This is a genomic window from Haloplanus ruber (assembly GCF_024494725.1).
In the GTDB taxonomy this organism is placed as follows: Archaea; Halobacteriota; Halobacteria; order Halobacteriales; family Haloferacaceae; genus Haloplanus; species Haloplanus ruber.
The window spans coordinates 328,397-439,462 of sequence record NZ_JANHDK010000003.1; the positions used below are offsets into that span (position 1 = coordinate 328,397).

117 protein-coding genes (1 of these 117 running past the window's edge) are annotated in these 111,066 nt (G+C 67.9%); 66 read left to right on the top strand and 51 right to left on the bottom strand.

All coding sequences use genetic code 11. The features are described from left to right. The 3 genes from NO878_RS12300 to NO878_RS12310 form a co-directional block, all read left to right on the top strand. Window positions 1-609, top strand: partial view of a mechanosensitive ion channel family protein gene (locus tag NO878_RS12300; protein ID WP_256406291.1) — the 3' portion only. It extends 459 nt beyond the left edge of the window; only the last 609 of its 1,068 coding nucleotides appear in the window; its start codon lies beyond the left edge, outside the window; the stop codon is at window positions 607-609. A 69-nt stretch (window positions 610-678) separates the two neighbouring features. Continuing rightward, the gene (gene secF / locus NO878_RS12305; RefSeq protein ID WP_256406292.1) at window positions 679-1,554 is read left to right on the top strand and encodes a protein translocase subunit SecF; all 876 of its coding nucleotides are present in this window, start codon (window positions 679-681) and stop codon (window positions 1,552-1,554) included. Further along, window positions 1,554-3,113 carry a preprotein translocase subunit SecD gene (locus tag NO878_RS12310; RefSeq protein WP_256406293.1) on the top strand — a complete coding sequence of 520 codons (1,560 nt, stop codon included), beginning with the start codon at window positions 1,554-1,556 and terminating at the stop codon, window positions 3,111-3,113. Before secF ends, NO878_RS12310 begins: the two co-directional genes overlap by 1 nt. A gap of 13 nt (window positions 3,114-3,126) precedes the next feature. Here NO878_RS12310 and rnhB read toward each other — a convergent pair whose 3' ends face one another. The 6 genes from rnhB to NO878_RS12340 form a co-directional block, all read right to left on the bottom strand. Continuing rightward, the gene (gene rnhB, locus NO878_RS12315) at window positions 3,127-3,762 is read right to left on the bottom strand and encodes a ribonuclease HII (RefSeq protein WP_256406294.1); all 636 of its coding nucleotides are present in this window, start codon (window positions 3,760-3,762) and stop codon (window positions 3,127-3,129) included. Window positions 3,763-4,088: 326 nt separating this feature from the next. Then, window positions 4,089-5,543, bottom strand: a complete 1,455-nt coding sequence (mmsA, locus tag NO878_RS12320; RefSeq protein WP_256406295.1) for a CoA-acylating methylmalonate-semialdehyde dehydrogenase — start codon at window positions 5,541-5,543, stop codon at window positions 4,089-4,091. Window positions 5,544-5,632: 89 nt separating this feature from the next. Next, window positions 5,633-6,367: a CBS domain-containing protein gene (locus tag NO878_RS12325; RefSeq protein ID WP_256406296.1), complete on the bottom strand. Its 735-nt coding sequence runs from the start codon at window positions 6,365-6,367 to the stop codon at window positions 5,633-5,635. Between the two features lie 215 nt (window positions 6,368-6,582). After that, window positions 6,583-7,752 carry an AI-2E family transporter gene (locus NO878_RS12330; protein WP_256406297.1) on the bottom strand — a complete coding sequence of 390 codons (1,170 nt, stop codon included), beginning with the start codon at window positions 7,750-7,752 and terminating at the stop codon, window positions 6,583-6,585. A gap of 73 nt (window positions 7,753-7,825) precedes the next feature. Next, the gene (locus NO878_RS12335) at window positions 7,826-8,254 is read right to left on the bottom strand and encodes a CopG family ribbon-helix-helix protein (protein WP_256406298.1); all 429 of its coding nucleotides are present in this window, start codon (window positions 8,252-8,254) and stop codon (window positions 7,826-7,828) included. A 159-nt stretch (window positions 8,255-8,413) separates the two neighbouring features. Continuing rightward, on the bottom strand, window positions 8,414-8,839 hold the full coding sequence (locus NO878_RS12340) for a Tfx family DNA-binding protein (protein WP_256406299.1): 426 nt from the start codon (window positions 8,837-8,839) through the stop codon (window positions 8,414-8,416). A gap of 62 nt (window positions 8,840-8,901) precedes the next feature. On the opposite strand from NO878_RS12340, the gene NO878_RS12345 reads away from it, so the two are divergent. The 4 genes from NO878_RS12345 (at window position 8,902) to NO878_RS12360 (ending at window position 13,665) form a co-directional block, all read left to right on the top strand. Next, window positions 8,902-9,912 (top strand): extracellular solute-binding protein, encoded by a 1,011-nt coding sequence (locus NO878_RS12345; protein WP_256406300.1) that lies wholly within the window; start codon window positions 8,902-8,904, stop codon window positions 9,910-9,912. Further along, on the top strand, window positions 9,913-10,728 hold the full coding sequence (locus tag NO878_RS12350; RefSeq protein WP_256406301.1) for a molybdate ABC transporter permease subunit: 816 nt from the start codon (window positions 9,913-9,915) through the stop codon (window positions 10,726-10,728). It begins immediately after the preceding gene. Continuing rightward, entirely contained in the window at window positions 10,719-11,798 is a 1,080-nt protein-coding gene (locus tag NO878_RS12355; protein ID WP_256406302.1) for an ABC transporter ATP-binding protein, read from the top strand. The genes NO878_RS12350 and NO878_RS12355 overlap by 10 nt, the downstream gene beginning before the upstream one ends. A 202-nt stretch (window positions 11,799-12,000) precedes the next feature. Further along, the gene (locus NO878_RS12360; RefSeq protein ID WP_343218062.1) at window positions 12,001-13,665 is read left to right on the top strand and encodes a Na+/H+ antiporter NhaC family protein; all 1,665 of its coding nucleotides are present in this window, start codon (window positions 12,001-12,003) and stop codon (window positions 13,663-13,665) included. Between the two features lie 19 nt (window positions 13,666-13,684). Here the strand turns inward: NO878_RS12360 and msrA are convergent, their stop codons facing one another. The 5 genes from msrA to NO878_RS12385 form a co-directional block, all read right to left on the bottom strand. Further along, window positions 13,685-14,227, bottom strand: a complete 543-nt coding sequence (msrA, locus tag NO878_RS12365; protein WP_256406304.1) for a peptide-methionine (S)-S-oxide reductase MsrA — start codon at window positions 14,225-14,227, stop codon at window positions 13,685-13,687. A 38-nt stretch (window positions 14,228-14,265) separates the two neighbouring features. After that, window positions 14,266-15,546, bottom strand: coding sequence for a tRNA pseudouridine(54/55) synthase Pus10 (locus NO878_RS12370; protein ID WP_256406305.1), 1,281 nt, complete (start codon window positions 15,544-15,546; stop codon window positions 14,266-14,268). A gap of 26 nt (window positions 15,547-15,572) precedes the next feature. Next, on the bottom strand, window positions 15,573-16,112 hold the full coding sequence (locus NO878_RS12375) for a DUF4112 domain-containing protein (protein WP_256406306.1): 540 nt from the start codon (window positions 16,110-16,112) through the stop codon (window positions 15,573-15,575). A 47-nt stretch (window positions 16,113-16,159) separates the two neighbouring features. Further along, entirely contained in the window at window positions 16,160-16,342 is a 183-nt protein-coding gene (locus NO878_RS12380) for a hypothetical protein (RefSeq protein WP_256406307.1), read from the bottom strand. 325 nt (window positions 16,343-16,667) lie between these two features. Continuing rightward, window positions 16,668-16,934, bottom strand: coding sequence for a thioredoxin family protein (locus NO878_RS12385; protein ID WP_256406308.1), 267 nt, complete (start codon window positions 16,932-16,934; stop codon window positions 16,668-16,670). Window positions 16,935-17,038: 104 nt separating this feature from the next. On the opposite strand from NO878_RS12385, the gene NO878_RS12390 reads away from it, so the two are divergent. Further along, window positions 17,039-18,175, top strand: coding sequence for a site-2 protease family protein (locus NO878_RS12390; protein ID WP_256406309.1), 1,137 nt, complete (start codon window positions 17,039-17,041; stop codon window positions 18,173-18,175). Window positions 18,176-18,193: 18 nt separating this feature from the next. Here NO878_RS12390 and NO878_RS12395 read toward each other — a convergent pair whose 3' ends face one another. After that, window positions 18,194-19,945: a receiver/sensor box histidine kinase gene (locus NO878_RS12395; RefSeq protein WP_256406310.1), complete on the bottom strand. Its 1,752-nt coding sequence runs from the start codon at window positions 19,943-19,945 to the stop codon at window positions 18,194-18,196. 309 nt (window positions 19,946-20,254) lie between these two features. Continuing rightward, window positions 20,255-20,578, bottom strand: a complete 324-nt coding sequence (locus tag NO878_RS12400; protein ID WP_256406311.1) for a hypothetical protein — start codon at window positions 20,576-20,578, stop codon at window positions 20,255-20,257. A 305-nt stretch (window positions 20,579-20,883) separates the two neighbouring features. Here NO878_RS12400 and NO878_RS12405 point away from each other — a divergent pair, with 305 nt between their 5' ends. The 4 genes from NO878_RS12405 (at window position 20,884) to NO878_RS12420 (ending at window position 25,197) form a co-directional block, all read left to right on the top strand. Beyond that, complete coding sequence (locus NO878_RS12405) at window positions 20,884-22,050, top strand: M20 family metallopeptidase (protein WP_256406312.1); 1,167 nt, start codon at window positions 20,884-20,886, stop codon at window positions 22,048-22,050. A gap of 58 nt (window positions 22,051-22,108) precedes the next feature. Continuing rightward, window positions 22,109-23,401, top strand: coding sequence for an ArgE/DapE family deacylase (locus tag NO878_RS12410; RefSeq protein ID WP_256406313.1), 1,293 nt, complete (start codon window positions 22,109-22,111; stop codon window positions 23,399-23,401). A 160-nt stretch (window positions 23,402-23,561) separates the two neighbouring features. Next, window positions 23,562-23,729, top strand: coding sequence for a hypothetical protein (locus tag NO878_RS12415; protein WP_256406314.1), 168 nt, complete (start codon window positions 23,562-23,564; stop codon window positions 23,727-23,729). Beyond that, window positions 23,722-25,197, top strand: a complete 1,476-nt coding sequence (locus NO878_RS12420; protein WP_256406315.1) for a sodium:solute symporter family protein — start codon at window positions 23,722-23,724, stop codon at window positions 25,195-25,197. The genes NO878_RS12415 and NO878_RS12420 overlap by 8 nt, the downstream gene beginning before the upstream one ends. A gap of 1 nt (window position 25,198) precedes the next feature. Here the strand turns inward: NO878_RS12420 and NO878_RS12425 are convergent, their stop codons facing one another. Together NO878_RS12425 and NO878_RS12430 are read right to left on the bottom strand one after the other, a co-directional pair. Continuing rightward, complete coding sequence (locus NO878_RS12425) at window positions 25,199-26,686, bottom strand: amidase (RefSeq protein WP_256406316.1); 1,488 nt, start codon at window positions 26,684-26,686, stop codon at window positions 25,199-25,201. A 169-nt stretch (window positions 26,687-26,855) separates the two neighbouring features. Next, on the bottom strand, window positions 26,856-28,733 hold the full coding sequence (locus NO878_RS12430; RefSeq protein WP_256406317.1) for a CocE/NonD family hydrolase: 1,878 nt from the start codon (window positions 28,731-28,733) through the stop codon (window positions 26,856-26,858). Between the two features lie 221 nt (window positions 28,734-28,954). Here NO878_RS12430 and NO878_RS12435 point away from each other — a divergent pair, with 221 nt between their 5' ends. The 6 genes from NO878_RS12435 (at window position 28,955) to NO878_RS12460 (ending at window position 35,351) form a co-directional block, all read left to right on the top strand. Continuing rightward, entirely contained in the window at window positions 28,955-30,472 is a 1,518-nt protein-coding gene (locus tag NO878_RS12435) for an amidase (RefSeq protein ID WP_256406318.1), read from the top strand. 153 nt (window positions 30,473-30,625) lie between these two features. After that, a complete protein-coding gene (locus tag NO878_RS12440) occupies window positions 30,626-31,885 on the top strand; it encodes a substrate-binding protein (protein ID WP_256406319.1) in 1,260 nt (419 codons plus the stop codon). An 11-nt stretch (window positions 31,886-31,896) separates the two neighbouring features. Further along, window positions 31,897-32,781, top strand: a complete 885-nt coding sequence (locus tag NO878_RS12445; protein WP_256406320.1) for a branched-chain amino acid ABC transporter permease — start codon at window positions 31,897-31,899, stop codon at window positions 32,779-32,781. Between the two features lies 1 nt (window position 32,782). Continuing rightward, window positions 32,783-33,868 carry a branched-chain amino acid ABC transporter permease gene (locus NO878_RS12450; RefSeq protein WP_256406321.1) on the top strand — a complete coding sequence of 362 codons (1,086 nt, stop codon included), beginning with the start codon at window positions 32,783-32,785 and terminating at the stop codon, window positions 33,866-33,868. Next, entirely contained in the window at window positions 33,865-34,647 is a 783-nt protein-coding gene (locus NO878_RS12455) for an ABC transporter ATP-binding protein (RefSeq protein ID WP_256406322.1), read from the top strand. The genes NO878_RS12450 and NO878_RS12455 overlap by 4 nt, the downstream gene beginning before the upstream one ends. Then, complete coding sequence (locus tag NO878_RS12460; RefSeq protein WP_256406323.1) at window positions 34,647-35,351, top strand: ABC transporter ATP-binding protein; 705 nt, start codon at window positions 34,647-34,649, stop codon at window positions 35,349-35,351. Before NO878_RS12455 ends, NO878_RS12460 begins: the two co-directional genes overlap by 1 nt. An 80-nt stretch (window positions 35,352-35,431) precedes the next feature. On the opposite strand, the gene NO878_RS12465 is transcribed toward NO878_RS12460, so the two are convergent. Further along, a complete protein-coding gene (locus NO878_RS12465; protein ID WP_256406324.1) occupies window positions 35,432-35,881 on the bottom strand; it encodes a universal stress protein in 450 nt (149 codons plus the stop codon). A gap of 159 nt (window positions 35,882-36,040) precedes the next feature. On the opposite strand from NO878_RS12465, the gene NO878_RS12470 reads away from it, so the two are divergent. Beyond that, on the top strand, window positions 36,041-37,141 hold the full coding sequence (locus NO878_RS12470; protein WP_256406325.1) for a site-2 protease family protein: 1,101 nt from the start codon (window positions 36,041-36,043) through the stop codon (window positions 37,139-37,141). Window positions 37,142-37,151: 10 nt separating this feature from the next. On the opposite strand, the gene NO878_RS12475 is transcribed toward NO878_RS12470, so the two are convergent. Beyond that, entirely contained in the window at window positions 37,152-37,760 is a 609-nt protein-coding gene (locus tag NO878_RS12475) for a class I SAM-dependent methyltransferase (protein WP_256406326.1), read from the bottom strand. 370 nt (window positions 37,761-38,130) lie between these two features. Between NO878_RS12475 and NO878_RS12480 the strand changes: the two genes are divergently transcribed. The 9 genes from NO878_RS12480 to NO878_RS12520 all read left to right on the top strand — a co-directional run bounded on the left by NO878_RS12480 (window position 38,131) and on the right by NO878_RS12520 (window position 44,006). Next, the gene (locus tag NO878_RS12480) at window positions 38,131-40,032 is read left to right on the top strand and encodes a type II secretion system F family protein (RefSeq protein ID WP_256406431.1); all 1,902 of its coding nucleotides are present in this window, start codon (window positions 38,131-38,133) and stop codon (window positions 40,030-40,032) included. Further along, window positions 40,029-40,730: a DUF7289 family protein gene (locus tag NO878_RS12485; RefSeq protein WP_256406327.1), complete on the top strand. Its 702-nt coding sequence runs from the start codon at window positions 40,029-40,031 to the stop codon at window positions 40,728-40,730. Before NO878_RS12480 ends, NO878_RS12485 begins: the two co-directional genes overlap by 4 nt. Further along, window positions 40,727-41,164, top strand: coding sequence for a DUF7266 family protein (locus tag NO878_RS12490; RefSeq protein WP_256406328.1), 438 nt, complete (start codon window positions 40,727-40,729; stop codon window positions 41,162-41,164). Before NO878_RS12485 ends, NO878_RS12490 begins: the two co-directional genes overlap by 4 nt. Beyond that, a complete protein-coding gene (locus NO878_RS12495; RefSeq protein WP_256406329.1) occupies window positions 41,161-41,832 on the top strand; it encodes a DUF7263 family protein in 672 nt (223 codons plus the stop codon). Before NO878_RS12490 ends, NO878_RS12495 begins: the two co-directional genes overlap by 4 nt. Then, window positions 41,825-42,229 (top strand): DUF7262 family protein, encoded by a 405-nt coding sequence (locus NO878_RS12500; RefSeq protein WP_256406330.1) that lies wholly within the window; start codon window positions 41,825-41,827, stop codon window positions 42,227-42,229. Before NO878_RS12495 ends, NO878_RS12500 begins: the two co-directional genes overlap by 8 nt. Next, entirely contained in the window at window positions 42,226-42,822 is a 597-nt protein-coding gene (locus NO878_RS12505; RefSeq protein ID WP_256406331.1) for a DUF7261 family protein, read from the top strand. The genes NO878_RS12500 and NO878_RS12505 overlap by 4 nt, the downstream gene beginning before the upstream one ends. A 106-nt stretch (window positions 42,823-42,928) precedes the next feature. Further along, complete coding sequence (locus NO878_RS12510) at window positions 42,929-43,378, top strand: CBS domain-containing protein (protein ID WP_256406332.1); 450 nt, start codon at window positions 42,929-42,931, stop codon at window positions 43,376-43,378. Between the two features lie 42 nt (window positions 43,379-43,420). After that, on the top strand, window positions 43,421-43,612 hold the full coding sequence (locus NO878_RS12515) for a DUF7333 family protein (protein ID WP_256406333.1): 192 nt from the start codon (window positions 43,421-43,423) through the stop codon (window positions 43,610-43,612). A gap of 37 nt (window positions 43,613-43,649) precedes the next feature. After that, a complete protein-coding gene (locus tag NO878_RS12520; RefSeq protein ID WP_256406334.1) occupies window positions 43,650-44,006 on the top strand; it encodes a hypothetical protein in 357 nt (118 codons plus the stop codon). 35 nt (window positions 44,007-44,041) lie between these two features. On the opposite strand, the gene NO878_RS12525 is transcribed toward NO878_RS12520, so the two are convergent. Next, window positions 44,042-45,568 (bottom strand): DUF4397 domain-containing protein, encoded by a 1,527-nt coding sequence (locus NO878_RS12525; RefSeq protein WP_256406335.1) that lies wholly within the window; start codon window positions 45,566-45,568, stop codon window positions 44,042-44,044. Between the two features lie 321 nt (window positions 45,569-45,889). Here NO878_RS12525 and NO878_RS12530 point away from each other — a divergent pair, with 321 nt between their 5' ends. Genes NO878_RS12530 through NO878_RS12540 form a run of 3 tightly spaced genes read left to right on the top strand, consistent with a single transcriptional unit; the run spans window position 45,890 to window position 47,531 of the window. Then, window positions 45,890-46,168 carry an ArsR/SmtB family transcription factor gene (locus NO878_RS12530; protein ID WP_256406336.1) on the top strand — a complete coding sequence of 93 codons (279 nt, stop codon included), beginning with the start codon at window positions 45,890-45,892 and terminating at the stop codon, window positions 46,166-46,168. A 49-nt stretch (window positions 46,169-46,217) separates the two neighbouring features. Beyond that, on the top strand, window positions 46,218-46,499 hold the full coding sequence (locus NO878_RS12535; RefSeq protein ID WP_256406337.1) for a DUF8036 family membrane protein: 282 nt from the start codon (window positions 46,218-46,220) through the stop codon (window positions 46,497-46,499). Window positions 46,500-46,550: 51 nt separating this feature from the next. Then, window positions 46,551-47,531: a dienelactone hydrolase family protein gene (locus NO878_RS12540; RefSeq protein WP_256406338.1), complete on the top strand. Its 981-nt coding sequence runs from the start codon at window positions 46,551-46,553 to the stop codon at window positions 47,529-47,531. A 7-nt stretch (window positions 47,532-47,538) separates the two neighbouring features. Here the strand turns inward: NO878_RS12540 and NO878_RS12545 are convergent, their stop codons facing one another. Further along, window positions 47,539-48,177 carry an alpha/beta hydrolase gene (locus tag NO878_RS12545; protein WP_256406339.1) on the bottom strand — a complete coding sequence of 213 codons (639 nt, stop codon included), beginning with the start codon at window positions 48,175-48,177 and terminating at the stop codon, window positions 47,539-47,541. A gap of 165 nt (window positions 48,178-48,342) precedes the next feature. Here NO878_RS12545 and NO878_RS12550 point away from each other — a divergent pair, with 165 nt between their 5' ends. Then, window positions 48,343-48,891 (top strand): DUF1684 domain-containing protein, encoded by a 549-nt coding sequence (locus NO878_RS12550; RefSeq protein WP_256406340.1) that lies wholly within the window; start codon window positions 48,343-48,345, stop codon window positions 48,889-48,891. Window positions 48,892-48,893: 2 nt separating this feature from the next. On the opposite strand, the gene NO878_RS12555 is transcribed toward NO878_RS12550, so the two are convergent. Together NO878_RS12555 and NO878_RS12560 are read right to left on the bottom strand one after the other, a co-directional pair. Next, on the bottom strand, window positions 48,894-51,188 hold the full coding sequence (locus tag NO878_RS12555) for a PAS domain S-box protein (protein ID WP_256406341.1): 2,295 nt from the start codon (window positions 51,186-51,188) through the stop codon (window positions 48,894-48,896). Between the two features lie 143 nt (window positions 51,189-51,331). Further along, complete coding sequence (locus NO878_RS12560) at window positions 51,332-52,702, bottom strand: methyl-accepting chemotaxis protein (protein WP_256406342.1); 1,371 nt, start codon at window positions 52,700-52,702, stop codon at window positions 51,332-51,334. A gap of 176 nt (window positions 52,703-52,878) precedes the next feature. On the opposite strand from NO878_RS12560, the gene NO878_RS12565 reads away from it, so the two are divergent. After that, entirely contained in the window at window positions 52,879-53,307 is a 429-nt protein-coding gene (locus tag NO878_RS12565) for a hypothetical protein (protein ID WP_256406343.1), read from the top strand. Window positions 53,308-53,329: 22 nt separating this feature from the next. Here the strand turns inward: NO878_RS12565 and NO878_RS12570 are convergent, their stop codons facing one another. Both NO878_RS12570 and NO878_RS12575 read right to left on the bottom strand, forming a co-directional pair. Then, window positions 53,330-54,391 carry an isocitrate/isopropylmalate dehydrogenase family protein gene (locus NO878_RS12570; protein WP_256406344.1) on the bottom strand — a complete coding sequence of 354 codons (1,062 nt, stop codon included), beginning with the start codon at window positions 54,389-54,391 and terminating at the stop codon, window positions 53,330-53,332. 36 nt (window positions 54,392-54,427) lie between these two features. Beyond that, window positions 54,428-55,582 carry an MBL fold metallo-hydrolase gene (locus NO878_RS12575; protein WP_256406345.1) on the bottom strand — a complete coding sequence of 385 codons (1,155 nt, stop codon included), beginning with the start codon at window positions 55,580-55,582 and terminating at the stop codon, window positions 54,428-54,430. 73 nt (window positions 55,583-55,655) lie between these two features. On the opposite strand from NO878_RS12575, the gene NO878_RS12580 reads away from it, so the two are divergent. Together NO878_RS12580 and NO878_RS12585 are read left to right on the top strand one after the other, a co-directional pair. Then, window positions 55,656-56,291: a hypothetical protein gene (locus NO878_RS12580; RefSeq protein WP_256406346.1), complete on the top strand. Its 636-nt coding sequence runs from the start codon at window positions 55,656-55,658 to the stop codon at window positions 56,289-56,291. A gap of 92 nt (window positions 56,292-56,383) precedes the next feature. Continuing rightward, the gene (locus NO878_RS12585; RefSeq protein WP_256406347.1) at window positions 56,384-57,481 is read left to right on the top strand and encodes an NADH dehydrogenase subunit; all 1,098 of its coding nucleotides are present in this window, start codon (window positions 56,384-56,386) and stop codon (window positions 57,479-57,481) included. Between the two features lie 12 nt (window positions 57,482-57,493). Here NO878_RS12585 and NO878_RS12590 read toward each other — a convergent pair whose 3' ends face one another. Together NO878_RS12590 and NO878_RS12595 are read right to left on the bottom strand one after the other, a co-directional pair. After that, the gene (locus NO878_RS12590) at window positions 57,494-57,655 is read right to left on the bottom strand and encodes a DUF7331 family protein (RefSeq protein WP_256406348.1); all 162 of its coding nucleotides are present in this window, start codon (window positions 57,653-57,655) and stop codon (window positions 57,494-57,496) included. A 61-nt stretch (window positions 57,656-57,716) separates the two neighbouring features. Then, a complete protein-coding gene (locus NO878_RS12595) occupies window positions 57,717-58,574 on the bottom strand; it encodes an aldo/keto reductase (protein ID WP_256406349.1) in 858 nt (285 codons plus the stop codon). Between the two features lie 82 nt (window positions 58,575-58,656). Between NO878_RS12595 and NO878_RS12600 the strand changes: the two genes are divergently transcribed. Further along, a complete protein-coding gene (locus NO878_RS12600; RefSeq protein WP_256406350.1) occupies window positions 58,657-60,069 on the top strand; it encodes a carotenoid oxygenase family protein in 1,413 nt (470 codons plus the stop codon). A 40-nt stretch (window positions 60,070-60,109) separates the two neighbouring features. On the opposite strand, the gene NO878_RS12605 is transcribed toward NO878_RS12600, so the two are convergent. After that, window positions 60,110-60,397, bottom strand: coding sequence for a HalOD1 output domain-containing protein (locus NO878_RS12605; protein WP_256406351.1), 288 nt, complete (start codon window positions 60,395-60,397; stop codon window positions 60,110-60,112). Between the two features lie 111 nt (window positions 60,398-60,508). On the opposite strand from NO878_RS12605, the gene NO878_RS12610 reads away from it, so the two are divergent. The 6 genes from NO878_RS12610 (at window position 60,509) to NO878_RS12635 (ending at window position 66,699) form a co-directional block, all read left to right on the top strand. Further along, window positions 60,509-61,912, top strand: a complete 1,404-nt coding sequence (locus tag NO878_RS12610; protein WP_256406352.1) for a cryptochrome/photolyase family protein — start codon at window positions 60,509-60,511, stop codon at window positions 61,910-61,912. A 71-nt stretch (window positions 61,913-61,983) separates the two neighbouring features. Continuing rightward, entirely contained in the window at window positions 61,984-62,193 is a 210-nt protein-coding gene (locus NO878_RS12615; RefSeq protein ID WP_256406353.1) for a DUF8149 family protein, read from the top strand. A 78-nt stretch (window positions 62,194-62,271) separates the two neighbouring features. Then, window positions 62,272-62,892: a halocyanin domain-containing protein gene (locus NO878_RS12620; protein WP_256406354.1), complete on the top strand. Its 621-nt coding sequence runs from the start codon at window positions 62,272-62,274 to the stop codon at window positions 62,890-62,892. A 96-nt stretch (window positions 62,893-62,988) separates the two neighbouring features. After that, complete coding sequence (locus NO878_RS12625) at window positions 62,989-63,621, top strand: DsbA family oxidoreductase (protein ID WP_256406355.1); 633 nt, start codon at window positions 62,989-62,991, stop codon at window positions 63,619-63,621. 38 nt (window positions 63,622-63,659) lie between these two features. Then, window positions 63,660-64,718, top strand: a complete 1,059-nt coding sequence (locus tag NO878_RS12630) for a S1C family serine protease (protein WP_256406356.1) — start codon at window positions 63,660-63,662, stop codon at window positions 64,716-64,718. 79 nt (window positions 64,719-64,797) lie between these two features. Beyond that, on the top strand, window positions 64,798-66,699 hold the full coding sequence (locus tag NO878_RS12635) for a hypothetical protein (RefSeq protein ID WP_256406357.1): 1,902 nt from the start codon (window positions 64,798-64,800) through the stop codon (window positions 66,697-66,699). Window positions 66,700-66,708: 9 nt separating this feature from the next. On the opposite strand, the gene NO878_RS12640 is transcribed toward NO878_RS12635, so the two are convergent. Further along, window positions 66,709-66,909: a DUF8015 family protein gene (locus NO878_RS12640; RefSeq protein WP_256406358.1), complete on the bottom strand. Its 201-nt coding sequence runs from the start codon at window positions 66,907-66,909 to the stop codon at window positions 66,709-66,711. A gap of 161 nt (window positions 66,910-67,070) precedes the next feature. On the opposite strand from NO878_RS12640, the gene NO878_RS12645 reads away from it, so the two are divergent. The 3 genes from NO878_RS12645 (at window position 67,071) to NO878_RS12655 (ending at window position 68,985) form a co-directional block, all read left to right on the top strand. Beyond that, window positions 67,071-67,544 carry a molybdopterin-dependent oxidoreductase gene (locus tag NO878_RS12645; protein WP_256406359.1) on the top strand — a complete coding sequence of 158 codons (474 nt, stop codon included), beginning with the start codon at window positions 67,071-67,073 and terminating at the stop codon, window positions 67,542-67,544. Between the two features lie 157 nt (window positions 67,545-67,701). Beyond that, the gene (locus NO878_RS12650; protein WP_256406360.1) at window positions 67,702-67,998 is read left to right on the top strand and encodes a hypothetical protein; all 297 of its coding nucleotides are present in this window, start codon (window positions 67,702-67,704) and stop codon (window positions 67,996-67,998) included. A gap of 57 nt (window positions 67,999-68,055) precedes the next feature. Next, window positions 68,056-68,985 carry an ERAP1-like C-terminal domain-containing protein gene (locus NO878_RS12655; protein WP_256406361.1) on the top strand — a complete coding sequence of 310 codons (930 nt, stop codon included), beginning with the start codon at window positions 68,056-68,058 and terminating at the stop codon, window positions 68,983-68,985. Here NO878_RS12655 and NO878_RS12660 read toward each other — a convergent pair whose 3' ends face one another. The 13 genes from NO878_RS12660 to NO878_RS12720 form a co-directional block, all read right to left on the bottom strand. Beyond that, entirely contained in the window at window positions 68,986-69,303 is a 318-nt protein-coding gene (locus NO878_RS12660) for a HalOD1 output domain-containing protein (RefSeq protein ID WP_256406362.1), read from the bottom strand. Window positions 69,304-69,380: 77 nt separating this feature from the next. After that, a complete protein-coding gene (locus tag NO878_RS12665) occupies window positions 69,381-69,917 on the bottom strand; it encodes a DUF8054 family protein (RefSeq protein ID WP_256406363.1) in 537 nt (178 codons plus the stop codon). Between the two features lie 10 nt (window positions 69,918-69,927). Next, the gene (locus NO878_RS12670) at window positions 69,928-70,707 is read right to left on the bottom strand and encodes a nucleotide-binding protein (RefSeq protein WP_256406364.1); all 780 of its coding nucleotides are present in this window, start codon (window positions 70,705-70,707) and stop codon (window positions 69,928-69,930) included. Window positions 70,708-70,751: 44 nt separating this feature from the next. Further along, entirely contained in the window at window positions 70,752-72,299 is a 1,548-nt protein-coding gene (locus NO878_RS12675; RefSeq protein WP_256406365.1) for a cobyric acid synthase, read from the bottom strand. After that, window positions 72,296-73,708 carry a hypothetical protein gene (locus NO878_RS12680; RefSeq protein ID WP_256406366.1) on the bottom strand — a complete coding sequence of 471 codons (1,413 nt, stop codon included), beginning with the start codon at window positions 73,706-73,708 and terminating at the stop codon, window positions 72,296-72,298. The genes NO878_RS12675 and NO878_RS12680 overlap by 4 nt, the downstream gene beginning before the upstream one ends. Window positions 73,709-73,744: 36 nt before the next feature. After that, window positions 73,745-74,380 (bottom strand): cob(I)yrinic acid a,c-diamide adenosyltransferase, encoded by a 636-nt coding sequence (locus NO878_RS12685; protein WP_379823062.1) that lies wholly within the window; start codon window positions 74,378-74,380, stop codon window positions 73,745-73,747. Further along, complete coding sequence (locus NO878_RS12690; RefSeq protein WP_256406367.1) at window positions 74,377-75,129, bottom strand: adenosylcobinamide amidohydrolase; 753 nt, start codon at window positions 75,127-75,129, stop codon at window positions 74,377-74,379. Before NO878_RS12690 ends, NO878_RS12685 begins: the two co-directional genes overlap by 4 nt. Window positions 75,130-75,297: 168 nt before the next feature. Beyond that, complete coding sequence (gene cobD, locus NO878_RS12695) at window positions 75,298-76,305, bottom strand: threonine-phosphate decarboxylase CobD (RefSeq protein ID WP_256406368.1); 1,008 nt, start codon at window positions 76,303-76,305, stop codon at window positions 75,298-75,300. Then, the gene (locus NO878_RS12700) at window positions 76,295-77,299 is read right to left on the bottom strand and encodes a nicotinate-nucleotide--dimethylbenzimidazole phosphoribosyltransferase (protein ID WP_256406369.1); all 1,005 of its coding nucleotides are present in this window, start codon (window positions 77,297-77,299) and stop codon (window positions 76,295-76,297) included. Before NO878_RS12700 ends, cobD begins: the two co-directional genes overlap by 11 nt. Then, window positions 77,296-77,850: an NTP transferase domain-containing protein gene (locus NO878_RS12705; RefSeq protein ID WP_305882736.1), complete on the bottom strand. Its 555-nt coding sequence runs from the start codon at window positions 77,848-77,850 to the stop codon at window positions 77,296-77,298. The genes NO878_RS12700 and NO878_RS12705 overlap by 4 nt, the downstream gene beginning before the upstream one ends. Then, the gene (gene cobS / locus NO878_RS12710; protein WP_256406371.1) at window positions 77,850-78,599 is read right to left on the bottom strand and encodes an adenosylcobinamide-GDP ribazoletransferase; all 750 of its coding nucleotides are present in this window, start codon (window positions 78,597-78,599) and stop codon (window positions 77,850-77,852) included. The genes NO878_RS12705 and cobS overlap by 1 nt, the downstream gene beginning before the upstream one ends. Then, window positions 78,593-79,567, bottom strand: coding sequence for a CobD/CbiB family cobalamin biosynthesis protein (locus tag NO878_RS12715; protein ID WP_256406372.1), 975 nt, complete (start codon window positions 79,565-79,567; stop codon window positions 78,593-78,595). The genes cobS and NO878_RS12715 overlap by 7 nt, the downstream gene beginning before the upstream one ends. Next, the gene (locus NO878_RS12720; protein ID WP_256406373.1) at window positions 79,564-80,184 is read right to left on the bottom strand and encodes an HAD family hydrolase; all 621 of its coding nucleotides are present in this window, start codon (window positions 80,182-80,184) and stop codon (window positions 79,564-79,566) included. The genes NO878_RS12715 and NO878_RS12720 overlap by 4 nt, the downstream gene beginning before the upstream one ends. Before the next feature lie 85 nt (window positions 80,185-80,269). On the opposite strand from NO878_RS12720, the gene NO878_RS12725 reads away from it, so the two are divergent. The 4 genes from NO878_RS12725 (at window position 80,270) to ftsZ (ending at window position 83,163) form a co-directional block, all read left to right on the top strand. Further along, the gene (locus NO878_RS12725) at window positions 80,270-81,004 is read left to right on the top strand and encodes a DUF8116 family protein (RefSeq protein WP_256406374.1); all 735 of its coding nucleotides are present in this window, start codon (window positions 80,270-80,272) and stop codon (window positions 81,002-81,004) included. Window positions 81,005-81,063: 59 nt separating this feature from the next. Continuing rightward, on the top strand, window positions 81,064-81,597 hold the full coding sequence (locus NO878_RS12730; RefSeq protein ID WP_256406375.1) for a double zinc ribbon domain-containing protein: 534 nt from the start codon (window positions 81,064-81,066) through the stop codon (window positions 81,595-81,597). 211 nt (window positions 81,598-81,808) lie between these two features. Further along, entirely contained in the window at window positions 81,809-81,991 is a 183-nt protein-coding gene (locus tag NO878_RS12735; protein WP_157689508.1) for a ribbon-helix-helix domain-containing protein, read from the top strand. A 2-nt stretch (window positions 81,992-81,993) separates the two neighbouring features. Next, window positions 81,994-83,163 (top strand): cell division protein FtsZ, encoded by a 1,170-nt coding sequence (gene ftsZ, locus NO878_RS12740; RefSeq protein ID WP_256406376.1) that lies wholly within the window; start codon window positions 81,994-81,996, stop codon window positions 83,161-83,163. Between the two features lie 33 nt (window positions 83,164-83,196). Here ftsZ and ncsA read toward each other — a convergent pair whose 3' ends face one another. After that, the gene (gene ncsA, locus NO878_RS12745) at window positions 83,197-84,162 is read right to left on the bottom strand and encodes a tRNA 2-thiolation protein NcsA (RefSeq protein WP_256406377.1); all 966 of its coding nucleotides are present in this window, start codon (window positions 84,160-84,162) and stop codon (window positions 83,197-83,199) included. A gap of 82 nt (window positions 84,163-84,244) precedes the next feature. On the opposite strand from ncsA, the gene NO878_RS12750 reads away from it, so the two are divergent. After that, the gene (locus NO878_RS12750) at window positions 84,245-84,925 is read left to right on the top strand and encodes a DUF7095 family protein (protein ID WP_256406378.1); all 681 of its coding nucleotides are present in this window, start codon (window positions 84,245-84,247) and stop codon (window positions 84,923-84,925) included. Window positions 84,926-85,015: 90 nt separating this feature from the next. Here the strand turns inward: NO878_RS12750 and NO878_RS12755 are convergent, their stop codons facing one another. The 3 genes from NO878_RS12755 to NO878_RS12765 are packed head-to-tail and all read right to left on the bottom strand — an operon-like array spanning window position 85,016 to window position 87,950. Further along, a complete protein-coding gene (locus NO878_RS12755; RefSeq protein WP_256406379.1) occupies window positions 85,016-85,828 on the bottom strand; it encodes a class I SAM-dependent methyltransferase in 813 nt (270 codons plus the stop codon). Window positions 85,829-85,857: 29 nt separating this feature from the next. Continuing rightward, window positions 85,858-87,075: an endonuclease/exonuclease/phosphatase family protein gene (locus NO878_RS12760; protein WP_256406380.1), complete on the bottom strand. Its 1,218-nt coding sequence runs from the start codon at window positions 87,073-87,075 to the stop codon at window positions 85,858-85,860. A gap of 41 nt (window positions 87,076-87,116) precedes the next feature. Next, complete coding sequence (locus NO878_RS12765) at window positions 87,117-87,950, bottom strand: deoxyribonuclease IV (RefSeq protein WP_256406381.1); 834 nt, start codon at window positions 87,948-87,950, stop codon at window positions 87,117-87,119. An 83-nt stretch (window positions 87,951-88,033) separates the two neighbouring features. On the opposite strand from NO878_RS12765, the gene NO878_RS12770 reads away from it, so the two are divergent. Beyond that, window positions 88,034-88,567: a redoxin domain-containing protein gene (locus tag NO878_RS12770; protein ID WP_256406382.1), complete on the top strand. Its 534-nt coding sequence runs from the start codon at window positions 88,034-88,036 to the stop codon at window positions 88,565-88,567. A 28-nt stretch (window positions 88,568-88,595) separates the two neighbouring features. Here NO878_RS12770 and NO878_RS12775 read toward each other — a convergent pair whose 3' ends face one another. Next, a complete protein-coding gene (locus tag NO878_RS12775; protein WP_256406383.1) occupies window positions 88,596-89,426 on the bottom strand; it encodes a lipoate--protein ligase family protein in 831 nt (276 codons plus the stop codon). 142 nt (window positions 89,427-89,568) lie between these two features. On the opposite strand from NO878_RS12775, the gene NO878_RS12780 reads away from it, so the two are divergent. Next, complete coding sequence (locus NO878_RS12780) at window positions 89,569-90,807, top strand: Zn-dependent hydrolase (RefSeq protein ID WP_256406384.1); 1,239 nt, start codon at window positions 89,569-89,571, stop codon at window positions 90,805-90,807. A 12-nt stretch (window positions 90,808-90,819) separates the two neighbouring features. Here NO878_RS12780 and NO878_RS12785 read toward each other — a convergent pair whose 3' ends face one another. Continuing rightward, on the bottom strand, window positions 90,820-91,791 hold the full coding sequence (locus NO878_RS12785; RefSeq protein WP_256406385.1) for a hypothetical protein: 972 nt from the start codon (window positions 91,789-91,791) through the stop codon (window positions 90,820-90,822). Between the two features lie 157 nt (window positions 91,792-91,948). Here NO878_RS12785 and NO878_RS12790 point away from each other — a divergent pair, with 157 nt between their 5' ends. From NO878_RS12790 to NO878_RS12815, 6 genes are all read left to right on the top strand, one after another. Continuing rightward, window positions 91,949-93,208 (top strand): PstS family phosphate ABC transporter substrate-binding protein, encoded by a 1,260-nt coding sequence (locus tag NO878_RS12790; protein WP_256406386.1) that lies wholly within the window; start codon window positions 91,949-91,951, stop codon window positions 93,206-93,208. Window positions 93,209-93,300: 92 nt separating this feature from the next. After that, complete coding sequence (gene pstC / locus NO878_RS12795; protein WP_256406387.1) at window positions 93,301-94,428, top strand: phosphate ABC transporter permease subunit PstC; 1,128 nt, start codon at window positions 93,301-93,303, stop codon at window positions 94,426-94,428. Next, window positions 94,428-96,041: a phosphate ABC transporter permease PstA gene (gene pstA, locus NO878_RS12800; RefSeq protein ID WP_256406388.1), complete on the top strand. Its 1,614-nt coding sequence runs from the start codon at window positions 94,428-94,430 to the stop codon at window positions 96,039-96,041. The genes pstC and pstA overlap by 1 nt, the downstream gene beginning before the upstream one ends. Before the next feature lie 2 nt (window positions 96,042-96,043). Then, window positions 96,044-96,973: a phosphate ABC transporter ATP-binding protein PstB gene (gene pstB, locus NO878_RS12805; RefSeq protein ID WP_256406389.1), complete on the top strand. Its 930-nt coding sequence runs from the start codon at window positions 96,044-96,046 to the stop codon at window positions 96,971-96,973. Between the two features lie 3 nt (window positions 96,974-96,976). After that, entirely contained in the window at window positions 96,977-97,651 is a 675-nt protein-coding gene (gene phoU, locus NO878_RS12810; protein WP_256406390.1) for a phosphate signaling complex protein PhoU, read from the top strand. Window positions 97,652-97,670: 19 nt separating this feature from the next. Further along, entirely contained in the window at window positions 97,671-98,672 is a 1,002-nt protein-coding gene (locus tag NO878_RS12815) for a phosphate uptake regulator PhoU (RefSeq protein ID WP_256406391.1), read from the top strand. A 16-nt stretch (window positions 98,673-98,688) separates the two neighbouring features. Here the strand turns inward: NO878_RS12815 and NO878_RS12820 are convergent, their stop codons facing one another. The 3 genes from NO878_RS12820 to brz all read right to left on the bottom strand — a co-directional run bounded on the left by NO878_RS12820 (window position 98,689) and on the right by brz (window position 100,208). Continuing rightward, complete coding sequence (locus NO878_RS12820; RefSeq protein ID WP_256406392.1) at window positions 98,689-98,922, bottom strand: hypothetical protein; 234 nt, start codon at window positions 98,920-98,922, stop codon at window positions 98,689-98,691. 150 nt (window positions 98,923-99,072) lie between these two features. Then, window positions 99,073-99,843, bottom strand: a complete 771-nt coding sequence (locus NO878_RS12825; protein WP_379823055.1) for a bacteriorhodopsin — start codon at window positions 99,841-99,843, stop codon at window positions 99,073-99,075. Between the two features lie 182 nt (window positions 99,844-100,025). Beyond that, window positions 100,026-100,208 carry a transcriptional regulator Brz gene (gene brz / locus NO878_RS12830; protein ID WP_256406393.1) on the bottom strand — a complete coding sequence of 61 codons (183 nt, stop codon included), beginning with the start codon at window positions 100,206-100,208 and terminating at the stop codon, window positions 100,026-100,028. Between the two features lie 109 nt (window positions 100,209-100,317). Between brz and NO878_RS12835 the strand changes: the two genes are divergently transcribed. Genes NO878_RS12835 through NO878_RS12845 form a run of 3 tightly spaced genes read left to right on the top strand, consistent with a single transcriptional unit; the run spans window position 100,318 to window position 104,917 of the window. Then, on the top strand, window positions 100,318-101,388 hold the full coding sequence (locus tag NO878_RS12835) for a Brp/Blh family beta-carotene 15,15'-dioxygenase (RefSeq protein ID WP_256406394.1): 1,071 nt from the start codon (window positions 100,318-100,320) through the stop codon (window positions 101,386-101,388). Continuing rightward, window positions 101,385-102,902, top strand: a complete 1,518-nt coding sequence (locus NO878_RS12840) for a phytoene desaturase family protein (RefSeq protein WP_256406395.1) — start codon at window positions 101,385-101,387, stop codon at window positions 102,900-102,902. The genes NO878_RS12835 and NO878_RS12840 overlap by 4 nt, the downstream gene beginning before the upstream one ends. Then, window positions 102,899-104,917 (top strand): bacterio-opsin activator domain-containing protein, encoded by a 2,019-nt coding sequence (locus tag NO878_RS12845; protein WP_256406396.1) that lies wholly within the window; start codon window positions 102,899-102,901, stop codon window positions 104,915-104,917. The genes NO878_RS12840 and NO878_RS12845 overlap by 4 nt, the downstream gene beginning before the upstream one ends. Before the next feature lie 20 nt (window positions 104,918-104,937). Here the strand turns inward: NO878_RS12845 and NO878_RS12850 are convergent, their stop codons facing one another. Further along, window positions 104,938-105,390: an SRPBCC family protein gene (locus tag NO878_RS12850; protein ID WP_256406397.1), complete on the bottom strand. Its 453-nt coding sequence runs from the start codon at window positions 105,388-105,390 to the stop codon at window positions 104,938-104,940. A gap of 147 nt (window positions 105,391-105,537) precedes the next feature. Between NO878_RS12850 and NO878_RS12855 the strand changes: the two genes are divergently transcribed. After that, window positions 105,538-107,580: an AAA family ATPase gene (locus NO878_RS12855; RefSeq protein WP_256406398.1), complete on the top strand. Its 2,043-nt coding sequence runs from the start codon at window positions 105,538-105,540 to the stop codon at window positions 107,578-107,580. Between the two features lie 45 nt (window positions 107,581-107,625). Continuing rightward, window positions 107,626-107,793 (top strand): hypothetical protein, encoded by a 168-nt coding sequence (locus NO878_RS12860; protein WP_256406399.1) that lies wholly within the window; start codon window positions 107,626-107,628, stop codon window positions 107,791-107,793. A gap of 6 nt (window positions 107,794-107,799) precedes the next feature. Here the strand turns inward: NO878_RS12860 and NO878_RS12865 are convergent, their stop codons facing one another. Continuing rightward, entirely contained in the window at window positions 107,800-108,558 is a 759-nt protein-coding gene (locus NO878_RS12865) for a bacteriorhodopsin (RefSeq protein ID WP_256406400.1), read from the bottom strand. 208 nt (window positions 108,559-108,766) lie between these two features. On the opposite strand from NO878_RS12865, the gene NO878_RS12870 reads away from it, so the two are divergent. The 3 genes from NO878_RS12870 to NO878_RS12880 all read left to right on the top strand — a co-directional run bounded on the left by NO878_RS12870 (window position 108,767) and on the right by NO878_RS12880 (window position 111,028). After that, a complete protein-coding gene (locus NO878_RS12870) occupies window positions 108,767-109,102 on the top strand; it encodes a hypothetical protein (RefSeq protein ID WP_256406401.1) in 336 nt (111 codons plus the stop codon). A gap of 132 nt (window positions 109,103-109,234) precedes the next feature. Further along, window positions 109,235-110,209, top strand: coding sequence for a phytoene/squalene synthase family protein (locus NO878_RS12875; RefSeq protein WP_256406402.1), 975 nt, complete (start codon window positions 109,235-109,237; stop codon window positions 110,207-110,209). Between the two features lie 21 nt (window positions 110,210-110,230). Continuing rightward, the gene (locus tag NO878_RS12880) at window positions 110,231-111,028 is read left to right on the top strand and encodes a lycopene cyclase domain-containing protein (RefSeq protein ID WP_256406403.1); all 798 of its coding nucleotides are present in this window, start codon (window positions 110,231-110,233) and stop codon (window positions 111,026-111,028) included. Window positions 111,029-111,066: the final 38 nt, after the last annotated feature.

The following is a 111,066-nucleotide window of genomic DNA, read 5'->3' on the forward strand; positions in this document are numbered from 1 at the left end:
ATCGTCGTCCTCGACTCCGTCGGCTACGACGTGACGGCGGTCATCGCCTCGCTGGGTATCGGCGGCGTCGCCGTCGCCTTCGCCTCCCGCAAGACCATGGCCGACGTTTTCGGCGGCGCGCACATCCTCGCGACCAAGCCCTTCGTCGTCGGTGACACGGTCGATATCGACGGCACGGCGGGAACCGTCGAGGAGGTCGGCCTCCGGACGACGCGACTTCGGGATTTCGACGGTCGTGTCGTGACGCTCCCGAACGCCGCTATCGCCGGCACCGAGATCACGAACCTCACGTCGGAGCCAACCCGCCGGGTCAAGACCTTCATCGGTCTCCCCTACGCGACGACGCCGACGGAGATGGCGGCGGCGCTCGACCTTGCCGCAGAGACGGCCGCGGGCGTTGAGGGCGTCGACCCGGAGCGGACCGATGCGTGGTTCTGGGACTACGGCGACGCCTCCCTCAGGATCAGGCTCGAGTACCATATCGAGACACTGGACCAGTGGAAGGCGGTGCGGGACCGCGTGAACCGGGACGTTCAGGCAGCCTTCGACGACGCGGGCGTCGAGATGACGGCACCGATCGGGCGGGTTCGCCTCGGCGGCGGATCGTGATACTGTCACTCCGGCCAGGTCCGGGGCGACATAAGAAGGCTTAGTAGGCGTCGGGGTGGACCGGCGAGCATGGTAGCGTTCGAAGTACCGGAAATCGACTACACCCGGTACACGAATCGCCAGCTTGCGGCCGTACCGCTCGTCATCCTCGCCGTTGCCCTCCTGATCGTCGGCGGCTGGTACGCCGCAACTGGCGCGCCGGTCGATCCCGGCGTTGATTTCACCGGCGGCGCGGAGCTACGAGTCGCGGTCGACGCACCGGACGGGCAGGCACGCGAACGGATCCAGCAGACGTTCGATCCGGCGCCCGAATCCATCCGGAGTGTGCCCTCCGATGACACGTATATCCTCACGTTCCAGACCGACGAGACGGGTGTCTCGGCGCTGGAGACACAGGCACGCGATGCCGGATTCGAGGTACAGTCGAGTTACACCGTCTCCGCGAGCTTCGGGTCGCGCACCCAGGGACTCGCACTCGGGGGCGTCGCCTTCGCCTTCCTCGGGATGAGCGTCCTCGTCTTCCTGATGTTCCGGACGTTCGTCCCCTCTATCGCCGTCGTGGTCTCCGCGTTCTCCGACATCGTGGTGCCGGTGGCGCTGATGAACCTCCTCGGCATCGAACTCACGCTCGGGACCGTCGCCGCCCTCCTGATGCTCATCGGGTACAGCGTCGACTCCGACATCCTGCTCAATAACCACATCCTCCGGCGGTCGGGTGGCTTCTACGAGTCTACCCACCGCGCGATGCGCACCGGCGTGACCATGACGCTCACCTCGCTGTCGGCGATGATCGTCATGACTCTCGTGGCGACGGTGTTCGGTATCCAACTGCTCGCGGCCATCGGGACGGTCCTCGTGTTCGGCCTCGCCACTGACCTCATGAACACCTACATGCTCAACCTCAGTCTCCTGCGCTGGTACAAGTACGAGGGGGTGGCGAACTGATGGGCACGATCCGTGACAACTGGCGGGTCATCCTACTGGCACTCGTGCTCTGTGCGAGCCTCTTTGCCCTCTTCTCGCCGACCGTCGGCGGCAACGACACCGACACGCCGGGGCTTGCCAGCGCTGGCGTGACCAACCTGCAGTACGGCCTCCAACTGTCCGGCGGGACGCGCATTCGCGCGCCGCTGGTCGGCGTCACGGCCGAAGGCGTCGAATTCGGCGGGACGGAGCCGCCACAGATCGAACGCGACGTGGCCGCGAGTCTGGAGAACGCCACCGTCGCCGACGTCATCGTCAGAGAGGAGTCCCAGACGGGCGGTACCGTCGAGGTGACCACCGACGGCGTCACGCCGGCCCAACTCGGGACCGCTCTCGACGCCGCCGGGTACAGCTACGAGACGACCCGCGGCGGGGTCACCGAGGCGACCCGTTCCCAGACGGTCGATGTCCTCTCGAATAAGATCAACGAGGCGGGACTCTCCGGTGGGACGGTCCAACAGATCACCACCCCGACCGGCGAGAACTTCGTCCTCGTCGAGGTGCCCGACGAGAACCGCCAAGAAGTCGTCGACCTGGTGAACGAGCGCGGGAGTGTCCGCGTCGACGCCTACTACGCCACGGACGATGGCGCCTACGAGCAGACGACCGTGCTCGAACGCGACGACTTCCAGAGCATCGGTACCGCCGAACAGGGTGGCGAGGGCCAGCAACCGCGCGTGCCGGTCGTGGTGCGCGAGGACGTGGCCCCGACGTTCCAAGAGGAGATGATCCGGACAGGCGTCGCCCAGTCCGGTGGCTCGCAGTGTCGCTACGGTATGAGCCCTAACAACACCGATCCGTGCCTGCTCTTGGTCGTCGACGGCGAAGTCGTCAACTCCTTCGGTATGAGTCCGGGCCTGGCCGGCGGGATGCAGTCCGGTGACTGGGCACAGGACCCACGGTTCGTCCTCCAGACCCAGAACTTCAGCGGCGCGCAGGACGTCGCGATCAACCTGCGTGCCGGCGCCCTGCCCGCCGCACTCGACATCGGGCCGGACGGCGCGGGCACCTCCTCGTACATCGCCCCGGGTCAGGGCCAGCGGTTCCGAACCGACTCCCTGATTACGGGCGTCATCGCCGTCTTCGCCGTCGCTGGCGTCGTCTTCCTGCGCTACGGCGAAGTGGAAGTTGCCGTGCCGATGATCGTCACCGCGCTCTCGGAGGTGGTGATCCTGCTCGGCTTCGCCGCCGGCATCGGCTATCCGCTCGACCTCTCGGTGATCGCCGGGTTCATCGCTGTCATCGGGACGGGGGTGGACGACCTCATCATCATCGCCGACGAGGTGATGGCCCAAGGCGACGTGAACAGTCGGCGCGTCTTCCAGTCGCGCTTCCGGAAGGCGTTCTGGGTCATCGGCGCCGCCGCCGCGACGACTATCATCGCCATGAGTCCGCTCGCCGTCCTCTCGCTCGGCGACCTCCAGGGCTTTGCCATCTTCACCATCCTCGGTGTCATCGTCGGTGTTCTGCTCACGCGGCCCGCCTACGGTGACATCCTGCGGGCGCTGCTGACGCGGTAGGCGGCGTCCCGCCTTAGAAGTCGGCCAGCGACGACTGCTCGGCCGCCGCAAGTACGTCGTCACAGGTCGCCCACGACGCCCGCGCACACGCCGGCAGGCGCCCGTGTTCGTCCACGTACTCGGCCAGGAACGTTCGGGTCTGCTCGTCGCTCGGGTAGCCGCTCCCGACGTCCCCGTACGCCTCTGTCAGCGCCTCGATCCGGGTGTCGCGTTCGACCTTGGCGACGACGCTCGCGGCCGCGACGTGGGCGTAGTGCTCGTCCGCGCGGTGTTCCGCCCGCATCTCCACGGTGGCGCCGACGGCCTCACGAACCCGCCGGCCGAACCGCCCGGCGTCCACGTCGCCCGCGTCGACGACGACCGAATCGCCGTCGGCCGCGACGGCCGTGATTGCCTCGGCCTGTGCCGCGACGGTCACCCCGTTCATGTCCGTCTCGGGGTCGTCGATCCGGGCCGGCGTCACGACGGCCACGCCCACGTCGACGGCGTCGTCGCCCCGGAGACGGTCGGCCAACTCGCGGCGGCGTGTCGCCGACAGTCGCTTCGAGTCGTCGACGCCGTCCGGAAGCGCCGCGTCCGGCGCCCGGACCGCCGCCGCGACCATCGGCCCTAACACCGGTCCTTTCCCCGCCTCGTCGGCACCGATCATATCCGCAGGTGGTGAGGACGGCTCAAAGCCGTTCGGGTCCGCTGGTCGGCCGTCACTCGGACCGGCGTGGGCCGACGCCCTCGACCACGTCTCCTCGTCGGACTCCGCCTCGGTTTCGGGAACCAGCGGGCGATCAGCCCGGCGGTTTTGCGGTGGTGACGCGTGGTGGACCTCTACACATCACGCCGACGAAACGCACAGGTCGGGTCACGGCCGCCCCAACACCGATCGCTCCCGGAGCGTTCCTACCCAGCACATCGACCTCCGAAGCACGTGACGTATTTCCACCCAACGAGACGGAGAGTGGCGACGTTCTGCTCGCCGATTCAGGCCGAGGGCCAGCGCTCGATGTAGATCGTCTCGTCGGTGTAGAACCGGATCATGTCGTCGGCCTGTGCGTGGAGGTCACCGAAGAACGAGGCCTTCCGGCCACCGAAGTGGAAGAACGCCATCGGAGCGGCCGTCCCGGCGTTCACCGCCAGATTCCCCGCCTCCGCGTCGTGACGGAAGGTTCGGGCTTCCGCGCCTCGCTCGGTGAACAGACTCGCGGCGTTACCGAACTCGCTGCGGTTCAGTCGCGCGATGGCCTTTTCGAAGGTGTCGTAGCTGGCGAGTGCGACGATCGGGCCGAATACCTCCTCACGTGAGATAGCGAACTCCTCCTCGACGTCGCCGAAGATCGTCGGGCCCAGAAAATTGCCGTCGGGATACCCGTCGACGGAGACGTCACGGCCATCCTGAAGCAGGGTCGCCCCCTCGTCGAGTGCGCCATCGATGAAGTCCCGAACGCGGGACTCGTGTTCGGGCGTGATGAGCGCACCCATGTCAACGTCGTCGAGGCCGTACCCGACTGTCATCTCGTTGGCCTGCGCGGTCAGTTCCTCGGCGAACTCATCGTAAACCGACTCTTCGACGAGCACGACGTCGTTGGCCAGACAGCGCTCACCCGCGCAGGCACACGCCGACGAGAGCGTCTTTTCGGCTGCGAACTCGATGTCGGCACTGTCGGAGACGATGACGTGATTCTTCGCACCGCCCTGTGCTTGGACGCGCTTGCCGGCCGCGGCGGCCGTCTCGTAGATGTGCTCGGCCACTGGCGTCGATCCGACGAAGGAGACGCCCGCGACGCCCTCGTGGGTGATGAGGCTGTTCACCGTGTCGACGCTACCGTTGACCAGATTGATGACGCCGTCGGGGAAGCCGGCCTCGTCGATGAGTTCGAACATCTGCTGGATGACGAGTGGGTCCCGCTCGGACGGTTTGAGGACGAACGCGTTGCCCGTCGCGACCGCATACGGGAGGAACCACAGCGGGATCATTCCGGGGAAGTTGAACGGCGTGATGGCGACGAAGGTTCCGAGCGGCTTTCGCACGGCCGTCTCGTCGATGTCGGGTGCGGCGTCCGGGAGGTGACCTCCCTGCATCATCGAGGGGATGCCACAGGCGACTTCGACGTTCTCGATGCCCCGCCGGAGTTCGCCCATGGCCTCCTGTTTCGTCTTCCCGTGTTCGGTGACGAGAATCTCCGCGAGTTCCTCCTGCTGTTCCTCGAGCAGTTGTTTGAAACGGAAGAGCGGCTGAATTCGCTCCTCGACTGCCGTGTCCTTCCAAGATTCGAAGGCCTCGTTGCCGGCGGCGACAGCCCGATCAACGTCATCACTGCTGCTGTAGGTCAGTCCGGCTAGGGTGTCACCCGTCGCGGGGTTGACGATAGGTTCGCCGTCGTCGCCGGTGGTGTCGACCCACTCGCCGGCAACGTAGTTTTGGATCTGCTGTGTCACAGGCCGCCCTTCCTGATGGCAGTACTTCAATATTGGCGATATGTTGCTGGTCGAGACTATGTATCTCAAGCCGCCTGCTCGTGACGGAATCAGACTGAGGAGAAGTACGACTGTCCGAAGCGGAGCAGGTCCCGATCAAACTCGTCCGAGTCGTCGATGCGAAAGTGGAAGAGCTGATTCCGCATGTCCCCGATTTCGAGCACTAACTCGCGAATCACGTCCTGTTGATCGTCGAAGAGCGATTCGAACTCCTCCCAGTGAATGGAGATGAACTGGGCATAGTGTGCGTAACTGCAGTGCTCGATAGACGCTGGTGTTGGTAGTGGGTGTTCCTCGTCGAACGTTTCGGCCAACTGCTCCGACAGCGAATCACCGAACACTCGCGTAAAAATATCGCGCAACTGCATTTCGATCGACTCGATCAACAGAAACGGCTCGAGCATCCGCTTCAGTCGCGTTAGGAGGTCGTAGTCGGTCAGGATGCGCCACTCGTCGTCTCGATCCACCACGATGTACGTATACTCCGCGAGGGCATCGAATACGGCGAGGAGGTTCGCGTCCTTGCTGACGGTGTGTGCATCCTCGACTGCCGCCCCGACCGAGATCTTGTCGAGCGTCTTGTGCCCAACCCCCAGTTGGTGGAACGCGAGGAGCGTCCGGACGACCGACCTGTAGGTGACAATCCCGACCAACTCGCCGTCGCGTTCGACACCGATTTGCGTGTAGCCGTGCTCGAACATCCGACGGAGCGCCGATTCGAGTCCGAGATCGTATTCGACGGTCTGGAGGACGTTCTCGATAGGGAGGTCGGCGATTGTGTACATGGATGCCCGGAGCGTTTGCTCGTAAATAACTCCCCCCTTCCGTTCGTATCCAGACCCCCGCTGTGTTCGCGTGGTCTCATCCGTGCTTCAGGTGTGGGTCGCTCTTTGGCTCGCGGCCGATGGGTGCACCTGGCTGTGAGACGTCGCGCCATTCGCTCCGGCTGAGAGCGTCAGCGGCAAAACTCACCTGTCCCGAAGAACATGTTGGGAGTTAGTCAGTAGTCCGAGAGATTCGACTGTCGGTGTGGATGACTGCCAGTCAACACGTACGGTGCGATGGTTCTCGCGAACTGTGCGACGAGGACGAGCAGTATCGGCCCGAGGAAAATGCCGTAGAAGCCGAACACGATTGGCCCAAGAATGTACGCAAACATCAGCAGCCCAACATGTGTTCGGTTGCCACTCACGTACGGGCGAATCATGAAGTCCGGAATCGTATCGACGACGACGAACGCTAACACGAGAAACAGGATCACAAAGCCAAACGCGTCTGGTTGCCCACTGGTGACGGCGGCAACTGCGAGGATCACTCCTACGGGCAAATACACGATTTTCATCCCGACGACAGGAATCAAACTACCCGCCCCTGTGAGCGCACCGACCAGCGGTGCGAACGGCACGTTTACCGCGTCCGGGGCGACGAGATTGTACGCGGAAAACACGAGAATTCCGATAATTCCCGTCACAAATGCGTTCAGGATATTTCCGAAGAGAATTGAGGACAGTTCGTCGTCGACGGCCACCGCGTACGACTCGACAATCCCCGACTCGTCGAAGTTGTCGAGAAACCATCGTACGAGACGCGACCCGTCGGTGAGCAAATAATACGTTCCGGCGAGAAGAATAAACCCGTGAAGTGCGGCATCTGCGGCGATGCCCACCGAGTTGATGAGGGTCGCAGCCGTTCGCTCCGCCCACGTCTGCACTGCCGGATCGTCGAGGATTGCGGTAACCTCTTCCGTATTCATCGTCAGTATGTCGCCACGCTCTAACCCTACAAGGGGCGCCGGGAGCCCGCTTCCCTGTACCGACTGCAGTGCGGAGAAATACGTCGCGCCGGGACCGCTCCCGCCGGCGAGGCGCTGGATTTCAGGCACCACCAGTACGAGGGTGTAGGTGAGCAAAAAGAGAAACGGCAGGAGGAACATCGCAATTGTCGTCACAGCAAGCGCTTGCCGACGATAGGACAGGCGACGGCTCTGGAGTCGCGAGGGAAGCGAGAGATTATCAAGCTTGCGATAGATCGGACGGCTCGCGTAGTAGAGAAAGATCGCAAAGACGAGTGTCGCCTCAAACTGGATCAAAACGAACACGACGGCGGCTAGTAGCCCGAGCCCCCCTAACCCGAAGAGTGTCCGCCTTCGTAGCGCTGCATCGTATTTCATCTGTCTAGTGACCGCCGCCCCAGCAAAAAGACATGTTGGTAACGGACCACCGACCGGGCGTTCTGCCCACACATCAGTCCATACCGGCGAGGGGACCGAAGTTGTCCAGCGGCAGAACAGAGTAGTCGATTGTGAGCGTGTCTTTCGTCGCTCGGATCTTCCCGACGAACGTGGAAATCTCTTCGAGCGACCCTTCCAGCACGAACAGTTCCATACAGTGGTGGCCGCCGACGTGACTGTGGAAGTTCGACGCGACGATGCCCTCGTGTTCGTGGCGGAGGTGCATCATCTTCTCCTCGACGCTCGTCGTTTCGTAATCGAACACCACTGTCACGACGCCCATCACGTCTCGATTCTCGAGTTTCTTGTCTTCGAACTCACCGAGGAGGTTCCGACTCGCCTCACGGAGTACCTCACTACGACCGGTGTAGCTATGATCGTCGGTGAACTGGTCGATTCGTTCGAGCAACTCTTCCGGCATCGAGATGCTGACGACGCTCATACCCTACACCAGTCGCGTTCACGTAGTAAAGCGTGGCACTCGACGCCTGCTAGCTGAGATATCTTACAGCCGAACAACCGGGTTGCATCGGCCGTATCGCGCACGCTCGCGCTCCACAGTGTCCGCTGTCCCGGCGAGACTCACGAATCGACGGCGCACTCAGAGGTCCTCGGTATAGACTCTCACTTCACCTTCGTTGGTGATTCCGACGTCAATGCTCGTCTTCAGTTCGTTCTGGTTCGTACACTCCTCGAGGACGCCGTAGAGGTGCGTATACAGCTCCGGCCGACAGTACGCGACCCCGATCCCTGCCTCGTCCCCGTGTGTGTAGACACTGGCGACCAGGTCGTCGAAGTTCGTCCCTGGAGAAACCGAGAACTGAATCGGTGCCCGAATCGTACGGACGAGTTCCAACGTCCGGCGGGCCTTCTCGACGTTCTGTTCTGCTGCTCGTTCGATGGCACTGATGTTCGAGTCGGTCGTTCCTAAGTGATCCGCCACTTCCTGCTGGGTCTGCCCCTGTTCTCGGAGTTCGAGTACCTCAACCTGCCGTTCGGTCAGCGTCGTCGATTCAGCAGCAGTCATATCGAGTCAAACAGATGTGTTTGAGATAAGCTTTTGCATTAAACACTTCTTCATCTCGAACGATGGATGGTGGACCCCCGACTACGCGACGACGGTTTCTCCTGACCGCTGGAACCGCGGCCGTCGCCGGCATCGCGGGCTGTACCGGTGGGCGCAACCGAGGCGGCGACCAGTCGCCGACGGTCGCTATCCTCGCGGCCGGCAGCCTTCAAAACGCGTTAGCTAACGGACTCAAGCGGGCCGTAGACGTTCCGGTCGAAGTCGAAGCACACGGCTCTGCGACCGTCGCCCGAATGATCGACGAGGGGCAACGTGATCCCGCTATCGTCTCGGTCGCCGACGTGGCGCTTTTCGAAGCGCCGCTCTCACCGTCGTGGCACTCGGTGTTCACGAGCAACTCTGTCGTCATCGCGTACAATCCGGATACCGCTGGCGGGAAGCGCCTGGCCGAGGCCGGTACCGAGCGTTGGTACGAACCGATGGTCGACGGGGACGTGCGTATCGGTCGAACCGACCCCGATCAAGACCCACTGGGATATCGCACCCTATTCATGCTCGAACTCGCCTCCCGGTACTACGACGACGCGCCGAACCTCCGGGCACAGATCCTCGAACGAGAGCAGATCTACCCCGAGACGTCACTGCTCAGCCAGTTCGAGTCGGGGTCCATCGACGCCGCGATTGCCTACCGCAATATGGCCGTTGAGCGTGAGTACGAGTACATCGAGTTGCCAGATCAGATCAATCTGAGCAATCCCGCGTACGCCGAGGACTGGTACTCGACGACGTCGTACACACTGCCGAGTGGTCAAGAGATCCAGGGAGGGCTCATCAGCTACGGATCGACCATTCGGCACATGAGCGACGCCGCCGTCTCCGTGTTCGACGTCCACACGACCGGGCGCTATCTCGAAGACCACGGGTTCCTCCTGCGCGATCAGTTCCCTACCTATACGGGCGATGTCCCCCAGTCAGTCAGACAAGCAACGGAACGCTCCAACGCGAATCGATCCCGACTCGACGGACCTAGCGACGCAGTACCAGCGGTTTCGGACATCACTGTCCTGATCTGAATGGCGACACGTTCAGACTCGAATCGGTCAGAGGCGGTCACGTTCGGATTCGACTGGGTCAGCGTTGCGCTCGCCCTCGGGGGCGTGTTGCTCCTGTACTACGTGGTGCCGATGGTGTCGCTGTTTCTCTCGGTCCCGGCCGGGGATATCCTTGCTCGAATGAGTAATCCGACCGTCGTGGATTCGGCGCGCACGTCGCTGCTGTCGGCGTCGATCAGCACAGTCGTCGCCACCCTGTTCGGCTTGCCGCTCGCGTACTGGCTCGCACGCACCGACGGGGCCGTGACGAAGGCTGTCCTCGCGGCCGTCGTCCTCCCGTTGGTGCTCCCTCCAACGGTCGGCGGCATCGTGTTGCTCACCGTCTTCGGCCCTGGTTCACCGCTCGGTGAAGCCGCGATTGCCGCCGGATTCCCACTCACGCGGTCGCTCGCTGGAGTGGTCCTAGCCCAGATATTCGTCGCGTCGCCGTTCGTGGTCGTGACGGCAAAAGCGGCGTTCGAGAGCGTCGACCAGACGCTCGAGTACGCCTCTCGCTCGCTAGGAAAGAGCCGCTTGACGACCGCTCGTCGCGTGACGCTTCCCTTGGCCGGCCCGGGTATTCTCGCCGGCGTGACACTCGCCTTCGCGCGAGCGATCGGTGAGTTCGGCGCGACGATGATGCTCGCGTACTACCCGCGAACGATGCCGGTCCAGATTTGGGTCGCCTTTATCGAACTCGGCCTGGATAACGCCTATCCAGTCGCGATACTGCTGGTACTAATCGCCGCCGCGGCGCTGCTGATTCTCAACACCGTCGCCTCGAACCCATGGGACTGACACTGGAACTCTCGCGACTGTGCAGAGCCTACGGCCAGTTCGCCTTCGGTCCGGTCGACCTGACGGTCGACGACGAAGTCCTCGCCGTCCTGGGGCCGTCCGGCAGCGGCAAGACGACACTGCTCTCGCTCATCGCTGGCATCACGACCCCCGATTCGGGGTCGATTCAGCTCGGCGGCCGAGAGCTGGTCGGGGTCCCGCTCGAAGACCGGCTCGTGGGGATGGTCTTCCAGGAGGGTGCGCTCTTTCCACATATGACCGCCCGTGAAAACATCGAGTACGCGGCCACCGCCAGTGACCGGGTCGACGGACTCGCGACGCTTCTCGAACTGGACGGCCTGCTCGAGAGAACGCCACCAACGCTGTCCGGCGGCGAACGCCAACGCGTCGCCCTTGCGCGAACGCTAGCGACCGATCCGGACGTGTTACTCCTCGACGAACCATTATCGAGCCTCGACGCGCCGATCCGGAAACGCCTCCGGGACGAACTACACAGTCTGTTCGAATCGCTCGACATCCCCGTTCTGTACGTCACACACGACCAGCGCACGGCGACGGCACTCGGTGACCGAATCGCCATCGTTCGAGACGGTGGCCTCGAACAGGTAGGGGCGCCGTCGACGGTCCTCACGCGGCCGACGAGCCGCTTTGTCGCCCGCTTTACCGGGACCGAGAACCTCTTCGAAGCGACCGTGACCAACCGAACGCCGGACGGAGCGACGGTTCAGTTTGGCGACGTGCAACTCCAGACGACCGCCTCGGATGTCGCATCCTCGGCCGTGACGGCCTGTATTCACCCGTCACGGGTCGATATCGAAGCCCCATCCGTTACCGACGGTGATCGAACGGCGAACACAGTCTCGGGGACGGTCACTCGGTGGCTGAACGAGGGGAGTGAGTATCGGGTCACTCTCGAACTCGAAGACGGGTCGCTCGCTCTCACGGCCAACGTTCGGCCGCCGACGTTCGAACGACTGGCGCTCGAACACGGCTCAGACGTCCGAGTGCTGATTCCCGACGCGTCGATACACCTGATTCCGGACGCCGAGCGCGGTTCGCGTACCCACTGAGTCACATCCGGACGGTGGGTTCACGGGACGACCGCTACCGCCGCCGCCTCCGAAGCCCCTCCATACCTGTAAGCCACCTGTCGGACCCTCACGCCGCGTTACATCCCAATCCTTATGTTGGAAACACCAGCACTCTGGCCCTATGGCAACGTCCTACGGGGTGCTCGCGCTAGCGCCGCCACTGTTGGCTATCATCCTCGCGATGACGACCCGACAGGTGCTGGTGTCGCTGTTCGCGGGCGTGTGGATCGGAGCGCTGATCGTCGCCGGCTGGAACCCCATCGCGGCCACCGCGCTCACCATGGACTGGCTCGTGGAGGTGGTCCGGTCGCCGTTCGACACCAAGTTCATCCTCCTTATAATGTTCATGGGTGCAGGAGCCGCCTTCATCTACCGTTCCGGCGGGATTCTGGCGCTGGAGCGATGGATTGGTGATCGAGTCGACGGCGCCCGCGACTCACAGATCCTCACCTGGATTATCGGCGTGTTCATCTTCTTCGACTCGTACACCAGTACCGTCGTCACCGGGAACGCAACGCGGGAACTCTCCCAGGAGAACCAGTCCTCCCGGGAGATGCACGCCTACGTCCTCGACTCGACGACGTCGCCGGTGACCACGTTCGGTCCCGTCTCGAACTGGATCGGATTCCAGGTGTCGATGGTCATCGCTGGGTTCGAGGCAGTCGACGCGACGCTCTCGGAACTCGGGGTCAGTGCCTTCGGCCTGTTTCTCCAGAGCATCCCGTGGAACATCTACTGCTTTATGGCCTTCTTCATGGTCGGGTTCATCTCGATCACGCAGCGCTTTTTCGGTCCTATGCTTGACGCCGAGTGGCGCGCGCGGTCGACCGGGCAGACGATCCGCGAGGACGCGACCGCCCTCTCGAACGTCTCCCAAGACGTCGGCGAACCAAGCGAGCAAAACCCCTCGCTGCTGAATTTCTTCGTGCCGATCATCGTGTTGCTCGTCGTCGGACTGGTCTCGATGTGGTGGCTCGGTGGTGGCTACCAGCCCGACGTCGACATCGCTACTGCGTTCCAGGAGACTGACGTGGCGCTTGGACTGCTGTACGGCGCCTTCGCGTTCATGATCACTGGCTTCGCCGGTGCGCTCGGCCTCCGAACGATGGATCTCGAAGCGGCGAGTGACACCATCATCGACGGCTTCAAGACGATGAACATCGCCATCGCGATCATCGTCCTGGCGTGGGCCATCGGCCTCGCCGCCGAGAACGTTGGCACCGCCCAGTTCATCGTCGATACGCTGGTCGGAAGCGGCGTGCCCGGGAGCTTCCTGCCGCTGATCATCTTCGTTGCCGCCATGTTCATCGCGTTCACGACGGGCACCTCGTGGGGGACGATGGGTATCCTGACTCCTATCGCGATCCCGTTGGGCTACGAACTGGTCGGCCCCTCGATCCTCCCGGTGTTGCTCGGCGTGCTGTTCGGCGGCGCCATCTGGGGTGACCACAGTTCGCCCATCAGCGACACCACGGTCATGTCCTCGATCTTCGCCGGCTCCGACCACATCGACCACGTGAACACGCAGATTCCCTTTGCCGCCACCGCCGCCGGGGTCACCGTGATCATCCTGTTGCTGTACGGCTTCGGGCTTCGGACGCCCTACATTGCGCTGCCGCTCGCGTTCGTTCTGACGGCCGTCGCCGTGCTCGCGCTCAACAAGTTCGACGCGCGACGCAAGGGGCTTCCGGAGGTGATGCCCCCTGCTGAGGACATCGACGCGGACTCCCCCGACAGTGCTAGGAACGGCGACTACAGCTTCCTCTCGCCGATCCCAGTGATCTCGGTCGTCGTCGTCCTGTCGTATCTCGCCCTCGTGTTCGTGTTCGCTACCCTCGGCGGGTAACGCCGTCGCCCGCCGCGACTCACTCCCCGCCTTCGGCCACGCGGTCGGCGAACGTCTCGCGGACCTTCTTCATCTTCGGCTTGATCTGTACCTGGCAGTACGCCCGCTCGGGGTTGTTCGCGTAGTAGTCCTGGTGATACGCCTCGGCGGGATAGAACGTCTCCAGGGGTTCGACTTCGGTGACGATGGGGTCGTCGTACGTGCCAGCCAGGCGTTCGATGGTCGCCTTGACGGTCTTTCTCTGGGTTTCGTCGTGATAGAAGACCGCCGAGCGATACTGCGACCCGACGTCGGGACCCTGCCGATCCTTCGTCGTCGGATCGTGGAGCGCGAAGAACACCTCCAACAACGCCTCGTAGCTGACGATGTCGGGGTCGTACTCGACCTGGACTGCCTCGGCGTGGCCGGTCGACCCCGAACAGACCGCCTCGTAGCTCGGGTCGGGGACGTCGCCGCCACAGTAGCCGGAGGTGACGCTGTGGACGCCGTCGAGTTCCTGAAACGGGGCTTCGAAACACCAGAAACAGCCGCCTGCGAGCGTTGCGATATGGGTATCGGGCATGTGATCCCGTAGACGCTGCAGCGGTATGTACGCAGCGCCTACACGAAGTACGACTCGTCCTCGAAGGGTTCGTCCTCTCCCTCCACAGTGAGGACGTCGAGGGCGGCGACGTGGGCGTCAACTCCGAGCAAATCGGCCAGGCTCGGCTCGGTGCGTCCCTCGTCGCCCGATACGAGTTCCTTGATGTAGAGGCCCCCCTCGCCGTGAATTTCGACCGTGGCGTGACGGGGATCGGTCAACTCACCCGTCGCTGTGTACACGTCGCGGGTGCGGGTCAGCTTCGCTCGCCGGTGGTCGACCCGCTGTGGTGTGTACTGTTCGACCGTCGCCCCGTCGAGTTCGTCGAGCGCCGCTGCGAGGGCGTCGGCCTCGACCGGCGCGTCGAACGCGACGTCGGCACGGTAGGTCTTGCTTGCCGGCAGCTCCTTCACCCGCTCGACCATCTCGTAGGTGGCGAGACGAAGCTCGGTCACCTCGACGGCGCCGTCGGCGAAGGCGTTGACGTCGGCCGTCAGGCGCTCGACGTCGACCTGGCGCCGCCGCGGTTCCTTCACCTCGACGACGAACGGCCGCCCGGTGTCGAGCATCCGGGCGTCGACGTCCTCGCGGCCCGCGCCGTGAAACAGGGCGTCGACGCCGTCCATCACGTCCTCGACGACCGGCGCGATCAGTTCCTCGACGCTCCGGTCGTAGAGGTAGCCACTTCCATCGCAGTAGTCACACGGCTCCTGGCCCTGCCGTCCGCTGCCGTTGCACTCCCGACAGGGCCACTCGGTCTGTGGAATCCCGCGTTCGAGTTTACGGTATCGGCCGTAGACGAACGCGGAGTTGATCGTCGCTTCGACCCGGTCGGCCGCGATATCGAGAACGAACTGCACGTGCGGGCGCTCGAAGTCCACCTCGGCGTCGACGTGGCGGCCGACCCGCTTGCCCACCTCGCGGTTGAACTCCATCTTGAATGGCTCGCCTGCGTCCGGTTCGGCACCGATCTCCTCGCGGAGCAAGCGCTCGTTCTCCTCGATCAGCGGCGGCGTCCGCGTGCCGACCTGATAGGTATCGAAGGCGACGTCGTCGACCGTTTCGGCGGCGCGAGCCGCCCAGTCGTCGAACTCGGCACACCGACCTTCACACACCCAGCAGTCCGCGGTTTCGACGGGGTCGAAGTCGTCGTCGTCGTCGAGGGCGGCGGCGATCCGCAGCGACCGGCCTCGTTCGGCGTTGGTCAGGCCAAAGCTCCGGTCGGCGAAAACGCGCCCCAGACACGCGTCACACACCGGCCCCGTCGCGGTGAGTTGGCGCGTGTCGTCTAGGAGGGTCATACCGCCGAACGGGGCGGCGCGCGTAATTAAGTTACCATTCCGACGGCCCACCATCCGAGCACGGCGAGGATGCCGAGCGCCGCCGCGCCGAGAACCACGGCACCGAGGGCGACCCGCCACAGGTATCGCCGGTCTGCCGCCGCCGACGCCGGGTCGGCGAGGCGGGCGTCGAGCAACCCCACGGCTCGCTGGTTGGCCTTCCAGTACGCGTCGAACAGGTCGCCGCCGACCGGAATGGCCCCCACCGTGGCGTCGATCCAGAGGACGAACGCGACGCGTGCCAGCGTCGCCCGCGGGACGCCCGTGCGGACGGCCACCGAGAGAACGTACGCCGCGAGGGCGGCACCGACCGCGTCGCCGACCACCGGGAGGAGTCCGATCACCGGATCGAGACCGACCCGCCAAGAGGTGCCGGGCACACGGATCGAGTCGTCGAGAAGTCGGCTCAGGTCGCGGAGGCGTCGAAGATCAGCGGCGACCGCGGGATCGAGGTCGGCCGTCGTGTCGACGGCGCCGTCGCTTTGCGTGTCTGGATCGCCGGCCGTGGCCGCCGACGGAGGGAACACGACCGTTCACACGGACGCGAGCGACAAAGTGTTCCGGGTCTCCCCGACTACCGTATCCGCTCCAGTGATCGGGCGGTCGACCGATCCGCGGTGACCCACTCGGTAGCGAGATTCTCGCCCTCGGGGGAAAAGATCGTCAACTCCGACGGGTCCGACGGATCGTCGAAGAGACACTCCAGTTCGAACTCCGGGGCCGACCGCAACTCCGCCGGCGGGGTCGTGGCCGTCATCGATTACCCACTGCACCGTCCGCACAGTTTCCGGTCGCCCCCGTCGTCGGCGGGTACGGGGGCAACCTTTCCACAGCCGACACACCGTATCCGGGTGCGAGCGTACTCCGTGTGCGAAGCGATCCGGGATGTCTGGTTCGTGCAAGTCATATACACAACGTGTGTCCAATAGAATAAATAATTTTGGGCAGATACGTTATCCAAATCGACTCAAGCTATCTATACAGGCTTTCAGATCCCACGAAAGTGGACGAACATGGCCCGGCTCTCTGTCGAGTGGTAGCCCAGCGGCTAACGGACGGGGAGAACGCGAGAAAACGGGTGGTTACGCGCCGGCGCGGTCGAGGGCGGCCTCGATGTCGGGTCGCTGGGTGACGCCGACAAAGCGGTCGATGATGCCGTCGTCGTTCTCGACGACGACCGTCGGAAGGGACTGCACCTGATACTCGTTGGCGGTGTCTTGGTTCTGTTCGACGTCGACCTTCTCGAACTCGACGTCCCCGTAATCCTCTGCCAGTTCCTCCAGAATCGGGTCCTGTGCGTCACATGGCCCACACCAGTCGGCGTAGAAATCGAGCAGTCGAACGGTCATTGATCCGTCGACTGTACCGGATCGGCGCCGATAAGCGTTTGCCAACCGGCGACGATCCCAGCCCGCAAACCACCTATTAAGTGTCCCGCTGTGCCAAGGAATGCATGCGAAGCTACACGATCACCGAGGTCTGGGACATCCCGATCCGGGTCAACACGTCGTTGCTGATCTTCCTTCCGATCCTCGCGTGGCTGATCGGCAGCGGGCAACAGATCGAACTCTACGCCGGGATCATCGAGGGGGTCACCGGTGTTGGATTCGACCTCGCCCGCCTCCGGGCCGGGTCGACGCCGTGGCTCATCGGAGTCGTCGCCGCGGTGGGCCTGTTCGTGAGCGTCACCGTCCACGAACTCGGCCACTCGTGGGTCGCCCTGCGCTACGGCCTCGACATCGAGTCGATCACCCTCTGGATTCTCGGCGGTCTCGCGTCGTTGACGACGTTCCCCAAGGAGTGGGACCGAGAGTTCTGGATCGCCATCGCCGGCCCTCTTTCGAGTCTCCTCGTCGCCGGGGGCTGTTATATCGGCGCCCTCGCGCTCCCCGAGTCGCTTCCGGTGGCGCGGTTCCTTCTCGGGTGGCTCGCGGTCACGAACGTCGTGCTGGCGGGGTTCAACCTTCTCCCGGCCTTCCCGATGGACGGCGGGCGTGTCCTGCGTGCGTTGCTCGCCCGGTCGTACCCCTACGGTACCGCGACCCGCATCGCCGCGCGGATCGGCGTCGGCTTCGCCTTCCTCTTTGCCATCGTCGGCGTCCTCAACTTCCAGATCGTCCTCCTGCTTCTGGCCTTTTTCATCTATGGGGCCGCGACTACGGAGTCGAAGACGGTCCTCCTCGACGAACTCTTCGACGGAATCACCGTCGGCGACATCGCGACTCACGACCCGGCCACCGTCGCCGCGACGACGACCGTCGAGGCGTTCGGCACCCGCATGCTCCGTGACCGCCAGCCGCTCCACCTCGTGACCGACGATGGCGCTCCGGTCGGCATCGTCACGTTAGCCGACCTGAAGGCGGCCCCGCGGGGAGACCACTCGGCGATCACCGTCCAAGAGATCATGCGCGAGGTGCCCCGGGTCGATTCGGCCGCCGACGCCTTCGACACGCTCGTGCAACTCCGCGGGGCGGACGGTCTCACCGCCATCGTCGAGCGTGACGGGGCACTCGTCGGCGTCCTCTCCGAGGCCGACTACGCCCACGCCATGATGGTTCAGCGCGGGTTTCGGACCGGTGTCAGCGGGTAAGCCGCCGGCTGTCCCCCGCTACCCGTTCTCGACCCGCGGCCGCTCGACCCGTTCGTCCTCGGCGGCCGCGATGCCGCCGAACTCGAAGCGGGCGCCGCCGGTCTCGCTTTCGGTCACGGTCACCGACCAGCCGTGTGCCTCCCCGATGTTTCGGACGATATTGAGTCCGAACCCGGTTCCCTCCGGGTCGGTCGAGTGGCCCGTCTCGAATACCTGGTCGCGCTTCTCTTCGGGGATGCCCGATCCGTCGTCGGCGACGTAAAATCCGTCGTCGGTGCATCCGACGGTGATCGTCGGTCCCCCGTCCGCTGTCGTTCCATCGCCCTCCGACTGGTCGTCCGTCGAACCGTGTTCGACGCTGTCACCGGACCCTGTCCGGTTGCTCGTGGAGCCGTGCTCCACGCTGTCGTCGGACTCCGTCCGACTGCCCGTCGAACCATGTTCGACGCTGTTCCGGAACAGATTCTCGAACACCTGCGCCAGGCGTTGTTCGTCGCCCTGGACCGTCCCGATGCCGTCCTCGACGACGAGCGCCGCGTCCCCGGTGTCGGTCGTCTCCCACGCACTCTCGGCGACCGACCCGAGGTCGACCGGGTGGAACTCGCTCACCGCCCGGCCGTTCCGGGCGAGCGTAAGTACGTCGTCGATCAACTCGTCCATGCGGTCCAGCGCTCCCGCCACCCGATCCAGGCGTTCCCCGTCCCCTCCCGCTTCGAGTGCGAGTTCGAGGTTGCCCTGTGCGACGTTCAGCGGGTTCCGGAGGTCGTGGCTCACGACGCTCGCGAACTCGTCGAGTCGTTCGTTCTGCCGGGCGAGTTCACGCTCGCGTCGCGCGAGTCGGTCGCGGGCGGTCATCGAGTCGAGGGCGTGGCCGATGCTTTCGCCCAACTCGGAGAGCGCCTCCCGTTCCGGCGCGTCGAATACGTTCCCCCGGTTGGCGTAGATACTCAGGAACCCGTAGACGGCGTCCTCGCCCACCAGCGGGACGACCGTCATCGACTCGACACCCTTCTCGGCCAGCATGTCCCACCACGGTTCCAGGCTCGGCTCGGCGAACACATCTTGGATCGGCTGGATCTCTCTCGTCCTGATTGCCTCCCCGCCCGGCCCCTGCCCGGCCGGATCGGACGGATCGACGGTTATCTCCAGTGATTCGATATACGCCTCGTCGTGGCCCGCCCACGCCACCGGCCGTACGTGGGTCGTTCCCGGCGTGTACCGTCCGATCCACGCGCTGTCGTAGATGCCCGACCGGGTGAGTTGCTCACAGACCGTCGTCTCGAGTCCCGTCCGGTCGGTCGCGTGGACGACCTCTCGGGTCACGATACGGAGCGTGTCGTTGATCCGGGTCAACTGTGCCGTCCGTCGTCGCTGCTGTCGTACCCGCGCGTCGTAGACACCGACGGCCAGTCCCACGCCGGCGCCGAGAGTCATCCCACCGAACAGTATGCGCTCCGGGGCCGTGGCCGCCGGGCCGCGAGCCGTGACGGTGAGGAGCAACCATGCGGTAGCCGCGGCGAACACCGTCACCCCGCCGGCGACCCATCCCAGTATTCGACGCCCTGCGCCCTCGGGGAGGCACTCGGATCGGCACAGCAACATCCCGGCTCCCGTCACCCCCACCGCGAGGAGCAGCGGGACGAGTCCCTGCACCGCCAGAACTTCCCCACGGGGCCACAGCCGCACGACCACAATCGAGTGGACGACCACTAGCAGGGAGCCACCCCCCGCGACGAGTGCGCCCCCCTGTCGTCCCGACACCCTGTCCATCGTCCGTAGTGCCGCGCGTTACCTGAAATAACTACGGCCTGAAAAAATCAACTCTGAGAACGACGCCGCGTGGGCCGGCTTGGGCGTCCTGCCGCAGCGACGACCACGCCCGGTGAGTGTGATCCTCCTGTCTGGCGTGACACCCGTTCGCGGCCCTCGGGCAGGAGTTGATCGTGTTCCACTCCGTGGCCATCGGCGTCTACGTACGTTCCGCTGCTCGCTCCCGCCGACGCCTCGGGTGCTCGCCGATCAGCTACTCGATTCGCGTGGCTGTGGGGCGTGGCGTGCCGGGTCGGTGACGGGTCAGGCTCACTCGCGTCGCCGCCAGTCGGGGTCCGTATCGAGCGCCGGGAGAGCCGCATCGAAGTCCATGCGGGCGGCGCCGTAGAAGTGCTCTCGCCCTGTCGGCGTCCGGACCCGGACGACCACCGTCTCGCTGGTCACGTCGAAGACGGCCACCGCCCACGGCGAGCCGCGGTGGACCCACTCGCCGTGGGACGCGACGCCGTCGTCGTCGATCACCCGGGACCCGAGTTCCCAACTCAACCGCGTCAGATGCGCGAGGTCGAAGGGAACGACATCGGGGAGTTGCGCGCCCGCACGCCCCGAACCACGGGAACCACGTGTTGCCATACCAGTCGACACGCCGTCCCACGACAAAAACCTGATCGTTCGTGCGTGACCGAGCGACTCCCGTCGCTGGTGTGGACCAACACCCGTTTCGGCGGGTTTGGCCCATCTTTCGGGGGAAACAGAACAGCAACGCAGCAAAACTTCACGCACCGGTGGTTATATTATGGAATGTTGGCATGTTTTTGGCGAGTGGACGAGTGGCACACGGTGTGACGGCCCCGGTATCGGGACTGCGTGGGCAGACCCCCGGTCGTGGTCGGTCGCGGACCGTTCCGCCGGTGACCGCCCGTCTCGGACGATCAACGATGTCACGTCAACACGCCCGAACCGACGACGAACTGACCGCCCTCATCGGCGAACTGGTTTCACTGGAGACGGAGAACCCTCCCGGTAACGAGAAGCGCGCCGCGGAGTTCATCCACGGGTGGCTCACCGACCGCAACATCGACGCCACACTCGTCGACGAACCGTACGCGGACCGCCCGCAGGTCGCCGCCCGGGTCGGCGAGGGGGCGCCGACCGTCGTCCTCAACGGGCACATCGATGTCGTCCCGGCAGGGGACCTGGACGAGTGGTCACACTCGCCCTACGCGGCCGAGATCGACGACGGACGGCTCTACGGCCGCGGCAGCGCCGACATGAAAACGGGCGTCGCGGTCGGAATGATGACTCTCGCCGACCTCGGGGCAGAGATCGACGCCGGCGACCGTTCAGGTTCTGTCGTCTTCCATGCGGCCATCGGAGAGGAGACGGGCGAACCCGGGACGAAGACGCTCCTCGAACGTGGGTACGGTGGTGATTACGGCGTCGTGCTCGAACCGACGGAGATGCGAACCGCGACCAGCGAGAAGGGACTCGCGTGGTACGAGATTACAGTCGAGGGCGACCCCTCGCACGCCAGCCGTCCCGGCCAAGGCGACAACGCGATCACGAACGCCCGGCCGGTGCTCGACGCGCTGGAGGCCTACGACGAGGAGATTGCCGACCGCGAGGACGAACTCGTCGGACAGGCTCACGCCACGATCACGAAAATCGAGGCGGGGACGAAAGAGAACGTCGTGCCGGAGGACGCCGTCATCACGATCGACCGCCGGTTCCTTCCTTCGGAGTCGGCCGACGCCATCGACGACGAAATCGATTCCCTGCTCGCCGACGTCGAGGCCGACCACGGGATCGAGACGTCTTGGGAACGCACCCGAACCTACGAGTCGGCGGCCATCGACACCGACAGCGATCTCGCGGACGTATTCCGGCGACACTCGGCCGAGCACGCCGACGTTTCCACGGAGCCTTGGGGCGTGAAAGGGTCGACCGACGTGCGCAACTTCGTCAACGACGCCGACATCGAGGCGATTACGTGGGGACCGGGAAAACTCGGGCAGGCCCACACCTACGACGAGCACGTCGATCTGGCTGCGGCCGCGGTCGGCCTCCGAACCCTGAAAGCGTCGGTCCGGGAGCTTCTGGAGTGACACCACTCGCGTCACCACCCGTCGAACGGGACCGACCGAGCGGTCACGGAGCCTCGACGTGACCGGGACGGTAGACAGACGAGCGATCTACGACGCCGTCGACGAGCGCGTCGACGAGATGATCTCGTTCCTGTGTGACTTCCTCGCCATCGAGACGGAGAACCCGCCGGGACGAGGGTACAGAGAGGGGGCCGCCTTTCTCGCCGAGGCGATGGCCGACCGCGGGTACGACGTCGAACGGGTGACGGTTCCGGAGGTGGTCGTCGCCGACCACTATCCGGAGCGAAGCGACCACGACCGGGTGAACGTCCTCGGACGGAAGACGGCCGCGCAGCCGGGTCCCGACGTCCACTTCACCGGCCACTTCGACGTGGTGCCTGCGGGCGAGGACTGGGATCACGACCCGTACGACCCCGTCGTCGAGGACGGCCGCGTCTATGGGCGGGGGGCGAGCGACATGAAGTCGGGTATCGTGGCGAGTCTCTTTGCCGTCGACGCCCTCGAAGCGGCCGGCGTCGCCCCCCGCGGGTCGATCACACAAAGCATGACTGTCGACGAGGAGACGGGCGGATTCACCGGTCTCGGATATCTCGTCGACGAGGGCTACGTCGACGAGGCAAACACCGACTACTGTGTCTACACGGAGTGTTTCGACGCCTCGCGCGTCTGTCTCGGTCACCGCGGCGTCCTGAAGTTCCACGTCACCGCACACGGTGAGACGGCCCACGGCTGTATGTCTCACGACGGGACGAACGCGATCACGGCGATGCAGGCGCTTCTCACCCGCGTCGACGAGTACGAGGACGAACTCCACGACCGGACGACGGAGCTTCCGGTCACGCCCTCAGAGTCCCGACGGGCGGATATCTCGGCGACGATGATCGACGCCGGCTACTCCGAGAACGTCGTCCCCGACCGGTGTCGGGCGACGTTCTACCGCGTGTTGGTCCCCGACGAAACCGTCGAGGGGGCGCGAGCCGAGGTCGACGCGCTGCTTGCGGACGCCGAGGCGGCGACCGGCGTCACGTTCGAGTACGACGAGATTATGATCGCCGAGCCGACCAGCGCGTCCCGGGACTGCACGGTCGCTCAGACGTACGCCCGGGAGGCCGGCGCGTTCTACGACGACCCCGAGTTCGTCGTCTCCCCCGGCTCCGACGACCAGCGGTTCGTGATCAACGACGCGGGCATCGAGGAGTGTATCGTCTACGGCCCGGGCCGCCTCGAACAGGCGCACGTCGAGGACGAATACGTCCCAATCGACGCGCTGGTGACCGCCACGAAGGTGATGGCGGCCTCGACCGCCGACCTACTGACTGAGGGTGGTCTCGGGGATCACCGCCCTGGCTGACTTGCTCAAGAATTCAAATATGATAACTTAATGCTCGGTACAGGGGTATTATTTGGCAGTTTATTCGTGTATGGCTGATTTCTATCGCACTTTCGGCGCATATTTTGGGATATTTGAGCAAAACACTTATTGTCAGTAATAAGCATTGTCACCCTGTATCATGTCAATACTCGGCATGCCAACCGGAATGTTCCTCGTGTTCGTGGCGACGCTCGTCGCCGGGAGCCTCGGAACGGCCCACTACGTTATCGTCCACGTCATCATGGGACAGCCAGTCGACGAGACCATTCGCGGGGAGACGCCCTCCGAGGTAGGAGAGAATGTTTAGTGTCCCGCTACAGACAGGCGTCGGCGAGGTCAACCCGGTTTATCTCGGCATCTTCGTCGTCTACCTGATCGCCGTCCTCGCCATCGGCGGCTGGGCGTACCTCAAGACGAACGACGTGAGCGACTACTGGGTGTACGGTAAGGAACTCGGCCCGACGCTGGCGACGTGGTCGTACGTCGCCAACTTCGTGAGCGCGGTGAGTGTGATCGGGTTCGTCGGTTCGGTCTACGGCGGTGGCTACTCCATCGTCACGGGCATCGTCTTCGGCCTGATGCTCGGTATCAGCGGCCTCTATTTCGTCGTTCACAAGGTCCGCGAACTCAACCACATCACGTTCCCGGACATCATCGCCGAACTCACCGGCCGGGAGGTCGCACGGCCGATCACGGGCTGTGTCCTCCTCGCCAACGCGTGGGTCTACCTCATCATGCAACTGGTCGGGGCGGGACTGCTCGTGACGACTATCACCGGCGTCCCGTACCGGTACATGATCTGGGTGATCGGCGGCGTGTTCATCCTCTACACCGTGATGGGTGGTCTCGTCAGCGTGGCGTGGACCGACCTCGCCCAGGGGACGCTGATGGTCGCGACAGTCGCTGTCGCACTCGCGTACATGGTGTTCGACCTCGGCGGTCTCACCAGCCTGAACCAGCAGTTCATGGCGCTCAACCCCGCCAACGTCGCACCGCTCGGCGACGGTACCTACACCCTCATCGGCGTCGCCGCCTCCATCGTGGCCTTCTTCGGCACCATCTTCACCTCGCAGGCCACCGTCGTCCGGATCAACGCGACCGACAGCATCAGGACGGCGAAGTTCCACCTCGCGGCGGCCGGCTTCATCCTCTCGGTGTTTTACGTCATGCTGGTCATGCTCGGTGCCGGCACCACCGTCGCGCTCAACGGCGCAGGGCTGGCCGTCGAGAACGTCGACCGTGCGTTCCCGGTCCTCATCATGGAGTACGTCCCCACGACCGTCGGGACGGTCATCATCATCGCTATCATGAGCGGCATCCTCTCGACGACCGACACGCGGCTCCACGCCTGTGGGGTCACCGCCGCCCACGACCTCTACGACTACTTCGTCGACGGCAGCGCCGACGACGAACAACTCCTGTTGGTCTCCCGCGTCTCGACCATCGGCTTCGGGGTTGTCGCCACCGCGGCCGCGGTCAACCCCCCGGGCACGATCATTAGCCTCTACAACTGGCGGGCGATCCTGCTAACGAGCGCGCTGCTCGTCCCCGTGTACGTGGCGCTCTACTACCGGGACACGTCCGGCAAGGCGGTGCTAGCTTCCATCGTCCTCGGGGCAGTCTGTGGCCCTGGCTGGAACGCGCTCGGCGAGCCGTTCGGCGCCCCCGCGGCGTTCGTGGGCGTCGGGATGGCCATCCTCGGCCTCGTCGTCGGGCGGTACGCCTGGCAGGACACCACCAGCGCCTCGCCCGGCGCGACACCGAGCGACGACTGAGTCACAGCGCCGGCGCCGTCGACGGCGGCGCTCGCGTCTCCGCGACCGACTCGTACGCCGCCGCGATAGCGAGCAGTCGCCGTTCCCGGTACGGCGGCGCCACGAGTTCGACGCCGACCGGCAGCCCGTCGTCGGTGAACCCCCCGGGCATCGACACGGCCGGACAGGACGACTGCGAGGCAATGTAGGTGTTGGTCATGTACGTTTCCGCCGACGACGCCCGCGCCCCTGCTCCGATCCGTTCGGCGGGCCGGGGGACGATTTTCACGTCCGGAAACACCAGCGCGTCGAGGTCGTGTTCCGAGTGGACCGCGAGGATAGCCTGCCGGAGGTCGGTCTGTGCCGCGACCTTCCGCCAGTAGTCGAGGCGGGCGGTCGGCTCCGCGGGCCCCTCGGCGATCACGTCTAGCAACTCCTGGCCCTCGTTGTACAGCCCCCGCTCGTACAGGTCGCCGTAGCCGTCGACCGGTGCCCCCTCCAGCCCGTCGAGGAAGTCGTCGAGTGCGGCCCGCGAGCGAACCCCGTAGAGCCACGTCTCGTCGAGTCGGGCGTCCAACTCCGGGATCGACACCGCATCGACCAGCTCGGCCCCCGCCGCCGACAGCGTCGCCATCGCGTCCTCGACGACCGCGGTGACCGGTGCGCTCCGCTCGTCGTCTCCGAAGGCCTGTCGTACCACGCCGAGGCGGACGCCGTCGAGGTCCCCGGTCTCGACTGCGTCGAGATACGAGCCTCCGCCGGCAATCTGGGTCACGCTCGTCGCCCGATCTTGGGGGTCGTAGCCGACGAGGACATCGAGGACCCGCGCCAGGTCCGCGACCGTCCGAGCCATCGGTCCTGGCGTGTCCTGACGGGGGACGAGCGGCGAGAACCCCGCTCGGCTTATCAGCCCCGTCGTCACCCGAATCCCAAAGAGGTTACAACACGACGCCGGGACGCGGATCGACCCGCCCGTGTCCTCGCCGATTCCGACCGTACAGAGGTTCGCCGCCACCGCAGCACCCGTCCCCGCGCTCGACCCGCCCGGATCGCGGTCGAGCGCGTACGGGTTCTTCGTCCGCCCCTGCACCGACGAGACGCCGGCGTCGCCCGCCGCCCAGTCCGGGAGATTGGTCTTCCCGAGGATGATCGCTCCCGCGTCCCGGAGCTTCGAGACGACCGTCGCGTCCGTCTCGGGCACGTAGTCGTCGAACGCTTCCGACCCGAAGGTCGTCCTGAGGCCGGCCGTCAGCGCCTGATCCTTGACTAGGATGGGAATCCCGTGTAGCGGCCCGATCAGCCCCTCGCGCGCCAATCGCTCGTCTAGCTCCGCCGCCCGCGCCGTCGCCGCCGAATTCACGGTGACGACGCCGTTCAGTTCCGGGCCGGTCCGGTCGTAGCGGTCGATCCGCGTCGTGTACCGCTCGACCAACTCCCGACTCGTCAGGTCGCCGGCCCGCATCGCTTCGTGAATCGCTCCCACCGTCGTTTCGGGTATCCGGGCGTTCATGGGTGAACAGGCGCCAGCGTCGCAACGGTTGTCGGAGCCGACGCTCGCCGTATTTCTTCGCTCGTGTCCGGAAATACGTTGTGTGGGGTCACATCCGTTTGCCCCTTGGCTGTCCTTCGACCGATTCGGCCGTCGTGGCTTCCCGTCGACATCCGGTGTCGCGTTCGGGCTACGACGGCCGGAGCGGCAACTCGATGTGGGTCGGGTGGTCGGCCTCGTGGTAGACGGTGTTGGTCGCCGTGCGGTACTCGCGGCCGCCGTAGAGGTCCTCGCCGGTGTTGTGGTTGACGTCGTAGCGGGGGTAGTTCGACGACGAGACGTCGAGTCGGATGTGGTGGCCGGGTTTGAACACGTTCGCCGTCGGATAGAGCTCCAGGTCGAACGCGGTCACCTCCCCCGGGTCGACGAAGTCGGGGTCTCGACGGTATCCGCGGTAGCGAGCCCGACAGATCGAATCGGTGAGGTTGAGCGCGAACCCGGACGGGAAGTCCGCGCTCGGTGGGTACTCGTCGACGAGTTTCGCGGTGAAGTCCGTGTCGGGCGCGTCGGTCGAAGCGTAGATCCGGACGCGAATCGGTCCCGCAATCTCGACGGCCTCTGTCAGCGGTGGCGTTCGAAACACGACGACGTCGTTGCGCGCCTCCAAGGGGCCGTAGGGCGGCTCAGCCCCGAACGTCTCCGGTCGAGTGCGCTGGTCGTAGCCACCCCGCCCGGTGATGCTCGTCGTGGGGCGATCCGCGACCGGTAACTCCTCGATGGACTCCGACCGCGGCTCGAACGTATAGTACGAGGAGCAGTTCCCGCCGATGGTCGGCACGGGGTTCCGTGGGTCGAACTCGTAGGTGGTTGCCGACTCCGTCTCCGCCGGCCGTTCGGGGACGAGGCGGCCGTCGCCGCGTGCGTAGTAGCTGGTGAACTCGGTGTCCGGAAGCGGCCAGTCGGTCCCGCTCGCCCACTCCCCGCCGTGACGGAGTCGTCCCGCCGTCGTCACCTCGCCGTCGCCGGTTCCCATTCGGACGTACTGCACCCGTGGCTCGTCCCACGTCTCTCGTCCCTTGAGGTAGTGGTCGAAAAACCGGAGCTTCGTCTCCAGATAGTCGCGAGGCACCGCCTCCCCAAACGCCGTCTCGCCGGCGTAGGGCTTCGTCCACGTCGACTGCCCGCCGTGGGTCCAGGCCCCCATGAGCAGGAAGTGATCGCTCTCCTTCCGGTCGGCGAGGGCGGCGAAGTTGTCGCAGGTCGCCTTCGCGTAGGAGTCGTACCACGACCCAGCATACACCGTCGGGACGTCGGCGCTCTGCTCGTAGTGGGCCTCGAAGTTGATGCTCGGGTCCGTCCAGAAGTCGTCGTCGCCGGGCGTGGTCATGTAGTCGAAGAGGTACGACTCGTAGTTCGGGAGCCACCGGAGCGGCGACTGGCCGCGTGTCACCGGTTCGCCCGCGAGGACGTCTCGTGTGTCGACTTCGGCGAGTCGGCGTTGGACGTCGGGGTCGTCGAGCGCCCGCTTCGCGAAGCCGCCGCCGATGGTGAGCGCCCACGTGAGCCACCGGAGTTCGAACGCGCCGTGGTGACGGAGCGTCGCCTTCCAGGCGTTGGCGGCCCCCTGGTTGACGAACATCGCCGACAGCGGCGCCGGGTCCTGGGTCGCCAGCGCGTTCTGTACCCACGCCAGATACGAGGTGCCCATCGTCCCGACCTGCCCGTCGCAGTACGACTGCTCGGCTAGCCACTCGACCGTGTCGGCGCCGTCCTCGGCCTCGTTTTTCAGGAGGTAGAACTCGCCCTCGCTCGCGTATCGTCCGCGGACGTCCTGAATCGCGACGACGTATCCACGCTCGGCGTACCAGTTCCCCTGTCGTTCGACTGCCTCTCGCTCGCGTTTGTCGTACGGGGTCCGGACGAGGAGCGCCGGTTTCGGCTCGGCTATCGGCTCTCCACTCCCCGGGTCGGCCGGGCGATAGATGTCGGTCGCAAGCCCCGTTCCGTCGCGTGTCTCCACCGTCACGTCGTGACGGACCACGACCCCGTACTCGGCATCCGATACCATGTGTCAACCTCCCGAAATCCCGGGACAAAAAACCGCGGGTCGCCGCCGGCGCTGCGTCGCCGGTCGCGAGATCCCCTATTCGGTCCGCCGTAACGACGCGACTAACGGTGTACTCGAATAGTCCAGATAATCTGACGAACTACACAAGACAGCGAATAGAGACAAAATATGATGAAGTGAAAACGGGTATAGGGGATTAATCCACAGTAATCAGATAGCCTATGACGGATTCGTTCGGAGCGCTACGACCGCCGACAGCGGAGGAGATCGACAGTCTCGGGGACCAACTTCACCTCGATCTGACCGATGCCGAAGTCGAGGCCTACCGGGAACTGGTCGCTGAGTCGCTCGACGCCTACGCGACGGTTCGCGACATCGGACAGCCGCCGTCGCCGCCGACGGACGCCCGGGACCGTGACCCCGGACATCGAGTCCGCTCGGGCGACCCGCACAACGCCTGGATCACGAAGTGCCACGTCGCCGGCGATGACGAGGGGCCACTCGCCGGGTGGGACGTCGCCGTCAAGGACAACATCGCCGTCGGTGGCGCCGAGATGACGTGTGGCTCACAGGTGATGGAGGGGTACGTCCCGGCACGCGACGCCACGGTCGTCTCCCGACTGTTGGACGCCGGAGCGGACGTGGTTGGCAAGACCAACATGGACGACTTCGCGTTCACCGGCACGGGCAAATCGAGTGCGTTCGGTGCGACGCTGAACCCACACGACCCCGAGCGTCTTCCCGGCGGGTCGTCCTCGGGGAGTGCCGTCGCCGTCGCCGAGGGGGACGTCGACATGGCCCTCGGCGGGGACCAAGGCGGGTCGATCCGGCTTCCGGCGTCGTGGACGGGTATCGTCGGCCACAAGCCAACCCACGGACTCGTCCCCTACACCGGCGCCATCGGCATCGAGAACACCATCGACCACTGCGGGCCGATGACCCGATCCGTCGAGGCCGCCGCCGAGTCGCTCACGGTGCTTGCGGGCAAGGACCCCGACGACCCCCGCCAGCCGGAAACCGTCCCGACCGAGGATTACGCGGCCGACCTGTCGGGCGATCCGTCGGATCTCTCCATCGCCGTCGTCGAGGAGGGGTTCGACCGCTCCGAGAGCGAGAGCGTCGTCGACGAGACGGTCCGGGCGACACTCGATGCACTCGCCGACGCCGGCGCCACCGTCGAGTCGGTGTCGGTCGACCTCCACGCGGCCGCCGGCGACGTCTTCACCGTCGCCGTCGCCGAGGCGTTCGTCGCGGCGGTTTCGGGCGAGGGACTGGGCCACAACTGGCGGGGGCGCTACGACACGCAGTGGGTCGACGCCTTCGGCCGCGCCCGCCGCGCCCAGGGCGGCGACTTCCCGCCCAGCGTGAAGCTAATGCTGTTGTTGGGGAGCTACACCGGCGAACAGTACCACTCGAAGTACTACGCCGAGGCGATGAACCTCCGTGCGGAACTCACCGCGGCGTACGAGGACGTCCTCGCCGAGTACGACCTGTTGGCGATGCCCACCACGCCGATGCGCGCCCACGAACACGACCCGGACGAGACCATCTTCGAGTGGATCGAGGGTGCTTGGGCCAACCTCGGAAACACGTCGGCGTTCAATATGACCGGCCACCCGTCGCTGTCGGTCCCGGTCGAGGCGGCCGACGAACTCCCCGTCGGACTGATGCTCACCGGGAGCCACTTCGACGACGCGACCGTCCTCGACGCCGGACACGCCGTCGAACGCCACTGGTAACTCTTCGAGCCGAACGTTTTCAACGAACGTTATAAATACTATCTATGTTGGGCAAACAGCGAATATTCTAGACGAACAATGCAATAATCTGGGAATAGTTGTACAAACAGTGCTATTTATGCCCCTGGAGTCTGGTGGTGTGCGTAGACGCACATGACGGCACACTCAGGTTCGAGTTCGGAGCGGAGCGACGAGACGCGGGCGACCCGGTCGACGAACCGACGGCGGTTCCTCCGTGCCGCAGGGGGTGGGATCGCAGCCACCGGACTGGCCGGCTGTCTCGGCGGTGGGGGTGGCGGCGACGGTCAGGGCCCGTTTACTATCGGGGCGAACCTGGCGTTGAGCCAGGGTTGGAGTCCCTGGGGCAACACCATCCTCAACGCCGCCGAACTGGCGGCCCAGGAGATCAACGACAGCGGCGGTCTCGGTCCGGACGGGCGAGAGATCGAGTTCGTCGTCGAGGACAACCAGGTCGATCCGTCGACGGCGCGGACGAAGGCCGAACAACTGATCCAGCAGGACAATGCCGACATTCTGCTCGGCACCATCTCCAGTTCCACCCGCGTCGCCGTCTCCCCTGTCGCCGCACAGAACGAGATTCCGCTGCTGTACTCCGTCCAGTACGAGGGCCAGGTCGCGGAGGACTACTGTAACGAGTGGCTATTCAAGACCGGTGGCGTCCCCGTCCAGACGGTCGAGCCGTTCGTCCCGTGGCTCGTCGACGAGTACGGCGGCCAGTTCTATATGCTCGGCTCCGACTACAACTGGCCTCACCGCATCAACGAGGTGGCCAAACCGATCCTTCAGGACGCCGGCGGCGAGGTCGTCGGCGAGGAGTACGTCCAGTTGGGGACGACCGACTTCTCCTCGATCATCGAGCGGGTCTCGCAGGCCGATCCGGACGTGCTGTTCATGACGCTGACGGGGCCGTCGCCCACGGCGATCCAGTCGCAGATGACAAATCAGGACGTCCGCGGGCAGTGGACCGACGTCGGTCTCGCCCACGGCCAGGGGTCGCTGTCGGGGGCCGACCCCGCAACCGTCGAGGGCGTCATCACTTGCCACAACTACGCGGAGACGATGCAAAACGACCTGAACCAGACCATGATCGAGCGCTACTACGGGGAGTTCGGGGACGACGTCCTCGTCAACTACATGACCGGGCCGGCGTACATCTCGATCAAACTGCTCGAACAGGCCGTCGAGGCGGCCGGCGACACGTCGCCCGCGGCGATCAAGGAGGCACTCCCCGAAACCGGACTCGACGACTCGGCCGTCGGGACCGCCCGGTTCGAGAACGACCACCAACTCACCAACGACGCGGTCGCAAAGCGGATGACCGCCGAAAAGACCCACGAGGTGGTCGAGACGTTCGACCCCGTCGCGCCCGACGACGGTTGTGACCCCATCTGAGTCTCGCACACATGAACTGCCTCCTGCTGGCCGGGGTCGACACCGAACTGGTCGCGTCGCTCGCGCTCAACGCGCTGAGCAGCATCCTCATCCTCGCGCTGTCGGCGCTCGGTCTCGCCGTCATCTACGGGTTTATCGGCGTCATCAACCTCGCACACGGGGCTTACTTCACCGTCGGCGCCTACGTGGTCTGGCTGACCAGCACCGAACTCGGAATCGGCTTCTGGCCCGGATTCCTTCTCGCGCCGCTGGTGGTCGCGGTCGTTGGTCTCCTCACCGAGGTGCTCATTATCCAACACCTCTACGAGCGGCTGCTCGATACCATCCTCGCAACGTGGGGTGTTGCACTCGCCATCGGCGAGGCGATTAAGCTCCTGTTCAACGCCCAGAGCAAGGAGGTCGGCAACCCGCTTCCGGGCAGCGTCGACCTCGTCGTGACGACGTACTCCACCTACCGCCTCTTTCTGATGGGCGTCGCGGCCGTCGTCATCACCGTCGTGTTCGTCCTGTTTACGCGGACCGACGCCGGCGTTCGACTCCGGGCGGTCATCCAGGACCCGACACAGGCCAGCCTGCTCGGCCTCAACGAAACGCGCATGTACCAGTTCTCCTTCGCGTTCGGCTCGGCCCTCGTCGGCCTCGCCGGCGCCGCGGTTGCCCCGCTGACGACGGTCGAGCCCAACATGGGCATCTCGTATCTCGTCCAGTCGTTTTTCGCCGTCATCCTCGGGGGAGCCGGCACGCTGATCGGCATCGTTCCGGGGAGTATCATCGTCGCGGGATTCTCCAACGTGGGGACGTTTTTCATCTCCCCCGTCGTCGCCCAGACGCTCGTGTTCCTGCTCGTGGTCGCGCTAATCGTCGTCCGACCCGAAGGACTGCTGGGGGGACAGTGAGATGGGGGGCGACGAATCCACCACGGAACGCGCCGTCGGAGCCACCGGCGTCGCGTCGTCGCTGTCTGTCTCCGTCGCGGGCCGTGAACTGTCCGGGACGACGGCGCTGGCTGCGCTGGGCGTCGGAGCCTTGCTGTTCGCGCCCGCGATTCTCGCCAACTATCTGATCCAGATCCTGACGCTGTCGCTGATCTTCGCGCTGTTCGCGATCAGCGTCGACCTGCTGTGGGGATACACCGGCATCCTCACGTTCGGGCACGCGGTCTTTCTCGGCGGCGGCGCGTACCTGATGGGGACGCTCCTCGAAGCCGTCGGTACGGGGCCTGCTATCGTCTACGCCGGCCTCGCGGCCGGAACCGTCCTCCCCGGACTCCTCGGACTCGTCGTCGCCGGCGTCCTGTTCTCTCGAGGGATCAGCGAGGACTACTTCACCATCATCACGCTCGCGTTAGCGATCATCGCCGAACAGATTGCCGTCTCCTGGAGTTCCGTGACGAACGGTGCGAACGGGTTGCTGGTGCCTCCCGCTCGCGTGGGGATTCCCGGCGTGGTCGCGACGGAACTCACCGGCGTGCCCTTCTACTATCTCTGTGTCGGCGTCCTCCTCGCCGGCTACCTCGTCGCCAGACGGATCGTCGACTCGCCGTTCGGCCGTGCGCTCGTCGCGATCAACGAAAACGAGACGAAAGCCACCGCACTGGGATACGACACGGAGAAGTACAAGACCCTCGTGTTCGGCGTCTCCAGCGGGATGGCCGGGTTCGCGGGGACCCTGTATGTCCTCTCCGAGCGGTTTATCTCCCCGCCGTTGCTCGGATTCGTGCAGTCGACCGACGTCCTCATCTGGGTGCTCGTCGGCGGCCGCGGAACGCTCGTCGGCGGCATCCTCGGAACCATCTCGCTTCGCTTTTTCGAGAACACCATCAGCGGCGCCCTGGCGTTCTCGTGGATCCTCGTCCTCGGCATCGTGCTGATCCTCATCGTCCTGCTGTTCCCCGAAGGACTCGTCGGCGTCGTCGAGGTGGCCCGCGAACGACTCCGTGACCGCCGCGACGACGAGGCGACCGATCACAGCTCCGACCTATGACGACGACACAACAGACGGAGACGAACGCGGCACGCGTCGAATCGGAGAACACGCTCCTCCGCATCGAGGGGTTGACCAAGACGTTCGGATCGTTTACCGCCGTCGACGGCGTCGACCTGTCGGTTCCCGACGGCGAACTCCACTCGATCATCGGGCCGAACGGTGCCGGCAAGACGACGCTGTTCAACATGATCGCCGGCTCACTCCGACCGACTGCCGGGACGATCCACTTTCGAGGGACCGACATCACCGCCGTCGATCAGGACGAACGCGCCCGGCGCGGGGTTTCGCGGGCGTTCCAGATTACACAGCTCTTTCCTGGGGTGACGGTCCACGAGAACCTCCGGCTGGCCGCCCAGGCCGACAACCAACGGTTCAACCCGTTGGCGACCCGGAATCCGGATCACGACGAGCGGGCCCGTGGGATGCTCGACGACCTCGACGTGGACGCGCGACCGGACGAGGTGGCGGCAAACCTCTCACACGGCGATAAGAAGAAACTCGAGATCGGGATGGCGCTCGTGAGCGAGCCAACTCTCCTGTTGCTCGACGAACCGACCAGCGGCGTCGCCGAGGCCGAACTCCCGGCGCTTCTGGAGTTTCTCACGGACGCCGTCACCGATCTGACGGTCCTGCTCATCGAACACGACGTGGATCTGGTCCTCGAACTCTCGGATCGGATCACGGTCCTCGACAGAGGAGAGGTCATCGCGCGCGGCGACCCCGAAGATATCGTGGCCAACGAGCGGGTCCAGAACGCGTACATGGGGGGGTACTGATGGCGCTGCTCGAACTCGACGGGATCGGTGCCGGCTACGGCGGCAGCGACGTCCTCCAAGACGTCTCGCTGTCGGTCGAGGACGGCAGCGTCGTGACCCTGCTCGGGCGAAACGGCGTCGGCAAGACGACGACACTCCGGACGGTCGTCGGCTTGGTCGAACCGACCGCCGGCACCGTTCGGTTCGACGGCGACGACGTCACCGGAGGGCCACCCCACGTCGCCCACGACCACGGGGTCGGCTTCGTCACCGAGGATCGCGGCGTCTTCCCCGATCTGACCGTCGAGGAGAATCTCCGGGTGCCGGACGTCGACGACGGCCGAAGTCTCGACGAACTGTACGACTTCTTCCCGAAGCTACGGGAACTCCGAACCTCTCGGGGAAAACACCTCAGCGGCGGCGAACAACAGATGCTCGCTATCGCCCGCGCGCTCCGGAGCGATCCGCGACTCCTCCTGCTGGACGAACCCAGCGAGGGGCTAGCGCCACAGATCGTCGAGAACGTGGGGGCCGTAATCGAGGAGATTGCGGCGGGCGGGACGACGCTACTCATCGTCGAACAGAACGTCCGGTTCGCGCTCGCCGTCGCCGAGTACACCTACATCATGGACGGCGGACAGATAGTTTTCGAGGGCAGTGACGAGGACGTCGACGCGAACGCCGAGGAGGTGCGGCGGTATCTGGGTGTCCGGGAGACGGCCTGACTCGACCGGCGTACCGCGACTGTCTCCCGGTGGTTCGCCGGGACGGTCCGGTGACCCACCGGTACTGACAATCTCCCGTCTCAGCCGACGTGCCGGACGATGTGGACGTCGTATCGCGCGTCCGACGAGAGGGGGTCGCCCACACTCGTCAGTGGCGACGACACCCGACCCGCGTTCTCGCTCCCCACAAAGAGAATCGAGACGTCGAGTTCCGCCGCCACCTCCCGGACTGTCCGGGTCACGTCGTCGGTTGTCGTCGCCGTCGCGTCCTCGCTCCCGTCGGCGCGCTCCCACCGGAACGTCACCGACTCGTCGACCGCCCGGACGTCTTGTTCGAACCGTTTTCGGAGGTCGTCGGGGCGGTAGGCCTCGTTCCGGTCGATCCAGCCCCGGTCCACGGCGAACGACCGGTCGTCAGGCACGACGGTCAACGCGACCACGGGTTCGTCCCGATAGTCTCCGAACTCGCACGCGCGTTCCAACGCCGTTTCCGAGAGCGCCGAGTCGTCGAACGGTACCAGTAGTGTCATACCCCTGCTTCGACCGCCTCGGTCTTATATGTCCGCCAGCCGACGGGTCGGGGATGGTGACCGACCGATTCGCCGGAACCGACGGATAGCGGTCCACACACGCCCGACTGTCGGCGGCCCGGCGAGGCATACTAGTGGCTGTGGCCCGTACTCAACGTAATGGCCGAATCCACGGTTCCGGGCGACCTTCCCAATCCGGGGTCGTTCACCGAGGCGTTTCTCGTCTACGAGGTCGACGTGGCCGAGGAGCAGGTCCGATACTACGGCGAGCCGATGGACGAAACGGACTCCGTCATCCGCCGACTCGCTCCGCTGTTCCGCCGGCGGGGCTATCGCGTCGACATCCGCTACGAGACGGGCGAACACGTTCTCGTCGCCACCGAGCGATCCACGGGCATCGACGGCATTCCCTGGCTCAACTTGGTGCTGCTTGCGGCGACGGTGGTGACGACGCTGTTCGCCGGGTCACAGTGGTACGGCATCGACGCGCTCGCGAATCCCCTCGCCCTCGTCGGCGCCTGGCCCTTCGCGCTGTCCGTGCTCGGGGTCCTCGCGGTTCACGAACTCGGGCACTACGTCCTCAGCCGGTATCACGAGGTAGAGGCGACACTCCCGTATTTCATCCCGATGCCGAACGTCCTCGGCACGCTCGGGGCGGTGATTCGCATGAAAGACACCATCCCGAGCCGACGGGCGCTGTTCGACATCGGCGTCGCCGGCCCACTGGCCGGCCTCGTCGCCACCGTCGTCGTCACCGCCGTCGGCGTCACGCTCCCGCCGGTCGCGGCCCCGGAGTCGACACTCGTCGCCCAGATCGAGTTGGGCTATCCGCTTCTCGTCAGAGGTGTCGCCGCGCTGCTGGGTGAACCCCTGCAGTACGGCGCCGGCCGCATGGTCAACCCGGTGGTCATCGGCGGCTGGATCGGTGCCTTCGTCACCTTCCTCAACCTGCTCCCGGTCGGCCAACTCGACGGCGCCCACGTGACGCGGTCCCTGATCGGCGACCGGATCCGGGTGGTTCAGCGACTCGTCCCCGTCGGCCTGTTCGCGCTCGCGGCGTACCTCCTCGTCGCCGAGGGGGGCCAGGGCGCACAGCTCTGGGGCTTCTGGGGGCTCCTCTCCCTGCTTTTCCTCCGTGCCGGGACTGCGACGCCTATCGACGAGACGCCCGTCGGCCCGAGTCGCCGCGCGCTCGGCCTAGTGACGCTTCTTCTCGGCATCCTCTGTTTCGCTCCGATGCCAATCGCGTTCGTCGGTTGAGGTCCCCGCCTCACTCTGTCCCTCCCGCGTTCGTGGCGAAGACGAACTCCGCGTCGCTCCCCAGCGGATCGCTCACCGTCTCGGTCCGCACTTCGTCGAATCCCGCGGCGCGCAGGGCGTTGAGCGTCCGCTCTCGCCCCGCTGAGGAAAAGAACATCCGCCCACCCATCCACCCCTCGCGCACCGTCTCGAACCGACCGCTCGGGAGCGTCATCAACACGGTACCTCCCGGCTTCAGGACGCGCGCGAACTCCCGGTATACGTCCGAATGTTGCGCCCGCGGCACGTGAAAGACGGCGTAGTAGGCCGTCACGGCGTCGACGCTCTCCGTCGCAACCGGGAGCGCGGTCGTGTTGCCCTGGATGAGACGCGCCTCCGGGACCGTCTCGCGGGCGAGTTCGAGGCTCCCCCGAGAGATGTCGAGACCGACGCTCCCCGCCGGCAGGTTCGCCAGCGTCCGCGCGCCGTCGCCACAGCCGATATCGAGGACCGTCGGCTCCGGCGGCAGCGATTCCCGCAGGTCAGTGAGCAGGTCGGCGTCCGAGCCGGTCGGGTCACGGCGGCGAGCGTAGGTCGCCGCGATGTCGTCCCAGGCGCGGCGGATGGCGTCGGGGTCCATGTCGGGACGTAGGCTCGAATCCTGGTAACAGTCCCGGCGGGGGGAGAGCCGACTCGTTCGTGGTCTCACGCCGTTCACTCGTCGAACGGGTCGTCGCCATCGAATGCCCCGACCCGGCAGTCGGGCCTCTTCGTCGACTGTCTCGATCATCGCGGCGCGCCTGTCGCGTGACCCGCCGTTCGGTCGTCCCGATGCGAATCAAATCTGAGAACGCTCGTCCAACGTTTATATACCATCGTGCGGCAGTTCGCCCCATGTCGACGGGGTCAGGACGCGTCAGGTCGGGGGGCCGGTCCCGCCCGCACGACGGAGGGGGAGCGTGACCCAGAAGCGGTCAGGCGGGGACGAGCCGGAACCGGACGGTGGCGAGGTGGCGGCCACGCCCCCGGTGTCGGCGCGGCCGACCGGCCACGACGCCACTCTCGACCGCGTTCTCTACGCGCTGTTCGCCCGCCACGCCGACGACGACCGACACGTCCGGGACCGCAAGCGCTACCGCGGCACCGACCTCCGACTCAGCTTCGACGTCTACCTCGCGCGGGTGTACGGTCTCTCTTGGATCGTCGCACTCGCGGTGACGATTCCGACTGTCGTCCTCGGCCTCGCCGTCGCCGACGCGTCGCCGGCGGTGACGACGGCCGTCGCCGACGCCCTCCCGGTCTCGCGGGTCGCTCTTCCCGTCCCGCCGACGACCGCCCTCGTGGCTGGCGGCGCTCTCACGCTCGGCGCCCTCGCCAAGACCGCAACCGTCCGTCTCGGTGGCGGCTACCTCCGCTGGTTGGCGAACGCCCGCCGCAACGACATCGAACGGACGCTGCCCGGTGCGGTCCGGTATCTGCACGTCCTCTCCTCGGGGAGTGACGGCCACCGGGCGATGCTCCGGAAGGTAGCCGCCACCGATCCGTACGGCGAGACGGCGGTGTCGATCCGGAAGGTGCTGAACACCGCCGCCCTCACGGGGAGCCTTCACGAGGGGTTGCGACGCATCGCCCGCGATACGCCGTCCCGGGAGTTGCTCGCCCCTTTCCTCCTGAAGTTCAGCGAACACGCCCAGCAAGGCGAGACGGAACTCGCGAACTACCTCCGGATGGAGAGCCGAATGCTGGCTCACCGACAGGACCGTGCCCGGGACCGGGCCGCCGGCCTACTGGAACTCCTCTCGGAGGTGTTCATGGTGTTGCTCGTCCTCCCGACACTCCTGGTGATCGTGCTGACGGTTCTCGCCATCATCTCGCCCGGCCTTTCACGACCGTTCGCGACGCCACTCGGGACGACCACGCCCCGTGCCGTCGTCGTCTACGCCAGCGCCGCGTTCGTGCTCGTTCTCGGACTCGGCGCGAGTATCGTCGTCGGCGGCCTCCGCCCGCCCGGCCAGACCGTCCACTACCGCCGGCCGCCGGGCTTCCTCCCGACGCTCGCGTCCGCGACCCGGAACCCGTCGAGCGCCGCCGCCGTCGCCGTCGCCCCGGCCCTCGCCGCCGTCGGCGCCCTCGTTGCCATCGGATCCCCGCCCGCCGACGTCGCCCTCCTCGGCTACGCCGCCTACGCCCTGCCGGTGGGCGTCGTCGGGGTCCGACGCGCCCGCCTCGACGACGCCAAGGACCGGGAGATCAAGGACTTCGTCCACGCCGTCTCCGGCCACGTCAACCTCGGCCGACCCTTCCCTCGCGCGGTCGAACTCGTCGCCCGCGACGTCGACTTCGGGCCACTCGACCCCGACGTGGCCGACCTCGCGCTCAACCTGAGCTTCACCTCCCCCGAAACGGGCTTCGACGAGAACGTCCGTACCGCCGCCTTGGAGCGGTTCGTCGGCCGCGTCGGAACGCCGCTCGCCGAACAGACCGTCGGTCTCGTCACGGGCGCACTCGACGCAGGGAGCGACGCCGGCACTGTCTTCGATACGCTCCAGACCGAGATCGGTCGCCTCTACCACGAGAAGCGTGCCCTCCGGGCGAACCTGCTCGCCTACGTTGCCGTCGGTTGGACGACCGCCCTGCTCGTCGTCGGCATCGCCGTTGCCGTCGGAATCCACGTCTTCGACGGCTTCGAGCAACTCGCCTCGGTGCGTGGCCCCGGTGGGTACGTGATCGAGGGGTCGGCCATCGACCTGGCGCGGGAACGCTACCGGCTCTACGTCGTCACGCAGGCGACGATGCTGGCCTCGGGGTGGTTCGCCGGCACCGCCAGCCGCGGGCGCTACGAGGCCCTGCTCCACTCCGGTGCCCTCGTCGTCGTCTGTCACGCCGTCTTCGCGGGGGTAGGGATGATATGAGCCGACGCGCCCAGTCGACGCCAATCGGGGTCGCGGTCCTGCTGGCGGTCACCGTCGTCAGCGTTGCGGCGCTGACGGTCGCGGTCGGCTCGGTCGTCGAAGAGAGCGCGTCCGCCGCGGAGGCCCGTGGTGTTTCGACGGCGATGGCCGAGGCCCTCGACGCCGAGCGGAGCGGCCCCCACGAGCGTCGGCTCACCTTACACGAGGGCCGGCTTCGTACCGTCGAGCGGTCGGTTCGGCTCCTCGACGGCGTCGATCCCACGGCCGAGTACGCCGTCGGTGGCCTCGTCTACGCCGCCGGGGAACGGCGGGTCCGCCACGTCGCCGGGACGACCATTTACGACACCGGGACGGGCGCCCGCGCCCGCACTGCGCCGTCACTGTCGATCCGCGACCGGACGCTCTTTCTTGGCCTCTCGCGTCTCGGTGCCGACGCCGTGGCGGTCGGCGGTCCGACGACGGTGACCCTGCGGACGAACGTCACCCACGACCGACGACGGCTATCTGGCGGGGGATTCGGTGTCGCCGTCGAAACCCGGACACCAGCGGTCTGGGAGCGTCACTTCGCCGAACTGGGCGCGACCACGACGCGCCGCTCGTTCGACGACGACGGCGTCCCGAGTGTCGTCGCCCGCTTTCCCGACGTCCGGGACGCGTACGTGTTCGTCCACGACCTTCGCCTAGAGGTGGGCCGGTGACCGACCGCGCTCTCGTTCCCGTCGTCGGCAAGGTACTGGAGGCGATGTTGGTCCTCCTCTATGTCGCCTCGCTTGTGACCGCGCTCCACGGCGGCGTCGTCCCCGACTACCGGGACGCGGCCGCCGCGGAGGTGAGCGACCGGACCCTCGCGTCGACGGCTGCACGCATCGAGACGTCAGTCCCACCGCCGAGTGACGGCGCCACGGCGTCCCGGACTGTCGACCTGCCGACCGCCATCGACGACGCCGTCTATCGGCTACGGGTCGAGAATCGCACGCTCGTCCTCGATCACCCCGATCCGGCGCTCTCCGGCCGCCTTCGACTGGCGCTGTCGCCACGGGTCACCGCCGTCGAGGGATCGTGGCGGAGTGACGAGCCGGCGACTATCAGAGTTCGCAGCGACGACGGCCGCCTCCGGGTGATCCTCGCGTGAGGGGACAGACCAATCTCTTCGCGCTCGTCGTGGCGCTCGTCCTGCTGACGGGGGCAACCGTCGTCGGCGTGAGCCTCGCGGACGCCGCGCTCGCGGGTGCCGACCGCGAACCGGTCGAGCGACACGCGGCGGCCGCCACCGCCGACCGACTGACCGCCGCTGACTCGCCGCTCACGATCCGGGCGAACACCCTCAACGCCTCGCGGGTCGCCGCCCTGAACGCGAGCCGACTCCACGAACTCGCCCCCGCCGCCAGAGCGGGTGACGTACGGGTCGCGCTTGACGGTCGCCCCGTCGTCGAACGTGGTGCGCCGGGTGGTGGGTGGACCGTCCGGCGGTCGGTCGTCGTCCGCTCACGGGCGGAGCCACGGCCGATCCGGGCTAACCTCTCCCGGCGGTCGACGGTCTCCGTCCCCCGGGGTGTTGACCGCGCCACCCTCACTCTCGCGCCCGGTCCGAACACCACGCTTCAGTCCGTCCGCGCGAACGACCGCATCGTCCTTCGCGACGACGGTGGACTGAACACCACCGCCACGGTCCACCTCGACCGCTACGAACCGACGACGCTCCGAGTCGACGCCGGGGCGAACGCGACCGGTCGGCTGGTGGTCACCTACCGCCCCCGGCGCGTCGACGACCGTATCCTCACGGTGACCGTCGATGCGTAGGGGGCAACTCTCGCTGTCGGTGATCGAGGCCGCCATCGGCGTCGTTCTCGTCGTCGGCGTCGCCGCGGGGTTCACGGTCGGTGTCGCCCCCGCGCCCTCGGCGGAGCCACAACTCGACTCCTTGGCCCACGATACAGCGACCCTGCTCGACTCGGAGCCGGCCCCCGGGGGTGGCGACGCGTGGCTCGTCGCGCTCGCCCGCTCGTCCGCGTCGTTCGACCGCCTCCGGCCCGACACCCGCGAGCGGGTCGCCCGTGCGCTCCCTGCGGACGTTGCCTTTCGGATCACCACGCCACACGGCACGGTCGGCTACCCGCGCCCGCCGCGGACGACCGTCGGATCGACATCGGTCTCGACACGCCACGGTCCGATCAGGGTCAGGGTGTGGTACGGATGAGGCGCCGACGTGCCCAACTCGTCTTGCTCGCGGCTGCCGTCGTCGTCACCGCACTCGTCCCGATGCTCCTCGCGTACGCCCAGTTGGGGCACGTCGGCGACCCGGCGACGACGTCCGACGACCGCGTCGGGGCGACGCTCGCGGATGGGAAACGAACTCTCGAACGAACGGTCGCCGAAACCACTCACGCGGCGTCGAACATGACGGGGCCGGACCAACACCGACAGGTGACCGCCCTCGCCGTCACCCGACTCGACTCGGCAGCCGACGCCGTCGAATCCGTCGGGACGGACCGTGGGGTGTCCGTCGACGTGGCCCGCAACGAGAGCGCAGCGCGACGGTGGGCCAGGGCACACTGCCCCGGTGGGCCGGACCGCGTCTTCGACGCTTGTGTCGCAAGCGACGGCGTGATCACACAGACTAGGGCGAACACCACCGCCCTCGTCGCCGTCGCCGTCGACGTGTCCGTTCGCGGCCCGGACGGGACGGCCCACGCGACGTTCGTCGTCCGGGGCGTGCGCGGTGCGGTGGCCGACCACCGAACTAGGGCGTACGGGCGCTCTCCGGTTACCTCTGGGACAAAAATAGAATAAATAGGCTGTGATCTCAAATAGAGTTCGAATATACGAATCAATAACCGACTGAGAAAACACGAATAATCAAAATACTTTTGTAATTGCGAATGATTGTCAAGAATGTATGATAGAGACGACCCTTTCGTCGGCCGACCTACGGTCGCCGCCAACGATTTCCCCCGGGACCCCAGTCTCCGAGGCGGCCGAGTACCTTCGCCGTCCCCCGGTGTCGGCGCTTCCCGTCCTCGATGAGGGGGCCGTCGTCGGAATCATCACCGCCGCCGACCTGGTTGCGATGGTCGCTGAGACGGACGGCCGGCCGCCGGTCCGGGTGATCATGTCGTCGCCGGTGACGACGGTGTCGCCGGAGACGACAGTGAGTGGGGCCGCCGAACGGATGCGGACCGCCGGGGTCAAACATCTGCCCGTCGTCGACGACGAGGGATACCGAGGCCTGCTGTCGGTCACCGACCTGTCTCCATATCTGCCGCGGCACCAACTCAACGTCGAGTGGCGGGACGATCCGCTGTCAATCGAGTCCGATGGCGGCCGGGAACTCCCGGCCGACGACTGACGCGCCGACTCTATTATGTGACTCCGCGCCCTCAACTGACGTATGGAGTTCACCCTACCCGTCGCGCTCGGTGCCGTCCTCGTGGTGGTCGTTCTCGGCGTCGCCGGCCTCGTCGCCGGCGGGATGATGGCCCTGCAGACGACACTGATGATGGTCGCGCCCTCGATGCTCGTGTTCGGACTGCTCGCGTTCGGTCTCGGCGTCAAACACGGCCAGTTCCGGGCGACGCGATAGGCCGATCATTCATGTCCGTGGAGCCGAACCTTCTTTCGTGCCCAGTGTCGACTCGCGGTTCCTCTCGGCGGCAGCGGTGATCTGTGTCCTCGGCTGTATCGCTGCGACGGTGACGCCTCTCGTCGCGGGCGCGTCGGCCGCCTTCACCGGTAGTGTCGTCACGAGCGGCGTCCTCGGTGTCGTCTTCGCCGCACGAAATCTCCAGTTGCTCCAAGCTCGCGGCCGTGTGAGCCTGCCGCCCGCGGTGCTCACGACCCTGTTCGGCGGCTGGTTCATGCTCGCTCCGCTCCTGTACGACGTTGGCTTTCTGTCCACGGCCGGGACGCAGTCGGCGGGCATCCTCGTCGCCACCTTCGGAACCTACCTAATCGTCACCGGCCTCGCCGGCGAGTGACGACCCGGATCGGTCACGCCACGCGACGTCACCGGTTACCCGCGGAGGCCCGCTGCCGGCGCCTCGTGTCGCATGCTCCCGCCCATCGAGTCGCCGGCGTCCACGGCGAGGATCAGATCGAACGGGGTCTCGGCGGGTGCGTCGTCCGGCGAGAGGTAGCCGGCCGCGAAGCCAGTCGAGACCGTTCCGCCCCCGAGACTCACGTCGAACGACGCGACGACGTCGCCATCGTTGCCTTCGGTATCGCCACGCACTTCGAGGGTGTACTCGCCAGCGGGCACCTCGACGTAGCCGGAGTCGCCGTAGGCGACGCCGTCGAAGAGCGCATCGCCGTTCGACGCCAAGGTCACGTCGACGGCCGGGGCGTCCGGGGAGGCGTGAACCAACCGAACTCGCGCCATATCCTCGGCCGGTGTCGCGTTGTCGTCTTCGAGGACGAGCGGTTCGAAGGGCTGGTCGACCATGTCACCGACTTCGCCGGCGGCGGCGACCGTGTAGTCGGCGTCGGCCTCGACGGGAACAGCACCCTCGAAGACGGTCGTCCCGTCGTCGCCAGCGGGAGTGATTCGCAGTTGTCGCTCTCCGGCCGGCACTTCGAGATAGTCGCTGACCGTGCCGAATCCGACGCCTTCGAGGACGGCGCTCCCGTCGGCGTAGACGTCGACGTCGGGGGCGTTGGGGGAGAGATGGGCGACTCGGAGATTCGCGGTCCCATCAGACGGCGCGGCCACCTCCAGCATGCCGCCCTGCGTGTCGCGGGCGACCAACAGGTCGAAGGGGGTGTCGGCGGGTGCGTCGTCCGGTGAGAGGTAGCCGGCCGCGAACCCTGTGTACACCTCGCCGCCGTCGACCTGGACGGTGAACTCCGCGACGACGTCGCCATCGTTGCCTTCGGTATCGCCACGCACTTCGAGGGTGTACTCGCCAGCGGGAACCTCGACGTAGCCGGAGTCGCCGTAGGCGACGCCGTCGAAGAGCGTGTCGCCGTTCGACGCCAGAGTCACGTCGACGGCCGGGGCGTCTGGGGAGGCGTGGACCAACCGAACTCGCGCCGTATCGTCCGCGGGTGCGGCGTTGTCGTCCTCCAGAACGAGCGGTTCGAAGGGCTGGTCGACCATGTCACCGACTTCGCCGGCGGCGGCAACCGTGTAGTCGGTGTCGGCCTCGACGGGAACGGCACCCTCGAAGACGGTCGTTCCGTCGTCGCCAGCGGGAGTGATTCGCAGTTGTCGCTCTCCGGCTGGTACTTCGAGATAGTCGCTGACCGCGCCAAACCCGACGCCTTCGAGGACGGCGCTTCCGTCGGCGTAGACGTCGACGTCGGGGGCGTTGGGCGAGAGATGGGCGACCCGGAGGTTCGCCGTCTCGGCCGGAGTCTCGGTCTCCGTTTCGGTCGGTGTCGCGGTTTCGGTTGCGGTCGGGGTTGTCGTCTCTGTCTCCGTTTCGGTCGGTGTCGCGGTCGCGTCCCCACCGGTGCCGCCGCAGCCAGCAAGGGCAGTCGTCGTGATGGTGCCGAGTCCGATGAGTACGTGCCGTCGTGTCGTGTCCGGGGAGTCCGTCATCGTCCGATCGTGACGAGGTATGACAGACTCATAACTACTTTCGCAACTGAGACTAGAATCTCGCCAAACTCCGCCTCCAATCGGCGGACATCGTTGCGATCTGGCGGTGATCGGCGCCGGTCGGCACGGCCGAATTTGCGTCCGAGTTTGCACAATCACTAAGCGATGGTCGTCCGAGCTATCGGGTATGAGGCCCGCCACGCGGGCAGCAGAGCGGCGACTCGGGTCGCTCGCACCCCCGTCGAGCGGCGTCGCCGGCCGCCGGATCAGCCCGTCGGAGACCGGGGTGTTATTTGTGACTCCCCTCGCACGTTCGCGTGTATGGAGGTGGTGCTCTGGCAGATCCTCGCCGCGACGCGTGGCGGGCCCAATCGCGCTCGCATCCTCCGTGCGCTCGACGAGCGCCCTCGGAACGCCAACCGCCTCGCCGAGGACCTCGACCTCGCGTACAACACCGTCAGACACCACCTCGACGTCCTGGAGGAACACGACATCGTCACCAGCGGCGACGAGAGTTACGGGACGGTCTACCTGCCGAGTGACCGAACACGCACCAACTGGGACACCGTCGAAGAAATCCTCACTAAACTCCGAGAATGATCCGTGAGCCAGCCACGACACGAGCGAGACCGCCCGACGGGGGAGAGCGATGAGTCTAATGGTCGACGCGGCACGGATCGCCGCGGGGGTCAATATCGTCCTATTGCTCGGGCTGTTGAGCATCTGGATCCGCAACTACCGCGCGGTTCCGGGAGGCGTTCTCCGCGGGCTGATCCTCTTCGGGACCCTCCTCCTCGCGGAGAACGTCGTGGCACTGTACTTCTACTTCAACGCCCCGGCAATGCCGCCGCTGGCGGTCGAGGTCATGATGATCCTCCAGGTTCTGGAGGCCGTCGGCATCGCCGTCCTGTTCTACACGACCTGGCAGTAACGGTCGCCCTGGCGACACGGTTTTGCCGGTCCGTCCCGTTTCCCGGATGAAATGCCCGGCACCCGGCTCCTCCCAATTTTCGTCGCCGTCCTAGTACTCCTGAGTGGCTGTTCGGGAGTGCTCCCCGGCGACGGGGCGCAGACTGCGACCCAGACCGCGACCGACCGTCCATCTCCGACGTCGACCCCGGCGCCGACCGAAACCCCGGCCGACACCGAGGCGTCCTACACGCAGACGCCACACATGGGCTGTCAACCCGGTGCCATCGAGAAGAACGGCACCTGTCAGGCGGTCGCGTCGGGCGGTAACGCGGACATCTTTGGCGCCGAGAACCTCTCGGCGATCACGTCCGAACGGACGACCATCGACGGCACGCCCGGTTACCTCGCCCGCCCGGCCGACGACGGCGAGTATCCCGCCGTCGTCATGATCCACGAGTGGTGGGGCCTCAACGAGAACATCGAACACATGGCCGACATTCTCGCCGGCCACGGCTACGTCGTCTTCGCGGTCGACCTCTACGACGGCGAGGTGGCGACGAACTCCTCCGAGGCGGCGCAGTTGTCGGGGCAGGTGCGCGAGAACCCCGACGCCGCCGTCTCGAAGATGAGTGGTGCGGTGTCCGGACTCCGTGACCGCTCCGACACCACCGACCGGGTCGCCAGCCTCGGCTGGTGTTTCGGTGGCGGCCAGAGCCTCCAGTTGAGCCTGAGTGAGGCCGATCTGAACGCGACGGTCATCTACTACGGGACGCTCGCGACGAACGAATCGACGCTGCGTGCCATCGACGGCCCCGTCCTCGGGGTCTTCGGCTCCGAGGACCAGGTGGTCGGAATCGAGAACGTCCGTGCGTTCAACCGGACGCTCGACACCGTCGGCGTCGAACACGAGGTGTACGTCTACGAGGGAGCGGGCCACGCCTTCGCCAACCCGAGCGGCGAGAGCTTCCGCCCGAACGCCACGCGGGACGCCTGGAACCGGACCCTGACCTTCCTCGACAGAAATCTTCGGGCAAACGAGTCGGCGGCCTGACCACCGGTCAGTCTACCAGCGCCGACAGCATCGCCCGCACGCGTTCGCGCTCGTCAGCGTTGACCGTGTGGCCCATCCCCTCGTAGAGTCGCGTGGTCACGTCGCCCTCTAGACGCTCGAAGACCGCCGCCGACTCGTGGACTCGCTCTGCGGGGATGTGGGGGTCGACGTCGCTACAGCCGAAAAAGACCGGCGTGCCGGCCAGATCGCCCGCGTAGTCGTCGGGGTCGATCCGCTCGCCGATGAGACCCCCACTGAGCGCCGCCATCCCGCCGTATCGCCGCGGGCTGCGAGCGACGAACTCGCTGGCGAGACAGGCTCCCTGCGAGAAGCCCAACAGGAGGACACGCTCGGGCGGAATCCCGGCGTCGGTCGCCTCGCTCACGGCCTCGGCGACGGCGTCTAGCCCGGACGAGCGGCCGGGCTCGTTCGACTCCACAGGCGCGGTGAAGGGGTTGGGATACCAGGTGTTGCGAGCGGCCTGCGGGGCGAGATAGGCCACGCCCTCGACGCCGAACTCCGCCCCCATCCGGAGGATACTTCGGGCGGTCGCTCCCCGGCCGTGGACGAGGACGGCCGCGGCCGACGCCTCGGCCACCGGTGTTCCTCCCGTCACGAGCGGCTGGCTTCCGTGCGGGTCGCTCACGTCGAGGCCTCCCGTCGGACGCGTCGGTGGTTTCGCATGGTCCACGGTAGGGTCCGCGCGGGTATAGGCGTTCGCGGACGTGCATGCTACCCGGTGACGTCGGCGTCACCGGGGTCGTCGGGGCCAGCCGGCAGTCTGAAACCCGTCGACGCGGAACGGAGGAGTATGACCGATCACGACGACGACTACGCCGAGCGCCTGCGCGCGAAGCGTGCCGAGAAGGACCGCGCGTTTGCCGAGGCCCGCGCCTCGCCGCTGCCCCCGGAGCGCCGCGACGACTTCGACGGTCTCGACTACTTCGACCCTGCCCCCGACTACCGCGTCGAGGCGACTGTGACCCTCCACGACGACCCCGAACCGATCGAGATGGAGACGAGCGACGACCGTACGGTTCGATATCTGCGGGTCGCCACCCTGCGATTCGACCTCGGCGGCGACACCCACTCACTGCACGCCTACCGACAGGAAGGGGCCGACAGCGACGATCTGTTCCTCCCCTTCCGGGATAAGACGACCGGACAGCAGACCTACCACGGTGGCCGGTACATGGAGCTCAGCCCCGAGGGGAGCCTGGCGGACGGCGACCGGGTCCCACTCGATTTCAATCTGGCGTACACGCCGTTCTGTGCGTTCAGCGACACCTTCTCCTGTCCGCTCCCGCCCGAGGAGAACTGGCTGGAGACGACGGTCCCGGCGGGCGAGCGGTCGCCGTAGCCTCACTCCACGATCGGAAACTCGACGGCAAAGACGGCGCCCGTCGGGTGGTTGTCCTCGACGCGGATGTCGCCCCCGTAGCGGTCGACGAGCGTCTCGACCAAGTACAGGCCCAGGCCGGTGCCCCCGTCGAGACCCGCCTCGCCTTCCTCGAAGATGGCTTCCTTGCGCTCGTCCGGGATACCGGGGCCGTTGTCGGCGATCCGAACGGTGATCCGGTCGTCGGTTCGACGCGCGGCGACCGTCACCTCACAGACCGCGGCGTCGTTGTGTTCGATGGCGTTCGTGAGCAGATTTCGAAACACCGAGCCGAGCATGTCGTCGGCCCGGACCGTCGCGTCGGGGATCGACCCCTCCGTTGTCACCACGGCGTCCGCGTAGGCGGCTCTGCTCTCTTCGATTTGGTCGATGAGCGGTCGTCTAATCCCGACCGGCGCCGTCTCGGTGTCGGCCGTGAGCATCACCTCGGCCACGTCGCCGGCCGTCTCGGTGATCTCGACGGCGTCGCGTGCGTTCCTGACGACCTGCTCGACGTGGTCCAGGCGCTCGTCCTCGACGAACCGCCGGATCGACTCCGCGTAGCCGAGCACCACCTGCAGGTCGTTGCGAATGTCGTGGCGTACCACCTGATTCAGGATTTCGAGGTTGTCCCGCTGGCGCTCCAGTCGTTCCTCGTATCGGTGACGCTCGGTGATGTCGCGGACGACACAGATGTATCGCCCGTCGGACAGCGGACTCAAGGAGAGTTCCTGCGGGAAGCGGCTCCCGTCCGCGCGCACGCCGGTGGCCTCGCCACGCCACTCCGCTCCCGCCTCGACCGACGGGAGAACCGACGACTCGAACTGCTCGATGCCCGCGTCGTCGTAGTTGATCCGCCAGGAACTGCCGACGAGCGCCTCGGGGCTGTCGTACCCGTAGATGTCCGCGTGGGCGCGGTTGGCGTAGACGTACTCGTCGCCGTCGAGGATCGCCATCCCATCCATCGACGCCTCCATGGCTTCGGCCTGGTCGATCACCTGCCGGGCCCGCTTGCGCTCCGTCATGTCGACGTACAGCGCGTGCGTGCCGACGATTTCGCCCTCGGCGTTCCGCCGTGGCGTCGCCTGCAACAGCGTCTCCAGGACTTCCCCGGTCCGCGTGCGGAGCGTCCGCTCGGCGGTGACGAACTCGCCAGCGAGTGCCCGTTCGTAGCCACCCTCTTCGAGGAGCTTCGTCGCCGCCGCGTCGGTGTACAGGTCGGCTACCGGCCGCCCCTGGAGTTCCTCGCGTGTCCACCCGATTTTCGCGGCGAACCGGCGGTTGCAGTCCTTGACGACCGGACCTGTCGGCGAGTCGTCGGTCAGGACGATCATCACCGGCGCCTCCTCGAACAGGTCCCGGTACTGAGCCTCGTACCGTTCCCGGAGGCGGACGCGGTGGAGGGCCTGGGCGATGTTGTCACCGAGATCACCCAACAGCGCAGTCTCCGCGGGGTCGAACGCCCCCGTCCGGTCGGCGTAGACGTTCAACACGCCGTACAGCGTCCCCTCGTGGACCAGGGGAATCGCGGCGCTGGAGCGGTACCGCCGCTCCGTCGCGTCCCCTCGCCACGGTTCGTACCCCGGTTCCGACGGGATACTCTGGACGACTTGGAGTTCGTGCGTCCGGACTGCCTGTCCCGTGGGTCCCTCGGCGAGTTCCCCGTCGTCCGCTCTGACCGCGATGTCGTCCAGATACCCGATCTCGATCCCCGCCGAGGCTCGTGGCACTACCTTGCCGCTCGCCTCGTCGTGGTCACCGATCCAGGCGAACACGTACGGGTCCGCGCCGACGAGGGCCTCACACACCCCGCGGTCGACCGCGTCGGGCGTTCGCGCCCGGACGAGTTTCGACTGGACCGACCGAACCAGGTCGACGACTTGCGCCGGTCCACGATTCAGTCCTGCGGTTCTCGACCCCTCGACTGCGGCCGTCACGCGCGCCGCGAGTCGGTCGCTCCCCGCGTCCCCCGGCACGTAGTCGGTGACCCCCGATCTGACCGCCTCGGCCGCGAGCGCTTCGGACCCCGCCGCCGGATGCAGAACGACCGGCACGTCGGGGTCGACCGTTCGCACCGCGTCGAAGAGATCGAACCCGTCACCGTCCGGTAGGTCTGCTCCGGAGACAACACAGTCGGCCGAGCGCTCCGAAAGCCGTTCGAGCGCCGCCGCAACCGTCGACGCCGAACGCACCTCGAAATCCGCCGCCGCTGCGAGGGCCGTGGCCATCCCCGACTGGGCCTTCCCCTCGACGCACAGCACCTGCCCTCGATTCGACATACTCCGGCAACGACGCATGTGCTGTTTAATCTACCGTCCCTCGTGGCGACGGTCGCTGGTCACCCTCCGAACTCGCGTTCGAAACGGGCGGTGTCGTCGCCGACGGTGACGACCAGTGCGGGTGTGCGACGGTTCGGCCGGAATCAACCGCTGTCCTCGATCAGCCTCGTCACTGTCTCCTCGGTGGCCTCGACCTGCCGGTACTGTTGACTCGTGACCTCGCCCAACTCGATGAGTTGTTCCTCGAGCGTCGACAGTGCGTCGACCACCTCGTCGACCGTGGCCGCGACCTCCTCGGTACTCGCCGCGTGGTCGTCCGTCGCGTCGGCCACCTCCGCCGCGCCGGTCGCGGTCTCGCCGATTGCCGACTGGATCTCGGAGAGCGCATCGACCGTCGCACTGACTGCGTCGATTCCGTCGTCGATCTCTGCGGCCGTCTCGTCGAGTTCCTGGGCGGTGCGCTCGGTCGCGGCCACCATCTCGGTTATCATCTCCTCGATCTCGCTGGCCCGGGTCTGGGATTCTCCGGCGAGGCTCTTGACCTCGTCGGCGACGACGGCAAAGCCCTCCCCGGCCTCGCCGGCCCGCGCCGCCTCGATACTGGCGTTGAGTGCCAGCAGGTTCGTCTGGTCTGCAATGTCGTTGATCACGTCGATGATCTCCCGCATCTCGTCTGCCTGCTCGGTGAGGTCGTCGATTGTCTCTCTGGCGCCGTCGGCCGATTCGCGGACCGCGTCCATCCGGTCGATGGCTGTCCCGGCCGTCTCCGAGCCTTCCTCCGCCCGGGTGCGGGCACGCTGGGCCGCCTGACTGACCTGTTCGGTACTGGCCGCAATCTCCTCGATTGTCGCCGACTGCTCGGCCACCTCGTCGGCGACCTGTTCCATGCGACCTGTCTGTTCCTCGGCGAACGACTCGACCTCGTCCGTAATCTCGACCGTGTCGTCGATGCCGTCGACAAGATCCGTCAGCTTCGACCGAACGTCCCCGCCGACCTGTTGCTGGAGTCGTTCGAGTTCGCGCTGCTGTTCCACGTGGTCGGAGACGTCGGCGGCCACCTCGAACGCCCCGGCGACGGTGCCGTCCGGGCCACACAGCGGCACACCGTACGTCTGGAAGATGGCGTCGGTCGTCGGCACCTCTCTGATGTCGTCCTCCCGAATCGTCTCGCCGGTCCGGGCGACCGTCTCCGCGAGCGTCTCCTCGGCGTTCTCCGTCCCGATGACGTCGTACGCGTTCTCACCGATTGCCGCCGACCGCGGGATGTCGAGTTGGCGTTCGAGCGTCTCGTTCCAGTGCGTGAGCGTCCCGTCCGGTGCCGTCACCAGCACCCCTTCCGGAAACTCCCCGACCAACTGGCTGAACATCGACTTCCAGAAGTCCCGTTCCTGCTGGAGGCGGTCCGTCTCGTCGGCCGCATCCGACTCCAGCTCCGACGCGTCGAGGTACGCCTCCCACAGATCGTCTGCCCGGTGTCGCTCGTCCCCGTGTGTCGATTTCCCCGTCTGACTCATTGGTCGAATTCAACCTCCCCCGATTATTTAACCCGTTCATCTAGTTATTTCGGATGATAATAGAAGTTGTACGGGGTCAGACACGAATTCACGACCACTTCCAAATGTGTGTCCACCCGTCGACCTCTCACCGGCGCAACCGACCAGTTTTGCGTCCGTGCCGCCTACCACCGTCGATGTCGTCGCCCGCCGTCTACGATCACGTCTTCCCTCCCGACGACGCCGGGTATCCCCCCGGTGTCTACCGCGTCGTTGGCGTGACCGACGGGTCGGTGACTCTGCTTCGCGTCGCCGACGGCGACGGCCGGCGGGTCGCCACCGGCGAGACGCTCACCGTCGAGCGCGACGCGTTCGCGGCCTTCACGCCCGCCCCGAACCCAGACGGGAGCCGGTCGTTCGAGGCGGTCGCCGACGCCGGCTACTGGTCCGTCCGCGCGTTCGTGCGGCAGTTGCGCGCTCGCCCGCTTCGCTCCGGTCCCGCCATCGCCGCCGTCCTGTTCGGCATCGGCGGCGACCGGTTCCTCGACCTTCCCGCCCCCGCGTTCACCGTCCTCGTCCTCGCCGGGAGTCTCGCGCTCGCGGCCCTCGGAAGCGGGCGGCTGTGAGCGTGCGGTGGGCGCTCGGCTGTTACTCGATCAGCCGCTCGGACAGGTCGTCGGTGACTGCAACCGTCGTCGCGCTCCCGCCGATGTCGGCGGTACGGGGGGCGTTCTCGTCGGCCAACTGCGCCGCGACGGCGTCGTGGAGCGCGTCGGCGACGGCGCCTTCGCCGAGGTGGTCGAACATGAGCGCCCCCGAGAGCACCGTCGCCAGCGGGTTGGCGACCCCCTCGCCCATGATGTCGAAGGCGCTACCGTGGACGGGTTCGAACATCGAGGGGTAGGTACCGTCGGGGTTGATGTTCGTCGACGGCGCCAGTCCGAGGCTCCCGCTGATGATCCCGCCGATGTCGGTGAGGATGTCGCCAAAGAGATTCGACGCGACCACCACGTCGAACTCGTCGGGACGGCGCACAAAGTCCATGCTCGCGGCGTCGACCAACAGGCGTTCGACCTCGACGTCGGGATACTCCTCGCTCACCTCCGCGACGATATCGTCCCAGAAGACCATACTGTGGGCCTGCGCGTTGGACTTCGTGACGTTCGTCAGTTTGCCGTTCCGCTCGCTCGCGGCCTCGAAGGCCGGCCGGACGACCGCCTCGGTCGCCTCCCGGGTGAACACCGACGCCTGCACCGCCACCTCGTTCTCGAAGCCGCGGTGTTCGCGCCCGCCCACGTCTGCGTACTCCCCTTCCGTGTTCTGCCGATAGACCACGAGGTCGATATCACCGCCGCTGTACCCCTTTAGCGGGCTGTCGACGCCCTCGAACAGGTACGAGGGGCGCTTACAGACGTGCTGGTTGAACCCCTTGGTGATCGGGAGTCGAAGCCCCCTGAGCGTGACGTGATCGGGAACCTCGGGGTGGCCAACGGCCCCGAGGAGGATGGCGTCGAAGGATTCCAGCCGGTCCAGCCCGTCGTCGGGCATGAGCGCCCCGTCGTCGAGGTAGCGCTGACTCCCCCAGTCGAACCACGTCGTCGACACGTCGACCCCGCGGGCCGCCGCGCTGTCGACCAGCAACGGTTCGACTGCCTCCACCACCTCGTTCCCGATGCCGTCGCCGGGAATGACCGCGATATTGTATGACATGGGCGTCCGTGACCGGCGACGGGCATAAATGGCCCGCTACCCGTCCGCGGCGCAGTTGTTCGGCCCGAGTTCGAGTTCGAACGCCGTCTCGTCGTCGACGGTTTCGGTCCCACGGTTGATCCCGACGATCCGCTCGGCGTTCGCGGGTTCGGCGCCGCCCTGTGTCGTCCGCTCGACGAACTCCGCCTCGTCGGTTTCGAAGGCGTCGAGACGGGTCCGCAGGTCGCCGAGGCGAGCGACGGCCGGTCCCGACGCGACGCCCGCGTCGGCGTGGCCAGGGGCGACGAGGACGGCGTCGGGGAAGCGCGTCAGCCGCTCGGTGAGCGTCGCGTACAGCTCTCGGGCCTGTGTCCCCGGATCGGCGTCCTCCTGTAGATCGGGGCGCGCAACGCCGTCGAGAAAGAGGCTGTCGCCGGTCAGGAGGGCGTCCGCGTCGCCCGCCGCGCCGACGGCGAAGCCGGTCATGCCCGTCGTGTGACCGGGCAGGCCCACCGCCGCCAGTTCCGCCTCTCCGACCGGCAGGCGGTCGCCGTCCCGTATCGTCTCGAACGTGTCGGCGTCGGCGACGCCGCGGTCGACCGCGTTCTGGGGCAACACGGGCGTCGCGCCCGTCGTCGCCGCGAGGGCCCGCACCCCGCTCACGTGGTCGGCGTGGACGTGTGTGTCGACGGCGTAGGTCAGGTCGACGCCCAGGTCGGCGGCGTCGGCCCGGTAGCGGTCGACGAACGCCCGCAACGGGTCGACGACAATCATTTCGCCGTCCGCGACGGCAGCGTATCCGAGACAGCCGCTCGCTGGCCGACGGTACTGGTGGAGGGTCGCCGCGCCCTCGACGACGACCGTACGGTCGTACAGCCGCGCCCACCCCGCCATGCCGTCGGCGAGGTTCCGGGCGTCGACGCCGGCGGCCGCGAGTTTCTCGGCCACTTCGGCACTCGCCGCGCCGTGTGCGCAGACGACCACCACCGGCTCCTGTCGGTCTGCGGGCAGGAGGTCGGTCACGTCGCCGGTGACGCCCGCAGCGACGAACTTCACGTACGGGACGTGGACGTGGGTGAGCGACGACGCCTCGATGCGCCAGCGCTCGATCTCCGCACGGTCGCGTACGTCGAGCAGCGTCACCGGGTCGCCGGCGGCGAGGCGGTCCCGGAGCGTCGCCGCCGAGAGCGCCTCCGCGGAGTCTGCCGTCATCGGCGTCGCTACGCCCCCGACGGCGTTAAACGTGGGGGCGGGGTTCATGACTGTCGGTGCCCTACGGACGACCATGGACGGGAGCACGCTAGTCGAGACGGTGCGGACGGATCGCGAGACCGAACTGGGTCGGCTCGGCTCCGAGAAGGCGCTGGTGGCGTCGACGGCGGCTCGGCTCGACCGGGCGTCGGTGCTCGACGCGACGCTCGACGCCGAGCGCCGCGCCGCGGCGACGTTCGCGGCGTGGGCGGCCGACGAGGGGAACGACACGGCCCGCGTGGCGTTCGACCGCGTCGCGAGCCAGGAGCGCGAGCACGCCGAGCGGGTTCGAGACCTGTTAGACGCCGCCGGTCCCGACGAAGACCCCGGCTCGGACGCTCTCCACGCCCACCTCCGCGACCTCGATGCGACCGTCGAACGGATCGCCGCGGGGTTCGTCGCCCGCCCGTTGGTCAGCGAGCGCTCGCTGCTACAGGTGGTGAACTTCTTCGTCAACGAGGCCGACGAGCAGGCCGCCGACACCGTCAGGGGGCTGCGCTCCGAGACGCAGGCACTGACCGACGACGGAGCCACACTCCTCGATGCCTGCTGTGGCGACGACGACTGGGATCAGGCCCGCGAGGCCGCCGACCGGACCGTCGACGTCGCCTACGCCCAGTACGAGGAGCGACTGACCGAGATGGGTGTCGACCCGAAGCCGGTCTGCTGACGCCCCGTCCGTATTTTTCCACAGCTGTCGAATCACAATAAGACGATGATTTAATATAGTTATTTGATAACAATACACATGATTCGGTGGCCATGAGCCTCGCGCGCCTCAGCGAAGTGACGGTTCCGGAGATTGCTACGACCATCCGCAACGCCGGCGTCGCGGGCGCCGGCGGGAGCGGGTTCCCGACGTACGCGAAGTGGCAGCGGTTGGAGGAGGTGGATCACCTTCTGGTCAACGCCCAGGAGAGCGAACCGGTTTACTACATGGACAAGTGGCTGAGCCGCGAGCGGGCGTCCGGCCTCGCGGCGTTGTTCGACGCGCTGTTGGAGACGGCCGTCGAGACGGTCGTTGTCGCGCCGAAACTGTCGGACCGGCACTGGTATCGGCCGTTGGAAGCCGCCACGGACGCCACGGTCTACCGCCCCGGAGACCTCCCCCTCGACACCGACGCGGCCGACGGCATCGTCTTCGCCTACAGCGCCGACCGGTACCAGTACGGGATGGAACAGGTGCTCCTCAGAGTTGTCGACGATACCGTCCTCGGGGGCGACGACCTGCCGATGGACCGTGGCTGGCTCGTCCAGAACGTCGAGACGCTCGCGAACCTCCGTCGCGCCCTGGCCGACGGGGCGCCCGTCACCCGGAAGTTCGTCCACGTCGCCGGCGACGTTCCCCACCACCGCTTTCTCGACGTGCCCGTCGGGACGTCGGCGGCACATCTGCTCGACGCCGCCGGCATCCCGCTCGATGCGGTGCCGGACGACCGGGTGTTGCTAGAAGGCGGTCCAGGGTGGTGTTTCCGAACCGACGGCCCCCCGGAGGCCTTCGGCGTCTCGAAGCGGACGAACGGCGTCCTGCTCCTGGATCGGGAGACGGTCGCCACACACACGCTCGGTGAGGGGCGGATCAACGCCCTCGACGCCCGGAAGTGGGGCGCCGACCACGAGGAGATGCCCTCGGCGCTCGATCCCGATACCGTCCGGGTGCCGCTGTGCTCCAACCCGGCGCTCGGCCCCGTCACCGCGGCCGATCCCATCGTCGCCCCCGGCGACCCGGTCGAGCGCGGCGAGTTGATCGCCACGCCGGGGACGGGGGTCAGCAACGCCCACCACGCCACCGTCGACGGGACGGTCACGGCCGTCGAGGACGACTACGTCGCGATCAGGGCGGGCGCGGCCAACGAGTGACACTGCGGTCGGTCAAGGATCGAGCGTGACGACCGTCTCTGAGCGGAGCCACGCCCGCGCGTTCCGGCGGTCACAGACGACGAATGCGTCGCCGTCCTCGTATCCGGCGCACCAATCCAGGGCGGGCGGTGCGGGGTCGCGCGCCGACTCGGCCGAACGAGATCGGTTCTCCATCACCGGCCGCTCGGCGCGGCGCCGACTTCAGTCGCGCGGTTTCCACTCCGCCGCCCTCTCTTCACCCCGACAGCCGCGACCGGACGAAGCCCGCGAGTGCCCGACTTTTCGATGGCCGGCGGAGACGCTCCATCTCCGCGTCGGTCAACGCGAAGTCGAACACGTCGTGGTTCGCCCGGAGGTGGTCCCGGGTCGTCGCCTTCGGCACCGTCCGGACACCCTCGTGTTGGATGACCCACCGGAGCGCCACCTGCGCCGCGGTCTTGTCGTACCGCCGGCCGACTGCCGCGAGGGCGTCGTCGCGGAGGACCCCGCCGTGACAGAGTGGGCTGTACGCCGTCACCAGCACCCCGTGACGACGGCAGTACGACAGCAGGTTGCGCTGATCCCAGTAGGGGTTGAACTGTACCTGGTTCGCGAAGATGGGGACCTCGGATCGCGTTCGTGCTTTATCGAGTAGGCGGACGTCGAAGTTCGAGACGCCGATGTGCCGGACGTGCCCGTCGGCCACCAGGTCGGCCATCGCGTCGAGGGTCTCCCCCAGCGGCGTCGCGCCCGGCAGGTGAACGGGGGAGAACGGCGGCTTGCCGTTCGGCCAGTGGATCAGGAGACAGTCGAGGTAGTCGGTGTCGAGACGCTGGAGGCTCTCGGTGACCGACCGGCGGACCGACTCCTGATCCCGATTCCCGCCGTCGAGTTTTGTCGTCAGAAAGACGTCCTCGCGGTCGACCGAACTCGACCTGATTGCGGCACCCACCTGTCGCTCGTTGCCGTAAGCCTGCGCCGTGTCGACGTGTCGATACCCCAGTTCGAGCGCCGTCTCGACGGCGCGCCGGCAGTCGTCGCCGCGTAGACGCCACGTACCGAGGCCGACCGTCGGAACCTCGACGCCGCGGACGGTCACGGTCTCGCGTGTCATACGCTCTTACGGGACGCCGGGTGCCTAAGCGTGACGCCCGGCTGATCGTGGTTTCTTGCCGCTGGCGTCCCGATCACCGACCGTGTCGCGGACAACCACCTTCGAACTGGGCTTTCGGACCGTCGAGCGGGAGTACACCGACCGTCGGCTCCCCGTCGAGGGGACCCTGCCCGCGTGGCTCTCCGGGCGCCTGATCCGCAACGGCCCCGGGGCGTTCGAAATCGGGGACGAGCGAGTGACCCACTGGTTCGACGGCCTCGCGATGCTGCGGAGCTACACCATCGCCGACGGCGCGGTGCGGTATACGAACCGCTTTCTCCGGACCGAGGCCAGAGCGCACGCGGCCCGGGGGTCGTCGTCGGGCGAGTTCGCCACCGGCGCCGGCCCGCTACGCCAAGCCGTGCGCTGGCTCCGGGCGCTCGGCCCCCCGACCCCGACCGACAACGCGAACGTCAACGTCGCCCGCATCGGCGACCGCTACGTCGCACAGACGGAGGCACCACGATGGATCGCCTTCGATCCCGCCACGCTCGAAACTCGTGGCGAGTTCCGCTGGCGGGACGGGATTCCGGGGAACCTGACGACCGCACACACGAAACGTGACCCGCGGACGGGCGAGACGGTGGGGTTCGGTCTCCGGTTCGGCCGCCGCCCCCAGTACCTGCTCTACGCCGTCGACGCCGACGGGCGGCGCCGGTCGATTGGTTCCGTCCCGGCCGCGGGTCCCGGCTACGTCCACGACTTCGGGCTCACCCGCGACTACGCCGTTCTCGTCGAGACGCCGCTCCGGATCGACGTGTGGCGGGCGCTCGTGCCGTGGGGCGAGGGGTTACTCGATATGCTTCAGTGGGACCCCGACCGCGGCACCCGTCTACTCGTCGTCGACCGGACGACGGGTGAACTGGTCGCCGACCCCGTGACCGATCCCCTGTTTACCTTCCACACGGTCAATGCCTTCCAGCGCGACGGCGACGTGGTGCTCGATCCGGTCACGTTCGACGACGACACCATCGTCCGGTCGCTCACGCTGTCGACGCTCGGCACCGACGGGTTCGACGCGGCACCGGACGGCCGCCTCGAACGGCTTCGGATCGACCCCGAGGCCGACACCGTGGTCGACCGGTCCCGCCGCTACGATGGTGGTCTCGCCCTCCCCACGGTCCCCCGAGGTGTTCGAACGCGGCCCTACCGCTACGCCTATGCGCAGGCGACGGATCGCGAGGGGGCGAACGGTCTCGTCAAGGTCGACCTCGACCGGTCGACGGCGACCGAGTGGTGGGGGCGAGGACTCTACGTCGAGGAGCCGCGCATGGTCCAGCGCCCGGACGGTGACGCCGAGGACGACGGCGTCGTCATCGCCCCCGCCCTCGACGCCGACGCCGGCCGGAGCGTCCTCCTCGTCTTCGACGCGTCGACGCTCTCTCTCCTGGCTCGGGCGCCGCTCCCCCACGCCGTCCCCTTCGGGTTCCACGGGCGGTTCTTCGCGACGGAGTAGCGCCGCCGCTACGGACGGATGGACGGTGCTATCCTTAGCCTCACTCGGTATCTGCTGGGTCGTCGATACGGACGCGGTCGGCCGTGACCGTCACCCGATACCCGTAGAGGACGAACGCCGTCTGAATCGGCGTCGCCTGCGATTCGCGGTGGAGGCTGCGGAGGGCATCGACGTTCACGAACTCGTGAAACGGTGTGTCCCGGTCCATCACGTCGACGCCGAGGCGTTCGAACGCTCTTGCAATCTCCAGCTCTAACGTCCTGTCCTCGCTGCGCTCGTACGCCGCGAGCACGTGTTGATCGGCGGCGTTCCGCGACTGTGGGTCCACTGGCAGGGCTCCGTTGTCGAATATAGCCACTACCCCCGTATCAAAGCCCCGATCCGTTCGATCCCAGCCGACGAATCGAGCGTTTATGCGGCCCCGTTCCCACGTGCCCCCATGCGGCTCCACTGGCACCGGACGGATCTCCGCCCGTCCGACAACCTGGCCCTGACGACGGGTGACGACCCGATACTGCCGGTCTACGTCTTCGATCCGCGCGTATTGACGCACGCCGCGCCGCCACGGGTGGCGTTCGTCCGCGACAGCCTCGCCACCCTCCGCGAGTGGTATCGCGCCCGCGAGAGCGACCTCCTGATCGTTCGTGGCGAGGCACCGACGGAACTCGCCCGCCTGGCCGACGAGTACGACGCCGACACGGTGTCGTGGGCGCAGGCCTACTCCGGGTTGGGCCGCCGGCGCGACGACCGGGTCGCCGACCGCCTCGCCGCCGACGGCGTCGACCACCGGGTCGTCCACGACCACCTCCACCACGAACCGGGGTCGATCACCACCAACCAGGGGGAGCCATACGCCGTCTACAGCTACTTCTGGAAGAAGTGGCGCGACCGCGAGAAGGCGTCGTCGGTGGCGGCGCCGGGGGCGGACCGCCTCGCCGATCCCGGCGTCGAGACGCCCATCCCGACGCTCGCCGACCTCGACTTCGACGACCCGGAGGCGACGATTCCGCCCGGCGGCTACGAGACGGCACGCCACCGCCTCAACGAGTTCTGCTCGGGACCGATCTACGACTACGAGTCGACGCGCGACCGCCCCGCGGCCGACGCCACCTCGCGGCTCTCGCCGCACCTGGCCCACGGAACCGTGGGTATTCGAACGGTCAACGACCGGGTCGTCCGCGCCCGCGAGAACGCCCCCGACGAGGAGGCCCGCGAGGCCGTCGAGACGTTCCGTGGCGAACTCGCCTGGCGGGAGTTCTACCACCACGTTCTCTATTTCAACCCCGAGGTGGTGACCGAGAACTACCGCGACTACGAACACGACATCGAGTGGCGGGCCGACGCTGCGGAGCTTCAAGCCTGGAAGGACGGAGAGACGGGCTATCCGATTGTCGACGCCGGCATGCGCCAGCTCCGCGCGGAGGCGTACATGCACAACCGCGTCCGCATGATCGTCGCCTCCTTCCTGACCAAGGACCTCCTGATCGACTGGCGTGAGGGCTACGACTGGTTCCGGCAGAAACTCGTCGATCACAACCCCGCAAACAACAACGGCGGCTGGCAGTGGGCCGCCTCGACCGGCACCGACGCCCAGCCCTACTTCCGCATCTTCAACCCGATGACCCAGGGCGAACGCCACGACCCCGACGCCGCGTACATCCGGGAGTACGTCCCCGAACTCCGGGGAGTCGACCCCGACCTGATCCACGACTGGCACGAACTGTCACCGACACAGCGTCACCGGACGGCGCCCGACTATCCCGCCCCTATCGTCGACCACAGCGAGCGCCGGGAAGCGGCACTCGCGATGTTCGAGCGAGCCCGTGGCGAGGCCGACGACTGAGCCACGACGGGCACCGACCCGCGATGCCCTCCCCCGCCCTTTTTATCCTGGGGCGCGAGCGTTTGGCACCGATGACCAGCGACGACGACCCGACGGTACCTATCGTCTGTCCGGCGTGTGAGACGACGACCCGGGTGCCGCTCACGACGGTTGCCGACGCGGTCGCGAGTCACAACGAGAACGTCCACGACGGCGAGGAGATAGCGACGGTCGATCCCGCCGTCGCCGACCGTCTCGCCGACCTCGTGGCCGAGGACATGGGACTGCTCGACGACGAGTGAGCGGTCACCCGCTGCCCCGAAACCGAATATGTTCGGGGTAACGCTCGGGGCGGCCCGGTGCCTTCGCCTACGTGTACGATGTTCGACTCCGATTCACCCACGCGACGGTCGGTCGTACTGTCGACGAGCGCACTCGCACTCGGGGGCCTGAGCGGGCTGGCCGGGTGTAGCGGCGGTGGTGGCGGCGGCGGTGGCGGCGGCGAGGGCGGCGAGGGCGGCGACGGCGGGAGCGAGGACACCCCGACTGCAACCGCCACCGAGGCCAGCGGTAGTGGCGGCGACGGCGAGAGTGAGGACACCGCGACCGCAACCGCCACCGAAGCCGACGATAGCGGCGGCGACGGCGGTGCGAGCGCCGAACTCGAGGAGTGGTTCTCGAACGTCGACAACTACGACTCCGTCGCCGACGAGACAGGAAGCGACCAGGTGACCGTATCCGTCGGCGCGCAGGGCAACGGCGGCGCCTTCGCCTACGACCCACCGGCGATCCGGATTTCGACCGGGACGACGGTCGTCTGGGAGTGGACCGGCCAGGGCGCACAACACAACGTCGCCGCCGAGGGCGGCGCCTTCGAGAGCGAACTCAACGGAGAGGAGGGATTCACCTTCGAACACACCTTCTCCTCGTCGGGCACCTATCGCTACGCCTGCACGCCCCACCGGACGCTTGGGATGAAAGGCGCCGTCATCGTCGAGTGAGCGGCGGCCGGGTATCTCCCCGCTCGCCCGAGGTCGTGTGTCGGCGGCCCACAGCCGGATCGCACTCTTTTACCCGGCGGCCCTCCGAGCGAACACATGAGCGACACTCAGGCTCGCGAGCGCATCACGGTCTACTCGGATTACGTCTGTCCCTTCTGTTATCTGGGTCGACAGTCTCTCGACCGGTATCAGGCCGAACGGGCGGAGCCACTGGCCATCGACTGGCAACCCTTCGACCTCCGTGCAGGGAAACGCGACGCCGACGGCGAGATCGACCCCACCGTCGACGACGGCAAAGACGAGGACTACTACACCCAGGCGCGGGAGAACGTCCGCCGTCTCAGTGAGGAGTACGACGTCGAGTTGGCTCAGGAGATTGCGACCGACGTCGACTCCCGGCCTGCGCAGGTCGTCTCGTACCGCTTGAAGCAGACGGAGGACTACGAGACGTGGCTGGCCTTCGACCGCGCAGTCTTCGAGGCGCTGTGGGCCGACGGTCGCGACATCGGTGAGATGGACGTCCTCGTCGACTGCGCCGAGGCGGCGGGCTGTGACCCATCCGTCGTCCGGGCGGCGCTCGACGACGACGACCTGTTCACACAGGTCGACGAGCAGTTCGCGGCCGCCCAACAGCGGGGGATCACTGGCGTGCCGACGTTCGCGTACGACGGCCACGCGGCACGGGGCGCGGTCCCACCCGCACAGCTCCGCCGCCTCGTCGAAGGGTAATCCCAACCTATTCGTCGCTGTCCCCCTGATAACCGGTAATGGTCGCGGACGAGACGAGTCGACGCCGCTTTCTCCGTGTGGGTGGATTCGCGCTGGCAACGGGACTCGCCGGATGCGGCGCGTCGGCACCGGGAGGCGACGACGGCGCGTCGGCCGACACGTCGTCGTCCGACGCCAGTCCATACACCCAGGTGTACCGCGACACCATCGATTCGGTTCTCCTGGTCCGAACGGACGACGGAAGCGGTACAGGCTTCGTCTCCGACGACGCTCACGTCGTGACGAACGCCCACGTCGTCGGCGACGCGACGGCAGTCGAACTCCGGACGAGCGAGGGTGAGTGGTACGAGGGAGAGGTCGTCGGCACCGACCCCAACAGTGATCTGGCGGCCATCGCCGTCGAAGACCTCCCGTCGTCGTCGCCGCTCTCGTTTGCCGACGACCCGGCGGTCATCGGACAGGAGGTGGTCGCCATCGGCAACCCCTTCGACCTCGACGGCTCGGTCACGACCGGCGTCGTCAGCGGCACCGACCGGTCGGTTCCTGCGCCGACGGGATTCAACATCCCCGACGCCATCCAGACCGACGCGGCGGTCAACCCGGGCAACAGCGGCGGGCCGCTGGTCGCGCTGGACGGATCGGTGGTCGCTGTCATCAACTCCGGCGGCGGCGACAACATCGCCTTCGGCATCTCGGCCGCCCTCGCCCGGCGGGTGCTTCCGGAACTCATCGAGACCGGCTCGTTCGAGCACTCCTTTCTCGGCGCCGCGCTGGCGCCCGTCACCCCGACGCTCGCCGCGGCGAACGGCCTCGCAGAGCCGCGTGGACTGCTCGTGACCCAGGTGGTGACCGACGGTCCGTCCGCGGGGATCCTCCAGGGGAGCGAACCGGAGGTCGTCGACGGTGAGTCCGTCCCCGTCGGCGGCGACGTACTGCTGTCCATCGAGGGGACGACCACGAACACGGCGGAGACGCTGGGGAGCTACCTCGCTTTGGAGACCGATCCGGGTGATACCGTCTCGCTGACGGTCCTGCGTGACGGGAGCGAGCAGACCGTCGAGGTGGAACTCGGAACCCGCCCGACCGAGACGGCCTGACCCGACTCCATCCGCTGATAATCGGGCCGTACCACTCATAAGCCAGCCCGTCCACGTACCCGAACGAGGACGGTCCCCCATGGAGGAACGCATCGCCGTCGCCGCGCTCACGCTCGCGCTCGTATCGAGCATCGGCGTCGCGTCGCTCGGCGTGCCGGCCGCGGCCCAGACCGGCGACTCGCCCGACGTGCGTGTCAACGTCGACGGCTCGCCACTCGACCTCGGTGAGGTCCACCGGACGACGAGCGACCCGTGGCTGACGGTGACCGCGACGGCGCCGGCCGGTGAACGCGTCACCCTGATCGAGATCAGGGTCGATGGGGAGACCAGACACGCCTTCGAGCCCTCGACCCGAGAGGCCGAGGAACACGTCGTCCTCGACCTAGAGGGCGGCGACCACCGGATCGACGTCGTCGTCAGGGGTGGGGGGGCAACGACATACTCGGCGACGGTCGTCAGAGACAACATGGCACCGTCGGTGACGTTCGCGCCGCCGCTTCAAGGCGGACCGACGGGCTACGACACCGAGACACTGGAGCGTCTCGGCACCTCGAACCCGATTTTCGTCGTCGATGGTGACTCCATCAGCACCCTCGACTCGGTGTCGAGCCGAAGCGTCGGCAACTCCACCCTGACGGTCGGAGGGACCATCGACGATCACTCCGAGATCCGGGCCGTCCGGATCGAACACGCCTACGAGTACGCCCCCGTCCGCGACGACAACGAAGACGAGAACGAGGACCGTGAAGAGTTCGCCTACGACCCCGAGGATCAGGTGCCGATCCACCCCGGGGTGGAGATACCGACCGGCGACGTCGATGGCGACGGCAATCCGGACCAACTCGATAAGTACTTTCTCGACTCCCCCGGTGACACGTTCAACAAAACGCTGACGCTCGCGCTGGGCGAGAACTACTTCCGAATCGCCGTCGAGGACGCCCTCGGTAACATCGCCGTCTATCACGTCGTCGTCACCGTCAACGACGGGACAGCCCCGACGATGAACGTGACCCGGGTACGCTACCGCTCGCCAACTCGTCTCCACGTCGAAGGGACGGTCAGCGACGCTGTCCAGGTCCACGACGTCTGGCTGGAGGATACGATCCTGACACTCGACGACGTGGAGGCAGACATCGACGCCGAGGACCTCGATGGCACCGACATCTGCGCGGCCGCCGACCTCATCGAGTTCGAACACGACGACCAGCTCTGTGCGGTGTACCCCGGCGGCACCGTCCGGGTGACAGACGACGACTCGCTGGTCGTGCGCCACCGCGTGGTGTTCCGCCGGCCGACGCGCCCCGACGCCGACCGGAAGCGTATCAGCTTCAACACGACCGTCTATCACCCGCCCGGCGACGACAGCCTCACGCTGGGGGCGGCCGACACCGCGCTCAACGAACGGCGCCAGACTGACGCGCTGTCGACGTTTCTCGGCCCGAACATCACCATCAGCGACCGTCGAACCGGCTACGCCGAGGGACGGGTTGTCTCGGTCGGCGGCCGGATCACGGGGGGACAGCCCGCCGACGCGAGCGTCGAGACGCTCGATCCGGACACCGGACGGCTGGTCGACATCCGGCCCGTCGACATCGGTCCCGAGGGCCGCTTCGCGACTCGACTCGACGGTCTCGACGACGAGACGCACGTTCGCGTTCGCGTCCGCGACGCGAGCGGGACGGAGTATCTCAACTCGACGAACGTGACCGCCCCGGCCGACGACCCGGCGACGCCGGCCCCCGAGACGCCTGCGGACGACGGTGCCGACGGCACCACCACCCCGACGGCGACACCCGCCCCGCCCGACGACGGAACCGACGGGTTCCGGATTCCCTTCCTAGGTATCGTCGTCCCCATTCCCGGGGTGCTCACCGCCAGCGTCTCCATCCCGGTCCCGGTTCTCGGCCCGTTCGACCTGCCGCTCGTTCCGGTGGGTGCGTTGGCGTTGCTCGGCGGCGCCGTCGCCGTTCGGCGGCGGTGACGGCGGGACTCACCGACGGGGGAACCGGGCGAGACAGACGACGAACAGACACGCGGCGAGCAGCGAACCGGCACCGGCGGCCACTCGAAGCGGCAGCGCGGAGACGACGCCGACGGCGATGCCGCCGAACAGCGCGACGCCCATCGCCGCGAGCAGATAATCGACGCCCCGATGCGTCGCCGGGGCCGACCAGACGGTCCGGTCGCTCATCTTGGTAATTACATCTAATTAGAAACGGGTATATCTTTCGCCTCGGTGACAGGCTGTGTCGTGGCCGGCTCCGTCGTGTTTCGGGGTCGCCAGGCACCGCGGCGCCGCCGTGGACACGTTCGGCCGAAAGGCTAAGCCTGTGGGCGGTCCCGTTCGGACCGATGCTGCACTCTGAGCCACCGACTGACGCCGACCCGGATCGCTGGACGCTGACCGTCGACGGCGCCGTCGCTGACCCGCTGTCGGTGTCCGTGGCCGACCTCGCGGCCGACGACGCGATGCGGTCGTCGACGGCCTGTACCGGCGAGACGGCGGCGGCACAGACGTGGCAGGGGATCGGTGTCGGGACGCTCGTCGACCGGACGGTGCCTGACGCGGCGGCGACCCACGCGCTGGTCCACTCTGTCGACCCCGAGTACGCCTGTGGGTTCGCCCTCGACCGCCTCCGGGCGGCGCTACTCGCGGTTCGGGTGGACGACGAGCCGATTCCGACCGAGCGGGGCGGCCCCGTGCGCCTCCTCGTGCCCGACGCCGACTGCTGGGAGCGGGTGAAGTGGGTCACCCGCGTCGACGTGTTGACCGACCCGCCGGGCGAGGCCGACACCGCCCGGGACCGGGTGCCCGCCGACGTCTGATTGGTAACGCTCTGTGACTACGATCACGATCGTCGTCCACGGATCACCAACCGCTACGGCGCGGGCCGGGCGTCACTCTGGCGCCACTGGTGCACGAACGGGGGGTATTATTCGTTCGCTTGATATTTCATCCCCCCGAAGTAACTGTAGTGCGTGAATGTACGACCCAATCCACCCTGGATTCTACCACTTCTGGTCGTCGGCGCTTGTGGGATTGCTGGGGTATCTGTCGATCTGTTTGATATCATCAGTCTCGCAATCGACGGACCTCCGTGGATGTGGAACCTCGATCTCCTTACGGCAGTTCTACTTACTGTTGGTATTGGCTGTCTGGACGCATATCATCGCAGACGTCATTGAACACGGCTATCTCCCGCGGATTGGCTGGGGTCTCCAGGGACTCTCCGACTATCTACGCTCGCTCCTCTGGATGGGGATTCCCCCCGTCGTGTAGCGCCGCGGTGGCCGCATCTTTATACACCCCTCGCTTCAATAGAGTGATGATTGGGTTATGGGGGGAGTTAACGGCGGCACGCCGAGCGGCGAGCGATCCGTCGACCGGTCGGCCGCGACGTTACTGTTGACACAGGACGGAGGGCGTGATGCGCTCGACCGACTAGACGTTACACCCGACGCAGCCGAGGTACTGGTGGTGTCCGCCGAGCGCTCGGCAACGGCCGCTGTCGACGACTGGCGGGCGTCCCACGGGTCGCTCCCGGCCGCGTTCGGCCTGATCTCCTTCGGGGAGTTCGGCCGGTCGGCCGCCACGCGGGGGGCAGACGACGGCCCGTCGCGCCGGTCGCTTCCCGGACGCGACGTGACGGTGACGACGATGTCCGATCCCGGGAACCTCCAGCGACTCGGGACGGCCGTCACGCTCTATCTCGACGACTGGGCCGACACCGACCGCGACACCGTGGTCTACGTCGACGACCTCACCCCGTTCGTCGAGGCCGGCGGTCTCGAACCAACCTTCCAGTTCCTCCACCTGCTGAGTCAGACGGTCACGGGCACGAACGCCACGCTGGTCGTTCGCGCCGATGCGTCGGCGACCGACGAGCAGACGGTCAACACGCTCCGGCCGCTGTTCGACGCGGTGATCGATAACGACGCGGCGCCGCCCGCTCTCGATACCGATACGCTCCACGAACTGCTCCGCAACCCTCGACGGCGGTTCGTCCTCCGCTCGCTACTCGCGGAGGAGGGGACGACGCTCGACCGACTGGCCGCGCGGCTGGCGGCCTGGGAGAACGACACCGACGAACCCACCGACGCGGAGCGAACCCGAGCGTTCACGGCGCTCGCCTCGGTGCACGTGCCGCGGCTGGCCGAGGCCGGACTGGTGGTGTTCGACCGCTCGGCAAAGCGGGTGTCGCTCTCGGACGCCGCACGCGACGCTGGGCGCCTCGAAGGCTATCTGAACGAGTCGTTCGACGACTGACTACGTGGTCGGGTCGACGCGCACCTCGCCGTCGCCGGTCACCGTCACCCGACATCCCGCGAGTTCGAAGGTGAGCGTCCCGCCCACGCGGGAGGTTCCGTCGGGTTTGTGGCCGAAGATGCGGTTCAGCGCATCCGGCCGGACGACAGCGTTGAGGTCGATATCTGTCGGGTCCGCGCCGGTCACTTCGAGCACCGCGTGGACGACGGTGACGCTCAATTCGACGTCGCTCGTCTCGTGGTGGTCGACCACGTACGCTCCCGTCTCCGGGTCGTACGTTCCAGTCGCGTTGGAATCGGGGGGAGAGTTCTCCTGCATGATCGTCTGTCCGTCGCTGTCGTCGTCTACGTCGGCCGACGGTATAGATGTGTGTGTTCGTGACGTGGCCGCGCGACTCAGTCGTCGAGGGCGTCGGTCAGTCCCCACTCTTCGGCGCGGGCGCGGGCCTCCTCGCGGGCCTGTTCGCGGATGGCCTCGATCCCCGCCTCGTCCGCGAGAAACGCCGCGACGGTGTCGCCGTCACCGTCGCCGAGGCGTTCGTCCGGCGCCGCCTCCCGCGTTCGGGTCACGAGGTCACGGTTCGCGGCCAGTCGCTCGGCGGGCAGTCCCGGCGGCACCCGAAGATCGTCGGCCTCGTGGGTCTCGGCCAGGTCCGCGTCGTCGAGTTCGTAGAGGTCGACGCTGTACGGTCCCGGTCCCGCGAGGTCGTTCAGGGCGTCCGCACCCCCGCGGTCGGTGTCGGTACAGTACGCGAGGGTGGGGACGCCCGCCTCGAAGGTGAGCACGCCCCGGGTCTCGTCGCCGAGGAGGACCGCGTCCTGTGGCTCGAAGACGGCATAGCCGGTGAGACGCCGGTCGAGGGCGGTCGCAAGCGTCGTCCCGGGGTCGTCGACGACGCGCGACCGGATCAGGTCGCCGCGTGGAATCTTCATCGGCCGGCGGTCACACTTCCTCCGGGACGACCGCGCTCCTGAAGCGATCCGCCACGTCGCCGCTCTCGCTTGCCCCGTCGCGTACGTCGAGTCGCTTTGCCGCCTCGCGGAAGGCCCGCGACGCCGGCGCATCCGGGGCGTGGGCCAATAGTGGCTCTCCCGCCGTCCGGGCCGCGCGGGCGGCGTCGCTCTCCGGGATCACGCCCAACGTCTCGCCGCCGAAGTAACGCTCGGCCTGCTCGGCGACCCGTTCGATCCCGTCCTCGTCGCGGACGCGGTTGAACAGTGTCCCCGCCGTCTCCGTGCCGTACGAGCGGGCGTACTCCTGGACCTTCAGCCCGTCCGAGAGCGCGGGAATCGTCGGCTGGAGGACGATCACCGTCCGGTCTGCGAGCACGACGGGGAGGACGGCACTTTTCGAGCCGAGCGCTGCCGGCGAGTCCAAGAGCAACACGTCCGTGCCGGCGGCCAACTCCGCCACCACGTCCCGCAGGCGCTCGGGGTCGGCCGCCCGGAACGCCGCCAGCTCCGTCCCGCAGGGGACGACCTTCATCCCGAATCGCTCGTACACCGCGTCGTCGACGGCGACCGCCGCCCCGTCGATCAACAGATCGTGAAGGGTCACCGGCGCGTCATCGAGGCCGGTATGAAAGAGCAGGTTCGCCATCCCCGTGTCCGCGTCGACGACGGTCACGTCGTGGTCCTCGGCGAGCGCCATGCCGAGCGCGAGGGTGCTGGTCGTCTTCCCCGTCCCGCCCTTGCCGCTCGCTACGGCGAACGCCTCGACCATCGGCGACGAGTTGCGCACCCCCCGGGTTAAACGTTCGGTCGGCGTCAGGCGTCGCCGAGGCCGACGACCCCGAGGTCGATCCGGTCGACCAGCGCCGCCGCGCGGTCGTACGACGACGGGGCGTCGCCGCCCGTCTCCGTCGCGGGACGCTCCCGACCCCGCTCGGCGTAGAGGCGGTCGACGAACGCCTCGCGGACCGCCCGATTCGCGAACAGGCCGTGGAGATAGGTGCCGAGGACGGCCTCCCGTGTCGCGCCGAGTGTCGCACCCGTCCGGCCGTCGGGTGCGGCGAACGGGGTTTCGACCGCCCCCGTCGCTCGCGTCTCGCCCGCGTGGATCTCGTATCCCTCGACCCGCCCTTCGGCGCCGGCGAGCGGTCCCGCTCCGTCGAGACGCCACGTCGCCGGTTCGACTCGCTTCTCGGCCGAGAACCGCGTGACGACGGGCAGTAGGCCGAGTCCTGACACCCGCTGTTGTTCGCCCGTCCCTTCGACGGCCGCGCCCTCGATCCGCTCGCCGAGGAACTGGTAGCCGCCACAGAGACCGATCACCGGCCCCTCGACGGCCCGTAACTGCCTGCCGAGGTCCGCCTCCCGGGCCGCAAGCAGGTCATCGACCGTGTTTTTTGTCCCCGGGATGACCGCGGCGTCGGCCGGGCGACCCCCCGGCCCGACCGCCGCGAGGTCGGCCCCGAGGGGGGTGTAGACGACGCGCACGCCCGGGGTCGCCGCGAGCGGTTCGAGATCCGTCGCGTTCGAGAGATGCGGGAGGCGAGGCACGGCGACGGTCACCGTCCGCTCGGCGTCGACGCCGTCGTCACCGGTGACGCCTCGTTCGCCCCGCGCCGGGAGCGCGAGGCTGTCTTCCGCGGGGAGTCCTGGATCGTCGTACGGTAGGACCGCGAGTACGGGCACGCCGGTGCGTGCTTCGACCGTCTCGACTCCGTCCGCGAGCAGCGAGCGGTCGCCCCGGAACTTCGTGATCACGACGCCCGCGACCTGTTCTCGGAGGTCATCGGGCAGGAGCGCGAGCGTGCCGACGATGGCGGCGAAGACGCCGCCACGTTCGACGTCCGCGACGAGTATCACGTCGGCGTCGGCGATCCGCCCCGTCTCGACGTTCGCTAGGTCGCGGTGGTGGAGGTTGATCTCGGCGATGGACCCCGCGCCCTCGGCGACCACCACGTCGGCGTCGGCCGCCAGTCGGTCGTGGGCCGCGACGACCGACTCGCGGGCTCGGTCCCACCAGTCGTCGTAGTAGTCGGTCGCGGGCACGTTCGCGATGGCCTCGCCGTCGATCACCAACTGTGACTCGCCGTCGCCGCGGGGTTTCAGCAAGACTGGATTGTGGTCGGTCGTCGGCCGCACCCGCGCGGCACGGGCTTGGACGTACTGTGAGACGCCCACCTCACCGAAGCCCTCGCCGTCGGCCCGCGGCACCGCCCGGGCGTTGTTGGACATATTCTGGGCCTTGAACGGCGCCACGTTGTATCCAGCGTCGGCCAGGCGCCGACACAGCCCCGCCGCCACCGTCGACTTGCCGACGTGGCTCGCGGTGCCAGCCACGAGAAGCGTCCGGGCGCGGTCGCTCACGCTACCCGACCCTCCCGCCCCCGCCCCGGACGCAACGCCTCGGCGCCGGCGGGCGTCGCCGTCTCGTTCGCCGATTCGACCCACGCCGGCCGCGTCACCGACACCGGGCCGGGGACGATCCGTATCGTCGTCTCGACCCGTACCGCGGGGTCGTCCCGCGGGGTATACTCCCGGCGGATCACGCGGACGAGGCCGTCCTCGTCGACGACCGCCCGCCCGGTCATCTCGCTCGCGCCCCGCCACGGCTCACCGTCGACGGTCACCGCGACGAAGGCAGTCCCGTTGCGTTCGCCCGCGCCGACGACCCGCGACTCCTCGACGTCGAGGAGCCATCGGACGTACCGGCGCGTCCGGTCAACGTACCGATTGGGCGTCGACGTGTCCGACACCATCAACAGCCGAAACGCGGCGCGTTTGGGCGCGTCCTGCCCGCCGACCGGGTGTACGTACCGCACCGTCCCGTTGGCGTAGGCCGACACGTCCGCGACGTGGAGCGTCTGGTATTCGAGGGTTCCGAGGGTCCGGACCCGTGAGTGGTAGTGATCCGTCGCGGCGACGGCGACTCGTTCGACCGCGACTCCCCGCAGTTCGCCGTCGGCGTACTCCCGGTGGACGATCCGGAGGCGGTACGGGCGCTCCGCCAGCGCCTCGGCGTGGGCGTTCGCCAGCGCTGACGCGTCCGCGACGCCGTCCCCGTCGATTCCGGGTGGTGGCTCGTCGCTCCCGGCGACCGCAGCGCCCCCCTCGACTCCCGCCCCGGGTGTCGTCGTCGCGTTCGACTCCCCGCCGGGCGAGACGCCCGCCACCTCGGGCGACGTGACGCCTGCCCCTGCGACCACCGCGGCGCCGACGACGGCGACGGCGACCAGTCCCACGACCAGTCGAACGGGAGCGCTCGGGCGCGGGCCATCGCTGTCCGCCGTCCTCGTGGGGTCCCCGTCGGTCGCTCCGTCGGGGACGGCCGCACGCGGATCGGTGTCCGACGGTCCCCGGCCGGTGGCGCTCGGCTCCCCCTCGGTCCGGCGTGTCGGTGAGGCCTGTGTCGTGTCGTCGGCAGCCACACGCCGGGCGCCGTCGTCGGCGTCATCGACACTGTCGGTGCCGGTCTCGTCGGCTGCGGCGAACGCCTCCGGCGGCCGATCAAAAAAGCGCCGGCAGAGCCGGGTCCGGGCCTCGTCGTCGACGGCGTACGTCACCTGTTCGTGGAGGGTTTCGGCGTCGACGCTCGCCGGGACGTGTCGCGGTTCGTCTCCGTTGGGTGGTGTCACCACCACGTCCCCTCCCGCGTCGCGGCTGACCCGTTCGACCGTCCACCCGCGGGCCTCGTACACCGCCGCGACGAAGGCGGCACGCTCCTCCGGATCGAGCCCGTCGAGCGAGTCGCGGAAGCTCCCGGGTGGGATCGGCATACCGTTCGCTAGGCGTTGGTCCTCAAAACCGTTCGGCTAGAACTCCGTCCCCTTCCGTGCGCGCTGACCGGCGTCGATTGGGTGGCGTTCCTTGCGAACCTCGCTCACCAGGTCGGCGTGGTCGTCGAGGTACGCGGGACGCTCGTGGCCACCGGTACAGACCAGTTCTACGTTCGCGGGCTTGGATTCGACCAGGTCGACCACGTCCGCCGGATCGATCAGCCCGCGGTTGGCCGCGTACAGCACCTCGTCGAGGATCAGCATGTGGACCCCTTCGGTCGGGTCGCCGTCGAGCGCCAACGGCTCGGTGAGGGTGGCGGCGGCGGCCGCATCCAGCAGGTCGCGGGCGCGTTCGAGGCCGCCTCGGGCCTTCGCGGCGTGGTCGTCGTCGTCGCTCCCGTCGGCGAAGCCGTGCCAGCCGTAGTGGCCCGTGTGTTCGTACGAGAACCCGTCGAGCTGTTGGATGGCCGCGTACTCGCCGCGCACGTCCTCGACGCTCTCGGCGCCGCCTTTCATGAACTGGAGCAGATGCACCCGGTAGCCGTGGCCGGCGGTACGCGCTCCCATGCCGATGGCGGCCGTCGTCTTCCCCTTGCCGTCGCCCCACCACGCCTGGACGAGGCCGAACTCCGGTGGCGCTCGGGGGGTGACTCCGCCGCTGTCGTCGGTCATCGCTCCGTGGTCGGGGACCGGTGGCCTTCAATGGTGAGGGTCGACACCCTCGCCCGCTCGTCCGTGCGGACGCCGGATTCGGCCGGGCCGTACTCTCCCTCGGGGTAGCGAGCGGCGAGGCTGGCATCGACGGCGTCGCGGACGCAGGCCCGGGCCGCCGCGCCAACGGGAGTTGCGCTCCCGGAGAAAGCGGCCGTTTCGCCCGTCGGGTCGCAGGCGGCGACGACGGCGTCGGTCGTCGTCCCGGGGACGCCCACCCGTTCGAGGAGCGTCGCCGCCTTCGCCTCCGCGGCGACAGTCAGCAGGTTCGCGAGCGCACCCGGCGCGAGCGAACGGGTCGTGCCGACGACGACGTTCACCGTCCCGGGACCGTCCTCGGGGGTGTGGTGGATGTCGACAGCGTCACCCCGGTTCGCCGTCGACGCCGTGTCGCCCCCCACGGGAAGCGCCGCGGGGTTCGACACGCCGGCAGTGGCGACGGCCTCGACCGGGGGGAGTCGCGCCCGCCGGGCGTGTCGCTGGGCGACGCCCGTCAGCAGCGCTGGACCCCCTGATTTGGGGTCGAACCCCGCGGCGTCGAGGCGTTCCGCGACGTAGGTATCGAGGTCGGTCCGCTCCCAGCCCTCGGGGACGGTCACGTTGTAGGCGGCGGGTGCGGTCCGCTCGCCGCCGTCGTGTCCGGTCGAAAGCCACCGGGTCCCCGGCCGGGCGAGGCGACAGACGCCGTCGCGGACGGTGATCTCGAACACGAGTTCGCATACCCGCGTGCCCCGGAAAAAGTCAGGGCACGTCCGGGACGGTGAATCGCTGTCCCCACCGACTGGTCGATTCGTCTCCCCGATCCGAATTTGATATCGCGATATACGATTTATCTAGGCTGAACAGCGGATCGGCGTCGTGAACCACCGACTCGGCGGTCAGTCTCGTAGGGTCTCGAGGAGGCGGTCGTTCTCGGCCGGCCGCCGAATTGCGACGCGGACGTGGGAGTTGAGGCCGCGGAAGGTAGTGGCGTCACGGAGGACGATGCCGTCCGCGCGGGCGGCCGTCAGCACGTCCGCAACCGCTCGGTCGCCGACATCGAGCAGGAGGAAGGGAGCCGCCGACGGCCTCACCCCGTAGGCGGGGTCGAGAGCGTCGGCCATCCGCGCCCGCTCTCTGCGCACCCGGTCCCGCGTCTCGGCGACGAACTTCGTCTGCCGGAGACAGTAGGTCCCGACGTCGGCTGCGGGCGTGGAGAGCCCCCAGGCGGGGCGTGCGGCGTCCAGTCGGTCGTGCAGGTCGCCCGTCGCGACGGCCATCCCTGCCCGGAGACCGGGCAGACCGAACATCTTGGTCAGCGACCGCGCGACGACGACGCCGGGTTCGCCCGCGAGCGTCCGATGGTCGGTGAAATCCAGAAACGCCTCGTCGACCAGCAGGACGGTGTCGGCGGCGCGACACTCCTGGGCGTACGCCCGGAGGTCGGCCCGCGGGTAGGCGTCGCCGGTGGGATTGTTCGGGTTACAGACAACGACCATCTCGTAGGGGTCGGGATCGGTTCGGAGGAGGCGGTCGTGGTCGACGAACGTCGGTTCCGCGCCCTGCAGGCGGACCTCGCGTTCGTACTCGCCGAAACTCGGCTTGGGGAGGAGGGTATCGTCACCTGGGCTGAGCGTCACCGCGACGGTGAGTCGGAGCGCCTCGCTCCCGCCGGCCGTGGGGACGACCGATAGCGGCTCACATCCCAGATACTCGCCGGCGGCGGTCCGGAAGGCACAGTAGTCATCGCTGGGGTACTGGGTCGCCGCTCCGTAGGCCGACTCGTAGACGCTGGCGACGCCGGGTGGTCGCTCGGGGTTGGTGTTGGCGCTGAAATCGAGAAGCGACGAGTCCGCCGCGCCGCCGTGCGGGACCCGCTCCACGTCAGCGACGGCGTCAGGGTCCATGGCGAGGAGTAAGACGTTCTACTATGTCAAGCGTTCCGTCTGCGACGGCGTCGAGTGTGCCCGCCCGCTCGGCGACGAGAAGCGCTCCACCCATTCCCGCACCCTCCTTGGCCTCGCCGTCGGCGTAGCGGGCGAGCGCGTCGTCCCGGGTTCCGAATCCTGGGTCGGTGATCGCCGTCTCGCAGTCCAGGTCGGCGGCCAGAGAGAGGTCGGCGTCGGCGGCGACGTAGCTCGTCGACGCAAGCGTCAGCGGGTCGGCAACGCCAGCGTGTCGCACCAGCGCCGCCGCCGCGAGCAGTTGTGTTCCGCCGCCGAGGATCACATCCGTCCCCGACTCTAGGGCGCCGGCGGTCAGGCCGGCGACGACGGCAAGCACCGGATCTCCCACGAAGCGGACGGCGAGTTCCGGGCGGTAGGCCGCCTCGCCGGGCGCCAGATCGCTCGCCTCGAACGCCGCCTCGATCACCCGCTCTTTCAGTTCTAGCGGGTTCTCCGGCAGCGACGAGGAGACGACCGACTTCCCTGCCGACGCCGTGTCGACGCCGAGTGCCCGAAGGACGCCCAGGGCGGTGGTCGTCCCACCGGGGATGGTCTCGCCGACGACCAGTTCGTCGTCGGGGAGATTCCGGCCGAGGGTTCGCGCGGCCACCCACGCGCCCGGGGCGGTCGGGACGGGGTCTGCCTCCCGCACGTCGCGGCCAGGTTTCGCGCCAACGCCCACCGTCGGCGCCCCGGTCGGTTTCGCGAGCCCCGCGTCGACGACGAGCGTCTCGAAGCCCACGCGCTCGCGGACCGCGCGGGTGACAGCCGCGGGCGTCGGACACCCCGTCGGACTCACCGGGACGACCGGCGCACGGACCAGGTGGCCGAACTCGATCAGTTCCGCGTCGGCACTCGGCGTGTGGACCCGCAGGTCGGCATCGGCGCCCGCGGCGCTGATGCCGTCGATTCGGGCGGTTTCGGTCGTGCCCGCGACGAGGACGAAGCGGGTCACGACAGGGCCTCCGCGACCTCCAGGTCGGCACGGCGGTTCACGTTCACGGCGAGTCGTGGGTCGGTGCGTTCGTATATGTCGTCGTCGATTCCCGCGACGACGTTGACCCCGGCGGGCGCCAGCCGGCGGTCCCCGTGATCGAACGCCGTGTCGACGCTTACCCCCAGGCGGCGCTTCAGCGCGACCGGGACCGCGGCCGTGAGCGAGCGAGCGTCGGCACCGTCCCCCGCGGCGGCGAGGACGCGGTTGATCGTCGCCCCGGTCACGAGCGGAAGGTCGGCGGCGACGGTCAACACTGGCTGCTCCACTCGGTCAAGCGCGGCGTCTAGGTCCGCAATGTAGCCCTCGCCGGGCGTCTCGATCACACGCGCACCGGCCGCCCGCAGATGCCCGCGGGTCGCTGGCGCCAGCGGCGAGACGGCGAGGTGGATCCGTTCGACCCGGCTGGTCGCGAGCGCCGCGCGCACGCGGTCGACCATGGGCGTCCCGGCGACCGGAACGAGGGGCTTCTCGGTGTCGCCGCCGAGACGCGTCCCCGCGCCGCCACACATCACCAGAGCGTCCACACCACCACCCCCGCGTGAAGCGCGGCGACCCGCCCGAGTTCGTTCGCCGCGCCGAGGGCGTCGCCGGTGACGCCGCCGAGGGACGCCGTCGCCCACCGGCCGACGAGAAGCGCGGTGGCAGGTCCGGCGAGAAGCGTCGCCCCGAGCGCCGGCGCGCTCCCGGCCGGCGCGGCGAGGACGGCGGGAGCGGTGACGGCGACGACCGGCAGGAGCGCGGCCGCCGAGAGGTCGCCGACGACAGCCGACCCGAGGCCCTCGTGGCCGGGGTCACCAAGCGCCGCGAGCGTCGCCATCCCGACCTTGGCGCTCACCTCGGCGGCGAGTGCGAGACGGACGGCCACCCGGGGGCCGGCGCCGGCGACACCGAGGCCGCCGAGCGCGAGGGCGACGAGCGTCGCACCAAGGGCCAACGCGCCGCCGACGCCCGTCGCCGAGTCCGTCAGCGCCTCGCGGCGCTCGGCGGCCGGGCCGTGGGCCGCGGCCGCGTCACCGCAGTCCGCGAGGCCGTCGGCGTGGGTCACGCCGGTCAGCAGGTAGAGCGCGGCGACGTAGCCCGCGACGGCGGTCGGCACCGGAAGCGGCGCGAGGAAAGGGAGGGCGGCGACGCCGCCGACGACGTAGCCCGCGACGACGAAGGCGGCGGGCGTGGCGCGGAAGGCGTTCCAGGCGGCCTCGTCCCCGCCGACGGGCAGGCGCGTCAGGAAGGCGAGCGCGCCGCGGATCGCCGTCAGCACGGCGGGATCACCACCGGTAGCGACGAGCCAGCCGTTCCCGCTAGCGCCGATCCACCCACTACCGCCACCGTCGCCGCGAGGCCGAACGCGAGCCACCCCGCGCGGGCGACGACGACGACCCCGCGGTCGGCGTCGGCTGGCGTCGGGAGCGCGCCGTCGGCCTCCGCCCCGCCGTCGAGACGGTACGCCCCCGGCTTCGTCAGGCACACGCCCAGCACGACTGCGAGTGTCGCCATCGGCCACCCGGCGTTCGGCGACGTCGGGCGCCGCGCCAGGGGTCTGGCCGCGCGGAGCGCCCCTGGGTTCCCTCCAGCAACCGCGAGGAGCACAGCGCTCGCACGCGCGGGCACCCACATTACGAGGTCGTCAAGGCGCGCGGGCGCCCATCCCATGGGGTGAGAGCGGTAGCCAAAGGTCGAGTCGAGCGTGTTGACCGCCTTGACCCAGGCGGCGGCCGCGGCCGCGAGCGGGAGTGAAAGCGGCGCGAGGAGGGCGAACCCGGCGAGCGGTGCGACGAGGCCGTCGGCGAGGTTCTCGGCCGCGCTCTCGACGGCGGCGCTTCGCACCTCGCCCGCCGAGAGAGCGGTCGCGTCCCGTCCCGCCAGCGCCCGTAGGCGCTCCCTGGCGGCCGGGAGGTCGGCTCCGCTCGCCGCGACGACGGCCCGTGCCTCGTCGAGGAGCATCCGTCGGCTGGTGCAGGTAAAACAGACGACGGCGGCGGCGACTCCCCCGGCGAGGGGACCGAGGCGGGACGCGATGGCGACCCCACCGGCGGCGACGGCGGCGGCGACGAGGGGGACGGTGAGCGCCACGCCGACGCCGGCGAGTCGGGGGGTGGTCCAGGTCCGGTCGAGTGGGGCGAGTCCCCGTCCCAGCCAGGCGACCGGGTGGAGCGCCGCGGGAGGCTCCGCGAGCAGGCGGTCCAGTCCTGCGGCGAGGGCGACGCTCCCGGCGGCGATCAGGGTCACGGTTCGGCCCCCAGTCGGTCGGCGAGGGCTGTGAGCGGCGTCTCGCCGACGTCGACGAAGGTGCCGCCGAGGGCCTCGACCCCCCCGTCGGTCTCCGGGTCGTCACCGACGTGGGTGAGGGTTGCGGGGTCGCTGCCGAGGTCGGTGGCGAGTGTCTCGAAGGGGGTCGGGTGAGGCTTTCGGAAGCCACAGGCCGCGCTGGTGACGACGGCGCCGAACCGACCCCGGAGGTTGGCACGCACGAGCGTCCGGGGGACCAGTTCCGGCACGCTACAGTTCGAACAGAGACCGACGGGGCCACACGCCTCGGCGGCGGCGAGGGCGTCCGCGACCCCGTCGCGACGGGTCACCGTGGGATCGAAGGCGGCGACGACGGCGCGTCTGACGACGCCGTCGGACGGCGTCACGCCGCGACTTCGGAGCGCCGCGGCGGCGTGGGCGGGGAGGGGAATCTCCGCCTCGTCGGGGATGTCGAGGTGGGACGTGCGGTAGGCGTCGCCCCAGTCGTCGGGGATGGGGACACCGCGGTCCCGGAGCTCGGCAGCGACGGCGGCGGCCGGGTCGGCCGGCGTCGACGCCGTCACGAGCGTCCCAAAGAGGTCGAAGGAGACTGTCACGGGTCTCCCGAACGGTCGGCGCGGAGCCACTTGACCCCCGCGGTCGGCGCGGAAGGGTTAGGTCCCCGGCGCTCCGAGAGCGACCGTGACTATCGCCCGACTGCTCGGCATCGAGACGCCCGCCGACGCCGCCGACTGGTACGCGGCCGGGCGGGCCTACACCCGTCGGGTCGCGGCGGGGATGGAGTTCGACGGCGTCGAGGCCGTCGACGGCGACGGGGTGGCCGCGACGCTTCGGGCCAACCCGACCGCACTGTCGCGCCGTGCGGCCGAATCTGTCGTCGGCGTCTTGGTCGGCGACGCCGTCTTCACCGACCCGTTCTGCGAGTGGATGCCGACGTGGTACGAACTCGGCCTGTGGCCGGCGGCCAGACTCCTCGAACGCCGACTGCGGCGGATCGCCCGCGAGGTGGCGGCGGTTGCAGGGCTGACCGTCACGACGCCTCGGTTCTCGCGGCCCCGGGACGTCCTCGTGGCGGGTCGCTCGCCGCTCGCGGAGGTGTCGGGCTTTCGCGAGCGGTTCGTCCTCGCGGCGGCGGTGACCCACCTCGAGTGGTTCGCCCACGCCGCGGCCGCGGACGGTATCGCGGTGCCGCAGGACCTACTCGCGCGGGCGCGCCGGGAGACGCTCGAACATTACGCCGGGTCGGGCCGGCCGCTGTCGCCCCGGATTCGGCGCTTCCAGCGCCTGCTGTTCACCGACGGCGAATGGGTGCAGGCGGTCGACGCCGCGTACGGACTCGATAGCTGGGTGTTCGACCGGTGGGCCCGGTGGCTGGACGCCGAACGGTCGCGTCTCGCCGCCGTGGCCGACGGGTGACAGACAGGCGTCAGACACCGTCCAAGGTTTGAAATAACCCGCCATCGTGTCTGTGAACGATGAGCAAGATCACGTTCCGCGCCGACGACGATCTCGTCGAGCGCCTGGAGGAGTTCGACGACTCCAAAAGCGAGGTGATGCGCGACGCGTTGCGCACCTACCTCGACGACGCGGAACGCGAACCGAGTGACGGTGGGGCCGACACGGCCGACCCTACGATGGCGTTGCTGGAGACGCTTCTCGCCGACGGGGCGTTTGCGCCGCGGGAGCCGCCGTCGATCAACGTAAACGTCACTGTCGACGGCGCGTCGACCGATCCGTCGGACGTGTCCGTCGAACGCGAGTCCGAGACGACAGAGCGTAAGACGCAATCCGAGCGTCCGACCGACGAGGACGGGTCGGCGGCCGCGCGTAAAACGTGCTCCCAGTGTGGCGAGGAGATGTCCACCGGGCACGTCTACTGCCCAAACTGCGGTGAAAAAGGCGCACACCGCGTCTTCTGTGACTGTGGCGACGAGATTCGGTCGGACTGGGCGTTCTGTCCGAGCTGTGGCCGCCGAACGCCGGCAGCGGATGTGTTGGACCGTGCGTAACCCAACCTACCCCGCTGTTTACGCCTCTCTCCACCTTCTGTCTTACAACGGCCGTTAGTTTTATACCGTATTGGTCTGTTGTTACGTTTGCGTAAGACGGTCGTCTTACAGATTCGGCGTCCGTGGGGTAGCGGGCCTCCACCGGACGATTCGAGCCTGTAAGACAGTGCGCGGGGTGCTGCCCGTTCCGTCTTACCGGGGGAATGCAAACATGGAGCGTGTGACACTACGAATTCCGAAGCAGCAGATCGAGGAGGTCGAACAGATGGTCGAGACGGGAGAGTTCCCGAACCGAAGCGAGGCCATCCGCTCGGCGGTCCGCGAGATGCTCAACGAACAGAGCGAGTCCCGCGACGACAAACGCAACCGTAACCGCAGCTGGGCGAAGGTGTAACGATGCAGAGTTTCGTCCAAGACGCTATCGAACACGAGGAGGCCGAAGAGCGCGGTGCCGACGACGACGACGAGTTCGGCAACCCGCGGATCGTCATCGTCGGCGCCGGCGGTGCCGGTAACAACACGGTCAACCGACTGTACAACATCGGTGTCGACGGCGCCGAGACGGTCGCGATCAACACCGACAAACAGCACCTGAAGATGATCGAGGCCGACACGAAGATCCTCGTCGGCAAGTCGCTCACGCAGGGGCTGGGTGCCGGTGGCGACCCCTCGATGGGTGAGCGCGCGACCGAGATGGCCCAGGGGACGATCAAGGAAGTCCTCGGCGAGGCGGACCTCGTGTTCGTCACCGCGGGGATGGGTGGCGGGACCGGCACCGGTGCCGCGCCCGTCGTCTCCAAGATCGCCAAAGAGCAGGGTGCCATCGTCGTCGGCATGGTGTCGACGCCGTTTAACGTCGAGCGCGCCCGCACGGTCAAGGCCGAGGAGGGACTCGAGAAACTCCGCGGCGAGGCCGACTCGATCATCGTCCTCGACAACAACCGACTGCTGGACTACGTACCCAACCTGCCCATCGGCAAGGCGTTCTCGGTGATGGACCAGATCATCGCCGAGACGGTCAAGGGTATCAGTGAGACCATCACCCAGCCCTCGCTCATCAATCTGGACTACGCGGACATGTCCACGATCATGAACCAGGGCGGCGTCGCGGTGATGCTGGTCGGCGAGACGCAGGACAAAAACAAGACCCAAGAGGTCGTCAGCGACGCGATGAACCACCCGCTGTTGGACGTCGACTACCGCGGCGCGTCCGGCGGACTCGTCCACATCACCGGTGGTCCGGACCTCACGCTGAAGGAGGCCGAGGGCATCGCGAACAACATCACCGAGCGACTGGAGGCGAGCGCCAACGTCATCTGGGGCGCGCGCATCCAGGAGGAGTACAAGGGCAAGGTGCGGGTCATGGCCATCATGACCGGCGTCCAGAGCGCTCAGGTGCTCGGCCCGTCGACCCAGCGACAGGCGGAGAAGTCCCGTCGCAGCCTCAACGGTGAGGACGTTTCGGAATTCGATGCGAGCGAAAACGTCGGTCAGGAGCAGGGCTCTTGGTCCGACGGCGGTCGCAACGAGGTCGATACGCGTAACGGCGTCGACGTCATCCGGTAGCGACCGCGAGGCTTCTTTCCCGTCGCCCGCGTCTTACACCGCTTCTATCGACTCGACTAGCCGGCACTTCCGGCAGATTCGACCGCTCGTGCTCGACCCACAGCGGTCGCACTCGCCGAGGTTGGGGCCGTCGTCGTCACGGTACCGCTCGGCGGCCAACTCCGCGAGTTCCTCGTAGCCCGCCATGATCGAGTGTCGCGTCCCGGGGTGTGACTCCTCCATGCCGAGCAGGAGTTCCTGAATCTCCCCGCGGTAGGCCTCGCTCGCGTGCGGACACTCCGTAATGTGGGCCGGGAGGTCCGCGAGGTGGGCGTACAGCGCCACCTCCTTTTCGGGCACGTCGCGCAGTGGCTTGGCCCGGGGGACGAAGTGTGTCGTCTCGGCTCGCCGGTCGAACGGCCCGAGACTCGCGTCGAAGTGTTTGGCCATCTGTTTCAGATCCCCCTCGAAGAAGTTCATCAGGGCGGTCTGGGCCTCGTCGTCGAGGTTGTGGCCCGTCAGCAGTTTGTCGGCGCCGAGTTCGTCGGCGTACGACTCCAGCAGGTCGCGGCGGAACACACCACAGTACGCGCAGGCGGCCATGTCCTCGGGGTCCGTCTCGACCACGTCGTCCATGCGAACGCCGAGTTCGTCGGCGTACGACACCACCTCGTGGCGCAGGTCACGGTCCGCGGTCAGTCGCTTGGAGGCGTCGAGGCTCTCGTCGCGGTAGCCCTCGATCCCCTCGTGGATCGAGAGGGCGACCAACTCCACGCGCGGGTCCTTGCCGAACGTCTCCGCCAACACGTGTGTCAGGACGACGCTGTCTTTGCCCCCCGAGAGACCGATCACCCACGTCTGTGGGTTCTCCGGCGAGGCCGTCGCCGGAAGGAGACCGTCCTCCCTGATTCGCCGTCGCACCCGCTTATCGACCGAGGCCCGGAGGTGCTTGCCACAGAGGTGGGCCCCCGAGTAGGCCGCGTGCATCACCGCCTCGCGGCCGCACCTGTCACAGTCCATCGACGCGACGTTGCCGGCCGGCCCGTATCACCGTTTCGTCTCCTCCAGAACGGTTTTGCCCGGGCGGGCGCAAACGCGGGTGATGGATCGAGACGCGGCGCTCGACCGGGTGGCCGAAATCGTCGACTACGTGGACCGCACGGCGACCGACGGGCCGACCGACGGCGACGACCCCGCGCTCCTCCCGGTGCCCGTCCGCGAGGTGTGGGTGTACGGCGACGTTGCCCTCGGTCTCGACCCACTCGACCGCCTCGACGTGTACGTCACCAAGGATCTCCTCATGCGCGGCGACGCCGACCGCGCGGCCGAATTCACGGAGCGGTTCGGCGTCGCCGGCGTCGGCAAGACCGTCGACGCCGACTGGGCCGCGGCGTATCCGGAACACCTCCGCGCGAACGACAACGGCCACGCGGCGCCCGAGCGCTGTCTCGCCGCCCATCTCGCTGGCGACGACGAACCGATCCACCTGGAGGTGTGTAACGCCTCCTTCACCGACAACGTTACCCAGCGCCTGAAGGGGGCGATGGCCCGAGAGGCCTACGGCGAAATCCTCGACCCTCGGGGGGTCTGTCTGTGGGTCGACGGCCGCCGCGACGACGACGCGATGACGAAACTCCGCGGCGGCGAACTCGCCTTCCCGACGCTCTCGGAGGCCTTAGGCATGCTGGGACTAGACGACGACACCGCCACCGAGGCCGCCACCGCGATGCGCGAGCGTCGCGCCGAGGCGACCGGGCGGACGGTCCGTGGCGACGTGGTGTAATCACAGATGACACCGGCGCTCCGCGCGAGGCGGCGTCACGCGACCCGCCCGCGGCGACGGTCAGGACACGGGTCCGCTAGCCGCCCACCCCTACTCGAACCGACGTCCCGCCGGCACCCGGCCGACGGTCACGTCGAACGGCACGACCTCCGCCCGACGATACGTTCCTGCTTGCATCGACTCGACTATCTCTCGGCCCATCGTCCGCCAGGCCGACCGAAGGTCGTCGTACTCGTCGCCGACCGCCCGCCGAAGCTCCGCCTCGTGGTCGGCCAGCCCCGCTCCCGTCGCCTTTCGTGTCGCGTCTCGCAGGTCGCCCTCGTCGTACGGCGGTTCGATCACCTTCCGGTGGTAATGCCGGCGCGTGGTCACGTCGACGAGACCCGCCGCTTCGAAGGCGGCCACCGCCCGCTCGCCCAGCGCGACGTCCGTCCCGACCCCCTCCAGATACGCCTCCCGGACGCGCCGTTCGAGTTCCACCTCGCGTTCCACCGTCGACGCGACCGACACGTCGGCGTTGTCGGGTTCGACGGCCGCCACACGGTCGCTCGCGACGCGGCGGAACTCCCGGAGCGCCGCGGCCGGATCGGGCAGATTCACCAGCAGTGCCTGACACGTCACGAGGTCGAACGATCCGTCGGTGACGGGCAGGCGTTCGGCGTCGCCGGCGACGGCCGGACAGTCGGTTTCCTCGCGAGCGACGGCCAGCAGCGACGGGTCGGCGTCGATACCGACCACCTCCCCTCCCGACTCCTCGGCGAGCACCCGCGTGAGTTCGCCCGTGCCACAGCCCACATCCAGGATTCGCTCGTGGCTCGGGAGGTCGAGCGCGTCCAGTGCCTCCCGCGACGACCACAGGCCCGCGCGCGTCCGTCGGAGGTAGTCGGCCGAGAATCTGCGCACGCCGGCCCTACCCCCTCGGTCCTCAAAAGTCAGTCGTCATCGCGGGCGGCGAGCCACCCGCCGATGAGGGCGGCGAGCGCCGCCGGCACGCCGAACCCGGCCCCGGTGCTCGCCGTGGGTGTGTCGGTGTCGGCGGCCGCGGTGTCGGTCTCCGTCTCGGTCGGTTCGGGCGTGTCCGTCGCCGTGGGTGTCGGTGTCTTCTCTTTTGGACTCAGCGTCGCCACCAGCCCCGCGTGGTCGGACGGCCAGAGTCGGTCGCCGTCGCCGGCCACGCGAGCGGCCGGATCGGCGCCCACCCGGCGCACGTCACGCGCCCGGAGGTCGCCCCGGACGAGCACGTGATCGACCCGCGAGTCGAGCGACGCGTCGGGGTTCCGGAGGTCGGCCGCGTGACAGCAGGTCGCGCCCGCGTCGCCGGCGTCCGTGAAGGATGCGGTGAGGCGGTCGTACGCCGCCGCCGACGCGTCCGGACCGCTGTTGATGTCTCCGACCAGAACTACTGGGTCCGGTCGGTCGGCGAGCATCTCCATTAGCTCCGCCGCCTGTGCCGTCCGCGTCTCGGCCGATGCCGATTCGAGGTGTGTAGTACAGACCGTGAGCCGGCGGCCGCCGACCGTCGCGTCCGCGACGGCGTAGCCGCGTTCGACCGTCACCTCGCGCCCGTCCCGCGACAGCGAGAGTGTCGCGTCGAAGGTGTCGGCCGTCGCCGCGCTCGTTTCCACGGGGGCGCGGGCGAGCAACAGGTCGCGGTCGGTCAGCCGTACCGTCCGCGTCTCGCCTGCTACCGTCGCCGGCACCGCGAGGTCGGCCCCGTTCGTCGCCGCGACGACGCGGTAGGGGTGGTCCCGGGCCGCGAGCCGTGCGAGCAGCGTCTCGCGGAAGTCGTAGCGCACCTCGGTCGCGTCGCCACCCGGCGGTCCCGTCCGGATCAGCGCCGCCTCCTGTATCCCGACCAGATCCGGTTCGGCGCGGGCGAGTTCCGCGGCTATCGCGTCCAGACGCGCCGGGACCCGACTGCGGTCGACCGCCGCGAGGAGGTCGCCGGCCGTCTCCCGGACCGCGTCGGGTCCCTCGGCTGCGGCTCCGAGGAGTCGAAAGAGGTCGGCGCCGAGATAGCAGTTGCGCGTGGCGACGGTCGGGTCGTCCCCGCCAGTCGTGGCGGCCCGCCCCGTCCGTACGCCCGCACCGAGACCGACCGCGGCGCCGACGCCGGCTCGGAGCGCCGTCCGTCGAGAAACGTCGTCCATCCGTCGCGCCGTAGGGGCGGTCGGCGCAAAAGCGGTCCGGCTCAGGCGCCGTTCCGGAGTTCGCGCACCCGGTCGATGTTCCACGCGAAGTCCTTGCCGTCCTCGGTGGGCGTCTCGAGGACGAACGGCAGGTCGCGCAGGTCGGGGTGGGTGACGATCCGGCGCATGCCGTCGACGCCGATCAGTCCCTCTCCGACGTGGGCGTGTTCGTCCTTGTTCGTCCCGCAGGCGTGTTTGGAGTCGTTGAGGTGGAGACAGTGGAGGTGTTCGAGACCGACCACGTCGTCGAACTCCGCGACGACGTCGTCGACCGCTTCGGGCGTCGAGAGATCGTAGCCCGCGGCGAAGGCGTGTGCCGTGTCCAGACAGACCCCCAGGTCGTGGCGGCTCTCCGCGAGGACCGCCGCGAGGTGTTCGAAGTCGCCGCCGAGTTTTGTTCCGCTCCCGGCGTCGCTCTCGACGAGGACCGTCACGTCCGCGGGCACGTCGAGTTCGTTGAGCGCGCTCACGGCGTTATCGAGGCCGCCGTCGACGCCCGCGCCCGTGTGTGCGCCCAGGTGGACGTTGACGTACTCGATATCGAGTTTCGCCGCGGCCTCGACTTCCTTTTGCATACTGTCGATCGACTTCTCGCGGAGGTCCGCCTTCGGCGTACAGAGGTTGACGAGATACGAGGAGTGGATCACCCAGGGGCCATCGAGGTGTTCAGCGGTCCCCTCACGGAAGGCCACAGCCTCGTCGTCGCCGACGTTCGGGTTCTGCCAGACCTGCGGGGAGTGGGTGAAGATCTGTCCGCAGTTACCGCCAACCGTCCGCTGGTTGCCGACCGCGTTGTCGACGCCGCCGGCGATGGATACGTGTGCTCCGACTCGCATACCGAATCGAGGACGCCGGTGCGCAAAGGCGCTTCGACTCTCGTAAGCGAACGGTTTTGTCAGCACCGCTCGAACCCCGTCTCATGGTACAGGAAGAGCCGGTTGCGGTGGGCGAGACGGTGGCCGACGCCGAAGCGACGCTCGTTCGCCCGGACGGGACCACCACGGAGACGACGCTGGGGGTCCTGACCGACGACCGACCGGTGTTACTCAGCTTCTACACCGTCGATTTCAGCCCCGACTGTATCGACGAGTGGTGTTCGTTCCGCGACTTCGACTGGTTCTCTAGCGGCGAACACGTCCAGGTGGTCGGCGCCAGCAAGTCGAGTGCCGGGCTTCACAAGCGCTTCATCGACTACCTCGGCCTGAACTTCCCGCTCTTTGCCGACACCGACCTCGAACTGTCCGACGCCTTCGGCGTCACCTACCGCGCGCTCGGGGTCTCCCGCCGGTCGCGACGCTCGTGTTTCCTCCTCGATGCCGACCTCCGGGTGCGATACCGGTGGGTGAGCGAACACTGGCTCGATCCCACCCGCGATACGCCGCCGGTCGACGAGATTCACCACGCAATCACCGAGGAACTCGACGTCGCCGACCCCGAGACGTTCGGCTTCTAGCGTCGCCGGCCGTGCTCGGCGGTGTGCCCTACCGCTCCCCAGGCCGTCGTTTCGTCCACGCTTCGCTCCCGTATTTCTCCGCGGCCAGTTCGCGCGCCCGCGCCAGTTCCGCGTCGGTCCACGCGCCTGCCTCGGCGTCGGCCCACGCCCGGAGCGACGACTCGAGGGTCGCCACCGCCGTCGCCCGGTCGACGTCGGCGTGGTCCGCGATTCCGGTCACCCGCTCGCGGAACGTCTCGGCGTCGACACCCGGGTCGGCAAAGACCGCGAGGTGGCGCTCCGGCCGCACCGTATAAGAGAGCGAGCCGTGTTGGACGACGGCGTCGGCCCGGCGGTGCTGGGCGTTGCCGCTCACCTTTCGCGGCCCGTCCGGTCCCGGGACGACCACGTCGTGGGCGGAGTGAAGCTCCCGCAGGTAACAGGCGGGCTTGTGAAGCGCCGGCCGGCCCGTCTCCGCGAACCGCGCGGGGACGCCGAGGCGGTCGAACGCGTCGAGGATCGGCGTACAGAGCCGGCGATAGGATTCGACCAAGTCTCCGGGGAGTTCCCCGTCGGGGGCGACGATGGTGTAGGAGATGTCGCCGTCACTGTCGTGGTAGATGCCGCCGCCGCCGGTGGGCCGTCGAGTGACGCCGACGCCCTCGCGCTCACAGTAGTCCCAGTCGACGGTGTCGGGGTCTTGGTGGTAGCCGAGCGAGAGCGTCCCCGGGTCCCACCGATAGACCCGGAGGGTCCGGGGGCCGCCCGCGGCGGCCGTCTCGGCCGCGACGTCGTCGAGTGCCATGTTCATCGGTCCCGACCACGCCTCCTCGCGGATCAGGCGCCACTCGCGGTCGGCGTGCGGATCGCTCGCGTCCATACCGCCCGTTCGTGGTGGGCGCAAAAGGGCTTCGGGGTCGGGGCCGCAACCGCCCCGAGGCCCCTCCGCGAGCGGACACTCTCCACCCAGTGAATGGGCGCGCGCCGGTAGACCGACATTCATCCGGAGCGAGGGGGCCTATATGAGGCTCGACATCGACCGCGACCGACTCGTCGAGACGATGGAGGAACAGGCGGCCATTGGCGGGACCGACGGCGGGGGACTCAACCGCCTCGCGCTCTCCGACGCCGACGCGCGGGCCCGCGACTGGTTCGTCGAACGGGCGACCGCCGCGGGACTCGACACCCGCATCGACGCCTTCGGCAACACGTTCGCCCGGCGGGCCGGAGCCGATTCGGACGCCGCGCCGGTACTCGTCGGCTCGCACCTCGACTCCCAGCCATACGGTGGCATCTACGACGGCGCGCTCGGTGTGGTTGCGGCCCTGGAGTTCGTGCGGACGCTCGACGATCACGGCATCGAGACGCGGCGGCCGGTCGAGGTGGTCAACTGGACCAACGAGGAGGGGTCCCGCTTCCCGCCCGCGATGCAGGGAAGTGGCGTCTGGGCCGGCGCCCACGACATCGAGACAGAGTACGAGAAGACCGACGCCGACGGCACCCGCCTGGTCGACGAACTCGAACGAATCGGCTACCGTGGCTCGGAGCCGGCCGAACCGCGCGAGCCGTACCACGCCTATCTCGAAGTTCACCCCGAACAGGGGCCACGACTGGACGAGACGGGCGCCGACGTGGGGGTCGTCACCGGTATCGTCGGGCTCCGGTGGGCCGAAGTCACCCTCCACGGGCAGGCCAACCACTCGGGGACGACCCCGATGCACTACCGGAACGACGCGCTGGTCGCCGCCTCGGACGTGGTGACCGCGATTCGTCGACTCCCCGGCACCCTCGGTGATCGCACCGTCGCCACGGTCGGGTCGCTGACCGTCGACCCGGACTCGGTCAACATCGTCCCGGAGACGGTACGGTTCACGACCGACATCCGCGACCCCGACGAGGGCGTCCTCGAGACGGCCATCGACCGGATGACCGCGGAGGTGGCCGCGGCCGCCGACCGCGAGGGCGTCGGATACGATATCGAACACACCATGCGCGCCCCGAGTGTCGACTTCCCGGAGCGGCCGGTCGCGGCCGTCGCCGACGCCGTCGAGGACCTGGGATACGACGGCCGGCGCATGGTCAGCGGGGCCGGCCACGACGCGACCCACACGGCGTCGGTCTGCGATACGGCGATGATCTTCGCGGTCAGCGAGGACGGCAAGAGCCACACCGAAGACGAGTTCACCAGTTGGCCAGACTGCTACCGGGCCGCGAACGTACTGGCGAACGCCGCCCTCGACCTCGCCGGGCGCGCCGACTGAGCGGGGCGTGTCTCAGGCCGACGCCGCGTCCGTCGGCTCCGGGCGGTACTCGTCGAGCGCCGACTCGACTGCCCCCCAGTCGACCGGCGGGGCGTGGCCGTCGAGCGCCGCCTCGAAGTCGGACAGTCGGGCGTCGTAGCGGTCCCGCCACTCGGCGGCCCCGTCGAAGCGGTCGTCGGTCTCCCGCCATCGGGCTTCGAGGTCCGTGAGGCGGTCGTCGAGGGCGGCGAGGCTCTCGGGGTCGACGGCGCCGTGGGCGTCGTCCGGGTCCGGGTCGGGCCAGGCTTTGAGGTCGTCGACCTCGGCCCGGAGGTCGTCGAGCAGGAGCCGGGACACCCGGTGTCTGAGGGCGGCGTCGAACCGGACGGCCGCAGGGTCGAGGTCGACCTCTACCTCCCCACCTGCGAGTGCGTCGAGAGTCCCCGCCACGCCGTCGATAACGTCCGCCACCGCGTCGGCGTCGTCGCCGAGGGCGTCCACCCGACGGTCGGGGTTCCGAACCCACGCCTCGAACTCCTCGGCGTAGACGCCGAGTCTGTCGGCATCGTGTTGGGCCGAGTTGGCGGCCGCGTTGAGCCGCCGGATTTCGGCTGCCGTCTCGTAGATGGCGCCCGACTCGTTCGCGAGGGCGACGACAGACTGAAGCTGATCGCCAAGGTCGTCCACCCGGGACGCGACCGCCGCGTGCCGGTCCGCGAAGTCGTCGAGGCGCTCGGCCACGCTGTCGAGGTGATCGACCGCGGCGGCGGCCTCGCGGGCGTCGTCGATCAGCATCCCAGCGTTTTCCACCCGGGTCTCGGGGGTCGACACCACCTTCGAGACGTGCGCAAGCGCGTCGTCGACCGCTTCGCGCCGAATCTCACCCGCCTCGGTCACCCGTTTCAGCGCCGCCCGAACCGCGTCGGGGTCGTCGCCGGTCCGCGAGACGACGTCGTCCACGGCTGTGTCAAGCGACAGCCCGTCGAGTGAGTCGTGGTCGGTCACGGGCCACGCTTTCGCCGAGTCGGCGTTATAGCTTCCGTCTCGACGCCGCTTGGGACTATTTTGTCATATATAGCGGTCAATGTCTACATTGTTGCTACGGAGGACCAACTACCCCTCATATAAACGATCTTTATCCGAACTGCGCGAATATCGTGTGATGTCTGACAACAGCGGAGATCAGCGTGATCGGCTTTCACGGCGGACGTTCATCGCAACGACTGGGGTCGCTGGCATCGCGGGGCTGGCCGGATGCGGCGGGCAGTCCGGCGGGGGCGGCGGCGACGGTGGCGAGGGTGGCGATGGCGACGGCGGCGACGGTGGTGACGGTGGGTCCGAACCCGACCCCACCCCCACCGAAGCCGAGTCCGACATGAGTAGCGACGACGCCCCGAACACCGCACTACTCAACGCCGAGGGGTCCTCAACCGTCTACCCCATCTCGAACACCGGCAGTTCCTACTGGAACTCCAACGCGCCGCCGAGCGACGGCGAGTACTGGGGGTCGAACTCGGAGAGTACCGTCCCCGGGTGGGAGCAACTCGGCGAACCGGACATGCTCCTCGCCGATTACTTCGCCCAGAAGTTCGGCTTCGAGCCGACCGAGCAGCGCTCCGAACCCCCGTTCCCGACGACGGTCGGCCTGAGCCACTCGGGGACCGGCTGTGAGGCCGTCACGGAGGGGCTGGTCGACATCGGCAACTCCTCGGGGCCGATCACGGCCGAACTGGGCATCAGCGAGGAGGAAGCCCAGAACACGGTCGTTGACAACGTCGTCGGCCGCGACGGCCAGCCGGTCGTCGTCAGTTCGGACGTCGTCGACGCCGGCGTCACCCAACTGACCGGCGAGCAGGTCCGCGGCATCTACCAGGACGAGATCACCAACTGGAGTCAGATCGAGGGGATCGACTACGATCAGGAGATTTACACTATCGGTCGCGCCGAGGGGTCCGGAACGGACACCTCGTTCCGCCTGAACATGCTCGGCGGCGCCGACGCCGCGATGCCCGGCGTCGACACCCGCTTCGGACAGAACCAGCAGGTCGCGCAGGCCGTCTCTCAGAACGAGGGCGCCATCGCCTACATGGCGCTGGCGTTCACCGGCGAGACGGTCGTTCCGGTCGGAATCGAGTTCGAAGGCACGCTCTACGAGCCGGACCGCGACGCCGAACACACCATCTTCGACAGCGACTACCCGCTCAACCGCGACCTCCACATGTACACGCTGATCGAGGAGGACAACCACAACGGCGGCGGCTACGACGCCCGCGAGGCCGCGTTCATCAACATGTTCCTCAACGAGTTCGGACAGAGCATCTTCGTCGAGGGGAACAACTATATCCCGCTGCCGACGAGCGATCTGGAGTCGATGAAAGAGCAGGTGTCGGCGCTCGCCACCGAAGACCTCGTCATGCCCTAAGCCGGCGGCTCGTCCGCACCTGATCGCCGCTCGCGACCCCGACCGCCCATTTCTATGTCACCACTCAAATCGATACACTCCAGGCACACACCATGGCACAGGCAACACGTAGCGAACGACTGAACGCGGCCGCCGGACAGCAGGTCCAGCGGGTTCGCGATTTCGTCGACGACACCGAGCCTGCGGCGCTCGTCGTCGTCACGATTATCGCCCTCTCCCTGCTGGCAGCCTTCGTCGGATTTCTCGCCGTATCGAACCTGACCGCCCTCCCCTTCGCCCTGTTCGTCGCCGCGACGGGGTACGGCTGGGTGCGACATCAAGAGGAGACGGCGCTGGTGCTGACGCTGACGATGACCGTCTCGACGCTGTTGATCCTCGGGCTGATCATCGTGTTTATCTTCCGGGAGTCGGTCCCAGTCCTCTGGTACGAGAGCGTGACCGTGTTGGGTGTGCGTGTGCCGGGGCTGCGGATGTTCATCCAGCCCAACTGGGACGCAGTGGCGCCCCCGATCCGGTACTCGATGGTGCCGATGATCCACGGGACGGTGATGGTGACCCTCGTCGCGACGGCGGTCGCTGGACCCCTGGGCGTCGCCGCTGCGCTCTTTCTCTCGGAGATTGCGCCCGCTATCGTCCGGGAGTTCGTCAAGCCCGGCGTCGAAATCCTCGCTGGCATCCCCTCCATCGTCTACGGCTTCATCGGCTTCACGATCCTCAGCCCGTGGGCCTCGGACCAGTTCCGGACCACCGGCCAGGGGAGTTACCTCTTCGTCGGCATCGTCGTCGGGCTGATGGCGCTCCCGACGGTCGTCTCCGTCGCCGAGGACGCACTCAGTAGCGTCCCCGAGTCGATGAAAAGCGGGTCACTCGCCGTCGGCACGACCGACTGGCAGACCATGACCTCGATCACCCTCCCTGCGGCGTTCTCGGGCGTCTCCGCCGCGGTCCTCCTCGGTGTCGGGCGCGCCATCGGCGAGACGATGGCCGCGACGGTCATGCTCCGTGGGGTCCCCCGCCTCACCGAGCCACTCGTGAACGTCTTCTACGGCCAGGAGACGCTCACCTCGCTCATCGCCCGCAACTACGGCGAAGCGGACGGCCTCCAGATGGACGCCCTGTTCGTCGCCGGCGTGATCCTCTTTATCACCGTGCTCGTCATCTCCATCGGCGCACAGTACATCGAGTGGCGGATGCGGAGCAAGCTCGGAGGTGAAGCCTGATGGCGGGGGCGACCCGATCACCGCTCGTCGAGGGTGACACGACGGTGACCGACGCGGTGGCCGGCGCGACGGTCGGCCTCTCGGCGATGCTGTTCGCGCTCGCGATTGCGGCGCTGTTCGAGCGGGTGAACCTCACCGGCACGGTCGCCGGCCTGTCGACGGTGACGCTGCTCGGTGGGCTGTTGATCGGTCTCGGCGTCGCTGTGTCCGTCTTCGGTCTCGGCTCCTGGTTCGGCTACGTCGAAACTGACCCCGACGCGAGCGCCGGCCTGATCGCGGGTCTCGGCGCGGCGGTGCCGTGGTTCGTCGTCGGGGGCGGCGTCGCCTCCCAGACGCTCGGATTCGGCACCGTCGGCGGCGTCGTCGGTGGTCTCTTCGTCGGCGGCCTGACGTTCGCGGCGACTGCTGTCCCCCGCGAGGACGTGGGATCGACGGTCCCGCTCGGCGCCTTGCTCGTCCTCGTCGGCGCCGTCTTTCTCACCGGAACGATCGGGCCGGCGTGGATTTGGAATCTCGGCTGGGAGCAGCAGGCGTCGATCACGGCCGAGTTCCTCGTTCCGACCGCGACGCTGTTCTGTTCTCTCTACGGTGGCTGGGCCGCCGCGAAGGCCTACGGTCGGTTCGGCGCGCGCGGCCGACACATGGGTGCGTACGTCCTCATCTACGTCAACGCGCTGTCCATCGTCGCCTTCCTGTTCATCCTCATCGCCTTCGTCGTCGTGCAGGGAATTTCCGGCCTGCTCAACGGCGCCCAGGTCGGTGCTGGCGTCGGCCCGCAGGTGTTCGGGGTCGTCGAGTTGCCGGTGTACGTCCCGTTCGTGATGAACGGCGTCGCGCTCCTGAACGACTTCCAGGGCGTCCTCCCGGCCATCGTGGGAACGATCTGGCTGGTCGTCGGCGCGGTGCTGTTCGCGGTGCCGCTTGGCGTCGGCGCGGCGGTCTTTCTCACCGAATACGCCGAGCGGGGCCGGTTTACCCAGATCGTCGAGGTGTCGACCAACGGTCTCTGGAGCACGCCGAGCATCGTCTTCGGTCTGTTTGGATTTGCCTTTCTCATCCCACGCTTTGGTAACCGGAAGTCGTTGCTGGCCGGGATGCTCACGCTCGGATTCATGCTCCTGCCGCTGGTGCTCATCACGAGCCGTGAGGCGATGATCGCGGTGCCCGACGAGTACCGCGACGCGAGCGCGGCACTCGGCGTGCCGAAGTGGCAGACGATCCGCAGTGTCGTTCTCCCGGCGGCGCTTCCGGGCGTCGTCACGGGGGTCATCCTCGGTGTCGGCCGCATCGCGGGCGAGACGGCGCCAATCCTCCTGACGATGGCGGGTGGGACGTTCGTCCCCGGGGGACAGACAGTCGACGTCATCGGCGGCTTCGAGTTCACCGCCGCGCCGCCGTTTGTCGCCAACCCCGAACTCCTGCAGGCGACCTCTGCGCTCCCCTACCAGCTGTACGCCCTCATCACCGCGGGCGTCGGCTTGGGGAGCAACGTCACCGACCCCGACGGATTCCGGTGGGCAACGGCGCTCGTCCTGCTCGTCGTCGTGCTCTCCTTCTACGCGATTGGTATCGGCGCGCGCTACTACTTCCGACAGCGACTCAGGCACGAATAACGATGAGTGATTCACCACAGACCCAACCGCAGAGCCAGACACGAACCAAGACGACAGGCAGCGACCAGCCGCTCGAAACCACCAGCGGAGAGACGGTCGAGGAGACCAGAGACGAGTGGACTGAGTACAATTTCGACGGTGAGGCGAAGATGGTCGCCGAGGATCTCGACGTCTACTACGGCGACGACCACGCCCTGAAGAGCGTCTCGATGGAGATTCCCGAACAAAGCGTCACCGCGCTCATCGGCCCCTCGGGGTGTGGGAAGTCGACGTATCTCCGCTGTCTCAACCGGATGAACGACCGGATCAACGCCGCCAACGTCGACGGCTCGGTACAACTCGACGGGAACGAAATCTACCAGGACGGCATCAATCTGGTGGAACTCCGCAAACGGGTTGGGATGGTGTTCCAGTCGCCGAATCCGTTCCCGAAGTCGATCCGGGACAACATCGCCTACGGCCCGCGGAAACACGGCGACATCAACACCGGCTTGCTGGCCCGACTGCTCGGCCGCGACGACAGCGAGGCGGAGCGCGAACTCGTCGAGCGGGCGCTCAAACAGGCCGCGCTCTGGGACGAGGTCCACGACCGGATGGACGACAACGCCCTCGGCCTTTCGGGTGGCCAGCAGCAGCGACTCTGTATCGCCCGGTGTCTGTCCGTCGATCCCGAGGTCATCCTGATGGACGAGCCGGCGTCGGCGCTGGATCCGATCGCGACGGCGAAAATCGAGGACCTCATCCACGACCTTGCGGAGGAGTACACCGTCGTCATCGTCACCCACAACATGCAGCAAGCGGCCCGCATCTCGGATCAGACCGCGGTCTTTCTCACCGGTGGCAAACTCGTCGAGTACGACGACACTGACCGGATCTTCGAGAACCCACAGAGCCAGCGCGTCGAGGACTACATCTCCGGCAAGTTCGGATAATTCATGCCCCGAGACGAGTTCCAGCAGTCGCTCGCGAACCTGCGCGCCGAGGTGTTGTCGATGGGTGACCTCGTCGGCGACCGACTCGACCGCGCGCTCACCGCCCTCGAGACCATCGACGAGGCGGCCGCTCAGGACGTGATCGAGGGCGACGACGCTGTCGACCGACGGTATCTGGAACTAGAGGCGACGTGTATCCAGCTGTTCGCCCAGCAACAGCCCGTCGCCGGCGACCTTCGCTTCGTCACCGCCTCCTTCAAGATCCTCACCGACCTGGAGCGTGTCGCCGACCTCGCGGTCAATCTCGCACAGTACACGCTCGAAGCGGACCGCAAGCGCTTCGAACAGGTCGACCTCTCGGCCATCGGCGACCTCGCCTGCGAGATGCTCGACGACGCCATGACCGCCTACCGGACCGACGACGCGGCGCTGTGTCGCACGGTGGCGGCGCGGGACGACGAACTCGACTCGCTGTGCCAACACGCGAGCGAGCGAGTGGTTCGTGACCTCATCGAACGCGAGGTGGCCGACGGCGACGGCTGGGCGGTCGAACAGCTACTCGACGACGTCTCGCGGCTCCTGTTAATCGTCCGCGACCTGGAACGCGTCGGCGACCACGCGGTCAACGTCGCCGCGCGCACCCTCTATATGATCGAGAGTGACCCGGAACTCGTCTGACGCGGCGACGACGACGGAGATGGAGACGCGCAAACTCCAGAAGATCGGTGGCTCGACGTACTCGGTGTCGCTCCCCAAGGAGTGGGCGACCGAACACCGCCTTGAAGCGGGGATGCCGATCAACCTGTACCCCCACACCGACGGCTCACTCGTCGTCCGACGCGGGGCGCGGGACGGCGGGCCACTCGGCGCCACGGAATTGACGCCCCCGGACACCGACGCCGCGACGCTACGGCGGGCGCTGGAGGCGGCCTACGCCGTCGGCTACGACACCATCACGCTCTACGCGCCCGACGGGGTGACCTTCGATGCCACCGAGCGCCGCGCTGTCCGCCGGATCGCCGACGGTCTCGTGGGGATGTCGGTCGGTGAGGCGGCCGACGACCGGATCACCGTCGACACCCTCCTCGACACCGGCGAGGTGTCGATCCAGCAGTCGGTGGTCCAACTCCAGTTCACCGCCCTCTCGATACACCGGGCCGCCGTCGAGGCGCTTGCCACCCCCGCCGAGGCGGAGCGACTCGACGACCGCGACGACGCGGTCGACCGCCTGTTTCGTATGCTCACCCGCCATCTCAACCGCTCGCTCGTCGACTTCGCGGAGGTCGATCACCTCGGCGTCGGCCGTGGGGCGCTGTTCGACTACTACCTCGTCGCCCGCCAACTGGAGCGGGTGGCGGACCACGCCGTCGACATCGCCGCTGTCGTGGACCGCGCCGACGAACTCCCACCGCCGGCGGTGCGTGACGACCTCGTAGACCTCGGGGCGCGGTCCCGCGAGGTCATCGAGACGGCGACGGCTGCGGTCATCGAATCGTCGACCGAGCGCGCGTACGCGGTGCTGAATCGTCGGGACGCGCTCGTCGACGACGTCCGCGCGCTCGACCGGGCGCTCTTCGAGCGGTCGCCGTCGGGTGCCTACGCCGTCTCGCAGGTTCTCGATGTCCTCGGCCGCACCGCGGCGTGTGCGGGCAACGTCGCTCGTGTGGCGCTCCGCACGGACGTCCGACCCGAGGACTGACCCACGGGCGCCGCCCTCACTCCTCCGGAACCGTATAGAGGTGATACGCCGCCGTCCCGACGACCACTGCCGCGGCGAACTCGGCGACGCCGACGACGAGGAACGCTTGGCGGAAGGCGAATCCGAGGGATTCGAGCGCTGGCAACGCGAACAGCCCGGCCATGGCCACTGCCGCGCCGAGGACGAGGCCGACGACGGCGAGACGGTTCAACGAGTTGGGATAGTCGTTCCCGGTAGTGTTGGCTAGCATCTGTTCGACAGTCTGTCGTCTCGACGGTCCGGAACCGTTCGAAAAAAACGGCTGCGGTTCGCGTGCGGTTGTTCGCACTATCACGTGGGGCACTCGCACTCGCCGTCGGGCGGCACGCGCGAGCGTCCCGAAACGGCACGGTCGACGGGGTTAGTCGCCTGCGGCGGCCGTCCCCTCGCCGGCGGAGGGTTCGGGGGCCTCGACGTCACCGAAGATGGCGCGACTCCGGAGAAGCAGGAGGCCGAATCCGACCTTCGCGCTCACGTCGAGCACCATGAACATCAGCGTCTCGACGCCCAAGGGAACGACACCAGCACCTTCGCTCCCGACGAGCCACACCACCGGATAGGCCGACCAGAGTATGATGGTCAGGTTCCGGAGGATCATGAACGTCGAAGCGACATCTTCGCGCATCTGGTTCGCCTTCGCGGTGAAGCCGAAGAACAGCACGTACAGGATGTACAGCATCGCCGCCGTGCTGATGGCCCACCAGATGAACCGGTACTGGTACACCTGGGTCAGCGCGCCGATGAGACCGGTGCCGATCATGATGCCGTCGGCGCCGACGAGGGCGAGGATGGTGCCCTGATCGGCGTCGACCAGCAAGGCAAGGTCGAGCAACAGCAGCGGCGTGGTGAACAACCAGTCCGCGTACCGCGCCCAGTAGATCGGGTGTTCCTCACCGGCAAAGGGCACCATCGTGAGTCCGTACCCCAACAGCATCGAGAGGTACATCGTGAAGGCGATGGCCGGAATCAGCGTCGTAATCGCGTAGAACTTCTTGGCGCCGGGGTCCTCCACGCCCATCCCGCGGATGAGGAAGTACAGGGTCCCGAGCCCCATCAGTGCGGTCCCGAGCGCCAGCCAGATCCACTCTGGCCGGGACGTGATCTGTCCCATCTGTAACGCCACGCTTGACATCGTTGGTATTGCTCCCGACATACAGGTTGAATGTACAACCCTTTGGGGGTAACTCTGGTTCCCAAACAGTACGGTATCCTACGCGGTGGGTGCTACCACCTGGCGTGCCGACGGGGTCGTCGGTCACGCTCGGTTCCGCCGCCGTGCCAAACTGATGTGTGCCGGGGGTCGGGTCTCCCCGGTCACCACTCGAACAGGACGTAAAACTCGTGATCGTTCCGGCAGACGAGCGACCGCGCCTTCCGTCGCTCCTCGTCGGCCGCCGGCTGTTCCGCCGCGGTGACGGACTTCACCATCGCTCCCCGCGGGAGTCCCATCTTGACCTCCGACCCACAGCGCGGGCACTGAAATTCGGTGATCGGCACCGGTCAAAGACACGACGGGATACCCGTTAAGCGTTCCTCCGCCCACGCGGATCGGATACCCATACAGTTTGGGTCACTTTTGATTGGGTGCTCGGTCGTATCACCGTATATGAACACCGAGTCTCGGTTCGCGCGGGCGGTTCCCGGGACGGCAGGCGGTGTCCCGTTGACCGCCTCCCGGACGGTGTTGGTCGCGTTGATCGTTGGGTTCGCCGCCCTCCGGGTCGCCGGCGTCCGAGTCCCCCTGCGGGTGCAGGCCGGCGTCTACCTGCTCGGGATGGTGGCGATGAACCTCCCACATGGGGGGTACGAACACGTCTCGAACCTCCGGCGGCGGGCGCTCTCGTTTCAGGGGCGGTACGTCCTCGTGTACCTGGCGATGATCGGCCTCTTTGCCGGCCTGTTTTTCGCCGCGCCGGTCGCGGGGCTGGCCCTCGCGGTGAGCGTCGCCGTGGCGAAAGGCGGCTTCGGTGACGTGCAGGCGATGCGGGCGCTGTACGGTACCGACCACCTCCGTTCACGGCCACAACGCTGGCTCGCCGCCGCCGTGCGCGGGGGCGCGGTGATGATTGTTCCTATGGTGTTCTGGCCGGGGACGTTCTACGCGTTCAGCACGGTCATGGTGAACATCTTCGAGCCTGGGGCGCTGTCGGCCGTCGCCGGTGACCTCGGGACCCGCCGACTCGTCCTCGGTGGCGGCTACAGCGTGGCGCTGTTCGGCCACCTCGCGCTCGGCTACCACCGGTCGACCGGCGATGGGGCCTTCCTCGCCGACGCCGCCGAGACGCTCCTGCTCGTGGCCTACTTCGCAGCCGTCCCGGTCGTCGTCGCCGTCGGCCTCTACTTCCCGCTCTGGTACTCCGCGCGGCAGGTCGCCCGGAGCGCCGCCGTCGACGACACGCTCGAACCGGCCTCGTCGGCCGGCCCCCTCAGCGCGCTCGACGCCGACGACCCCGAACGGGTCGCGCTGGCCTCGTGGGGCGTCCTCATCGCCGGCAGTCTCGCGACCTTCGGCCTCGCGGCCGCGCTGTGGACGATATCGCCGCAACCGCTCGGCGGCGCCGGTCTCCTCACGGGTCTCGTCGCGTTCTGGAGCATCTTCATCAGCATCGTCGCGCTGCCACACGTCGTCGTCGGCGCGTGGCTGGACCGCGAACGTGGCATCTGGTATGTCCCATGATCGACGATACCTCCCTCACCGGCGAGACGGTCACCGTCGTCGGCGGCGGTATCGCAGGTCTCTCCGCGGCCTGCTATCTCGCCGACGCCGGAGCCGACGTGACGGTCGTCGAGAAAAACGACGGCCTCGGCGGCGTCACCAACCGCCTCACCGCCGACGGCTTCACCTTCGACACCGGACCGTCGTGGTATCTGATGCCCGAGACGTTCGACCGCTTTTTCGGGCACTTCGGCCACGAGGCCGCCGACTACTACGACCTCAAACGCCTCGACCCCCAGTACCGGGTCTTCTTCAAGGACGGCGACCGGATCGACGTGCCAGCCGGCCGCGACCGGATCCGCCGTGTCTTCGAGTCCTACGAGGCGGGCGCGGGCGACACCCTCGACGAGTATCTCGCGGACGCCCGGCGTACCTACGAGATCGGGATGGACGAGTTCGTCTACACCGACCGCTCCCGCTTTCGTGACCTGGTCGACCCCGGCATCGTCCGGGCGGCACCGGCGCTCTCTCACCTCGGGTCGATGCACGACTACGTCGCGGCCCACTTCGACGAGCCGAAACTCCAGCGCCTCCTCGAGTATACGCTCGTCTTCCTCGGCAGTTCGCCCCACGACGCCCCGTCGCTGTACAACCTGATGGCCCACGTCGACTTCGAGGGTGGCGTCTACTACCCCGAGGGCGGGATGTACAGCCTCGTGGAGGCGCTCGTCTCGCTCGGCCGAACCCTCGGCGTCGACTACCGCACCGGCCACGAGGTGACGGCGCTCGTCCCGACCGGCAACGGCATCCGCGTCGTCGGCCCGACGACCCACCGTGCGGATCGCGTGATCGCGAACGCGAACCCCGCCCACGTGGAGCGCGACTTGCTCTCGTCGGCCGATCACGGTCGCGACCCAGAGTACTGGGACTCCCTGACCTACGGCCCGTCGGCGCTCATGCTCTATCTCGGCGTCGAGGGCGACGTCGCCCCGCTCGAACACCACTCACTCGTCCTCCCGACCGACTGGGACGAGCACTTCGAGCACATCTTCGACGACCCCGGGTGGCCCGACGACCCCGCCTACTACCTGTCGGTGGCGTCGAAGACCGACCCGGACGTGGCCCCCGAGGACCACCACGCCGTCGTCGTCCTCGTGCCCCTCGCACCCGGCCTCGACGACGACCCCGAGCGCGTGTCGGCCTTCCGCGACGCGGTGCTCGCCGACCTCGCGGCCGTGACGGGTGTCGACCTCCGCGACCGTATCGTCGTCGAGCGCTCGGCTTGCGTCTCCGAGTTCGCCGACCGGTACCACACCCCGGGCGGCACCGCGCTCGGCCTCGCGCACACCCTCGACCAGACCGGGCCGCTCCGCCCCTCGCACCACGCGCCGGGGGTCGACGGCCTCTACTACGCCGGCGCGTTCACGTCACCGGGTGTCGGTCTCCCGATGGCCGTCGTCAGCGGCGAACACGCCGCGGCGGCCGCCGCCCGCGACGCCAGCCGATCACGTGACATCCTACCGAACCTCTCATGAGCGACACGCCCCAGAACACCGTCATGGAACCCGACCTGCCGACGATCGATGTCCTGTTCGTCGGCGACGACCCGTCCGAAACACCGTCCGCCGACGCCCTCGATGCGGCGGCCGAGCGCTTCGATGTGGTCCACATCGCGGACTTCGTCGACGCCCGCGACCGGATCGACGAGGCGGACGTCGACTGTGTCGTCGTCACTCACTGTTCGGACGGCTTCGACGGCCTCGCGTTTCTCGAAGCCGTGCGCCGGGAGTACGCCGAACTTCCCGTGGTGCTCGTGCCCGTGACCGTCGACGCCGAGACGGCGCGCCGGGCGGTTGCGGCGAACGTGACCGAACTCGTGCCCGCCGCCGCGGAGGAGCCACTCGATGCGGTCGCTGAGGCCGTCGAGGCGAACGCCAGCGCCTCGACCGACGACTCCGTCCGGATGCCCATCTCCGACCTCACCGTCGAGGCCCAGCATCGACTAAAGGAACGGGCACTCGACGAGGCGCCCATCGGGATCACCATCTCCGACGCGACTAACCCAGACGACCCGCTGATCTACGTAAACGACTCCTTCGAGGGAATGACCGGCTATCCACCCGAGGAGGTTCTCGGCGCCAACCACCGATTCCTCCAGGGACCGGAGACCGACCCCGACCGGGTGTCGAAACTCTCCGAGGGCATCGCCAACGACGAGAACACGCGGGTGGTCCTGCGGAACTACACCCGCGAGGGGGCGCTGTTCTGGAACCAGGTCGACATCAGCCCCATCCTCGACGAGGACGGCGAGGTGAGCCACTACGTCGGCTTCCAGATGGACGTCACCGAGCGGAAGGCCGCCCAACAGCAACTGGAGACCGAACGCGAGGCGCTCGACCGCCTACTCGAGCGCGTAAACGGGCTGATCAACGACGTGACCGAGGCGCTCGTCCGCGCCGACTGCCGAGAGGAGATCGAACGCCTCGTCACCGAGCGGATCGGAACGGACGAGGAGTACGCGGGCGCGTGGCTCGGCCGCTACGACGCCACCGAAGACCTGGTGACCGTCGTCCAACGGGAGGGAGTCGACGAGACGGCCCTCGCGGCGTCACTCGACGTGGCCGCCGACACGCCAGCCGCCAGTGCCCTTCGGGCGGTCGTCGAGGAGCAAGAGTCCCGGACGGTCGAAGACCCCACCGATCCCTTGGCGGAACTCGACGGGACGTGCGTGCTCGTCCCGCTGACCTACCGTGGAACGACCTACGGCGTCCTCGGCGTCGTCCACGACGGGGAGATGGACGACGGCCGCGAGCGGGTCGTGCTCGAATCGCTCGGCCGGAGCGTCGGCACCTCGATCAACGACGTACTGACAAAGCGGACGATCACCACCGACACCGTCCTCAAGATTGGCGTGAAACTCACCGACTACGACATCTTCCTCGTCGACCTCGCGGCCACGCTCGACGCGCAGTTCGAACACGAGGCGACCGTCATCGAGGACGGCGACCAGGGGATTCTCACTATCGTCAGCACCGCATACGACGACCTCGACGGAATGTTCGAGACGGCCGCCGAACACCCCGACGTCGTCGATATGGAGACGCTCGCGTCGACCGACGAACGCAACGTCGTGCAGTTCCGTCTCTCGAACTCGCCGCTGGTCGATGTTCTCTCGGAGGTCGGGAGCCGCGTGACTGCGATGACCGCCGACTCGACGGGGCTGGAACTGGAGTTCCGCGTCGGCACCGAACGCGCGGCGAGTCGCGTCCTCGATACGCTCCGGGAGCGGTACGATCACGTCGAACTCACCGCCTATCACGAGGACGAACCCGATGCGACCCCCCACCACTTCCGGGAGGAACTTCGGAACGAACTCACCGACCGACAGCTGACGGCGCTGAAGAAAGCCTACGTCAGCGGCTACTTCGAGTGGCCCCGTCGCGTCGAGGGCACCCAACTCGCCGAATCGATGGATATCGTTCCCTCGACGTACCACCAGCACCTCCAAGCGGCGAAACGAAAGCTGATCGAGACGTTCTTCGAGGAGTGATCGCGTCCTCGGCCGCGCGTTCAGGCCTCGAGAAACGTCTTCAGGTTCTCCAGTGTCGCCTTCGCCTCCCGCTGGTTGTACGCCTTGGCAATCGGCGCGAGCAGTGAGTCGACGACCGTCGCGGGAAGTTCGTACTCGGCCTCGTACCGGAGGCTGGTCCGACTCTCCGCGTCGCCCTCGTCTGTCTCCTCGGCTTCGAGTTCGTATCTGATCGTCCCGTCGATAGCTCCCGAGAGGCGCTGGACGAGGCGTTCGTCCGGTGACCGCTCCACGTCCTCCACCTTTCCGACGAGTTCGATGCCGGCGAGCGTGTAGCGGTACGCCGCCCGCTTGCCGCCGTCGGGAAGCGCCTCGATGTTCTCGATGTCGACGAGGCTGGGCGTGATCTTCACGTGGTTCCGCGGGTCGTCGAGAAACGAGAACACCGCCGCTGGCGAGGCGTCGATCACGATCCGTTTCTCCACGCTGAACATGGTCTATTCGTCCAACTAGGCGTACGGTTTTCCACGGGGTAACCCTGTGCCCCAAACAGTTTGGCCTCCGGGTTGCCGTCCCGATACCCACACGAGTTGGGGTCGGCCCTTTGTGCCTCGGTCTCCTCTATTCACTACCTCCCGCCTATGACGATCCGTCTCACGCTCGCCGACCCGGAGCACGTCTCGGTCCCGACGCCCGCCGCCGGCGTCGTCCGGTTCGCGCCGGCCACACGCCGGCGCGCCGGCGTCGACGTCGGTGGGACGGTGCGCGTCGAGGGTGGCGCGACCACAGCGGCGGCCGTCGGCGAGGACGCCCCCAGTCTGTCGACTGATACGGTCCTCGCGGGCGACGCGGTCCGTCGGAACGCCGACGCCGAGGCCGGCACGTCGGTCACCGTCGCGCCCGTCGACCCCGTCCGGGCGCGTCGCGTCGCCGTCGTCCCCAACGCGTTCTCGCTCGAAGGTGACGCCGACGCACTGTCGCGGGCACTCGACGGGCGCGTCCTGACGGCCGATGACCGGATCGAGGCCGCCCTGTTCGGCGGGAACATCACCGTCCCGCTGACCGTCGCCGACATCGACCCCGCCGGCCCGGCCGTGGTGACCGCCGAGACGACCGTCGCGGTGCGTGACCCCGACGACCGCCACCGCTGGGACGCGGCGGCCGCCCTCGACGCTACGTCGGTCGGCGGACTCGACGACGAACTGGCGGCCCTCCGCCGTCTCGTGGCCGTGCCCCGTTCGGCGTCGCCGGGGATCCGCCCGCCTGCGGGCGTCCTCGTTCACGGCCCTCGTGGCGTGGGCAAGACACGCCTGATCCGACGGGTGGCCGCCGACGCCGGCCTGTCGATTCACGAGGTCGACCCGGCCGACTGCGAGCGCCGCGACGCCCTCTCAGCGGTGCTGCGTGCTGCCGCCGACGACGCGCCGGCGATCATTCACGTTCCGGATCTCGAAGCCGCGGCCCCGAACCCGGACCAGGCGGGCGGCGACCGCCGGCGCTCGCGTCTCGCGTGGCTCCTCGACCGCGTCCGTGACCGAGACGACGAACTCGTGGTGGTCGGGGAGGCCACCCACGACGACGCGGTCGACCCCGCGCTCAGACGTGGGGGGCGTTTCGACGCCGAGATCCGGGTGCCTATCCCCGGCCCGGACGGCCGGCGGGCGATCCTCTCGATCCACGCCGCGGACCTCGACCTCGCCCCCAACGTCGACCTGAATACGGTCGCGGCCCGGACGCACGGATACACGGGGGCGGATCTGGAGGCGGTCCTCGTCGACGCCGCGACCCGGGCCGGCGCCGACGCGGCCACGGGGTCGCGCCCGACGGTGACGGCCGCACACGTCGAGGCGGCGCTCGACGCCGTGGCGCCGACGACCCTTCGGGAGGTAACCGTCGAGCGCCCGTCGCTCACCTACCGCGACATCGGGGGGTTGGCGGCGGCGAAACGCGAGGTGATCCGCACCGTCGAGTGGCCGCTTCGGTACTCGGGGCTGTTCGACCGCCTCGCCGTCGACGCGCCGACCGGTGTCCTCCTGTCCGGGCCGCCGGGTACCGGGAAGACGATGCTCGCCAAAGCGGTCGCGAACTCGACGGACGCGAACTTCTTCGCGGTCGACGGGCCGGAGCTGATGGATCGGTACGTCGGCGAGAGCGAACGCGGCGTCCGGGAGGTGTTCGAGCGGGCCCGTCGGGTCGCGCCGTCGGTCGTCTTCCTCGACGAGGTGGACGCCCTCGCACCGGCCCGCGCGGAGACCGACACCGGAGCGGCCGAGCGGGTCGTCTCACAGCTACTGACGGAACTCGATGGTCTCTCTCCCCGGGGATCGGTGGCGGTGCTCGCGGCGACGAACCGCCCGGATGCGGTCGATCCGGCGCTCCTCCGTCCCGGACGCATCGAGAAGCGCGTCGCGATCCCCTGCCCGGACGCCGAGGCCCGCGCCGAGATTCTCGACATCCACCTCGCGGACGTGCCCACCCGCGGCGTCGATGTCGCGGCCGTCGCCCGGCGTGCGGCCGGCTACACCGGGAGCGACCTCGCGGCCGTCGTCCGGGAGGCGGCCCTGCTCGCCATGGAGGATCACCTCCGGGCCGACGACCGGCCCGACGACGCCGACCTCGTCGTCGAAGGGTCACACCTCGAACGAGCGCTCGCAGTCACGGAGCAGTCGGTCGATCCCGACTGATCGGTTTGGGACGGCGTTCAAGAGGCGGCGGCCCAACGTGTACCCATGGACAAGCGGACCCTCGTCGTCGGCGTTCACGGCGTCGTCGCGCTCGGACTGGTGGCCTTCGGCGCGTATCGCGTCTCGCGTGGCGCGGTCGTTCCCGGCGTACTCAACGTGGTCATGGCGGGTGTCGTGGTCGCCGTGGGTCGGTACGTCGCCGATATCGCTTGATCTCGGCTACTCCGCGGGGGTACCGGGGGTGGCTTCCTCGTCCGGCGTCTCCGATCCCGCGAGCGCCGGACTGTGGAGGACGAGCAGTCCGAACCCGACCTTCGCGACGGTGTCGAGGAGGGTGAACCCGAACGCCTCGACCGACGGCGACACCAGGCCGACGCCGGTACCGACGAGCCACCAGACGGGGTAGGCCGTCCACGACGCCCCGATCAGCACCCGGAGCGAGGCAAAGGTCGACCAGGTCGCCGCGTCCCGGTCCCGGGCCTCCTGGCCGAGGGCAACGACGACGAAATACAGCACACAGAGGAAGGCGACGGTGCTGATTCCCCACCAGACGTACCGGTAGGCCGGGACGCCGGACAGCGTGGCCGCCACCCCCGTCACGATCATAAACACGTCGGCCGCGACGGCGCCGAACAGCGTCTCGCGTTCCGCCCCGACGAACAGGCCGAGACCGATCAACAGCAGCGGCGTGGTGAACAGCCAGTCGGCGTATCGGGCCCAGTGGAGGCGCAGGGTGCCCCCCCTGACCGCTACCTCGGCGACGCCGACGCCGAGTGCCATCGCCAGATACGCCCCACAGGCGACGGCCGGCACGAGCGCCGCGACGACGTGGACGCCTCTCGCGCGCGGCGTCTCGACTCTCCGGCCGCGAACCGCGAAGTACAGCGCCGCAACGCCCATCACGACCGTGCCGACGGCGAACCAGATCGACCCCGGTCCCGTGGTACCGATCACGGCCGGGACGGTCGTCTCACTCATCACCGAGTACAAAAACTGTCCGACGGGTTAGTAACTGCCCCAAACTCATGGGTGTGCGAGCGCGCGGGCGCGGACCGGCCCCCGGGTGCTCGTGTCCCGACCACCGTCCGGACGGGACGGGACGCCCGGAGCCGTCCCCCCGGATCGACGGCGACGGGGCGCACTAGCTTGGTTCGTGATTGAAGCCACGGGACACGTAGAGTAAGGTATGACCGACGACACGGAGACAGAGACCGAGACAGAGGCCGACACCGAGGGGACCGACCAGGTCGTCGACCGCACAGACGAGGAGGTCGTCGTCGACCTCGACTCCGCGGCCGCCTACGAGGAGCGCGTCGACCAGTTACAGGAGACCGTCGAGGACCAACAGGAACAGATCGAGGAACTGGAGGATCTCCTGCTCGACCTGTCGGTGCGCGCCGCCGACGACCGAGGGATGGGCGTCTGTCCCGAGTGCCACGGCCCGGTCGAGAAGGTCAGTCGCTGGTTCGGCCCCACGACCATCGAATGTCGGCGCTGCGGGGAGTCGTTCCACGAGTACTGACGGTCTGTGTGTCGCCCTCTCCCCGGTCCGACCGGAGGCGGACGTACATATACGACCCGAACTGTGTTGGTATGCTTTTGAGGCAGGGGGAGTACATATCATAGAGCACGTGGGCCACCCGGCCCGATACAGATGACTGACATAGAATCCATCCGCCGGAGCAAGGCCGTTCAGCGCCACACAGGGCTGACGTTCCACCTCGCGACGCGGCTGTTGCCGGAGCGCGTTCGCCACCCGACGTACGTCATGTACGCGTTCTTTCGGACCGCCGACGAGGTGGTCGACGCGGCCGATCCCGGTCCGCCTGCCGAACAGCGCCGCGAACTCGAGCGCATGCGGGCGGCCGCGCTCGGCGAGCGTGAGACGGACGACCCGGTGCTCGCGGCCGTCGCCGACCTGCGGGCCCGTCACGATCTCGACCGCGAGGACGTGGATACCTTCATCGATGCGATGCTGATGGACATCGAGAAGGTGCGCTACGACACCTTCGCGGAACTCGAGACGTATCTCCGCGGGTCGTCGGTCGCGGTTGGACACATGATGCTCGACGTGATGGACCCCGCCGAGGCCGAGCAGGCCCGCCCGCAGGCGGCCGCCCTCGGTGAGGCCTTCCAGCTTACGAACTTCCTTCGCGACGTCCGCGAGGACGTCCGCGACCACGACCGAATCTACCTCCCCGAGGCGACGCTCCGTACTCACGGGAGTTCCCACGCGGATATCGAGGCGCTCGACCCGACCGACGGCGTCCGCGCGGCGATCCGCGCGGAACTCCGCCGGACCGAACAGCGCTATCACCGGGGCGTCGACGGCATCCGGTATCTCCCTCCGGACTGTCGGTTCCCGGTGCTCGCGGCGGCGGTGATGTACGCGGACCAGCACCGGCTCATCCGCGAGCAAGGGTGCGACACGCTGTCGGCCCGTCCGAGCCTGACGGTCCGACGGCGGCTCTCTCTCGTCGCACGGGCGTGGCTCCGCTGGCAGTTCGAGAGCGACCCGCTCCGGGTGTTTTACCAGGTGACGAATCTCGACCCACCGACGGACGTCGACGCCGGAACCGCCGACGCCGTCGGCAGGGAGTCCATCCATGACCCGTCGGGTTCGGACTGACGCCGCGGGGGGTGACCGCCCGTGATCTCCGCCATCACGTCCTCGTATCTCGTGTACTTGGCCGTCACGGTGGGCGTCCCGCTTCTCGCCGTCGCGGCGCTTGCGCGCGCTCGCGGCGGAGTTCGGACGCCACTCGACGCCCTCGGAGTCGTGATCCTCATGGGCATCGCCTTCAGCTACACGTTCGCCTGGGACGCCTACCTCATCGAGCGTGGCGTCTGGTGGTACGGCGACGGGGTCGTGGCCGGGCGCGTACAGGGGATCCCGCTGGGGGAACTCTCCTTTTTCCTCCTGCAGACGGCGCTCGCAGGGCTCTGGCTCTACGTCCTCGATCCGTCGCCCGATCCCTCGCGGCCGGCGGCCGTCCGCTCGCGGCCGGTCGGCCTTCTCGCGCTCGCCGTCGCCGAGGCGGTCGGCCTGGTGCTGTTTTACACCACCGCCGGCTACTACCTCGGGTACATCCTCCTGTGGGCCTGTCCGGTTCTCGGATTTCTCTGGGTGCTCGGCGGCCCCGTCATCTGGCGGTGTCGCCGCACCGTCGCGGCGGCGATTTTCGTCCCCACGGGCTATCTCTGGATCGTCGACTGGGTCGCCATCGACGCCGGCCTCTGGACCATCTCGCCGACCTACTCGACTGGTCTCGCCGTCGCCGGTCTCCCGGTCGAGGAGATGGCGTTTTTCCTCGTCACGAACACCCTCGTCGCCTTCGGACTGATCCTCTATCGGTGGGTGCTCGCCCGGGCGGAGCGCCAGGGCCTCGCCGGCGGGCTTCGAGGGCTGGTCCCCCGCGCCGGCGTCGGGCGGGGCGACGGCCGGTAATCGGCGCGCCGAGACGACCGCTATCACTCGTGATTCTA

Excerpts from the sequence above, each read along its gene's own strand:
- secF (WP_256406292.1), top strand. The coding sequence starts at position 679 with ATGGTAGCGTTCGAAGTACCGGAAATCGACTACACCCGGTACACGAAT.
- NO878_RS12310 (WP_256406293.1), top strand. The coding sequence starts at position 1,554 with ATGGGCACGATCCGTGACAACTGGCGGGTCATCCTACTGGCACTCGTG.
- rnhB (WP_256406294.1), bottom strand. The coding sequence starts at position 3,762 with ATGATCGGTGCCGACGAGGCGGGGAAAGGACCGGTGTTAGGGCCGATG.
- NO878_RS12325 (WP_256406296.1), bottom strand. The coding sequence starts at position 6,367 with ATGTACACAATCGCCGACCTCCCTATCGAGAACGTCCTCCAGACCGTC.
- NO878_RS12330 (WP_256406297.1), bottom strand. The coding sequence starts at position 7,752 with ATGAAATACGATGCAGCGCTACGAAGGCGGACACTCTTCGGGTTAGGG.
- NO878_RS12335 (WP_256406298.1), bottom strand. The coding sequence starts at position 8,254 with ATGAGCGTCGTCAGCATCTCGATGCCGGAAGAGTTGCTCGAACGAATC.
- NO878_RS12340 (WP_256406299.1), bottom strand. The coding sequence starts at position 8,839 with ATGACTGCTGCTGAATCGACGACGCTGACCGAACGGCAGGTTGAGGTA.
- NO878_RS12345 (WP_256406300.1), top strand. The coding sequence starts at position 8,902 with ATGGATGGTGGACCCCCGACTACGCGACGACGGTTTCTCCTGACCGCT.
- NO878_RS12350 (WP_256406301.1), top strand. The coding sequence starts at position 9,913 with ATGGCGACACGTTCAGACTCGAATCGGTCAGAGGCGGTCACGTTCGGA.
- NO878_RS12355 (WP_256406302.1), top strand. The coding sequence starts at position 10,719 with ATGGGACTGACACTGGAACTCTCGCGACTGTGCAGAGCCTACGGCCAG.
- NO878_RS12360 (WP_343218062.1), top strand. The coding sequence starts at position 12,001 with ATGACGACCCGACAGGTGCTGGTGTCGCTGTTCGCGGGCGTGTGGATC.
- msrA (WP_256406304.1), bottom strand. The coding sequence starts at position 14,227 with ATGCCCGATACCCATATCGCAACGCTCGCAGGCGGCTGTTTCTGGTGT.
- NO878_RS12370 (WP_256406305.1), bottom strand. The coding sequence starts at position 15,546 with ATGACCCTCCTAGACGACACGCGCCAACTCACCGCGACGGGGCCGGTG.
- NO878_RS12380 (WP_256406307.1), bottom strand. The coding sequence starts at position 16,342 with ATGACGGCCACGACCCCGCCGGCGGAGTTGCGGTCGGCCCCGGAGTTC.
- NO878_RS12385 (WP_256406308.1), bottom strand. The coding sequence starts at position 16,934 with ATGACCGTTCGACTGCTCGATTTCTACGCCGACTGGTGTGGGCCATGT.
- NO878_RS12390 (WP_256406309.1), top strand. The coding sequence starts at position 17,039 with ATGCGAAGCTACACGATCACCGAGGTCTGGGACATCCCGATCCGGGTC.
- NO878_RS12395 (WP_256406310.1), bottom strand. The coding sequence starts at position 19,945 with ATGGACAGGGTGTCGGGACGACAGGGGGGCGCACTCGTCGCGGGGGGT.
- NO878_RS12400 (WP_256406311.1), bottom strand. The coding sequence starts at position 20,578 with ATGGCAACACGTGGTTCCCGTGGTTCGGGGCGTGCGGGCGCGCAACTC.
- NO878_RS12405 (WP_256406312.1), top strand. The coding sequence starts at position 20,884 with ATGTCACGTCAACACGCCCGAACCGACGACGAACTGACCGCCCTCATC.
- NO878_RS12415 (WP_256406314.1), top strand. The coding sequence starts at position 23,562 with ATGTCAATACTCGGCATGCCAACCGGAATGTTCCTCGTGTTCGTGGCG.
- NO878_RS12420 (WP_256406315.1), top strand. The coding sequence starts at position 23,722 with ATGTTTAGTGTCCCGCTACAGACAGGCGTCGGCGAGGTCAACCCGGTT.
- NO878_RS12425 (WP_256406316.1), bottom strand. The coding sequence starts at position 26,686 with ATGAACGCCCGGATACCCGAAACGACGGTGGGAGCGATTCACGAAGCG.
- NO878_RS12430 (WP_256406317.1), bottom strand. The coding sequence starts at position 28,733 with ATGGTATCGGATGCCGAGTACGGGGTCGTGGTCCGTCACGACGTGACG.
- NO878_RS12435 (WP_256406318.1), top strand. The coding sequence starts at position 28,955 with ATGACGGATTCGTTCGGAGCGCTACGACCGCCGACAGCGGAGGAGATC.
- NO878_RS12440 (WP_256406319.1), top strand. The coding sequence starts at position 30,626 with ATGACGGCACACTCAGGTTCGAGTTCGGAGCGGAGCGACGAGACGCGG.
- NO878_RS12445 (WP_256406320.1), top strand. The coding sequence starts at position 31,897 with ATGAACTGCCTCCTGCTGGCCGGGGTCGACACCGAACTGGTCGCGTCG.
- NO878_RS12450 (WP_256406321.1), top strand. The coding sequence starts at position 32,783 with ATGGGGGGCGACGAATCCACCACGGAACGCGCCGTCGGAGCCACCGGC.
- NO878_RS12455 (WP_256406322.1), top strand. The coding sequence starts at position 33,865 with ATGACGACGACACAACAGACGGAGACGAACGCGGCACGCGTCGAATCG.
- NO878_RS12460 (WP_256406323.1), top strand. The coding sequence starts at position 34,647 with ATGGCGCTGCTCGAACTCGACGGGATCGGTGCCGGCTACGGCGGCAGC.
- NO878_RS12465 (WP_256406324.1), bottom strand. The coding sequence starts at position 35,881 with ATGACACTACTGGTACCGTTCGACGACTCGGCGCTCTCGGAAACGGCG.
- NO878_RS12470 (WP_256406325.1), top strand. The coding sequence starts at position 36,041 with ATGGCCGAATCCACGGTTCCGGGCGACCTTCCCAATCCGGGGTCGTTC.
- NO878_RS12475 (WP_256406326.1), bottom strand. The coding sequence starts at position 37,760 with ATGGACCCCGACGCCATCCGCCGCGCCTGGGACGACATCGCGGCGACC.
- NO878_RS12485 (WP_256406327.1), top strand. The coding sequence starts at position 40,029 with ATGAGCCGACGCGCCCAGTCGACGCCAATCGGGGTCGCGGTCCTGCTG.
- NO878_RS12500 (WP_256406330.1), top strand. The coding sequence starts at position 41,825 with ATGCGTAGGGGGCAACTCTCGCTGTCGGTGATCGAGGCCGCCATCGGC.
- NO878_RS12505 (WP_256406331.1), top strand. The coding sequence starts at position 42,226 with ATGAGGCGCCGACGTGCCCAACTCGTCTTGCTCGCGGCTGCCGTCGTC.
- NO878_RS12510 (WP_256406332.1), top strand. The coding sequence starts at position 42,929 with ATGATAGAGACGACCCTTTCGTCGGCCGACCTACGGTCGCCGCCAACG.
- NO878_RS12515 (WP_256406333.1), top strand. The coding sequence starts at position 43,421 with ATGGAGTTCACCCTACCCGTCGCGCTCGGTGCCGTCCTCGTGGTGGTC.
- NO878_RS12525 (WP_256406335.1), bottom strand. The coding sequence starts at position 45,568 with ATGACGGACTCCCCGGACACGACACGACGGCACGTACTCATCGGACTC.
- NO878_RS12530 (WP_256406336.1), top strand. The coding sequence starts at position 45,890 with ATGGAGGTGGTGCTCTGGCAGATCCTCGCCGCGACGCGTGGCGGGCCC.
- NO878_RS12535 (WP_256406337.1), top strand. The coding sequence starts at position 46,218 with ATGAGTCTAATGGTCGACGCGGCACGGATCGCCGCGGGGGTCAATATC.
- NO878_RS12540 (WP_256406338.1), top strand. The coding sequence starts at position 46,551 with ATGCCCGGCACCCGGCTCCTCCCAATTTTCGTCGCCGTCCTAGTACTC.
- NO878_RS12550 (WP_256406340.1), top strand. The coding sequence starts at position 48,343 with ATGACCGATCACGACGACGACTACGCCGAGCGCCTGCGCGCGAAGCGT.
- NO878_RS12555 (WP_256406341.1), bottom strand. The coding sequence starts at position 51,188 with ATGTCGAATCGAGGGCAGGTGCTGTGCGTCGAGGGGAAGGCCCAGTCG.
- NO878_RS12560 (WP_256406342.1), bottom strand. The coding sequence starts at position 52,702 with ATGAGTCAGACGGGGAAATCGACACACGGGGACGAGCGACACCGGGCA.
- NO878_RS12565 (WP_256406343.1), top strand. The coding sequence starts at position 52,879 with ATGTCGTCGCCCGCCGTCTACGATCACGTCTTCCCTCCCGACGACGCC.
- NO878_RS12570 (WP_256406344.1), bottom strand. The coding sequence starts at position 54,391 with ATGTCATACAATATCGCGGTCATTCCCGGCGACGGCATCGGGAACGAG.
- NO878_RS12575 (WP_256406345.1), bottom strand. The coding sequence starts at position 55,582 with ATGACGGCAGACTCCGCGGAGGCGCTCTCGGCGGCGACGCTCCGGGAC.
- NO878_RS12580 (WP_256406346.1), top strand. The coding sequence starts at position 55,656 with ATGGACGGGAGCACGCTAGTCGAGACGGTGCGGACGGATCGCGAGACC.
- NO878_RS12585 (WP_256406347.1), top strand. The coding sequence starts at position 56,384 with ATGAGCCTCGCGCGCCTCAGCGAAGTGACGGTTCCGGAGATTGCTACG.
- NO878_RS12590 (WP_256406348.1), bottom strand. The coding sequence starts at position 57,655 with ATGGAGAACCGATCTCGTTCGGCCGAGTCGGCGCGCGACCCCGCACCG.
- NO878_RS12595 (WP_256406349.1), bottom strand. The coding sequence starts at position 58,574 with ATGACACGCGAGACCGTGACCGTCCGCGGCGTCGAGGTTCCGACGGTC.
- NO878_RS12610 (WP_256406352.1), top strand. The coding sequence starts at position 60,509 with ATGCGGCTCCACTGGCACCGGACGGATCTCCGCCCGTCCGACAACCTG.
- NO878_RS12615 (WP_256406353.1), top strand. The coding sequence starts at position 61,984 with ATGACCAGCGACGACGACCCGACGGTACCTATCGTCTGTCCGGCGTGT.
- NO878_RS12620 (WP_256406354.1), top strand. The coding sequence starts at position 62,272 with ATGTTCGACTCCGATTCACCCACGCGACGGTCGGTCGTACTGTCGACG.
- NO878_RS12625 (WP_256406355.1), top strand. The coding sequence starts at position 62,989 with ATGAGCGACACTCAGGCTCGCGAGCGCATCACGGTCTACTCGGATTAC.
- NO878_RS12630 (WP_256406356.1), top strand. The coding sequence starts at position 63,660 with ATGGTCGCGGACGAGACGAGTCGACGCCGCTTTCTCCGTGTGGGTGGA.
- NO878_RS12635 (WP_256406357.1), top strand. The coding sequence starts at position 64,798 with ATGGAGGAACGCATCGCCGTCGCCGCGCTCACGCTCGCGCTCGTATCG.
- NO878_RS12640 (WP_256406358.1), bottom strand. The coding sequence starts at position 66,909 with ATGAGCGACCGGACCGTCTGGTCGGCCCCGGCGACGCATCGGGGCGTC.
- NO878_RS12645 (WP_256406359.1), top strand. The coding sequence starts at position 67,071 with ATGCTGCACTCTGAGCCACCGACTGACGCCGACCCGGATCGCTGGACG.
- NO878_RS12650 (WP_256406360.1), top strand. The coding sequence starts at position 67,702 with ATGTACGACCCAATCCACCCTGGATTCTACCACTTCTGGTCGTCGGCG.
- NO878_RS12655 (WP_256406361.1), top strand. The coding sequence starts at position 68,056 with ATGGGGGGAGTTAACGGCGGCACGCCGAGCGGCGAGCGATCCGTCGAC.
- NO878_RS12660 (WP_256406362.1), bottom strand. The coding sequence starts at position 69,303 with ATGCAGGAGAACTCTCCCCCCGATTCCAACGCGACTGGAACGTACGAC.
- NO878_RS12665 (WP_256406363.1), bottom strand. The coding sequence starts at position 69,917 with ATGAAGATTCCACGCGGCGACCTGATCCGGTCGCGCGTCGTCGACGAC.
- NO878_RS12670 (WP_256406364.1), bottom strand. The coding sequence starts at position 70,707 with ATGGTCGAGGCGTTCGCCGTAGCGAGCGGCAAGGGCGGGACGGGGAAG.
- NO878_RS12680 (WP_256406366.1), bottom strand. The coding sequence starts at position 73,708 with ATGCCGATCCCACCCGGGAGCTTCCGCGACTCGCTCGACGGGCTCGAT.
- NO878_RS12685 (WP_379823062.1), bottom strand. The coding sequence starts at position 74,380 with ATGACCGACGACAGCGGCGGAGTCACCCCCCGAGCGCCACCGGAGTTC.
- cobD (WP_256406368.1), bottom strand. The coding sequence starts at position 76,305 with ATGGACCCTGACGCCGTCGCTGACGTGGAGCGGGTCCCGCACGGCGGC.
- NO878_RS12705 (WP_305882736.1), bottom strand. The coding sequence starts at position 77,850 with ATGTGTGGCGGCGCGGGGACGCGTCTCGGCGGCGACACCGAGAAGCCC.
- NO878_RS12730 (WP_256406375.1), top strand. The coding sequence starts at position 81,064 with ATGAGCAAGATCACGTTCCGCGCCGACGACGATCTCGTCGAGCGCCTG.
- NO878_RS12735 (WP_157689508.1), top strand. The coding sequence starts at position 81,809 with ATGGAGCGTGTGACACTACGAATTCCGAAGCAGCAGATCGAGGAGGTC.
- ftsZ (WP_256406376.1), top strand. The coding sequence starts at position 81,994 with ATGCAGAGTTTCGTCCAAGACGCTATCGAACACGAGGAGGCCGAAGAG.
- ncsA (WP_256406377.1), bottom strand. The coding sequence starts at position 84,162 with ATGGACTGTGACAGGTGCGGCCGCGAGGCGGTGATGCACGCGGCCTAC.
- NO878_RS12750 (WP_256406378.1), top strand. The coding sequence starts at position 84,245 with ATGGATCGAGACGCGGCGCTCGACCGGGTGGCCGAAATCGTCGACTAC.
- NO878_RS12760 (WP_256406380.1), bottom strand. The coding sequence starts at position 87,075 with ATGGACGACGTTTCTCGACGGACGGCGCTCCGAGCCGGCGTCGGCGCC.
- NO878_RS12765 (WP_256406381.1), bottom strand. The coding sequence starts at position 87,950 with ATGCGAGTCGGAGCACACGTATCCATCGCCGGCGGCGTCGACAACGCG.
- NO878_RS12770 (WP_256406382.1), top strand. The coding sequence starts at position 88,034 with ATGGTACAGGAAGAGCCGGTTGCGGTGGGCGAGACGGTGGCCGACGCC.
- NO878_RS12775 (WP_256406383.1), bottom strand. The coding sequence starts at position 89,426 with ATGGACGCGAGCGATCCGCACGCCGACCGCGAGTGGCGCCTGATCCGC.
- NO878_RS12780 (WP_256406384.1), top strand. The coding sequence starts at position 89,569 with ATGAGGCTCGACATCGACCGCGACCGACTCGTCGAGACGATGGAGGAA.
- NO878_RS12790 (WP_256406386.1), top strand. The coding sequence starts at position 91,949 with ATGTCTGACAACAGCGGAGATCAGCGTGATCGGCTTTCACGGCGGACG.
- pstC (WP_256406387.1), top strand. The coding sequence starts at position 93,301 with ATGGCACAGGCAACACGTAGCGAACGACTGAACGCGGCCGCCGGACAG.
- pstA (WP_256406388.1), top strand. The coding sequence starts at position 94,428 with ATGGCGGGGGCGACCCGATCACCGCTCGTCGAGGGTGACACGACGGTG.
- pstB (WP_256406389.1), top strand. The coding sequence starts at position 96,044 with ATGAGTGATTCACCACAGACCCAACCGCAGAGCCAGACACGAACCAAG.
- phoU (WP_256406390.1), top strand. The coding sequence starts at position 96,977 with ATGCCCCGAGACGAGTTCCAGCAGTCGCTCGCGAACCTGCGCGCCGAG.
- NO878_RS12815 (WP_256406391.1), top strand. The coding sequence starts at position 97,671 with ATGGAGACGCGCAAACTCCAGAAGATCGGTGGCTCGACGTACTCGGTG.
- NO878_RS12820 (WP_256406392.1), bottom strand. The coding sequence starts at position 98,922 with ATGCTAGCCAACACTACCGGGAACGACTATCCCAACTCGTTGAACCGT.
- NO878_RS12825 (WP_379823055.1), bottom strand. The coding sequence starts at position 99,843 with ATGTCAAGCGTGGCGTTACAGATGGGACAGATCACGTCCCGGCCAGAG.
- NO878_RS12835 (WP_256406394.1), top strand. The coding sequence starts at position 100,318 with ATGAACACCGAGTCTCGGTTCGCGCGGGCGGTTCCCGGGACGGCAGGC.
- NO878_RS12840 (WP_256406395.1), top strand. The coding sequence starts at position 101,385 with ATGATCGACGATACCTCCCTCACCGGCGAGACGGTCACCGTCGTCGGC.
- NO878_RS12845 (WP_256406396.1), top strand. The coding sequence starts at position 102,899 with ATGAGCGACACGCCCCAGAACACCGTCATGGAACCCGACCTGCCGACG.
- NO878_RS12850 (WP_256406397.1), bottom strand. The coding sequence starts at position 105,390 with ATGTTCAGCGTGGAGAAACGGATCGTGATCGACGCCTCGCCAGCGGCG.
- NO878_RS12855 (WP_256406398.1), top strand. The coding sequence starts at position 105,538 with ATGACGATCCGTCTCACGCTCGCCGACCCGGAGCACGTCTCGGTCCCG.
- NO878_RS12860 (WP_256406399.1), top strand. The coding sequence starts at position 107,626 with ATGGACAAGCGGACCCTCGTCGTCGGCGTTCACGGCGTCGTCGCGCTC.
- NO878_RS12865 (WP_256406400.1), bottom strand. The coding sequence starts at position 108,558 with ATGAGTGAGACGACCGTCCCGGCCGTGATCGGTACCACGGGACCGGGG.
- NO878_RS12870 (WP_256406401.1), top strand. The coding sequence starts at position 108,767 with ATGACCGACGACACGGAGACAGAGACCGAGACAGAGGCCGACACCGAG.
- NO878_RS12875 (WP_256406402.1), top strand. The coding sequence starts at position 109,235 with ATGACTGACATAGAATCCATCCGCCGGAGCAAGGCCGTTCAGCGCCAC.